Source organism: Pseudomonas sp. NFACC37-1, assembly GCF_900101575.1.
In the GTDB taxonomy this organism is placed as follows: Bacteria; Pseudomonadota; Gammaproteobacteria; order Pseudomonadales; family Pseudomonadaceae; genus Aquipseudomonas; species Aquipseudomonas fluorescens_AA.
Map to the genome: position 1 here is coordinate 1 of NZ_FMUZ01000012.1, position 114,336 is coordinate 114,336.

103 protein-coding genes and 1 pseudogene (1 of these 104 only partly in view) are annotated in these 114,336 nt (G+C 60.4%); 60 read left to right on the top strand and 44 right to left on the bottom strand.

Annotated elements, in window-relative coordinates; translation table 11 throughout:
* Window positions 1-222 precede the first annotated feature (222 nt).
* The 6 genes and pseudogenes from BLP82_RS14730 to tmk all read left to right on the top strand — a co-directional run bounded on the left by BLP82_RS14730 (window position 223) and on the right by tmk (window position 5,868).
* A pseudogene (locus tag BLP82_RS14730) lies at window positions 223-1,546 on the top strand (tyrosine-type recombinase/integrase).
* Between the two features lie 1,368 nt (window positions 1,547-2,914).
* Entirely contained in the window at window positions 2,915-3,172 is a 258-nt protein-coding gene (locus tag BLP82_RS14745) for a helix-turn-helix domain-containing protein (protein ID WP_092169119.1), read from the top strand.
* Complete coding sequence (locus tag BLP82_RS30530; protein ID WP_139197859.1) at window positions 3,165-3,938, top strand: radical SAM family protein; 774 nt, start codon at window positions 3,165-3,167, stop codon at window positions 3,936-3,938. The genes BLP82_RS14745 and BLP82_RS30530 overlap by 8 nt, the downstream gene beginning before the upstream one ends.
* A complete protein-coding gene (locus BLP82_RS14750) occupies window positions 3,935-4,363 on the top strand; it encodes a hypothetical protein (protein WP_092169122.1) in 429 nt (142 codons plus the stop codon). Before BLP82_RS30530 ends, BLP82_RS14750 begins: the two co-directional genes overlap by 4 nt.
* Before the next feature lie 5 nt (window positions 4,364-4,368).
* The gene (locus BLP82_RS14755; protein ID WP_139197860.1) at window positions 4,369-5,187 is read left to right on the top strand and encodes a hypothetical protein; all 819 of its coding nucleotides are present in this window, start codon (window positions 4,369-4,371) and stop codon (window positions 5,185-5,187) included.
* Window positions 5,188-5,190: 3 nt separating this feature from the next.
* A complete protein-coding gene (gene tmk, locus BLP82_RS14760) occupies window positions 5,191-5,868 on the top strand; it encodes a dTMP kinase (RefSeq protein ID WP_092169128.1) in 678 nt (225 codons plus the stop codon).
* Between the two features lie 700 nt (window positions 5,869-6,568).
* Here tmk and BLP82_RS14765 read toward each other — a convergent pair.
* Entirely contained in the window at window positions 6,569-8,554 is a 1,986-nt protein-coding gene (locus BLP82_RS14765) for an ATP-binding protein (protein ID WP_092169131.1), read from the bottom strand.
* Between the two features lie 468 nt (window positions 8,555-9,022).
* Entirely contained in the window at window positions 9,023-10,024 is a 1,002-nt protein-coding gene (locus tag BLP82_RS14770; RefSeq protein ID WP_256576607.1) for an alpha/beta fold hydrolase, read from the bottom strand.
* A gap of 500 nt (window positions 10,025-10,524) precedes the next feature.
* Here BLP82_RS14770 and BLP82_RS14775 point away from each other — a divergent pair, with 500 nt between their 5' ends.
* Entirely contained in the window at window positions 10,525-10,803 is a 279-nt protein-coding gene (locus BLP82_RS14775; protein ID WP_092169134.1) for a DUF3077 domain-containing protein, read from the top strand.
* Between the two features lie 333 nt (window positions 10,804-11,136).
* A complete protein-coding gene (locus tag BLP82_RS14780) occupies window positions 11,137-12,744 on the top strand; it encodes a methyl-accepting chemotaxis protein (protein WP_092169137.1) in 1,608 nt (535 codons plus the stop codon).
* Window positions 12,745-12,798: 54 nt separating this feature from the next.
* On the opposite strand, the gene BLP82_RS14785 is transcribed toward BLP82_RS14780, so the two are convergent.
* Entirely contained in the window at window positions 12,799-13,476 is a 678-nt protein-coding gene (locus tag BLP82_RS14785; protein WP_060739640.1) for an RES family NAD+ phosphorylase, read from the bottom strand.
* Window positions 13,476-13,886, bottom strand: a complete 411-nt coding sequence (locus BLP82_RS14790) for an MbcA/ParS/Xre antitoxin family protein (RefSeq protein ID WP_060739641.1) — start codon at window positions 13,884-13,886, stop codon at window positions 13,476-13,478. The genes BLP82_RS14785 and BLP82_RS14790 overlap by 1 nt, the downstream gene beginning before the upstream one ends.
* A 345-nt stretch (window positions 13,887-14,231) precedes the next feature.
* Between BLP82_RS14790 and BLP82_RS14795 the strand changes: the two genes are divergently transcribed.
* On the top strand, window positions 14,232-15,158 hold the full coding sequence (locus BLP82_RS14795; RefSeq protein WP_092169140.1) for a LysR family transcriptional regulator: 927 nt from the start codon (window positions 14,232-14,234) through the stop codon (window positions 15,156-15,158).
* On the opposite strand, the gene BLP82_RS14800 is transcribed toward BLP82_RS14795, so the two are convergent.
* From BLP82_RS14800 to BLP82_RS14835, 8 genes are all read right to left on the bottom strand, one after another.
* On the bottom strand, window positions 15,075-15,392 hold the full coding sequence (locus tag BLP82_RS14800) for an AzlD domain-containing protein (protein ID WP_072409143.1): 318 nt from the start codon (window positions 15,390-15,392) through the stop codon (window positions 15,075-15,077). The two genes, BLP82_RS14795 and BLP82_RS14800, sit on opposite strands and share 84 nt — an antisense overlap.
* On the bottom strand, window positions 15,371-16,084 hold the full coding sequence (locus BLP82_RS14805; RefSeq protein ID WP_053117411.1) for an AzlC family ABC transporter permease: 714 nt from the start codon (window positions 16,082-16,084) through the stop codon (window positions 15,371-15,373). The genes BLP82_RS14800 and BLP82_RS14805 overlap by 22 nt, the downstream gene beginning before the upstream one ends.
* Entirely contained in the window at window positions 16,081-16,518 is a 438-nt protein-coding gene (locus BLP82_RS14810; RefSeq protein WP_170842317.1) for a GNAT family N-acetyltransferase, read from the bottom strand. Before BLP82_RS14810 ends, BLP82_RS14805 begins: the two co-directional genes overlap by 4 nt.
* 13 nt (window positions 16,519-16,531) lie before the next feature.
* Window positions 16,532-17,278 (bottom strand): 2OG-Fe dioxygenase family protein, encoded by a 747-nt coding sequence (locus tag BLP82_RS14815; protein ID WP_092169142.1) that lies wholly within the window; start codon window positions 17,276-17,278, stop codon window positions 16,532-16,534.
* 438 nt (window positions 17,279-17,716) lie between these two features.
* Window positions 17,717-19,003 (bottom strand): OprD family porin, encoded by a 1,287-nt coding sequence (locus BLP82_RS14820; protein ID WP_092169145.1) that lies wholly within the window; start codon window positions 19,001-19,003, stop codon window positions 17,717-17,719.
* Between the two features lie 394 nt (window positions 19,004-19,397).
* Window positions 19,398-19,598, bottom strand: coding sequence for a hypothetical protein (locus BLP82_RS14825; RefSeq protein ID WP_092169148.1), 201 nt, complete (start codon window positions 19,596-19,598; stop codon window positions 19,398-19,400).
* A 244-nt stretch (window positions 19,599-19,842) separates the two neighbouring features.
* Window positions 19,843-20,949, bottom strand: a complete 1,107-nt coding sequence (gene aguA, locus BLP82_RS14830) for an agmatine deiminase (protein WP_092169151.1) — start codon at window positions 20,947-20,949, stop codon at window positions 19,843-19,845.
* Between the two features lie 253 nt (window positions 20,950-21,202).
* Window positions 21,203-24,115 carry an aminotransferase gene (locus tag BLP82_RS14835; RefSeq protein WP_092169154.1) on the bottom strand — a complete coding sequence of 971 codons (2,913 nt, stop codon included), beginning with the start codon at window positions 24,113-24,115 and terminating at the stop codon, window positions 21,203-21,205.
* A 208-nt stretch (window positions 24,116-24,323) separates the two neighbouring features.
* Between BLP82_RS14835 and rfbB the strand changes: the two genes are divergently transcribed.
* From rfbB to BLP82_RS14870, 7 genes are all read left to right on the top strand, one after another.
* Window positions 24,324-25,406, top strand: coding sequence for a dTDP-glucose 4,6-dehydratase (rfbB, locus tag BLP82_RS14840; protein WP_092169157.1), 1,083 nt, complete (start codon window positions 24,324-24,326; stop codon window positions 25,404-25,406).
* A complete protein-coding gene (rfbA, locus tag BLP82_RS14845) occupies window positions 25,403-26,278 on the top strand; it encodes a glucose-1-phosphate thymidylyltransferase RfbA (protein WP_060739649.1) in 876 nt (291 codons plus the stop codon). Before rfbB ends, rfbA begins: the two co-directional genes overlap by 4 nt.
* Window positions 26,275-26,820, top strand: coding sequence for a dTDP-4-dehydrorhamnose 3,5-epimerase (gene rfbC / locus BLP82_RS14850; protein ID WP_092169160.1), 546 nt, complete (start codon window positions 26,275-26,277; stop codon window positions 26,818-26,820). Before rfbA ends, rfbC begins: the two co-directional genes overlap by 4 nt.
* Entirely contained in the window at window positions 26,817-27,701 is an 885-nt protein-coding gene (gene rfbD / locus BLP82_RS14855; protein ID WP_092169163.1) for a dTDP-4-dehydrorhamnose reductase, read from the top strand. Before rfbC ends, rfbD begins: the two co-directional genes overlap by 4 nt.
* Window positions 27,702-27,769: 68 nt before the next feature.
* Window positions 27,770-29,578, top strand: a complete 1,809-nt coding sequence (locus BLP82_RS14860) for a sensor histidine kinase (protein ID WP_092169409.1) — start codon at window positions 27,770-27,772, stop codon at window positions 29,576-29,578.
* Window positions 29,575-30,966: a sigma-54-dependent transcriptional regulator gene (locus BLP82_RS14865; protein WP_092169166.1), complete on the top strand. Its 1,392-nt coding sequence runs from the start codon at window positions 29,575-29,577 to the stop codon at window positions 30,964-30,966. Before BLP82_RS14860 ends, BLP82_RS14865 begins: the two co-directional genes overlap by 4 nt.
* Before the next feature lie 37 nt (window positions 30,967-31,003).
* On the top strand, window positions 31,004-31,459 hold the full coding sequence (locus tag BLP82_RS14870; RefSeq protein WP_092169169.1) for a YiiD C-terminal domain-containing protein: 456 nt from the start codon (window positions 31,004-31,006) through the stop codon (window positions 31,457-31,459).
* 132 nt (window positions 31,460-31,591) lie between these two features.
* Here BLP82_RS14870 and cysQ read toward each other — a convergent pair whose 3' ends face one another.
* Both cysQ and nudE read right to left on the bottom strand, forming a co-directional pair.
* Window positions 31,592-32,419 (bottom strand): 3'(2'),5'-bisphosphate nucleotidase CysQ, encoded by an 828-nt coding sequence (gene cysQ / locus BLP82_RS14875; RefSeq protein WP_092169172.1) that lies wholly within the window; start codon window positions 32,417-32,419, stop codon window positions 31,592-31,594.
* On the bottom strand, window positions 32,416-32,982 hold the full coding sequence (gene nudE / locus BLP82_RS14880; RefSeq protein WP_060739656.1) for an ADP compounds hydrolase NudE: 567 nt from the start codon (window positions 32,980-32,982) through the stop codon (window positions 32,416-32,418). Before nudE ends, cysQ begins: the two co-directional genes overlap by 4 nt.
* 88 nt (window positions 32,983-33,070) lie before the next feature.
* Between nudE and yrfG the strand changes: the two genes are divergently transcribed.
* Window positions 33,071-33,733, top strand: coding sequence for a GMP/IMP nucleotidase (yrfG, locus tag BLP82_RS14885; protein ID WP_092169175.1), 663 nt, complete (start codon window positions 33,071-33,073; stop codon window positions 33,731-33,733).
* 105 nt (window positions 33,734-33,838) lie between these two features.
* On the opposite strand, the gene lysM is transcribed toward yrfG, so the two are convergent.
* Window positions 33,839-34,279, bottom strand: a complete 441-nt coding sequence (lysM, locus tag BLP82_RS14890; RefSeq protein WP_092169178.1) for a peptidoglycan-binding protein LysM — start codon at window positions 34,277-34,279, stop codon at window positions 33,839-33,841.
* A 133-nt stretch (window positions 34,280-34,412) separates the two neighbouring features.
* Between lysM and BLP82_RS14895 the strand changes: the two genes are divergently transcribed.
* The 4 genes from BLP82_RS14895 to BLP82_RS14910 all read left to right on the top strand — a co-directional run bounded on the left by BLP82_RS14895 (window position 34,413) and on the right by BLP82_RS14910 (window position 39,338).
* Window positions 34,413-35,300 (top strand): LysR family transcriptional regulator, encoded by an 888-nt coding sequence (locus BLP82_RS14895; RefSeq protein WP_060739659.1) that lies wholly within the window; start codon window positions 34,413-34,415, stop codon window positions 35,298-35,300.
* Between the two features lie 93 nt (window positions 35,301-35,393).
* A complete protein-coding gene (fdhD, locus tag BLP82_RS14900) occupies window positions 35,394-36,233 on the top strand; it encodes a formate dehydrogenase accessory sulfurtransferase FdhD (protein ID WP_092169181.1) in 840 nt (279 codons plus the stop codon).
* Window positions 36,230-38,578 carry an FdhF/YdeP family oxidoreductase gene (locus BLP82_RS14905; protein ID WP_092169184.1) on the top strand — a complete coding sequence of 783 codons (2,349 nt, stop codon included), beginning with the start codon at window positions 36,230-36,232 and terminating at the stop codon, window positions 38,576-38,578. The genes fdhD and BLP82_RS14905 overlap by 4 nt, the downstream gene beginning before the upstream one ends.
* Before the next feature lie 280 nt (window positions 38,579-38,858).
* Entirely contained in the window at window positions 38,859-39,338 is a 480-nt protein-coding gene (locus BLP82_RS14910; protein WP_072409178.1) for a glycine zipper domain-containing protein, read from the top strand.
* A gap of 78 nt (window positions 39,339-39,416) precedes the next feature.
* On the opposite strand, the gene BLP82_RS14915 is transcribed toward BLP82_RS14910, so the two are convergent.
* From BLP82_RS14915 to BLP82_RS14925, 3 genes are all read right to left on the bottom strand, one after another.
* On the bottom strand, window positions 39,417-39,836 hold the full coding sequence (locus BLP82_RS14915; protein ID WP_092169187.1) for an acyl-CoA thioesterase: 420 nt from the start codon (window positions 39,834-39,836) through the stop codon (window positions 39,417-39,419).
* A 46-nt stretch (window positions 39,837-39,882) separates the two neighbouring features.
* Window positions 39,883-41,109, bottom strand: a complete 1,227-nt coding sequence (locus BLP82_RS14920; RefSeq protein ID WP_092169190.1) for a 3-hydroxyacyl-CoA dehydrogenase — start codon at window positions 41,107-41,109, stop codon at window positions 39,883-39,885.
* 107 nt (window positions 41,110-41,216) lie between these two features.
* On the bottom strand, window positions 41,217-43,145 hold the full coding sequence (locus BLP82_RS14925) for a RecQ family ATP-dependent DNA helicase (protein ID WP_092169193.1): 1,929 nt from the start codon (window positions 43,143-43,145) through the stop codon (window positions 41,217-41,219).
* Between the two features lie 257 nt (window positions 43,146-43,402).
* Here BLP82_RS14925 and BLP82_RS14930 point away from each other — a divergent pair, with 257 nt between their 5' ends.
* The 3 genes from BLP82_RS14930 (at window position 43,403) to BLP82_RS14935 (ending at window position 45,165) form a co-directional block, all read left to right on the top strand.
* On the top strand, window positions 43,403-44,467 hold the full coding sequence (locus BLP82_RS14930) for a S8 family peptidase (RefSeq protein ID WP_092169197.1): 1,065 nt from the start codon (window positions 43,403-43,405) through the stop codon (window positions 44,465-44,467).
* A gap of 121 nt (window positions 44,468-44,588) precedes the next feature.
* Entirely contained in the window at window positions 44,589-44,720 is a 132-nt protein-coding gene (locus BLP82_RS31640; protein WP_256574169.1) for a hypothetical protein, read from the top strand.
* A gap of 91 nt (window positions 44,721-44,811) precedes the next feature.
* Complete coding sequence (locus BLP82_RS14935; RefSeq protein WP_092169201.1) at window positions 44,812-45,165, top strand: DUF1493 family protein; 354 nt, start codon at window positions 44,812-44,814, stop codon at window positions 45,163-45,165.
* Window positions 45,166-45,242: 77 nt separating this feature from the next.
* On the opposite strand, the gene BLP82_RS14940 is transcribed toward BLP82_RS14935, so the two are convergent.
* The 3 genes from BLP82_RS14940 to BLP82_RS14955 all read right to left on the bottom strand — a co-directional run bounded on the left by BLP82_RS14940 (window position 45,243) and on the right by BLP82_RS14955 (window position 48,570).
* Window positions 45,243-46,787: a phosphoenolpyruvate carboxykinase gene (locus BLP82_RS14940; protein WP_060739668.1), complete on the bottom strand. Its 1,545-nt coding sequence runs from the start codon at window positions 46,785-46,787 to the stop codon at window positions 45,243-45,245.
* A 178-nt stretch (window positions 46,788-46,965) separates the two neighbouring features.
* The gene (gene hslO, locus BLP82_RS14950; protein WP_060739669.1) at window positions 46,966-47,868 is read right to left on the bottom strand and encodes an Hsp33 family molecular chaperone HslO; all 903 of its coding nucleotides are present in this window, start codon (window positions 47,866-47,868) and stop codon (window positions 46,966-46,968) included.
* A gap of 297 nt (window positions 47,869-48,165) precedes the next feature.
* Window positions 48,166-48,570, bottom strand: coding sequence for an RNA-binding S4 domain-containing protein (locus BLP82_RS14955; protein ID WP_092169204.1), 405 nt, complete (start codon window positions 48,568-48,570; stop codon window positions 48,166-48,168).
* Between the two features lie 254 nt (window positions 48,571-48,824).
* Here BLP82_RS14955 and BLP82_RS14960 point away from each other — a divergent pair, with 254 nt between their 5' ends.
* On the top strand, window positions 48,825-49,289 hold the full coding sequence (locus BLP82_RS14960; protein WP_170842319.1) for a retropepsin-like aspartic endopeptidase RimB: 465 nt from the start codon (window positions 48,825-48,827) through the stop codon (window positions 49,287-49,289).
* The gene (gene rimK, locus BLP82_RS14965) at window positions 49,286-50,191 is read left to right on the top strand and encodes a 30S ribosomal protein S6--L-glutamate ligase (protein ID WP_003196697.1); all 906 of its coding nucleotides are present in this window, start codon (window positions 49,286-49,288) and stop codon (window positions 50,189-50,191) included. Before BLP82_RS14960 ends, rimK begins: the two co-directional genes overlap by 4 nt.
* 77 nt (window positions 50,192-50,268) lie before the next feature.
* On the opposite strand, the gene BLP82_RS14970 is transcribed toward rimK, so the two are convergent.
* Window positions 50,269-51,582: an ATP-binding protein gene (locus BLP82_RS14970; protein WP_060739672.1), complete on the bottom strand. Its 1,314-nt coding sequence runs from the start codon at window positions 51,580-51,582 to the stop codon at window positions 50,269-50,271.
* 114 nt (window positions 51,583-51,696) lie between these two features.
* On the bottom strand, window positions 51,697-52,437 hold the full coding sequence (ompR, locus tag BLP82_RS14975) for an osmolarity response regulator transcription factor OmpR (RefSeq protein WP_003196691.1): 741 nt from the start codon (window positions 52,435-52,437) through the stop codon (window positions 51,697-51,699).
* Window positions 52,438-52,794: 357 nt separating this feature from the next.
* Here ompR and BLP82_RS14980 point away from each other — a divergent pair, with 357 nt between their 5' ends.
* The 7 genes from BLP82_RS14980 to tauD all read left to right on the top strand — a co-directional run bounded on the left by BLP82_RS14980 (window position 52,795) and on the right by tauD (window position 61,177).
* Window positions 52,795-55,119, top strand: a complete 2,325-nt coding sequence (locus BLP82_RS14980; RefSeq protein ID WP_092169210.1) for a Tex family protein — start codon at window positions 52,795-52,797, stop codon at window positions 55,117-55,119.
* Window positions 55,119-55,502: a PaaI family thioesterase gene (locus BLP82_RS14985; protein ID WP_092169213.1), complete on the top strand. Its 384-nt coding sequence runs from the start codon at window positions 55,119-55,121 to the stop codon at window positions 55,500-55,502. The genes BLP82_RS14980 and BLP82_RS14985 overlap by 1 nt, the downstream gene beginning before the upstream one ends.
* 270 nt (window positions 55,503-55,772) lie before the next feature.
* A complete protein-coding gene (gshA, locus tag BLP82_RS14995) occupies window positions 55,773-57,356 on the top strand; it encodes a glutamate--cysteine ligase (protein ID WP_092169219.1) in 1,584 nt (527 codons plus the stop codon).
* 300 nt (window positions 57,357-57,656) lie between these two features.
* The gene (gene tauA / locus BLP82_RS15000; RefSeq protein WP_092169222.1) at window positions 57,657-58,634 is read left to right on the top strand and encodes a taurine ABC transporter substrate-binding protein; all 978 of its coding nucleotides are present in this window, start codon (window positions 57,657-57,659) and stop codon (window positions 58,632-58,634) included.
* Between the two features lie 20 nt (window positions 58,635-58,654).
* Window positions 58,655-59,449, top strand: a complete 795-nt coding sequence (tauB, locus tag BLP82_RS15005) for a taurine ABC transporter ATP-binding subunit (RefSeq protein ID WP_092169225.1) — start codon at window positions 58,655-58,657, stop codon at window positions 59,447-59,449.
* Window positions 59,446-60,285, top strand: a complete 840-nt coding sequence (gene tauC, locus BLP82_RS15010) for a taurine ABC transporter permease TauC (RefSeq protein WP_092169228.1) — start codon at window positions 59,446-59,448, stop codon at window positions 60,283-60,285. The genes tauB and tauC overlap by 4 nt, the downstream gene beginning before the upstream one ends.
* A 49-nt stretch (window positions 60,286-60,334) precedes the next feature.
* Window positions 60,335-61,177 carry a taurine dioxygenase gene (gene tauD / locus BLP82_RS15015; protein WP_092169231.1) on the top strand — a complete coding sequence of 281 codons (843 nt, stop codon included), beginning with the start codon at window positions 60,335-60,337 and terminating at the stop codon, window positions 61,175-61,177.
* 165 nt (window positions 61,178-61,342) lie between these two features.
* Here the strand turns inward: tauD and mgrA are convergent, their stop codons facing one another.
* From mgrA to BLP82_RS15035, 4 genes are all read right to left on the bottom strand, one after another.
* Window positions 61,343-62,380 carry an L-glyceraldehyde 3-phosphate reductase gene (gene mgrA / locus BLP82_RS15020; protein WP_092169235.1) on the bottom strand — a complete coding sequence of 346 codons (1,038 nt, stop codon included), beginning with the start codon at window positions 62,378-62,380 and terminating at the stop codon, window positions 61,343-61,345.
* A 60-nt stretch (window positions 62,381-62,440) separates the two neighbouring features.
* Window positions 62,441-62,842, bottom strand: coding sequence for a type II toxin-antitoxin system HicB family antitoxin (locus BLP82_RS15025; protein WP_063325186.1), 402 nt, complete (start codon window positions 62,840-62,842; stop codon window positions 62,441-62,443).
* 92 nt (window positions 62,843-62,934) lie between these two features.
* Entirely contained in the window at window positions 62,935-63,117 is a 183-nt protein-coding gene (locus BLP82_RS15030; RefSeq protein WP_092169238.1) for a type II toxin-antitoxin system HicA family toxin, read from the bottom strand.
* Window positions 63,118-63,244: 127 nt separating this feature from the next.
* Window positions 63,245-64,135, bottom strand: a complete 891-nt coding sequence (locus tag BLP82_RS15035) for a LysR family transcriptional regulator (protein ID WP_092169241.1) — start codon at window positions 64,133-64,135, stop codon at window positions 63,245-63,247.
* 130 nt (window positions 64,136-64,265) lie between these two features.
* Between BLP82_RS15035 and BLP82_RS15040 the strand changes: the two genes are divergently transcribed.
* Window positions 64,266-65,006: an SDR family oxidoreductase gene (locus BLP82_RS15040; RefSeq protein ID WP_092169244.1), complete on the top strand. Its 741-nt coding sequence runs from the start codon at window positions 64,266-64,268 to the stop codon at window positions 65,004-65,006.
* 151 nt (window positions 65,007-65,157) lie between these two features.
* On the opposite strand, the gene betT is transcribed toward BLP82_RS15040, so the two are convergent.
* The gene (gene betT, locus BLP82_RS15045; RefSeq protein WP_170842320.1) at window positions 65,158-67,119 is read right to left on the bottom strand and encodes a choline transporter BetT; all 1,962 of its coding nucleotides are present in this window, start codon (window positions 67,117-67,119) and stop codon (window positions 65,158-65,160) included.
* Between the two features lie 507 nt (window positions 67,120-67,626).
* Between betT and BLP82_RS15050 the strand changes: the two genes are divergently transcribed.
* The 12 genes from BLP82_RS15050 to BLP82_RS15105 all read left to right on the top strand — a co-directional run bounded on the left by BLP82_RS15050 (window position 67,627) and on the right by BLP82_RS15105 (window position 80,199).
* Window positions 67,627-68,619: a D-cysteine desulfhydrase gene (locus BLP82_RS15050; RefSeq protein ID WP_092169250.1), complete on the top strand. Its 993-nt coding sequence runs from the start codon at window positions 67,627-67,629 to the stop codon at window positions 68,617-68,619.
* A gap of 307 nt (window positions 68,620-68,926) precedes the next feature.
* On the top strand, window positions 68,927-69,727 hold the full coding sequence (gene tcyJ / locus BLP82_RS15055) for a cystine ABC transporter substrate-binding protein (protein ID WP_060739685.1): 801 nt from the start codon (window positions 68,927-68,929) through the stop codon (window positions 69,725-69,727).
* On the top strand, window positions 69,727-70,392 hold the full coding sequence (gene tcyL, locus BLP82_RS15060; RefSeq protein WP_060739686.1) for a cystine ABC transporter permease: 666 nt from the start codon (window positions 69,727-69,729) through the stop codon (window positions 70,390-70,392). Before tcyJ ends, tcyL begins: the two co-directional genes overlap by 1 nt.
* Before the next feature lie 3 nt (window positions 70,393-70,395).
* Window positions 70,396-71,157, top strand: a complete 762-nt coding sequence (gene tcyN / locus BLP82_RS15065; RefSeq protein ID WP_092169256.1) for an L-cystine ABC transporter ATP-binding protein TcyN — start codon at window positions 70,396-70,398, stop codon at window positions 71,155-71,157.
* 503 nt (window positions 71,158-71,660) lie between these two features.
* Window positions 71,661-72,431: a hypothetical protein gene (locus BLP82_RS15070; protein ID WP_092169259.1), complete on the top strand. Its 771-nt coding sequence runs from the start codon at window positions 71,661-71,663 to the stop codon at window positions 72,429-72,431.
* Between the two features lie 439 nt (window positions 72,432-72,870).
* Complete coding sequence (locus BLP82_RS15075; protein ID WP_092169262.1) at window positions 72,871-74,112, top strand: SfnB family sulfur acquisition oxidoreductase; 1,242 nt, start codon at window positions 72,871-72,873, stop codon at window positions 74,110-74,112.
* Window positions 74,113-74,135: 23 nt separating this feature from the next.
* Window positions 74,136-75,329 (top strand): SfnB family sulfur acquisition oxidoreductase, encoded by a 1,194-nt coding sequence (locus BLP82_RS15080; protein WP_092169265.1) that lies wholly within the window; start codon window positions 74,136-74,138, stop codon window positions 75,327-75,329.
* Window positions 75,329-76,687, top strand: a complete 1,359-nt coding sequence (locus BLP82_RS15085; RefSeq protein WP_092169268.1) for an LLM class flavin-dependent oxidoreductase — start codon at window positions 75,329-75,331, stop codon at window positions 76,685-76,687. The genes BLP82_RS15080 and BLP82_RS15085 overlap by 1 nt, the downstream gene beginning before the upstream one ends.
* 210 nt (window positions 76,688-76,897) lie before the next feature.
* The gene (locus BLP82_RS15090; RefSeq protein ID WP_092169271.1) at window positions 76,898-77,707 is read left to right on the top strand and encodes a MetQ/NlpA family ABC transporter substrate-binding protein; all 810 of its coding nucleotides are present in this window, start codon (window positions 76,898-76,900) and stop codon (window positions 77,705-77,707) included.
* Window position 77,708: 1 nt separating this feature from the next.
* Window positions 77,709-78,833 carry a methionine ABC transporter ATP-binding protein gene (locus tag BLP82_RS15095; RefSeq protein WP_092169274.1) on the top strand — a complete coding sequence of 375 codons (1,125 nt, stop codon included), beginning with the start codon at window positions 77,709-77,711 and terminating at the stop codon, window positions 78,831-78,833.
* Window positions 78,823-79,467 carry a methionine ABC transporter permease gene (locus BLP82_RS15100; protein WP_092169277.1) on the top strand — a complete coding sequence of 215 codons (645 nt, stop codon included), beginning with the start codon at window positions 78,823-78,825 and terminating at the stop codon, window positions 79,465-79,467. The genes BLP82_RS15095 and BLP82_RS15100 overlap by 11 nt, the downstream gene beginning before the upstream one ends.
* Window positions 79,468-79,569: 102 nt before the next feature.
* Window positions 79,570-80,199, top strand: a complete 630-nt coding sequence (locus BLP82_RS15105; RefSeq protein ID WP_092169280.1) for a class I SAM-dependent methyltransferase — start codon at window positions 79,570-79,572, stop codon at window positions 80,197-80,199.
* A 160-nt stretch (window positions 80,200-80,359) separates the two neighbouring features.
* Here the strand turns inward: BLP82_RS15105 and BLP82_RS15110 are convergent, their stop codons facing one another.
* Window positions 80,360-80,926: a transporter substrate-binding domain-containing protein gene (locus BLP82_RS15110; RefSeq protein ID WP_092169283.1), complete on the bottom strand. Its 567-nt coding sequence runs from the start codon at window positions 80,924-80,926 to the stop codon at window positions 80,360-80,362.
* Between the two features lie 133 nt (window positions 80,927-81,059).
* Here BLP82_RS15110 and BLP82_RS15115 point away from each other — a divergent pair, with 133 nt between their 5' ends.
* Window positions 81,060-81,485 carry a DUF4399 domain-containing protein gene (locus BLP82_RS15115; RefSeq protein WP_092169412.1) on the top strand — a complete coding sequence of 142 codons (426 nt, stop codon included), beginning with the start codon at window positions 81,060-81,062 and terminating at the stop codon, window positions 81,483-81,485.
* Between the two features lie 106 nt (window positions 81,486-81,591).
* On the opposite strand, the gene serA is transcribed toward BLP82_RS15115, so the two are convergent.
* A complete protein-coding gene (gene serA / locus BLP82_RS15120; protein ID WP_025211258.1) occupies window positions 81,592-82,821 on the bottom strand; it encodes a phosphoglycerate dehydrogenase in 1,230 nt (409 codons plus the stop codon).
* Window positions 82,822-83,026: 205 nt separating this feature from the next.
* Here serA and BLP82_RS15130 point away from each other — a divergent pair, with 205 nt between their 5' ends.
* The 4 genes from BLP82_RS15130 to BLP82_RS15145 all read left to right on the top strand — a co-directional run bounded on the left by BLP82_RS15130 (window position 83,027) and on the right by BLP82_RS15145 (window position 87,336).
* Window positions 83,027-84,421, top strand: a complete 1,395-nt coding sequence (locus BLP82_RS15130) for an FAD-binding oxidoreductase (protein WP_092169289.1) — start codon at window positions 83,027-83,029, stop codon at window positions 84,419-84,421.
* A 41-nt stretch (window positions 84,422-84,462) separates the two neighbouring features.
* Window positions 84,463-85,128 (top strand): fumarylacetoacetate hydrolase family protein, encoded by a 666-nt coding sequence (locus BLP82_RS15135; protein ID WP_092169292.1) that lies wholly within the window; start codon window positions 84,463-84,465, stop codon window positions 85,126-85,128.
* Between the two features lie 239 nt (window positions 85,129-85,367).
* Complete coding sequence (locus BLP82_RS15140; protein ID WP_092169295.1) at window positions 85,368-86,297, top strand: SdiA-regulated domain-containing protein; 930 nt, start codon at window positions 85,368-85,370, stop codon at window positions 86,295-86,297.
* A 121-nt stretch (window positions 86,298-86,418) separates the two neighbouring features.
* Window positions 86,419-87,336 (top strand): SdiA-regulated domain-containing protein, encoded by a 918-nt coding sequence (locus BLP82_RS15145; RefSeq protein ID WP_092169298.1) that lies wholly within the window; start codon window positions 86,419-86,421, stop codon window positions 87,334-87,336.
* A gap of 173 nt (window positions 87,337-87,509) precedes the next feature.
* Here the strand turns inward: BLP82_RS15145 and rpiA are convergent, their stop codons facing one another.
* Window positions 87,510-88,181, bottom strand: coding sequence for a ribose-5-phosphate isomerase RpiA (rpiA, locus tag BLP82_RS15150; protein WP_092169301.1), 672 nt, complete (start codon window positions 88,179-88,181; stop codon window positions 87,510-87,512).
* Between the two features lie 159 nt (window positions 88,182-88,340).
* On the opposite strand from rpiA, the gene ilvA reads away from it, so the two are divergent.
* Both ilvA and BLP82_RS15160 read left to right on the top strand, forming a co-directional pair.
* Window positions 88,341-89,855, top strand: a complete 1,515-nt coding sequence (ilvA, locus tag BLP82_RS15155) for a threonine ammonia-lyase, biosynthetic (RefSeq protein WP_092169304.1) — start codon at window positions 88,341-88,343, stop codon at window positions 89,853-89,855.
* 47 nt (window positions 89,856-89,902) lie between these two features.
* On the top strand, window positions 89,903-90,331 hold the full coding sequence (locus BLP82_RS15160) for a DUF2269 family protein (RefSeq protein WP_092169307.1): 429 nt from the start codon (window positions 89,903-89,905) through the stop codon (window positions 90,329-90,331).
* A 105-nt stretch (window positions 90,332-90,436) separates the two neighbouring features.
* On the opposite strand, the gene BLP82_RS15165 is transcribed toward BLP82_RS15160, so the two are convergent.
* Window positions 90,437-91,093, bottom strand: coding sequence for a histidinol-phosphatase (locus BLP82_RS15165; RefSeq protein ID WP_092169310.1), 657 nt, complete (start codon window positions 91,091-91,093; stop codon window positions 90,437-90,439).
* 143 nt (window positions 91,094-91,236) lie between these two features.
* Here BLP82_RS15165 and BLP82_RS15170 point away from each other — a divergent pair, with 143 nt between their 5' ends.
* Together BLP82_RS15170 and ptsP are read left to right on the top strand one after the other, a co-directional pair.
* Complete coding sequence (locus tag BLP82_RS15170; RefSeq protein WP_003186867.1) at window positions 91,237-91,716, top strand: RNA pyrophosphohydrolase; 480 nt, start codon at window positions 91,237-91,239, stop codon at window positions 91,714-91,716.
* A gap of 22 nt (window positions 91,717-91,738) precedes the next feature.
* Window positions 91,739-94,018 (top strand): phosphoenolpyruvate--protein phosphotransferase, encoded by a 2,280-nt coding sequence (ptsP, locus tag BLP82_RS15175; protein ID WP_092169313.1) that lies wholly within the window; start codon window positions 91,739-91,741, stop codon window positions 94,016-94,018.
* 152 nt (window positions 94,019-94,170) lie between these two features.
* On the opposite strand, the gene BLP82_RS15180 is transcribed toward ptsP, so the two are convergent.
* Complete coding sequence (locus BLP82_RS15180; protein ID WP_092169316.1) at window positions 94,171-94,917, bottom strand: NRDE family protein; 747 nt, start codon at window positions 94,915-94,917, stop codon at window positions 94,171-94,173.
* Between the two features lie 307 nt (window positions 94,918-95,224).
* On the opposite strand from BLP82_RS15180, the gene BLP82_RS15185 reads away from it, so the two are divergent.
* The 3 genes from BLP82_RS15185 (at window position 95,225) to BLP82_RS15195 (ending at window position 97,906) form a co-directional block, all read left to right on the top strand.
* Window positions 95,225-96,007 (top strand): sulfite exporter TauE/SafE family protein, encoded by a 783-nt coding sequence (locus tag BLP82_RS15185; RefSeq protein ID WP_092169414.1) that lies wholly within the window; start codon window positions 95,225-95,227, stop codon window positions 96,005-96,007.
* 68 nt (window positions 96,008-96,075) lie between these two features.
* The gene (gene lgt, locus BLP82_RS15190) at window positions 96,076-96,885 is read left to right on the top strand and encodes a prolipoprotein diacylglyceryl transferase (RefSeq protein WP_092169319.1); all 810 of its coding nucleotides are present in this window, start codon (window positions 96,076-96,078) and stop codon (window positions 96,883-96,885) included.
* A gap of 49 nt (window positions 96,886-96,934) precedes the next feature.
* Entirely contained in the window at window positions 96,935-97,906 is a 972-nt protein-coding gene (locus BLP82_RS15195) for a thymidylate synthase (protein WP_092169322.1), read from the top strand.
* Window positions 97,907-98,035: 129 nt separating this feature from the next.
* Here BLP82_RS15195 and cadR read toward each other — a convergent pair whose 3' ends face one another.
* Window positions 98,036-98,482 carry a Cd(II)/Pb(II)-responsive transcriptional regulator gene (cadR, locus tag BLP82_RS15200; protein WP_003196623.1) on the bottom strand — a complete coding sequence of 149 codons (447 nt, stop codon included), beginning with the start codon at window positions 98,480-98,482 and terminating at the stop codon, window positions 98,036-98,038.
* An 86-nt stretch (window positions 98,483-98,568) separates the two neighbouring features.
* On the opposite strand from cadR, the gene BLP82_RS15205 reads away from it, so the two are divergent.
* Window positions 98,569-100,788, top strand: coding sequence for a heavy metal translocating P-type ATPase (locus BLP82_RS15205; protein ID WP_092169325.1), 2,220 nt, complete (start codon window positions 98,569-98,571; stop codon window positions 100,786-100,788).
* A gap of 187 nt (window positions 100,789-100,975) precedes the next feature.
* Here BLP82_RS15205 and BLP82_RS15210 read toward each other — a convergent pair whose 3' ends face one another.
* From BLP82_RS15210 to BLP82_RS15220, 3 genes are read right to left on the bottom strand one after another with little or no spacing between them, the layout of a single operon-like run.
* Window positions 100,976-104,023 (bottom strand): efflux RND transporter permease subunit, encoded by a 3,048-nt coding sequence (locus tag BLP82_RS15210; protein WP_092169328.1) that lies wholly within the window; start codon window positions 104,021-104,023, stop codon window positions 100,976-100,978.
* Window positions 104,020-105,084 carry an efflux RND transporter periplasmic adaptor subunit gene (locus tag BLP82_RS15215; RefSeq protein ID WP_092169331.1) on the bottom strand — a complete coding sequence of 355 codons (1,065 nt, stop codon included), beginning with the start codon at window positions 105,082-105,084 and terminating at the stop codon, window positions 104,020-104,022. Before BLP82_RS15215 ends, BLP82_RS15210 begins: the two co-directional genes overlap by 4 nt.
* Entirely contained in the window at window positions 105,081-106,184 is a 1,104-nt protein-coding gene (locus BLP82_RS15220; protein ID WP_092169334.1) for an efflux RND transporter periplasmic adaptor subunit, read from the bottom strand. The genes BLP82_RS15215 and BLP82_RS15220 overlap by 4 nt, the downstream gene beginning before the upstream one ends.
* Window positions 106,185-106,424: 240 nt before the next feature.
* Between BLP82_RS15220 and BLP82_RS15225 the strand changes: the two genes are divergently transcribed.
* On the top strand, window positions 106,425-107,585 hold the full coding sequence (locus tag BLP82_RS15225) for an AAA family ATPase (RefSeq protein ID WP_092169337.1): 1,161 nt from the start codon (window positions 106,425-106,427) through the stop codon (window positions 107,583-107,585).
* A gap of 340 nt (window positions 107,586-107,925) precedes the next feature.
* Here BLP82_RS15225 and BLP82_RS15230 read toward each other — a convergent pair whose 3' ends face one another.
* The 7 genes from BLP82_RS15230 to BLP82_RS15260 form a co-directional block, all read right to left on the bottom strand.
* Complete coding sequence (locus tag BLP82_RS15230; RefSeq protein ID WP_092169340.1) at window positions 107,926-108,708, bottom strand: MetQ/NlpA family ABC transporter substrate-binding protein; 783 nt, start codon at window positions 108,706-108,708, stop codon at window positions 107,926-107,928.
* 314 nt (window positions 108,709-109,022) lie between these two features.
* On the bottom strand, window positions 109,023-109,958 hold the full coding sequence (locus BLP82_RS15235; RefSeq protein ID WP_092169343.1) for a sigma 54-interacting transcriptional regulator: 936 nt from the start codon (window positions 109,956-109,958) through the stop codon (window positions 109,023-109,025).
* A 47-nt stretch (window positions 109,959-110,005) separates the two neighbouring features.
* Window positions 110,006-110,587: an alpha/beta hydrolase gene (locus BLP82_RS15240; protein ID WP_060739717.1), complete on the bottom strand. Its 582-nt coding sequence runs from the start codon at window positions 110,585-110,587 to the stop codon at window positions 110,006-110,008.
* A gap of 216 nt (window positions 110,588-110,803) precedes the next feature.
* On the bottom strand, window positions 110,804-111,058 hold the full coding sequence (locus tag BLP82_RS15245) for a DUF2789 domain-containing protein (protein ID WP_092169346.1): 255 nt from the start codon (window positions 111,056-111,058) through the stop codon (window positions 110,804-110,806).
* A gap of 277 nt (window positions 111,059-111,335) precedes the next feature.
* Window positions 111,336-112,277, bottom strand: coding sequence for a sulfotransferase family protein (locus tag BLP82_RS15250; protein WP_092169349.1), 942 nt, complete (start codon window positions 112,275-112,277; stop codon window positions 111,336-111,338).
* Window positions 112,265-113,050: an aspartyl/asparaginyl beta-hydroxylase domain-containing protein gene (locus tag BLP82_RS15255; RefSeq protein ID WP_092169352.1), complete on the bottom strand. Its 786-nt coding sequence runs from the start codon at window positions 113,048-113,050 to the stop codon at window positions 112,265-112,267. The genes BLP82_RS15250 and BLP82_RS15255 overlap by 13 nt, the downstream gene beginning before the upstream one ends.
* A gap of 12 nt (window positions 113,051-113,062) precedes the next feature.
* A protein-coding gene (locus BLP82_RS15260; RefSeq protein WP_092169355.1) for a TolC family protein crosses the window boundary here: on the bottom strand, window positions 113,063-114,336 show its 3' portion. It continues 238 nt past the right edge of the window; only the last 1,274 of its 1,512 coding nucleotides appear in the window; its start codon lies beyond the right edge, outside the window; it ends in the stop codon at window positions 113,063-113,065.

Sequence of the window (114,336 nt, forward strand, 5' to 3'; positions counted from 1 at the left end):
ACTGACTTGTAATCAGTAGGTCCCGGGTTCGACTCCTGGTGCCGGCACCATACAAGGTTCCAGAGAAGGCTTTCAAAATCTCTGAAACCCCCGAAAAACCCGCCTTCTGGCGGGTTTTTTCGTTTTGGGGTTCCATCGGTTTCCGTCAGAAACTGGTGGATTCCAACCGTTTTAAGGGTAGAGTTTGGGATACAGGTCACTTCGATAAAAGGGAGTACCCTTATGTCGCGCACCACAGCTCCGCTCTCCGACGCAGCTTGCCGCTTGGCAAAAACCTACAGTCCGCGCCTACAAGCTTTTCGACGGCGATGGCCTCTATCTTCTAGTCCAACCCAATGGCCGCAAAGGCTGGCGGCTCCGTTACGTCAAACCTGACGGACGGGAAGGACTGACCTCGTTCGGCAACTACCCCGTCATTGGCCTCGCCGATGCACGCCGCAAACGCTTGGAAGTCAAGCGAATGCTGGCGGATGGCGTTGATCCTATAGAGACCAAGCACCAAGCTAAGGCGGAAGCCGTAATCAAAGGCAGAACCTTTGAAAGCGTTGCGCTCGACTGGCATACGGAAATGTCGGCCAAGTGGGCACCTGGCCATTCCAAGACAGTGATGAGCCGCCTCAAAACCCACGTATTCCCGCTGATCGGCGCACGCGCCATTGTTGATCTCGACACCCATGACCTTATGCAGCCCTTGGAAGCGATCAAGAAGCGCGGAACGATAGACGTTGCTTTAAGGGTACAAAACTACCTGCAGAGCATCATGCGCGAGGCAAAGCGCCTCCGGCTTATCACCATAAACCCTGCTTACGACCTCGAAGGCTCGATCAAGGCCCTGCGGGTGGTGCATCGCCCCGCTCTACCCTTATCGCGACTGCCGGAATTGCAGGAGCGGATCGACACCTATAAAGGCCGGGCACTTACCCGTCTGACGGTGATGCTGTCGCTGCATGTGTTTGTACGATCCAGCGAACTGCGTTTCGCCCGCTGGAGCGAGTTCGACCTCAAGCGCGGTACCTGGGAGATACCGGACACTCGACCAGCGTTGGAAGGCGTACCCTTTTCCACAAGGGGTACGAAGATGGCAGGGGATATCCATTTAGTATCCTTATCGCCGCAAGCAGTGGCGCTACTCGAAAAAATCCATGCACTCACAGGCAAATTCGCATTGGTCTTCGCAGGGGATGCCAAACCCTGGAAGCCCATGTCCGAAAATACCGTGAACAACGCGCTTCGGACGATGGGATACGACACCAAAACCGATATCTGCGGGCATGGGTTTCGTTCAATGGCCTGCAGCGCACTGATCGAGTCAGGACTGTGGTCCGAGACCGCCATTGAAAGGCAGATGAGCCACAAGGAACGCAACAACGTCCGTGCCGCTTACATCCACAAGGCCGAGTTCATCGAGGAGCGCAGGCTGATCATGAACTGGTGGAGCCGGTATCTGGAGGCCAACCGGCAGGAGCATGTCACTCCACACGAATTCGCAAACCAGACCGGAGCGAACGTCACTCGCCTAAAAGCAAAACCTGGCGCAACCGAGTAAGCGCTCGGTCTTCATATCTCTGTGATCCGCTTGTCCACGCGGGTCCATCCAAACAGGGCTGCAAAGCCGCCCTGCTTGGATGGACCTCACTTAAAAAATCCAAAGCCCACGCAACTGTCTGTGGAAAACCACGGATTTCCACCGGTGGATAATTTCATCCACAACCGCAGAAGTCCTGAAAATTGGCGTCTTGACCCGAATTATCCACAGGCGTAGAAAAGATCGGGCAAAGCGCTGTCGTCGACAGCAACCCAGGTAGCCAGAACCTTTAAGGCTACGCCACACGGTGGTGGTTCTCCCAAAGTGCGATTAGCGTCCGGCGGCTCGCACGGTCACAGCGATGTGATGGATGCCTACTTTTACCAGTGTGCCCACTGCGGCAACTCATCCCCTTTCATATCTGCCCTGCAGCAACCTATCCGCTTGGCCATTCCCCTGCGCCAAGCTGCGTCCGTCTCTTTCTCCCGGAAAGAGACGGGCGCTCCTACCACTGCTGCAGCCCAACTTGTACAAGGCTTTGCGGCATTACCCCTCGTGACAATCGACGTGACAAACACCGAAGTCACCAGCAACAGCGATGCAGATGATGGTGCCGCAGCCCACGGAATGGACTGCACCTGACTGACAGTCAGGCATGCCCCGGTCATCGCCTCACTGCCTTCACCCGACTCAGAATCTCGCGGCGCCGGTTTCGTCAGCCAGCGCAGCCTCCACCCGCCCACCTCTTCGGAGGTGTTCAGGAGGCCAGATCATGAGATGCCCAAGCTCCCGGTCGTAAAGAGCCGCCAGTCCCGCGTTAGTGGACAACCCTCACAGGTCGCAGGGGCCTTGATCCCTGATAACACTCAACATTCGTGGCGGGATGACGTGGGGAAGAGATTGGCAATTTTTGGAGGATGGCTATGCAACTGCGCGAAGACCAAGGACCATCACCTCCCTTGCTCCAACGGCAGATATCCCCCTTGCACTAACCATGGACCGAAGCCCACTGGCGTGTCCCGCCCTGCCGTGCCTAAGCAGAGGCCCCGAAAGACGGAGATGCCATTGAGCGTCAAGTGATCATCGGCTCCCGGTCGTCCGCTGCGACAGGACAGAGCGGAGACATCGGTACCCCGCTCCTGGTCTGCGTTGGGGAGCTCATCCCGTTTTGGCCTGCTGGCGCTAATGGCGACGGATTCTGCGGGAATCGGCATTTCAAAGGATCTGGTACAGGTCTGGTTCACCACACTGAATTTATGGCTCAGGCACCTCCCCTGACTGCCATTCTTCACCAGAAAAGCTGAGTCGTAAGCTAATGTTAATTTCCCGATCGGGAAAAAATGTACAATAGGTAGAAATAGCTAACCAAATTGTTTTTGGACATTCATCATGGCTTTCGTCGGTTCTTGTGCCTTAATTGGTAGCACTGTGGCAACGTCGCGAAAAGCTTTGCATATGACGCAGCGTCAGCTGGCAGACACTGCGGGTGTGGGAGTGCGGTTTATTGTTGACCTAGAAGCTGGTAAAGAAACAGTCAGGATGGGATTGGTTTTAGTTGTTCTTTCCGCTTTAGGGATGAATATAAACTTGGAGAAGGCGGGTTGCCCCCCCATTAAAGATAGTGGCATAGGGGGAGTGAATGGCTAGTTACATCTCAGGCACTAAGGACCGCATCTTCATAAACCCTACTTTAGGGTGTGACTCTAACTGCTCCTATTGTTATTTAGGAACACAAGGTCTAGATATTGGAAAAAAAACCATAAGCCCCAAAAGTGCTGAGTTTCTGATTGAAGGTCTGCTTGCTTTCCCGGGTTTTAGAAAAGGTAAGGAAGGGACAGTCATCTCTATTGGATGCTACTCAGAGTGCTGGAGTTCCGCTAATATCGCCGTCACAAAAGATTTTATAAAAGCAGCACTTGATTTTTTAAATCCGATACAGTTCGCGACCAAACGCTCGGTGAGCACTACTCAGCTAGCAGATATTTTTCCGTTAATACAGTGGAGCGGGCAGCTATCTCTATTTATATCATGCTCAACAATATCTCAGTGGCGCACCTATGAAAAAGGAACATCAAAACCCCAAGATAGATTCAGAGAAATAACCGAACTGCTGTCGAACGGCTTAAAGGTTTGCATTTACATTAAGCCTGTACTAGACAGCGTTACAATAAATGATTTGGATTTATTCGCCAACGTGATAGATCGCACTGGCTGCTCTGTAGTTGTCGGCGACATATTTAATTTTACATCATCCAACAGTAGACCAGATTTGATTAAGGCGCCAATTCCTTCAACTGGACTCTATGTGTGCGCTAGCAATGACATGGAATACATTTTAAACTTCTTTCGTGCGAAAAAGTATATCTGTTATAATAACAGTGTCGAAGCCATTAATTTCTGGAGGTCCGAATGAACGCAAACAACGAAATTATATATGTAAAAGACAGAATCAATGAGATTGAAGGGAAAGACTTCCCTACAGCAATTTCCTCATTCTCTGACCCCCAGAACTTAATTGTAGCCCTGCTCGGCTCTTTAGGGTTTGACTCCGTTTCTTACGACCAGAAAAATACTGAATACCATTATTACTCAATGATTCAATCTCAGAGAGTTGATTTGGTTGTATTTGATACCAGGTCGCGGAGCTTGAGTGGGCATGCCGTATCTGACTTAGAAGCGGCTTTTTCTATAGTGAAGGCTATTGAGGGCTCTCTTAGTGACGCAATGTATTTTCCTCCGGACCTGAGAAAGAAAGCGGTTGATTCCGTAATAAGTGATGCAGGTGTTGATGAAGATTTCTTTAAGAAAGTCTTGGCGAACTGGAAAACATATAAGTGAACGCTATGAGTGACGTGCTTTCAGGACTAAATACATTTTCAGGCGCGTTCTTTTCTGCAGCCGTACTTGCGATACTTGCGCTAGGGGGAATTCTGACTCTCCTAGAGTGGAGTGGTTTTTTACCTCAGGCTTTGTCGAGGTTTTTGCTACGAAATAGAGTCAGGGAGCTTAAAGACATTCTAAAAGATATGGGAGTAGACTTTTCCGAACAAAAAAAATTACGATTTCGATCGAAGCTTGCTTCATATTTTGATGGAAATTCCGACATTGCTTCCGAAGTAAAAAAAATTATAGCCAAACACTTGAGGAAAGGAGACTTTAAAGTTGGCCGCACTTCTGACTTTAAAATTAAGGACTTCGCCGATTTGATGTCCGCCTCGTGTGACCCGAAAGAGGCAGTATTGATTGCTAGATGCCTAAGCACATATTTGAAAAATAATATCTCTGAGTTTAGTGCTGACTCTTTCGACTTCGTAGCATGCCCGAAGAGTGGCTCGCCATTTATCGCTTATGAGTTTGCTAAAATCTTGCAAAAACCACTGGTATTGCACGATTGTCACGAGGAAAAGTACCGAGTGGACGACCCCACACTAAGTGCCCTATCGAAAATTGATTATGGATTCGATCTAAGGCCAGGCATGGTTGGCTTGGTCGTAGACGATAGCACTACTGGCGGAAGGAAAGTCTGCTCACTGGTGAGCGATCTGCGTCACTTCGGCTGCGTAATTGGCGACTGCCTTGTGGCCTTTGAACCACAAGGGAAAAATGGGAAGAATCTTCTTTTATCAAATGGCGTTAGACTTCATTCGATTGTTAAGCGGTGACGTATGGGAAAGATAATTGCGATCGAAGGTATTGATGGTAGTGGTAAAAACACTCAGTCAAACAAAATCCTTCAAGGCTTTTTAGATAACGGCTTTAAGTGCGAGAAAATGTCTTTCCCACGATATGGAGAGACGTTTTTCGGCCGTGAAGTTGGGCGCTACCTAAATGGGGAATTTGGTACTCTCGAGTCCATTAGCCCTAAGCTTTCGGCAATGCTGTATGCTGGCGATAGATACGAGTCTAGAGATGATATTCTAAGCAAGATTGCCGGCAACGGAATTCTTATTTGTGACCGTTATGTTTATTCTAACGTCGCCCATCAAAGCGCAAAACTTTCAACTGAAGCCCGTGATGAAATTTCGCAATGGATTGAAGAGTTAGAATTCAAGATCTACAAGTTACCCAAGCCAGACCTGACAATCTTTCTCGACGTCCCCCCGGAAGTTTCAGGAAACTTGATCCTTAAAAAAGAGCTAAGGGATTACACCGATAAAAAGAAAGACCTTCACGAAGAAGACGAAAGCTACCTTGAGAAAGTTTATCATGTCTTTAAAAATCTTGCCTGTGAAACGCCAGATTGGATTATAATTGACTGCTTTGAGAACGGTTTATTACTTGGCGAAAATGAGATTTATGAAAAAATCAGAACGGAGCTAATAAAGAGAGATTTTTACAGTTGACTTGACCTATTGAGAAATTTCTACGATTCCAAAGTTAGCTGAGGGCGCGCAGATTTCTGTATGTTAACTAAATATGCGCCCCTAACCCCACCTATATTAGGATGGGGTTTAAATTGCTTGAAATCAATGGCAAGCCATTAAAGCACTGGCAGTGCATCACGATGCCTACAATGGAATGTTTAAGGTCTATAATTATGTAGTAGTTAAGGATGCGCAAATAGGGATCGCATGTATTAGGATGTACCTAGGCCGCACCTCCTGCCCGGAAAGCTGCGTGGTACTCGTCCGGCCAACTCACCCTCCGAGCTCCGAGCATTGAGGACGATGGTGGTCGCGTATTTTTAAGCAGACGCGATCGCCCTTACTGCCAGTTTTTTTTGCGCCAATGAAGCTCTTATCCGAAACCGTTCAAAGCTCAGGTGGTTTAGGCTTTGTACGAAATACCGAGAAACCCAATCGCCCCCCTCGAAAGCTGAGATTTTGTGGGGCCTGCAGCCATCTACGGAAAGGAATTCCGTGATGGCAAAGCGCTATGAACTTAGATGAGATCTGGACTGTGGTTACCGATCTCTTCACCGAACCCGACGGCAGGGAACGGCGACCCCACTCGTGACAATCGGCGCAGAAAACAGTGTTGTTTCTGAGAGCGGGTTACCACACCGGTAGCCGAAGTCTGACTTTAAGAAGCCTAAGTATGCGGCTAAGCGACCATTTCTTTCGGAGCATCAGAGGTTCTCACCGCAGCCACTATGTCGTCTGCAGAATCATGCCTGCCATCAGTAAGCCGTTCCAATTCGAGTTGGAGATTTTTATTTAAAAAATCGTGCTTCAACTCAAACTCAGTAAAAATCTCACTCCATCTAAATGCGTACACTCGATACTCACCAATAAACATCAATCCAGGCTCACCATGATTTTTATGACTCTTTATCTGGCTTTCAATATAACCAGTTGAATCAAATTGATTCCCTATCAAATAAAATTTCCAATCCATATTTGAACCGTTAAACTGATCAATTGATCTAATTACCTGATAATAATCATAAACTTGATCAAACTCTTTCTTGCCCAGTCGTATATTCGTAGGATGCTTTAGCTCTAGAACTATATTTTCTACTATGTTTTGTTTCTTCCCTTGCCTAACAAGAAACAAATCCATTTCTCTGTTTTTGCTCTCGTGATCAACTGTATCCTTACTACCTATACCATGCAGCAAATATGTATATCGGCGTAAAGCTTCTTCAAATTTGGGCTCAGCGGCGGTTAGAAGTTGGTACTCCTCACCTATAAGCCAGTAATTTTTCTCCATCATCTTCTGCAGATGCGGGACTTCTCCGGCATACATATTCGGATCAAATACCAGTTTTTTAAATTCCGCAACAGACTTATATCGATCGCTTATCAACTCAATGGTATTTACTATCGATGACATTTTGGTTGTTTGCAGTTGACGCGCAAAGCGCTCCCTCTCCCCTGAGGACAAATCTATTACACCGTCAAGTATTTTGAATAAATCCTCAACCTCACCACTGTCAACAATTAACGATATAAACCTTATGAAGGTCACCTTTTGAGTAGGGTTCAAGTTGGAAAATATTTTTGGCTCTACCTGATAAAGTTGAGTAATGATCTCTTTCAGATCTTCATGCCGCGCTAGTTCCCAATTATTCTTCGAATTAAATTCAGGAAAGTAGCCTTTAGCCTCGAACTCTTCTACTAGCTTCTTGGCATGATCGACAATGAAAGGTTTACGCTTAGCTCTCAAGAATGAATTAACGCTCTTTATCAGCTCCTTGAATTCTTCAGATTGATCCGTCCGAGGGGATAACAGATCAATTTGCCCGCCTTCCTTCCCAACACTAAAATCTTTGAAGTAATCACTAACCACAAAAACACTATGATAAAACTCATCACCTTTATTATTCAGGGTCGTCGGGCGTGAATACTTAAAGCTACCCACAAGATCTGAACAATAGAATCGGGAGAAGTGGCGATTCAATTTCTTAGACCACCTTACAAACTTAACATCAAAGAGGCAGTCAGCAATATTTAGAGTAAATTCCTCTGAATCTCTAACGAGCGACTCACAGGGTATATCATTGCCATTAATACGAATCGCGAAACCTTGATCTCTTTTCAGCTCCAACAGCCATGCGAAATCCTTAATCAGGTATGAAGTCAACTCATCCTTAATGTAAGACTCGGACAGGCCGATAATATTTTCAAAACTAACACACGTGCCTACCTCTCTACCGGAAACTTTTTCCTCAGAGGAGAAGCTGTAGTTGTCAATGTCATCATCGCTTACTTTTATTTCATACTCATATACTTCATCACCGCTGGCATATCGAGTCCTCCATATTGCTCTTTGTGCAAAATGGAAAAAGGTCAAGCGTCCAAGGCCATTTTTACCATGTACAAGTGAGTGCTGCACCTCAAGATCTCTTTTTTCAGAAGAGAGAATAGGTTTAAACTTATTCTCAACCTGAAGGTGTGGAATTCCCGATCCATTGTCCTGTACAGCGAGATTTTTGACACCCCCCAGATCATCAACTTCGTATCTAACATCAACAGAAGTCGCACCGGCATCAAAGCCATTCCATATATATTCAGCTACAGCCCTATAAGGCTTGATAGCCTTAAGCCTATTTTTAATCCCTTTTGCTTTGACTTCAACTTTGGCCATTATCCCCGCCTTACACTCTCACTAACATAGACAACATAGCAACAACGTTATGTGCGTGCAAATATAGCACCACCTTAAAGTCTTGGCCACACCTACACTTAACAACTACAACTCCGCTATCCTTCTCTAGGCATGTAGAAATACGCACCGCTACATAAAGATGCAATAGAATTGCGGAATTCGATAGTAATTAATCTGTTGGGCGGACAATGTAAATATTCCCCTCGGCTGCTTAAGTTGATCACATCCGGGATGTTCAGAAAGAAGAAAAGGATATTTTTAGGGATAGCCTGGCGATTATTATAATAATTAATCTATTAACATCATATGGTTACCGCACTTTTTCGACTCCTGGTGCCGCACCATACAAAACAAGCCCTCGCAGAAATGCGAGGGCTTTGTTGTTTCTGGGGTATTGATATCCCCTACCCCTGCCTCCGTCGCAACTCGCCAAGACCTAAGCACTCCTTAATTTCGCAAGAAATCCAGGATCGCTTGACTGGTAGCTTCCGCTTTTTCCTCAAGCACCCAATGCCCGGTATTTTGCAAGATCAAGGAATGGGGTTGCGAGGTAATGTGCTGCACTTGCTCGGCCAACGTCTTGCCTCTTGAGTGATCCCCGCCAATGGTGAGCACCGGGAGGGTCAGTTTATTTTCAGCGAATGCCTGATTGTCATTTGCGTCATGCTCTATCCAGGCCGAATAAAGTTTGAAAGCTGCGCCCATGCGCCCTGACCGGGAATAATCGTTCAACAAGGCCTCGCGCACCTCTTGCGTTACCTTGGGATTTCCTGGGTAAACGAACTCATCGAAAAACATGTCCAGGTAAATCTTTTCTTTACCCTTGATCATTTTTTCGGCGGTGCTTCCAAAGAAGCGAAAATGCCACTTGCTCGAGATACCGGTTGCGGGGTTGCCATTAAAAGGAATCTCCCACCCTGGAATACCCGGGATAAAGCCGTCCATTAAGACGATGTGTTTGGTTTCGTATGGATAAAGTGCGCCGTAGGCATAGGCGACAATCAAACCCATGTCGTGCCCCACAACATCAACCCGATTCATCTGCAGTTTTTTAATTAGCTCATGCAGATCCAGCGCCATGTTCTTCTTGTCATAACCACTGGCTGAAATATCCGTTTCTCCGGCGCCACGATAATCAGGAACGACAGGAGTGTAGCCAGCGCGCACCAAGCGCCCCATCACGGCCTCCCAATTCCTCCAGCTTCCCGGAAAGCCATGGATCAGAAGCACCGGTCTTTCACCGTTACCGCTCACCAGATAGTGCATGCGAATGCCGTTCACATCCGCGTATTCACTTCTGAATACTTCACCATCAATGACCATGCCAGGCCCTTCCATCAATGGAATCGTTGCATGCGACTGAGCGGAAGAGGCTGGAAAAGCCAAGATGTCGGAAAGAATAAATTGCCTCATCCTGAAGACCACCTTGAGCCAGATGACTTCTTCCACACCGCGTCCAGACTGAGCAAACCTAGCTTGGATGTATCCACAATAAATTCGCCACTGTCAGGACTGACAGTGGCGACGAGTGGATATCGACGATTTTTCGTAAACGCTTTGCCATTGCCCCATGAAAAGAAGGTTTCAGACCACTGGACTCCAGCCAGTTAGAGGCTACAAGCCAGGTAAAATCTGGATACGCAATTTTGGATTCGCCAGCATCGCGCCACGATTGCCCCTCCTCCAATCGCTGACTACTCTTCAGCGGTCGCTGCCAATTCAGCGACCGGGCGTAGGAAACCCGAAGTAAATCAAGGCGTATCAGCTGCGCCTCGCTTACTATTGCAGGCGCTTTTTTTGTGTCTGCGATATGCGTTATGGCGGCTGTGCGCGGGACACCTTCGGGTGTGCCGGGTGCCTTGATTCCCGGTTTTCCTACCCCGTGCATGGCCGCCACCCAATCCCGTAGGAAAGGACGGTTGCGGCTCTCACAGTCAAGGAGCCAGACAATGCCAAACCCGCAAGACATCAAAACCCCAGGCCTAACCCCCTTCTGCTACCACTCCGACCACCCGCTCTTCCGCGTCAACAGCGGCATACCCATCGGCGAAGCCCTGTCCCACGCTTCCGATCTGCTCCACGTTGCCAAGGTCCTGGCCGAGGACGCGGCGATGATTCGCGGTACGGATCGGTATGCCTGGGCGTCGTGTTATTTGCAGGATATGAGCAAGGCCGTCATCGACGACGTGGTGAAGGTGCTGGAGGCGCCGGGGAGTAATCCTGCTTAAGGGCCGCAGGCCCAATGCTGCCCGCTGGGTCGAGCAGCATTGGGTTTCTTCTGTATGACGGGAACGATTGAAGGGCTGCTTCGCAGCCCAGCGGGAGCAAGCTCCCTCGCCACGGATTTGGGGGCAGAACACGATTACTGACTGCAATGAGTTTGTGGGATTTCTGAATGGGCTGTGTTCCCGCCACCCTGCCCCTGTCCAAACAGTTTGCAACGTATTCATCTAATCAAATCCCCCGCCGATAGCCTCAGATAAGCGCCTGGAATACCGCAAGGCTCCGTTCGCGCTCGACTACACTTTTCCAGAATTCTCCCGCTCCAGGAGCAGTAAGCGATGAAGATCCGCACCAAGGTCATAGGCTCGGGGTTGGTCAGTCTTTCTTTTGCGTTGCTGCTCGGCGGTATCGGGTTGTGGGGCTATCACTCCATGACCGAGGCTCTGGTGCAGAACGAGACCAGCATTTCCGCCATGCGCAAGCACATGGAGGCGGACATGATGCACGACGCCATTCGTGCCGATGTGCTCGCCGCTCTGCTGGTCAAGCCGGGGGATGCCCAGGGGACTAAGGAGGTGCTGGAGGCGTTCGATGAGCATACGCAGCGGATGCGCAAGGTCATCGCCGAAAATGCCGAGGCGAAGTTGCCGGAGGATGTGGCCAAGGCAATTGGCGAGCTCAAGCCACAGGTGGAGACCTACATTGATAAAGCCAAGCAAATAATCAGCAAGGCACTGAGCGGCGCCCAGGATGGCCAGGCGTTGCGGGCGGAGTTCGACGGGGCGTTTTCGGCGTTGGAGGAGCGCAACGAGGCAGTGAGTGAACTGATCGAGAACCAGGCGCAGTCATCCCGCGAGCATCAGGACGGCAGCATTCAGAGCTCGGAGCGTTGGCTGATCGTGACGTTGCTGGCCACCTGCGTGGCGCTGGCGCTGTTGTCGTGGAGCCTGCTCAAGGCGGTGCTTACACCGCTGAACAAGATCATCCTCAATACCCAGGCGATTTCCCAAGGGGATCTGCAGCGCTCCATGGGCACGCAAAGCAAGGATGAGCTGGGCCAGCTGCAAGGCGTGATCGAGCAGATGCAGACCAATCTGCGGCAGATGATCGCCACGATCCGCGGCCAGAGCGATGAGTTGCACGGCACGTCCCGGAACCTGGGCGATACGGCGCGGCAGATTGTCTCCAGTGCCGACCAGCAGGCCCAGAGCGCGACCAGTATGGCGGCGAGCATGGAGCAGATGATGGCGAACATCAGCCAGATCCATCAGCACGCCGATAGCGCCCGGACGATTTCGGCGCAGTCCGAACAATTGGCGAGCAGCGGCGGCCAGGTAATTCTCGGGGTGGTGGAAGGCATGAATCGGATCGCCGAGGTGGTCAACCAGTCCTCCAGCAAGATCACCGCGCTGGATGCCTCGTCCGAGGACATCCATTCCATCATTCAGGTGATCAAGAGCATCGCCGAACAGACCAATTTGCTGGCGCTCAACGCCGCCATCGAAGCCGCCCGCGCCGGTGAAGCGGGCCGTGGTTTTGCGGTGGTGGCCGACGAAGTGCGCAACCTGGCGGCGCGCACCACCCAGTCCACCCAGGAAATCACCGCGATGATCGAACGCATCCAGTCCAGTGCACGGGATGCGGTGGCGAACATGCAGGCGTGTGTCAGCCGCGTGGACGAAGGCGTCAACCTGGCCCAGCAGGCCGGGGTGTCCATCAGCGAGATCCGCACCGGTGCCCGGCATGCGGCCGAAGTGGTGGAGGAAATTTCCCAGACCATTGCCGAGCAATCCAAAGCCAGTGATGAAATGGCCCAGCGGGTGGAGTCGATTGCCGAGCAGTCCCGCGAGAACACCCGTTCGATTCACAACCTGACGCAAACGGCGGATCAATTGAACGATGCGGCGGGATCGATGCAGGCTTCGGTGCAGCAGTTCAAGATTTGATCGAATACCCGTGGCGAGGGAGCTTGCTCCCGCTGGGCTGCCTAGCAGCCCTTTTCAAACCTCGCTCACCTCGAACACAAACGAAATCTCCCGCTTCTGGGCACTCCAGACGTAGCGAATATGCTTGCCTTGCACCGGAATCGAAACCGCCGGCGGGCGAAACGCGGCCACGCATTCGTGACCCGGCAGGCGGACGCTGTTGTACAGCAACCCCCAAGACAAGGTTTCCCGCAGCTGCCGGGCGAACACCTGGGATGGGCCGTAGGCCGTAGGGTCCGGGTTGTGGAGGTGGGGGTAGTCGTGGCGAATGTCGTGCAGGGGTTTGACGACCTTGTTGACGTAGGTGCGCATGGTCAACTCCAGGTCCGGCTCATTGGTCGCCCCGAGGAATCGCGCCTGGTGGTAGCAGGTCTCGGCGATGGCGGCTTCCTGGCTGCTGGCGGCGTAGTAGACACCGAAGGTGCCGTCGCTGAAGCGGCTGCTTTTGCCGATGTGGGTAAACGCCGCCATCACCGGCGAGGAGCCGGGCCCGGAAACGCGATCCTCGGGGCGGACCCGGGACAGTACGCCGGCCTGTTCCATCAGCCGATCGTTGGTCAGCGCTTCCAGGGCGTAGGCCGTGGGCAGGTCTTCCGGGTCGAGTACGTCTTCAAACAGCGAAATCGGTGGGAAGCTGCTGTTGACGATCCGATAGGCCCGTTTCCATTGCGGGTCCGCCAGGGGTGGCATCATTAACCGCGCACTCCGTCCAGGTATCGCCGCACATCGGCGATGTCCACCACCCGCCCGGTCAACATGTAGGACAGCGCCGACTGGCCATTGAACGGTGCCGCGGTATTCGGGCTGCTGACCCACTGATAGGCACGGTCCCGGCTATTGCTGAAGATAATGCTCAGCGCCTTGTGGATACCCATGAGGTAGGAAATGCGCTCCAGCGTATCGCGAGGCAGCCTCACGTTCTCCGGCAACTGTTTGTATTTGTAGAAGGTTGTGTTTCCCACCTTACCCAACAAGGTGCGCTGCTGCTCGACGCTGCAGCCCCAGAGCGCCATGAGGTTGAAGAAAAACTTCAACGCGACTCGACCCGCATCCGGGGAGTCCAATTGCTGCTGCGCGTTGAGGGTGATGGAGGAAGTCGCCATGGCTTTAGGCTCCTTTTTAGCGGGGTGGTGTTTAGAGGATAGTACACATATGGATTATTTTTAAGTTTTTATTCGCAAACGGACTCTAGCGACACTCTATTTGAACCCATTCGGCATGGCTTTCCAGGCCAACAAACGCAACCAAGTTCCCACTAATGGGTCTTGGCCAGCATCCACTGGGCAAAAGCCCCAAATCCCGCATAAGCTCCAACCATCGCCTCCCGGCGCTTTTCGGCACAAAATCGCGACAAGCGTGGCAAGGTGCATGATGATAGCCGGCATGGCCACCTGGCCGGCCCAGGTGCACAACAATAGCGAGCCCACTTAAGCAGAGGGCATTACCTCATGGATAGCAGAACCCTACGCAACCTCATGCGTATCGTGCAGACCGGCTCGTTGTCGGCAGCGGCCGAGCATTCGTGCCTCACGGTGCAGGCGTTGGCGGCGCAGTTGAACAAGGTCGAGGAACAGTTCGGTTTCCGCTTGTTCCGACGCTCGAACAAGGGCCTGACGTTGACGAGCCAGGGCTCGGAACTGACCCCCTTCATGGATCAGGTACTGATTGCCACCCGGCAATTGGAAGAAAAAGTCGCGGCACTCAAGACTCCGCGACAGCGCACGCTCCGGGTGGCGCTCAATACCACCCTGCCGGCGGAATTCAACCGACGGATGATCGATCGATTGATCGCCGTGTTCCCCCAGTATCAATTGGAATTCAGCTACGCCGAGTCGATGGAGAACCTGAGCAAGCTCAGGAACGAAGATTTTGACCTGGCGATCCTGATTGGGCAGCAACAGAGCGGTTTTACCAGCATTGCCATGCCGGATGTGCAGGTGCGGGTGGTTGGCGCCCATTGTGGCGACGAAGACGACTCCCTTGGCCTGCTCGGTGACAAGTTTCAGGTGCGTCCGGCAGAAGAGTGTCCGTATTCCCGCAGCTTCCTGCGCTTTCTCGACGCTGGCCTGGGTGAATACGGGTCGAGCCAGCGCATGGTGTATTCCTGCAGTGAGACGCTGACATTGTCGTTGATCACGCAACTCGATGGCTTGGGGCTGGTATCCCGGGAGGCGGCGCTGCGCAACGGCCTGGCGATTTTCCCGGACTTCGAGGATTTCCTCGAGGTTCGCCTGGCGGTGAACAATCCGGAGTTGTCTGGCCAGGCGCTGCACGATGTGGTGGACCTGACGCTACAGGAACGAACCGAGCGCGATGTACGCCGCCGTGCCCAGCGCCACACTGAGAAACAGGTTACGGCTGAAATACGCACATAACAGCGTCGGAATCGCGGCATAAAACTCAGGGCGGTCGAGTTGTATCTGCTGGTCCTTGATCAATAACGGGGTCAGGCTGATGGCAGCGACGATCGCCACTGGCAGGTATTCCAGGGCACGGGCGACGAAGGGCGGCCAATGCTCGGTATTGACCTGCAACGGCAGGGCACGTGGCAGGAAGGTCACGGCCATCATCAGGACCACGACCAGGATCAGGAACGTTTGGTCAGGCATACGCCCACCCCGCAGCCAACGAACGTGGCAATGAAGACATTGAACGGCGAGCTGCCCAGCAGGCTCAGCCCGCCCATGCAGACGACGGCCGCCAGGGCCGCGATCAGTTTGTTGCGGGTGTCGCACAACGAAACCAGCACATAGAGCATCATCGCGGTCAGCGCATAGTCCAGCTGGTATTTGATGAGGTGCGCCGCGTATTGCGCGCACACCGCGCCCAGCAAGCCACCGAGCACCCAGGACGTATGGCAGAACAGGTTGAAACCGACCAGGTAGCGCACGCTCACCGGCGCCCCGCTGCCGAGCTTGACGCTGTGGAAAGCGAATGACTCGTCCGTCAACCCTGCCGCGTAGCACCAGCGTTCGAAACGACTGAGCCCCAGCGCACGCAGGGCCTTGGCCATGTAGACCGACATCAGCATGTGCCGGGCATTGATCAGGAACGTGGTGAGCACGATGGTGGTCAGTGACGCACCGCTGGAAATCAACGCCAGCGCCGCGAATTGCGAAGCACCCGCGTAGACGAACAGGCACATCGCCACCGGCAACCACAGGGGCAGCCCGGCGTTGACCGCCATCAGACCGAACACAAACGAAACCGTGAAATAACCCGCTACCACCGGACTGGCTTCAGCAAAGGTACGCGAGGCTTGTGGTTCGACCGCCAGCGGCTGGCTGGAAGTCTTGTTCATAAATCCCTCTCGAAGGTGATTTCACCCCGGGGTTCACAGAACCCCTGGGCGGCCCAGAAACGCTTGCCGGCCAGATTAGCATCGTCGACGAAAAGGAACATGCGCAGCACGCCTACCCGCTTCATGTCAGCCGATGCGGCCTCCACCAGGCGCTGGCCCAGGCCTTTGGTGCGATGCTGCGGGCTGACCGCCAAGTGATTGATCGTGCCACGGGTACCGAGCATGCCGCCGATCACCGCGCCCACCACGTCACCGCTCGCATCGATGGCCAGGTACGCGGTGGTGGTGTCCTGCAACAACACACCGCGCAAGAATCGGGCGTCCTGCCATTCACAGAACGACACTTCGTCGAAACCGCGAAAGAACCGCTCCAGTCGCTCGGCGTCCCGGACCATGGCCCGGCGCAACAGGACTTGCTGCACCGGGTCGTCCATGGGTTCGAGCCGTTCAGCGAACAATGTCGAAAGCGGTCCCGGGCCGCGAGAAGGAAATGGCCAGGATCTGCCGGTACGCCATGTCATGGCTATGGATATTGCGCGCCGGGGTCACGTAGTGGCGCATGTCGCGGTCCAGGAAGAACGTGGTGTCGAGGATGTCCTCGTAGGTCGTCGCCGCCAGTTGTTCTTCCTGGGCGCTGTACAAACGGCTCTCCGCACCCGCCACATTCTGGCGCCCCCAGAAGTGCACGCCGCTGAACGGATAGCCGTCGCAGTGAATCCCTTCGGGGGTGATTTCCAGTTGTTTGCCCGGCTTGATCTCGATGCGGATCTGATGGATCTGGCACTGCCAGATTTCATCGTGCAAGTCCTGGGGCAGGACGTTCTTGTACACCTCGAAGTCTGTATCGATCAGGCTGCGCATCACCGGCGAATTGATCACTTCGTTGGAGAAGTCCTGGAAATGACGCTCCAGTCCACCGACATAGCTGTTGTTGGCCTTGGACTGAACGTAGGCCCGGTGTTCGAGCTGCTTGAGCTCTCGGGTCGTAGGGTTGTATTCGAAGTCGCTGTAGCGGCGAAAACGCATGCCTGACTCGGCCTGGCCGTAGTAACTGTCAGGCTCCATGTTTTCCCAGCTTTTGGTCAGCCGGACGAAATCGCCGAAATGACCGTAGAGGTTGAAGTCCCCACCGCGAACGTTGACGTATTTGTCACGTCTCAGCGCTTCGCCCACTTCCCTGTTCAGAACGATCATTTTTCATAGGTCTCCACTGCATTGAGCGGCCTAATCTAGTAGGTGCAGGATTTACGTCCATGAGAAAGTATTTGAGGCATTTCAAGCGACGCTTGAAACGGAGGGCAACATTGCATTAGTACGACTTTTTCTCGGGAAAACAGGCTGTTTCAGTAGTTTTTCTTGCGCAAAAAGCCAAAAGAACCCGAGTTTGGCATCGCAACGCTATTCACTTCAGGCAGGTATGAATCAGTTGTGACGAGGGAGCTTGCTCCCGCTGGGCTGCGCCCTGTAGACGCTGTGTAGGAGCTGTCGAGTGCAACGAGGCTGCGATCCTTCCCCAGACACTTGAGTCCCAAGCGAAAGATCAAAAGATCGCAGCCTTCGGCAGCTCCTACGGCCAGCGGGAGCAACACTGCCCCTCGCCACGGTTTTACAAGCTCGTAACCCGTCCAGGCATCAGAAGACGCTGATCGGGTAATCCACGAACACCCGCAGTTCATTGCCGCTGACGTTGTATTCGCTGGACTTCTGCGACACCCGCAACACGGAGCTGCGCAACCTGACGCTCAAGTCCTTGGCCGGGCCGCCCTGGACCACGTACTTGAACTGGTTGAAGATCTCGCGCTCGGTACCGCCTTCGCTAGTGGACGTGGTGATGTTATCGCCACGCACATAAGCGACGTTGTAGGTCAGGCCCGGAACGCCGAAGGTGGTGAAGTCCAGGCCGTAGCCCAACTGCCAGCTGCGCTCATCCTCGGCGTTGAAGTCGGACCAGTAGGAGTTGGCCAGGTAGATCGTGTTGCCGCCGTCACCCACACGATTCTGCCCGCGCTGATAGCCGCCGTAGGCGTAGCCCAGGTTGCTGTCGCCGGTGCTGCGCTGGTGAGCGAGCGTAAAGCTGTGCGGGCCGGTGGCGAAGGTGGCGGCCAGGCTCCAGATCTTGTTGTCGTCGCCGGTGACGTTGTTTTCGCGAACGTAGCTGTTGTCCAGCTTGGTGCGATAACCGTTGAAGTCCAGAGTCAGGGACTGATCCTTGGCCAGCGGGAACACGTAGTTGGCGTTCACGTATTGCTTCTTCAATACGTCCTCGACATCCGAGGCGTAGAGCGAAGCCTTGAACTGCTCGGTGAACTGGTAGCTGCCGCCCAATACGTTGATCGACTTCAGGCCACCGCTGTCACGGCCTTCGGCGCTCTTGCGCGATTCGGCGGTGAAACGGCCGGCATTCAGTTCCAGGCCCTTGATCTCCTTGGAGGTGATCAGCGTGCCGGTGTAGCTTTCCGGCAGCAGGCGCGAGTTGTCATAGCTCAGCACCGGCAGGGCCGGCATCTGGTCACCGTAGGCCAGTACGGTATTGGAAACGCGGAACTTGACCGCGGCACCGAACTTGGACAAGTCATCGGCCGCGTTGCCGCTGTCGCCTTGCTTGAAGAAGTCGATGCCTTGCGCACCGCTACGACCTTTGCCGCCGTCCAGACGCAACGCGTACAGGCCGAAGGCATCTACACCCACGCCCACCGTGCCTTGGGTGAAACCGGACGAGAACGTACCGATGGCCGCCTGGCCCCATTCGGCCTTGTCCTCGTTGCCGTCTTTATAGTCGCGGTTGATATAAGCGTTGCGCAACAGCACTTTCAAGCTGCTGTCTTCAACGAACCCCTTTGACTCCGCCTGGTCGTTGGCCATGGCGTGTGTCGTGCTCAAGATCCCCAGTGCGATCAAACTAATGCGCTTGTTCAACATGATTATTTTCCTTGTACGGGTTGATACGCACCGCGGCGAGCAGCCGAAATGGCGCTTTCTGCGCTCTTTTTCGGACTCTTGCTCCTGAAAATAATGAAAAGGCCCGCCCACTTCTGATCGTGTCGGGCCTTTTTATTATTTAAGAGTCATGGCTGTCAGCCACAGGCGTAGGGCGAATCCTAGTCGCGCCCTCAACAGTGTGTCAATTTCGTGAATCGTCTGTAATCAGGCGAAAAACATCTAAGATTCGATCAAAACGAACAGCCGTCCAAACCGCAAGTCGCCGAGGGCGCGCAGGCCTGCTCCCACAGGGATTTTGTGTGAATTCGAAAACCCGCGGGCACAAAAAAAGCGCTGCCATCCCGGCCAGCGCTTTTTATCAATCCGTCGAATTCTATCCTTGCATCACATCCCACAACGCTTCCAGCTCAGCCTCGCTGAACAGGCCCGCGGGGTAACGCTCAACGATCACCCGGCGCGGATCAGGTTCTCTGATCTGACGCGTTCCGTTGGACTTCAACCACTGCGCCAAGGCTTGAAGCGACTCACCATTAACGGCCAAGGGATGGCATGTGCGCTCGCTTGTCATATTCATTCCAGCGCCCTCTCCTGGTTGATGAGCGGCTAATTTATCCAAGGTTTATGACAAAACAACTCAGCTCCATTCCCCGGAACTGCTGCAGATCCGATACAAGAGCTATGCCAATGTATCCACGCCCACCCATGTACAGATACAAAAAAACCCGCGACCCAATCGGGCCGCGGGCTTGCCGGGATGGATCCAAAATCGCCGCCCCAGGGCCGGCGCAGGCGCTATCAGCCGGCTGTTACATCGCCACTCATTTTACGTACGGCGCGGGTTGCTGTTGGGTAAGGCAATGAATATTCCCGCCACCCAGTAACAGTTCGCGCCCGGGCACCATGACCACTTCGTGCTGCGGGAACAGGTTCTGGAGGATGTCCCTGGCCGGTGCATCCAGCGGATCGTCAAAGCTGGGTGCGATGATGCCGCCGTTGACGATCAGGAAGTTCACATAGGAACCGGCCAGTCGCACGGTTGGGTTGCGCTCCTGGGAGCCTTCCACCGCATCCACGCCCGCGCATTCCTCTTCAGTGGCATACATCGGCCCCGGAATCGGCATTTTGTGCACTGTGAACGGGCGCCCCTTGGCGTCAGTGCTGTTTTGCAGCACATCCATCGCCGCATGGCAGCGGGTGTAGTTCGGGTTTTGCGGGTCGTCGGTCCAGGCAAGCAGGACTTCCCCCGGACGCACGTAGCAGCAGAAGTTATCCACATGACCGTCGGTTTCGTCATTGAACAGACCGTCCGGCAGCCAGATGATCTTGTCCACCGCCAATTGCGCGCTGAGCACCGCCTCGATCTGCTCACGACTCATGTGTGGGTTGCGATTGCGGTTGAGCAGGCACTCCTCGGTGGTGATCACAGTCCCTTCGCCATCCACATGGATCGACCCGCCCTCGAGCACAAAACCTTCGGTGCGATAACGCGGGCTGCGTTCGATCTCGAGGATCTTGCTGGCCACTTGCGAATCACGGTTCCAGGGCGCGTACAGGCCGCCGTCAAAACCGCCCCAGGCGTTGAAATCCCAATCGACACCGCGCACTTCCCCGCTGTCATTGATTACGAACGTAGGGCCGGTATCGCGGACCCAGGCGTCGTCGCTGGACATTTCCACCAGGCGGATATTCGGCACGTCGAGGCGCGCCCGGGCATTTTCGTACTGGGCCGCGGACACCGCCACGGTCACCGGTTCAAAACGGGCGATGGCCTTGGCGACCGCCACGTGGGCGGCCTGTGCGGGCTTGCCACCCAGGCGCCAGTTGTCCGGGCGCTCGGGCCAGATCATCCAGACCTGGCTCTGGGTCGCCCATTCGGCCGGCATGTGGAAACCATCCGCGCGCGGAGTGCTGTGCAACGTTGTCATGGGTCATCTCCTGGGCGATGGGCAGTGGCAACTTTATAAACGATAAATATCGACTAATAAAGTCAAAAAAATTAAAACCCAACAAAAAATAGCGATAAACACCGACAAAAATCGATTTAAAAAGTAACGCCAGCCCCTGTGGGAGCGGGCTTGCTCGCGATAGCGGTCGTTCAGCCACATTAATGCTGGCTTGGACACCGTCATCGCGAGCAAGCTCGCTCCCACAGGGGAACAGCTTGACGTTCCAGATCGATTACAGCCCCTCGTCCAATACCTTCGCCAGCATATCGACAAAGAAATCCACACTCTGACGCGTGGTCACCATCGGCGGTTTGATCTTGAGGATGTTCAGATAATCGCCAGTCGGTTGCATGAAGATCCCTAACTCCCGCAGACGATTGCACAGCACCATGGTTTCTTCAGTGGCCGGTTCCAGGGTCTCGCGATCACGGATCAGTTCCACGCCCAGGTAGAACCCGGAACCATGCACCGCACCGACCAATGGATACTGGTCGATCAAGGCCTCCAGTCGAGCCTTGAAGTGCCCGCCAACCACCCGTGCGTTTTCCCAGAGATCGTCTTCTTCCATGACATCCAGCACCGCCATGCCGATCTGGCAACTGACCGGGCTGCCACCGGCCGAGGAGAAGAAGTACCCCTCGGCTTCCAGTGCCTCGGCGATCTCCCGGCGGGTGATGACCGCACCCAGCGGCTGGCCGTTGCCCATGCCCTTGGCCATGGTAATGATGTCCGGCACCACGCCTTGCTCTTCGAAGCCCCAGAAAAACTCGCCCATGCGTCCGTAACCGACCTGCACCTCGTCGGCGATACAGACCCCACCGCGCTCACGCACCATCGCGTAGACATGCTTCAGGTAACCGGGCGGCAGTGCGATCCCACCGGCGTTGCCGTAAACCGGCTCACAGATGAAACCGGCGAGCTGACGCTTGCTCTCGGCAATTTTCGCCAGGTTGTGCTCGACGCTGCGCACGTAGTCCGGCGCACTGCCGGGACCACGGAACTCGCCACGGTAAGTGTTCGGGGCGGTCACCGGGTGCACCCAGTCCGGACGGCTGCTCAGGGCCTGGGGGTTATCGGCGATGGACGTCGACACCGCATCGGCGGCCACCGACCAGCCGTGATAGGCCTCCAGCACACTGAGCATGTCCCGTCCGCCGCTGTAGGCCCAGGCCAGGCGAATCGCCAGGTCATTGGCCTCGGTGCCGCTGTTGACCAGGAACACCCGGTCCATGTTGGACGGCGACAGCGCCAGCAGACGCTCGGAGAATTCGGCGATCGCCGCGTAGTGGAAACGTGAGTTGGTGTTGAGCAGCGACCATTGCCGGGCAGCCACCGCCGCCATGCGTGGATGGCCGTGGCCCAGCACGGCGACGTTGTTGAGCATGTCCAGATACGAGCGACCCTGCATGTCGATCAGGTGGTTGCGCCAGCCACGCTCGATGCGCGGCGGATCGACGTAATAATGTTTCTGCGAACGGGCGAAGCTCGCATCACGGCGGGCCAGCAGTGCCTCGGGATCGACCTCCGGCTCGGCATCGCACGCCAGCCCCAACAGCACCGCCGGCGAAGGGCAAAGCGCCTGCCAGGCCAGGGCCCTGGAGGGCGTGCAGAACAGCGGCGGATTCACCTGGGCGCCCCGGCACAACTGGACCTGCAACGGCCCTGTCACGTCACCCAGCACCTGCCCCTTGACCAGCGCCGCCCCGGAATGCAACGGCGACGTCACGCCCCACAAGCGCACGCTCAACTGCGCGCTGTCCAGTTGCAACATACCGTCGGCGGCCTTGTGCACAACCCCGGCGAACGGCGATTCGAGCGGCGTGCCCTGGGGCACACTCAACGCCACGTGCAATGGATAAGTATCGGGTTCGACGGCGCTGTCCGGCCGGGTGCGAGACAAACGGTACTGCCCGTAGCGACTGGCGGCCAGGCCGTGAAGCCCGGCGGCTTCGTCCAGCAGACGCTGGTCGATCCCGGGCTGCTCCCAATTGCCGGCCTCGAAATGCGGGCTCAACACACCCAGGTCGATCAGGGCGAACTCACGCCCCACCAGGGTCGGCAACAGCGGCGCAAAGCCCTCGCTGGCAATGGCCGGCAGGCTGTGGCCGACGGCGGTGAGTATCGCCGCTTCCATCAGTTCGAAGGGCACCGAGTGAGCCACTCGGAAAATCTCCCACTCATGGGCCAGGTTGTCGCGGCTGTATTGGTTGTCCGGGTCGATGGAAACCTGCTGTTCACCGCTGAGCACCAGCACCGCGGCGCGCGCCACGATCAGTGGCCACAGCGCCAACAGCTCCTGATGTTGCAAGGGGTTGACCGCGTGGTAGGCCTTGATCGCCGGCAAGATGAAGAACGGATCGCCGTCGGCGTGATGCAGCAGGGCCGCGCACGTCACCGACAAGTCAGTGATGCGCCAGGTACGGACCAGGTCGCCGAAATCGATGACGCCCTGCAATTGCCACTGGCGCTGGGCGTCGCGCTGCCAGACCACGTTGTCATCGGTGATGTCCATGTGGATCGCCTGCACCGGCAAGCTCGCCTTGAGCGGTTGCAAGCGCCGCTCGGCCTGTTGCGCGACCTCGGCGACCAGATGGCGCCGTTGTTCATCCGCGATGACAGGCAACAGGTACTCGACCAGGGCCGGGGCATGGCGCGCGTCCCATTGCAGGGTGCGCTCCAGGCCCGGGTGGTCGAATGTCGCCAGGGCCAGGTCCATTTCCGCGCACAGGCGGCCCAGGCCCGTTACAAGCTCGGGGGGCAGGTGCTTGAGTTGCGTAAGGGACTGGCCGTCGATGTACTCCAGCAGGCGCATGTGAATCGCTTGGCCGTCGACGTCCAACGTCAACAGGTCCAGCCCGTTGCTGGCGCAAATCACCCGCGGGACTTTTACCGTGTCGTGTCCGGCCAACTGCTTGAGGGCTGCGTGTTGGGCCTGTATTTCCGGGACAGCGTAGTCGCCGTGGCAAATTTTCAACACAAAGCGCCCGCGTTCGCTGTCGACGCGGTAGTTGAGGTCCTGGTTGCTGCCAAGGGGTCGCAGGTCGCCGCTGAGTCCGTAATTCAAGCGCAACAGCACCAGCGCTTGCTCGGCGCTGATCTGTGGGCTTGGCAAACTGGCACGGTGAACCAACGTAGCGAATGGCATACAAGGACCCCTGAGGTGGTTTTGTTCGGATGCCTATCTCGCCACTGAGTCTGAGGATAAGCAACCCCTCTGTTCAAAAATATGCACAGCCCTCCTGAGACGCCGTGTGGGGAGGATGTGTCCGAGGGATATTCGCTTGCGCCACTCCCGCCATGTCGACAAGCTATGCTCCTATGCTTTGTCGTCCCACGGAAAAAGGCTTAACCGGATGCGCATTCTCATCACTGGCGGTGCTGGCTTCATCGGCTCGGCGCTCATACGGCACTTGATTCTCGATACCGAGCACCAGGTCCTGAACCTCGACAAGCTGACGTACGCCGGCAATCTCGAATCGCTGAGCAGCATCGATCACGACAGCCGCTACGAATTCGTCCAGGCCGACATTGTCGATCAAGCGACCGTCAGTGCGGTACTCGCGCAATTCAAGCCTGAAGCCATCATGCACCTGGCGGCCGAGTCCCATGTAGACCGCTCCATCGATGGCCCGGCAGACTTCATCCAGACCAACATCGTCGGCACCTACAGCCTGCTGGAAGCCACCCGCGCTTATTGGCAGGCCCTGGCCGAGCCGCAGAAACGCGCGTTTCGCTTCCACCACATCTCCACCGACGAAGTGTATGGCGACTTGCACGGCGTGGATGACCTGTTCACCGAAACCACCGCCTACGCCCCAAGTTCACCGTATTCGGCGAGCAAGGCGGCGTCCGACCACCTGGTTCGCGCCTGGCAACGCACCTACGGCTTGCCCGTGCTGTTGACCAACTGCTCGAACAACTACGGGCCGTTTCACTTCCCCGAGAAGTTGATTCCCCTGGTGATTCTCAATGCGCTGGCCGGTAAACCGCTGCCGGTCTACGGTAACGGCCAGCAAGTGCGCGACTGGCTGTTCGTCGAAGACCATGCCCGGGCGCTGCTCAAGGTCGTCACCCAGGGCGCGGTCGGCGAGACGTACAACATTGGCGGGCACAACGAGCAGAAAAACATCGACGTGGTGCGCAGCATCTGCGCGCTGCTCGAAGAGCTGGCGCCACGCAAACCCGAAGGCGTCGAGCACTATGCCGACCTGATCAGCTTCGTCCAGGATCGCCCCGGCCACGATCTGCGCTACGCCATCGACGCCAGCAAGATCGAACGAGAACTGGGCTGGACACCTCGGGAAACCTTCGAGACCGGGTTGCGCAAGACCGTGCAGTGGTACCTCGAGAACCTGCTGTGGTGCCAACGTGTCCAGGACGGCAGCTATCAAGGCGAGCGCCTGGGCTCGCTCGACAACAAGGATGCAATTGCATGATGAAAGGCATTGTCCTGGCCGGCGGTTCCGGCACCCGCCTGCACCCGATTACCCTCGGGGTGTCCAAACAGCTCTTGCCGATTTATGACAAACCGATGATTTATTACCCGATCTCGGTGCTGATGCTCGCGGGCATCAAGGACATTCTGATCATTTCCACCCCCCAGGATCTGCCGCAATACCGCAACCTGTTGGGCGACGGCCAGCAGTTTGGCGTGCACTTCAGCTATGCCGAGCAGCCATCGCCCGATGGCTTGGCCCAGGCGTTCCTGATCGGCGAACAGTTCATTGGCAGCGACTCGGTGTGCCTGATCCTGGGCGACAACATTTTCCACGGTCAGTATTTCGGCGAGCAATTGCAGACGGCTATCAACCGGCCAAGTGGCGCGACGGTGTTCGGCTACTGGGTCAAGGACCCCGAGCGATTTGGCGTGATCGACTTCGACTCGGAAGGGCGGGCGATGTCCATCGAAGAAAAACCCACTGCGCCTAAATCCAGCTACGCGGTGACCGGCCTGTACTTCTACGACAACGACGTGATCGAGATCGCCAAGGCCATCAAGCCATCCAAACGCGGCGAACTGGAAATCACCGACGTCAACAACGCCTACCTGCAACGCGGCGACCTGCACGTCGAGCGCTTCGGCCGCGGTTTCGCCTGGCTGGACACCGGCACCCACGACAGCCTGCTGGAAGCCTCGCAGTACGTGCAGACCATCGAACATCGCCAAGGCCTGAAAGTGGCGTGCCTGGAAGAAATTGCCTACCAGCAAGGTTGGGTCAGCCGCGAACACATCCTTGAGCGCGCCCAGTATTTTGGCAAGACCGGCTACGGCCAGTACCTGTTCAAGATTGCCGGAGAAACACGTTGAACGTCATCGCCACCCGCTTGCCAGACGTCCTGATCATCGAACCGAAAGTCTTCGGTGACGATCGGGGTTTTTTCTACGAAAGCTTCAATGCCCGGGCGTTTGCCGAGGCGACCGGCTGCACCCTGCCGTTCGTCCAGGACAACCACTCACGCTCCACCCGGGGCGTGTTGCGGGGCCTGCACTATCAGATCGAACAGGCCCAGGGGAAACTCGTGCGCGTCACTGCCGGGGAGGTGCTGGATATCGCGGTGGACATTCGCCGCAGCTCGCCGACCTTCGGCCAATGGGTCAGCGTTCGCCTGACGGCGCAGAACCATCGACAACTGTGGGTGCCACCAGGGTTTGCCCACGGCTTCGTCGTGCTGAGCGAATCGGCAGACTTCCTCTACAAGACCACCGATTACTACGCCCCCTCGGCCGAGCGCTGCATTCGCTGGGACGACCCGCAACTGGCCATCGATTGGGAGCTGGAAGGTGCGCCGATCCTCTCGGCCAAGGACCAGAACGGCAAGGCCTTGCACGAGGCAGACCTGTTCCCATGAATACCCCCCTGCGCATCCTGATCGTCGGCCGCAACGGCCAGGTTTCCCGGGCACTCCAGTCGCGCCTGAGCGGCATGGGCGAGTTGCTCGTACGCGGCAGCGACCAGCTCGATCTGGCGCAACCGGACGCCCTGCGCGCGCCCATCGAAGCCCTGAACCCCGGCCTGATCATCAATGCCGCCGCCCATACGGCCGTCGACCAGGCCGAGAGCGAACCGGAACGGGCATTTGCCATCAATGCCACGGCACCGGGCATCCTGGCCCAGGCAGCGCTCGACCTGGGCGTCCCGTTGATCCACTACTCCACCGACTACGTCTTCGATGGCCTCAAGCCCGTCCCCTACACCGAGGACGACACGCCCAACCCGCTGAGTGTCTACGGGCGCAGCAAATTGGCCGGCGAACATGCCATCGGCCAGGCAGGCGGCCAGCACCTGATCCTGCGTACCAGTTGGGTGTACTCCACCGAGGGCCGCAATTTCCTGCTGACCATGCAACGCCTGTTGCAGGAAAAACCGCAGCTGCGGGTGGTGGCCGATCAGATTGGCGCACCGACCTGGGCGGGCACCATTGCCGACAGCACCGCCCAACTGATCGAACGCTGGCAGGCCGGTCAACCCGGAGCCTGGGGCACCTATCACCTGACGGCCCGGGGCGAGACCTCCTGGTTCGGTTTCGCCCAGGCCATCGGCGAAAACCTGCTTGAGCGACACAAGCCGTGTGCACTGCTGGAGCCCATTGCGTCCAGCGCTTACCCGACGCCGGCCCCTCGACCGCTGAACTCGCGCCTGGACTGCGACCGCCTGCTCAAGGAATGGGCGGTGAGCCAACCCGACTGGCGAGACGCGTTGCAGCAGTGTCTTGCCGGACAAGCCTGGTAAGGCCTTACAAATAGTATTTGCGAGGCAACTAGGCATAATACGCCTGTCACCACAGGCGCCCGATGCTCATGAATTCCACCCTTCCCCGCAGACCCCGTTGGCGCAGCCTGGCCTTGCTCGCGCTGTGCCTGGCGCCGTTGCTGTGGCCGTTGGAGCATCTGGCCGAACGTTATTACCGCAGTGAACTGGCTGGACAGAACCGCCAGACCCTGGACCTTTACGTCGCCAACCTGTTGGGCACGCTGCACCGCTATGAGGTGCTGCCACAGATTCTCGGCGACCTGCCGGCCTTGCGCGCCGCCTTGTCGGCCCCGGACGACGGTGTGACCCAAGGCAATGCCAACCGGCTGTTGAAAAACATCAGCGCCCAGACCGGCGCGGAAGTCATGTACCTGATGGACCCCACCGGCAAGACCCTGGCGGCGTCGAACTGGGACAAGCACGACAGTTTCGTCGGACGCAACTTCGCCTTCCGTCCGTACTTCATCGAAGCCATGGCCGGGCGCCTGGGGCGCTTCTTCGGCTTGGGTACCACGTCGGCCAAGCGTGGTTACTTCTTCGCCGCCGCCGTGCGCGACCGCGAGAAAGTCATCGGCGTGCTGGTGGTCAAGGTCGACCTCGACCACACCGAAAGCCTGTGGGGCAAGACCCCGGAACAGTTGCTGGTGACTGACCACAATGGCGTGGTCATCCTCACGTCGCGCCAGGAATGGCGATTTCGCGCGACCCGGCCGTTGGGTGACGACGAGCGCAAGGCCATCAGCGCGGTACAGCCTTATCCGACCCGCGACCCCAAGCCGCTGAACCTGGATGCCAACGCCTGGCTGACCCAGACACAATCCATCGAAGAAACCGGCTGGAGCGTGAGCATTCTCGCCCCGCGCACGCTGATCGACCGTCCGGTGCGCACTGTGGTCGCCATCGGCGGCGCGGCTTTGCTGGTCTTGATGCTGTTGCTCGGCTTGATGATGCAGCGCCGGCGCCATTATCTGGATCGGATCGCCTTCGAAGCCAAGGCCCGTCACGAGCTGGAGGGGCGGGTGGCCGAACGGACCAGCGACCTGGAAGGCCTGAACCGGCGACTGCGCCAGGAGGTGCTGGAGCGCGAGCAGGCCCAGCAGGAGTTGGTCCGTGCCCAGGATGACCTGGTGCAAGCCGGCAAGCTGTCGGCCCTGGGCACCATGTCGGCGAGCATCAGCCACGAACTCAACCAGCCGCTGGCGGCGATTCGCAGCTACGCGGAAAACGCCGAGATATTGCTCGACCACCAACGCACCGAGGATGCCCGGGGCAACCTCAAGCTGATCAGCGAACTGACCGGGCGCATGGCCTCGATCATTGCCCACTTGCGCGCCTTTGCCCGCCGCGATCGCCATGCCCCGGAAAGCGTCGCCCTGCAACCGGCGCTGGACGACGCCCTGGCGCTGCTCGCCAAACGCCGGCGCAGCATGGAAGTGGAACTGATCCGCGACTTGCCGGCCGCCACGCTGTGGGTCGAGGCCGGCGAAACCCGCCTGCGCCAGGTACTCGGCAACCTGTTGGCCAACGCCCTCGATGCGCTCACCGAGAAAGGCCCGCCACGCAGACTCTGGCTCAGCGCCCAGGCCACCGACACCGGCGTCAACCTGTACATCCGCGATAACGGCCCGGGGTTTTGCATGGAAGCCCTGGGCCGCGCCGGTGAGCCCTTCTACACCACCAAGACGCGCACCCAAGGCCTTGGCCTGGGGCTGGCGATCTGCGACACCCTGATGCGCGCCTTCGGCGGCGAACTGTCGTTCGCCAACCACAAGGAAGGCGGCGCCCTGATCACCCTGAAGCTGCGCGCCGGCGCGCCCGGGGTGAGCCTGCAACCGTCCGAGGACCGAAGTGTATGACCATCGACAACCGGATTGAGGTGGTGCTGATCGATGACGATCCCCATCTACGTCAGGCCTTGAGCCAGACCCTCGACCTGGCCGGCCTGAAGATCCTGCCCCTGGCCGAAGCCAAGGGCGTGGCCGGGCAACTGCCCCGTGACTGGCCGGGGGTGGTGGTCAGTGATATTCGCATGCCGGGCATGGATGGCCTCGAACTGCTGGGCGAACTCCACGCCCAGGACCCGGAACTGCCGGTGCTGCTGATCACCGGCCACGGCGACGTGCCGCTGGCGGTGCAAGCGATGCGCGCCGGGGCCTACGACTTCCTGGAAAAACCTTTTGCCAGCGATCATCTGCTCGACAGCGTACGCCGCGCCCTGGCCTTGCGCCGCCTGGTGCTGGACAACCGCAGCCTGCGCCTGGCCCTGAGCGATCGCCACGAACTCAGCGCCCGCCTGGTCGGCCAATCGACTCCGATGCTGCGCTTGCGCGAGCAGATCGGGGCACTGGCCGCCACCCGCGCCGACGTGTTGATCCTCGGTGAAACCGGTGCCGGCAAGGAAGTGGTCGCCCGTGCCTTGCACGACCTCTCAAGCCGACGCAATGGCCCCTTCGTGGCGATCAACGCCGGAGCCCTGGCCGAGTCGGTGGTGGAAAGCGAGCTGTTCGGCCACGAGCCCGGTGCTTTTACCGGCGCGCAGAAACGCCGTATCGGCAAATTCGAGTTCGCCAATGGTGGCACGCTGTTTCTGGATGAAATCGAAAGCATGAGCCTGGATGTCCAGGTCAAGCTGCTGCGCCTGCTGCAAGAGCGCATGGTGGAGCGACTGGGGGGCAATCAACAGATCCCGCTGGATATCCGCGTTATCGCCGCGACCAAGGAAGACCTGCGCCAGGCCGCCGATCAGGGGCGTTTCCGCGCCGACCTGTATTACCGCCTGAACGTCGCGCCGCTGCGCATACCGCCGTTGCGCGAACGGGGCGAGGATGCGCTTATGCTGTTCCAGCATTTCGCCAACGAAGCCAGTACTCGCCATGGCCTGCCGCCCCACGAATTGCAGCCGGCGCAACGGGCGTTGCTGCTGCGCCATAGCTGGCCGGGCAACGTCCGTGAACTGCAGAACGCCGCCGAACGTTTTGCCCTGGGACTGGAACTGGCCCTGGACAACAGCGCGCCAGACGGCAGCCCCGGCGCACCGGTGGAACTGGTCAGTGGCGGCTTGAGCGAGCAGGTGGAAAATTTCGAGAAAACCCTGATCGCCGCCGAACTGGCGCGCCCCCACAGCTCGGTGCGCAGCCTGGCCGAAGCCCTGGGCATTCCCCGCAAGACCCTGCACGACAAGTTGCGCAAGCATGGCCTGACCTTCGGCGACAGCAGCCAGGGTTCGGCCGATGAGTCCGATTGAATAATCGTCATTTCCCCGTCAAGCAAGAGGCCCCGCAATGAACCGCGACAGCCGTTACCTGGAATCGATCCTGCACCACGACATCCCCTTGACCCGGGACATGGGCCTCAAGGTGCTCGATTGGCAGGCTCGGCAACTGCGCCTGTTCTTGCCGCTGGCGGCCAACGTCAACCACAAGAGCACCATGTTCGGCGGCAGCCTGTATTGCGGCGCCGTACTGGGTGGCTGGGGCTGGCTGCACCTGGCCCTGCGCGAGGAAGGCATCGAAGACGGGCATATCGTGATTCAGGAAGGGCAGATCAGCTATCCACTGCCAGTGACCCGCGATGCGACGGTTGTCTGCGATGCGCCCGAGGAAAAGCTGTGGCAACGCTTCCTGGCCACGTATCGGCGCTATGGCCGGGCGCGGCTGGCGTTGCAGACGCAAGTGTTGAACAGCGGGAGCGAGGACGGGGCAGTGCAGTTTGAGGGGCAGTACGTGTTGCACCGCTGACTTTGGAAAACACCGCAAAACCTGTGGCGAGGGGATTTATCCCTGTTGGGGCGCGAAGCGGCCCTGTTTTCCAGGGGCTGCTGCGCAGCCCAACGGGGATAAATCCCCTCGCCACAGAGGATCGGAGGCGGCTTAAGAGCTGGCCAGTTCCAGTAACTTGCCCCGCCACGGCGCTTTGGCCGGCAACGCCAGGAATGACGTATTCAACAGCGACTCCCGCGGTGGATAGCAGAACGTTTCACCGCTCAAGTCCAACACCTCGCCACCCGCGCCTTCCAGCACACCCTGGGCGGCGGCGGTGTCCCACTGGGAGGTCGGCGCCAGCCGGGGATAACAATCCGCCGCGCCTTCGGCCACCAGGCAAAACTTCAACGAACTGCCAATACTGGTCAGTTGCAGCTCGCCCAGGCTCTCGCTCAAGCCCTCCAGCAAGCGTTCCTGCGCCGGGCTGGTATGCCGGCGACTGGCGACCACGGTGAACGTTTCGCCCGGCGCCAATGCATCACGAACCGCGATAGGCAAAGGCACACCGCCCTTGTCGCCACGCCAGGCACCCAACCCGGCGCCGCCGACGTAAAAGCGTCCATTGGTCGGCATCGACACCACACCGAACACCACGCGGCCCTGTTCCACCAAGGCGATATTGACGGTGAACTCCTCGCTGCCGGAGATGAACTCCTTGGTGCCGTCCAACGGGTCCACCAGCCACCAGCGTTGCCAGCCGGCACGTACGCTTTGGGCGATATCGGCATCCTCTTCGGAGAGAATCGGAATATCCGGGGCCAGCGCCGTCAACCCGGCCACGATCACATCATGAGCCGCCATGTCCGCGGCAGTCACCGGCGACTCGTCGGCCTTGTGGTTGACCTGTACGTTGGCGCGCCAGAACGGCAGGATCGCTTCACCGGCCCGGAGCGCCAGTTCGACTACCGGAGCCATCAACGGATGAGGGAAAGTCATGACAGGAACGCTCCACGCTGGGCCAGCAGGTCACGGGCCAGGTACAGCGCCGCCAAGGCCCGGCCCTCGGTGAATTGCGGGTTCTGCGCCAGGGCCGAGAGCTCACGCAGGTTGACCTTGTCCACACCCATCGGCTCGGGTTCGTCGCCCTCCAGCCTTTCCTCATACAGATCGGTAGCCAGCACCACCTGGATCTTCTGGCTCATGTAGCCAGGGGACAGCGATAACTCGGTCAGGTGTTCCAACTGTCGCGCGCCGAAGCCGGCTTCTTCCTTGAGCTCCCGCTCGGCCGCCGCCAGCACATCTTCCCCTGGCTCGATCAAGCCCTTGGGCAGGGACAGTTCGTAGGCATCGGTGCCACCGCAATACTCTTCCACCAGCACCGCGTGGTCGGCGTCGAGCATCGCCACGATCATCACCGCGCCGTAGCCCGCACCGTTACTCGCCAGTCGTTCATAGGTACGCTCCACACCGTTGGAAAACCGCAATTTCAGTTCTTCCACACAGAACAGGCGGCTGGTAGCGACGATCCGGCGATCGAGTATGGTGGGTTTCTGGCGCATAAACGGCTCCCTGGGCGATAGCGGGCTACTATACCCGGCCTATTCTGATTGTTTGTGTCGGATATCCGATTACCGCTGGAGAAGTTTTATGGCCTTGCTGCCCTGGCATGAGATCGATACGGTCCTACTGGACATGGACGGCACCCTGCTGGACCTGCATTACGACAACCATTTCTGGCTCGAACACCTGCCCCAGCGCTACGCCGAACTGCATGGCGTGAGCCGGGCGATGGCCGAGATGGAACTGCAACCCCTGTTCGAGCGCAACGCCGGCCAATTGCAGTGGTATTGCCTGGATTTCTGGAGCACTGAACTGAAGTTGCCGGTGCGCGAACTGAAGTTGGAAACCGCCCACCTGATCGCCTTGCGCCCGGACGCCGATACGTTCCTGGGGGCAATCCAACGGGCCGGCAAACGCGTGGTGATGATCACCAATGCCCACCGCGATTCGTTGTCCTTGAAGCTGGAACGCATCGAACTGGCCCCCTACTTCGAGCGTTTGATCAGTTCCCACGACTACGGTTTCCCCAAGGAAAATCCGCAATTCTGGGACGCGCTGCAAGCCGACCTGAATTTCGACCCGGCCCGCAGCCTGTTCATCGACGACACCCTGCCAGTGCTGCGCAGCGCCCGGGACTTCGGCGTGGCGCACCTGCTGGCCGTGAGCGAGCCGGACAGCCGCAAAGGGCCAAAGGACACGGGGGAGTTTGACGCGTTGGGGGATTATAGGGACTTGATTGCCGGGCTTTGAGGCTGTTGTGGCGAGGGGATTTATCCCCGCTGGGCGCGAAGCGACCCTGTTTTTTGGGGCTGCTACGCAGCCCAGCGGGGATAAATCCCCTCGCCACAGGTAAGGCTACTCAGGAATACGCAGCACCTGCCCCGGGTAGATCTTGTCCGGATGCGACAACATCGGCTTGTTGGCCTCGAAGATCTTGTTGTACTTGTTCGCGTCGCCGTATTCGGCCTTGGAGATGGCGCTGAGGGTGTCGCCCTTCTTCACCGTCACGAAACGCGCCGCCTTGGCCACCGGGCCCGTCACGGTGATCTGGTCGTCGACACTGCCAACGCCAGCGATATTGCCCACCGCCAACAGGATCTTTTCCTTTTCTTCCTGGCTCGCTACTTCACCGGTGACGGTGACTTTGTCGCCGTCGATGGTCGCCTGAACATTCGGATTACCCAGGCCGACCTTTTCAATATGCTCTTTCAGTTGCTCGCTGGCATTGGCATTGCCGGGGGTCAGCAGGTCGATCAGCTTTTCACCGGCTTCCTTCACAAAGCTAAAAATACTCATGGCACACGCTCCTTGATTTAAATGTCCAGACGCAAAGACTAGACCAGGCGAGACGAACCCGGTTCCCAGCCGACCAATGACCCCGCCACGCGCAAGCGCTAGAATCCGGATCTTCCCGCGCCCTGGAGCGAAGATGGACATCAAGCAGCTGAAATTTCTCATCGCGCTGGACGAAACCCGTCACTTCGGCCAGGCCGCCGCACGCTGCCATATCACCCAGCCGACGCTGTCGATGCGCCTGCGCAGCCTGGAAGAAGAACTCGACCTGCCGCTGGTCAACCGCGGCCAGCGCTTTGAAGGTTTCACCGCGCCGGGGGAACGGGTGCTGGCCTGGGCGCGCACGGTGCTGGCGGCCTATGACGGGCTGCAGGCCGAAGCGGCGGCCTGTCGGGGCAACCTGGTGGGTACGCTGCGCCTGGGCGTGGTGCCGTTGTCGGACTTCGACCCGCTGGCGATGATGCAGCGCTTGCACACCGAGCACCCCAGCCTGCGTTTCGAATTGTCGTCCCTGAGCTCCGAACGCATCCTCGAACAGTTGGCGAACAACCGCATCGACCTGGGCGTTTCCTACCTGGAACGCCTGGACAACGAACGTTTCGAGGCCCTGCCCTTCAGCCCCACCCGCATGGGCCTGCTTTACGACCAGCGTTATTTCTTTTTCGGTGAACAACCGCTGAGTTGGGAAGCCCTGATCGAACTGCCCCTGGGCATGCTCACCAGCGGCATGCATTTTCGCCAGTCCATCGACCACAACTTCCACAGCCGGGGCCTGACGCCCCAACCGCTGTTGCAAACCGACGCGGTGCACCAATTGTTACAAGCTGTGCACGGCGGGCTGTGTTGCGCGGTGATGCCCCTGGACAGCGGCCTGGACGTCCTGACCGAGGACTTGCGCATCCAACCCATTGAAAACGCCCAGACGCTAGTCCCGCTGGGCCTGATCATGCGGCGCGGTGCCCCCCGCTCGGCGTTGGCAGAGGCCTGTTTTGCCCTCTACCAGAAATCAGCGACGACTTCTTGATCGACGTCATCTATTGGAAGATCAGTAATAGCGATTAGACGTGGCAGATTGCCGCATTTAGTCTTAACACTATTCCTACTTTCAGTGATGCCCATGAACGACAAGCCTCCGGTCAGTCCAGCGCCAGCGATGGAAACATCCACGCCGGTCGCCAGCCAGAGCTATCGCTACTGCAATCTGGACCACTCTCAATCGGACAGCACCGCGCTGGCCGAGGAAGTGGCGCTGGCGATTGCCTATAACGGCATCAGCCAGGCAGTCATGCTGGTCACCCCCACCGACCTGGAAGACTTCATCGTCGGTTTCAGCCTCGGCAGCGGCATCATCGAAGATTCATCGGACATCTATGACCTGCAACTGAGCGGCACGGGTGCTGCGCACTATGCCCAGGTGACCATCGCCAACCGCGCCTTCTGGAACCTCAAGCAGCAACGCCGGCAGTTGGCGGGCACCAGTGGCTGCGGATTGTGCGGCGTGGAAGCGGTGGAACAGGCCTTGCCAAACCTCAAGGTGCTGCCCGGCGCCCCCCTGCCCGCGGCGCAATGGCTCGATGGCCTGCGTGACCGTATCAGCCAGTTCCAGCCCCTGGGCCGACATTGCGGCGCCGTACATGCGGCGTTGTTCATGAACGCCCAGGGTGAATTGCTGCTGGGCCGCGAAGACATTGGCCGGCACAACGCCCTCGACAAGCTGATCGGCGCGTTGATCCGGCAACAGGTTCCGGTGGCCGGTGGCGTGGCGATCGTCACCAGCCGTTGCAGCCTCGAACTGATCCAGAAAGTACTGCGCGCCGGCATCCAGACCCTGGTCAGCCTGTCGTCGCCCACGGGCCTCGCCGTGCAGTGGGCCCGCCAACACAACCTCAACCTCATCCACCTGCCGCAAAAAAGTGCGCCGCGGGTCTACAGCCCTGCGATGGAGAAACAAGCGTGAGCAATCATCAACAAGCCGACCAGAAACCCGTACCGCGCTACAAGCCCTACAAGGGCCCGGCCGGTGGTTGGGGTGCGCTGATCAGTGTCGCTCAGGCCTGGTTGACCAGCGACAACGCGCTGAAAAACATCCGCATGATGCTCAAGACCAACCAGAATGGCGGTTTTGACTGCCCTGGCTGCGCTTGGGGTGACTCTCCGGAAAGCGGCATGGTCAAGTTCTGCGAGAACGGCGCCAAGGCCGTGAACTGGGAAGCCACCAAGCGCCGCGTCGACGGTGCTTTTTTCGCCAAGCACAGCGTGACCTCGCTGCTGGAGCAGAGCGACTACTGGCTCGAATACCAGGGTCGCCTGACCGAGCCGATGCGCTACGACGCCGAAACCGACCGCTACAAGCCCATCAGTTGGGAAGCGGCGTTCGCCCTGATCGGCAAGCACCTGCAAGGGCTGTCCAGCCCCAACCAGGCCGAATTCTATACGTCGGGCCGGGCCAGCAACGAAGCGGCCTACCTGTATCAGCTGTTCGTGCGCGCCTACGGCACCAACAACTTCCCCGACTGCTCGAACATGTGCCACGAAGCCAGCGGCGTAGCCCTGTCCCAGAGCGTAGGCGTGGGCAAGGGTACGGTGACGTTCGACGACTTCGAGCACGCCGACGCGATTTTCGTCTGGGGACAGAACCCTGGCACCAATCACCCGCGGATGCTCGAGCCACTGCGCGAGGCGGTGAAACGCGGTGCCCAAGTGATCTGCATCAACCCGCTCAAAGAGCGTGGCCTGGAGCGCTTCCAGCACCCGCAGAGCCCGATCGAAATGCTCACTAACGGCAATAAGCCGACCAACACCGCGTATTTCCGCCCGGCCCTGGGCGGCGACATGGCGATCTTGCGCGGCATGGCCAAGTTCCTGCTGCAATGGGAGCGTGAGGCGCAGAACAGTGGCGCGGCGTCGGTCTTCGACCATGCATTCATCAATGAACACAGCACCAACGTGCTGGATTACCTGGCGGCGGTCGACGATACGCCGTGGGAACAGATCGTCGAGCAATCGGGCTTGACCCTGGTCGAAATCGAGCAGGCGGCGCGCATGTACGCCAAAAGCGAGAACGTGGTCATGTGCTGGGCGATGGGCATCACCCAGCACCGTCACTCGGTGGCGACCATCCAGGAAATCGCCAACGTGATGATGCTGCGCGGCAACATTGGCCGGCCAGGCGCAGGCCTGTGCCCGGTTCGCGGCCACAGCAACGTGCAGGGCGACCGGACCATGGGCATCAACGAACGTCCACCGGCGGCATTCCTCGACGCCCTGGAGCGGCGCTTCCAATTCAAGGTACCGCGGGAAAATGGCCACAACGTGGTCGAGGCGATCCACGCCATGGCCGACGGCCAGGCGAAGGTGTTCATCGCCTTGGGCGGCAACTTCGCCCAAGCCACGCCGGACAGCCATCGGACCTTCCAGGCCTTGGCCAATTGCGACCTGACGGTACAGATCAGCACCAAGCTCAACCGCAGCCACCTGGCTCACGGCAAGGACGCGCTGATCCTGCCGTGCCTGGGCCGCACCGACATCGACCTGCAAACCGAAGGCGCACAAGCGGTGACCGTGGAAGATTCCTTCAGCATGGTGCATGCCTCATTCGGCCAGTTGCAGCCGCTGTCGAACCAGATGCGCTCCGAACCGTGGATCATCGCCGGCATTGCCGCCGCCACGCTGGGTAGCCGTCCGGTGGACTGGAATTGGCTGGTGGCCGACTACAGCCGCATCCGCGACCTGATCGCCGATACCATACCCGGCTTCAAGGACTTCAACGAAAAGCTGAAAAACCCTGGCGGATTCTATCTGGGCAACAGCGCTGGTGCGCGTCGCTGGAACACCCCGTCGGGCCGCGCCAACTTCAAGCCCAACCTGTTGCCGAGCGACCTGGTGCATGAACGCACCCGCGCCACCGGCCAGTTGCCCGACCTGATCATGCAGTCCATGCGGTCCCACGATCAGTACAACACCACCATCTATGGCCTCGATGACCGCTATCGCGGCGTCAAGGGCCAGCGTGATGTGTTGTTTGTCAACGAAGCGGACATCATTCGCCTGGGCTTCAAGCCGGGTCAGAAAGCCGACATTGTCTCACTCTGGGAAGATGGTCGCGAGCGTCGGGTCAAGGGCTTTACCTTGCTGGCGTTCGACATTCCGGCCGGGCAGGCCGCTGCTTACTACCCAGAAGTGAACCCGCTGGTGCCCCTGGAAAGCACGGGCGATGGCAGCCACACGCCGACCTCGAAATTCGTCGCGATCCGCTTGGAAGCGGCGAGCGAAAATGGATTGATCCTGGCCAAGTCGGCCTGACACAGTTCTTTGGCGAGGCAATTGGATTGTGTGGGAGCAAGCTTTGCTCCCACACCGTTTTGCTCCCATGAGCGTACTTTTCGAGCGCCCACAAAAAAGGCCGTTTTCCCTAGAAAACGGCCTGTCCGAAGTAGCTAAAGACCGGTCAATTCGCGTTAAGTTCCGACCGTAAAACAATAACTTAGAGAATTGTGCACAAGTCGTGCTACTCGTCGGATTTCGATTGTAAGCAAGCGAAGCGAGCCTCAGGATCGCGCCGTCATCCCTTTGAGGCTCCTCTATGAAGTTCTCCTCCATTCTCTTGTTGTCCCTTAGCCTGGCCAGTGGCATCGCTTGCGCCGGTGGTACTGCCGAAGCAGGTGTGGGCGGCGCATTGGGCGGGGTTTTGGGTTCGGTCGTCGGCCAGTCCCTGGGCGGCAACACCGGTTCCACTATCGGCGCGGCGCTGGGCGGTGCGGGCGGTAGTGCGGTCGGAGCAGATAAACACAGCCGTGGCGAAGCGGCGATCGGCGGCGCGCTGGGCGCGGCCGGCGGTAACGTGGTCGGCCGTAGCGTCGGTGGCAGCACCGGCAGCCTGATCGGTGCGGCGGCGGGTGGTGGCGCGGGTGGCGCCCTGGGTAACTACATGGGCAAGGACGATGACGATGACCGTCGTTATGACGATCGCCGTGGTGATCGTCGCTACTACCGTGACGGCCACCCAGGTCGCGGCCATGCCTACGGGCACCGCAAAAAACATCATCGCCACTACCGCGACTAACGGCTGATCGATACTAGCCGTTGAAGATCGCAGCCTCCGACAGCGCCCAGCGCTGGCAGGAGGCTGCGATTTTTTGTTTCAGACCACCAACCGCTCCAACGCCCCACGTAACCGATCCGCAATTGCTACCGGCCGATTCGACGCCCGATCCACGAATACGTGAACAAAACGCCCCGCCGCACAAGCCTCCTCCTCGCCCACCTTGAACACCGCCAGCTCATACTGCACCGAACTGCTGCCCAACTTGCCAACCCGCAGGCCGATTTCAATCCGGTCTGGAAAGGCGATCGAGGCGAAGTAGTCGCAGGCCGAACTCACCACGAATCCCACCACGTCTCCATCATGGATATCCAGGCCGCCGACTTCGATCAGGTAGGTATTCACAGCGGTATCGAAAAAGCTGTAGTAGGTGACGTTGTTGACGTGACCGTACACATCGTTGTCGTGCCAGCGCGTGGTGATGGGCTGCAAGTGTGGGTATTCGTTGCGTTGGGGCATCAGCTGTCCTTTACGGTTGTTCAATGGTCTTGACGTGGCACGGGGCTCAGGCCTGCGCGAATCCCTTGCCTTGCGCCGCCAGATCGCCAATCACACGCGCGGGCTTCCACTGGTCGCCCTGCTTCGTTTCGAGTTCCAGCAGGCGTGCGTGGATGGCTTCCAGCCCCTGCCCGTCAGCCCAGGCCATCGGCCCGCCCTTGTCCGCAGGGAAGCCGTAGCCGTTGAGGTAGACCAGGTCGATAGCGTGGGCCGACTCGGCAATGCCTTCCTGCAGGATCTTCGCCCCCTCGTTGACCAGCGCCAGCAAGCAACGCTCGAGGATTTCCTCCGGCCCGATCTCGCGACGCTGGAACCCCAGCGCCTCACTGACTTGCAACACCAACGCATCGACCTCGACATCATGCTCGGCCTGTCGACTGCCCGGCTCGTAGTGATAATACCCATTGCCGCTTTTCTGGCCGAACCGTCCCAGCTCGCACAGACGATTGTCCACTTGCACCTCGGGCGCATCCTGGCCCTTGCCCGCCAGCTCACGGGCGCGCCACTCCAGGTCGATGCCAACGACGTCGTACATGCGAAACGGTCCCATGGCGAAACCGAAGCCTTGCAACGCCGCATCCACCTGATGGGGGAACGCCCCCTCCAGCAACATCTTGCGCGCTTCCAGCACATACGGATGAAGCATCCGGTTGCCGATGAAGCCATGGCAGTTGCCCGATATCACGCTGACCTTGCCCATGCGCTGGCCCAGCACCAGGGCCGCATCCAGCACTGCTTTGGAGGTTTGTGCGCCGCGAACGATCTCCAGCAGCTTCATGATGTGCGCCGGACTGAAGAAATGCAGGCCCAGGACCTGGGTTGGCCTAAGGGTGACGGCGGCGATGGCATCGATGTCCAGCGCCGACGTGTTGCTCGCCAGGATGGCCGAGGGTTTGAGCAGACCGTCCAGCTCGCGAAAGATGGTCTGCTTGAGCTCCAGGTTTTCGTAGACCGCTTCGATCACCAGGTCCACCTCACGGATCGCCGCGTAATCATCCGCCCGTGTCACCCGGGCGATCCGCGCATCGGCCTCATCCTGGTCGATACGGCCCTGGCGCACACCATGGGCATAGGTCTCGGCCACGGCAACCAGTGCCTGCTCAAGCATCTGCGGATTGTTGTCGACCCACTGCACCGCCACGCCGGCGTTGGCCAGGCACATCACGATGCCTCGCCCCATGGTGCCTGCACCGACCACCGCGGCGCGCTGAATATCGAAAGGTGTCTGGCTCATGTTGGCTCTCTTGTTGGCGATCCGAAGACAGCCTTCACCTTAGTCAGCCGCCGAATGTTTTTGAAATTTATTCGTGTGATGAAGGGCATTCAGCGGATGGATGCAGCTCACAGGTGCGCCTGGGTCCACTGGCGAACTTCGGCGTATGGATATGCTTCCAGTGCGGCATACCCAGGGATCTTCCGCGCCTTCAATCGGGTGAACAGCGGCACGCTGATCCCGCACAGGAAGCGGGTGAGGCGCTCGGCAGACGGCACGCTGCCGCTGTGCTGCTCATGCTTGTGGATAAAATCGCCACACAGCGCCTCGAAGCTTTTATCCACAAGCGCCGGCAGCGCAGGCGGCTCCGGCAGGCGAGCGATCTGCCCATGGCACACCGAACAATGACCACACGGGTGGGGTGCACTGTCGTCGCCGAAATACTGCGCCAAGCGATGACCCAGGCAACGGTCGGTGGCGAACAATTCGAGCATGGCGTGGATCCGCGCGATTTCACCGTGTTCGTGCCGGGTGAAATAGGCATGCAGCTCGGCACTCAAGGCCTGCACATCCAGATCCGCTTCCAGCACGCTGTACACCTCCGTCATCTGCTTGCTTTCCAACTCGATCCAGCCCTTTTCCTGGAAATAATCCAGCGCCTTGACCACCCGATTACGCTCAGCGTGGTACTGCTGGTACATCCCGTCGAAATCCACCGTGGCCCAGCTCCGGGCGCGCCTGGAGGTCTGGATGATGGCCGCGACGAAGTCCCTGCGCTCACCTTCGAAGCGCTCCAGCAGCTCCTGGGGCTCGGTCAGGAACTTGAAGCGATACTCCGCGAAATAGGCATAGCGTGGCGCGATCAGCCGGCGCAGCTCCAACTGGACCAACAACGTCTTGAGCGGCAGTTGGCGGATGTTGCTCTGGTCCGCCAGCGGGCCCAGCAAGAACTCCCATTGCCCATCGGGGGCAGCGGCCTTCAGTTCGTCGAGCACGCAACGAATGCCTGTGAGCTCCGGCGTATCGCCGTACACAAAGTTCTCCAGCACGTTGAGGCTGTCGCGGTTGGCCAGCACCAGGCAATCCGATGGCTGCCCGTCGCGCCCGGCCCGGCCGATTTCCTGGCTGTAGTTCTCGATGGACTTGGGCAGGTCGAAATGCACCACGTTGCGGATATCGCTCTTGTCGATGCCCATGCCGAAAGCGATGGTGGCGACAATGCAATTGGATTGCCCGCCCATGAATCGCCGCTGGATGGCTTCCCGTTGCTCATGGGGCAAACCGGCGTGATAGGCCTCGGCCTCGATACCCTGCTGGCTCAGGTGCTCGGCGATCTGCTCGGCGGTTCGCTGCAAGGTGACATAGACGATACTCGGCTGCCCGGCGCGCGTGCCCAACCACTGCACCAGCCGTGCGCGCTTGTCGGCACCCGGCACGGGCTCGACCAACAGATTGAGGTTCGGTCGGTAGAAACCGGTCGTCACCACATCGGCGGCGGCAATGGCGAATTTCGCCTGCATGTCGGCGATGACCTTGGGTGTGGCGGTGGCCGTCAGCAGCAATACCTGGGGAATATTGAACTGGTGCTGGTAATCGGGAAGCTTGAGGTAGTCAGGTCGGAAGTTATGCCCCCACTCCGAAATACAGTGGGCCTCGTCCACCACCAGCAACGAAATCGGCACCTGCTGCAGGAAATTGCGAAAGCGCTCGTTCTTCAGGCGCTCCACGGAAATCATCAGGATCTTCAACTCGCCCGAACGGGCCCGCGCCATGGCGTCGTTGGCTTCGTCACGGCTCTGGGCCGAATCGATACTGGCCGCCGCGATGCCGTGGCGCTTGAGGAACACCAACTGGTCCTGCATCAATGCCAGCAGTGGCGAAACCACCAGGGTCAGGTGCGGCAAGAGGAGGGCCGGCAATTGATAACACAGGGACTTGCCCGAGCCAGTGGGGAAGATGGCCGCCGCCGACCGACCGGCCAGTACGGCGCCGATGGCCGCCTCCTGACCGGGGCGAAACTGCGGATAACCGAAAACCTGTTCCAGGGTGCTGTGCATGCGCGGTCGCTCCTTTGACTGCTGCGATGCCCAAAGCCTAGCGGGACAACGCAGCGCGTCGAGAAAAGGTCGGGGGTAAAAACGATACCGGATGATACAGCGTCGAATGCCTTTGCCTTGCCACGAGCAGATACAAATCCGGGCAATTTGATGTCTCGTCCCGACTTCGCCACCACGGTAAGGTGCGCCGAAAACTCATGCTGTACGTCAAGGCCAGGAAGGCTGACGCTCGATTTCAATTCTTCAAGGAACGAACCATGCCACACCCATTTTCCGCTCTACGCGCACTGACGATCACGTCGGCCTCATTGCTCGCCGGTTGCTTGACCGTCCCCGATCCACCCGCCGTGGATCCTGCCCAGTTCGAAACCCCGGAGTATCACGCTCAACAAGGCTTGGCCGTCGTCAAGGCATCAGCGCTCTATGCTCGTGGCGGGACTGGCCGGGATGTTGTCGTGGCGTTGATCGACTCGGGGCTCAACGCCAGCCTCGAGGAGTTCGAGGGCAGACTGGGTGATCCTGGATTCGACCATGTCGAAGACCGTCCAGGCACCGTTGACCGCATCGGTCATGGCACGCAGATGGCCGGTATTCTCGCCGCCAACAAGGACGACCAGGGCATGCATGGCATCGCGTTCAATGCGCGGATGATCCCCTTTCGCTTTGGCGACGACAACGAGCCGTTTTTCTTCGACAGCGAAATCGCCCGGTCCTGGCAAAGTGGTTTTGACAAGGGTGCCCGGCTGTTCAACAACTCGTGGGCCAACGCCATTCCAGCCACCGAGATCAATGAGGCGCGCTACAACCAGGTGATGCCCGACTCCCTGGCCGTCGCTCGAAAACTGGTCGCGGACGGCGCCGTGCTGGTCTTCCCCACCGGTAACGAACTCAAGCGCGAGCCCCTGGCCGAGCCAGGACTGCCAGCCGCATTGCCAGAGCTGGAAAAAGGCTGGATCGCAGTGGTGGCGTTGAAGAACGACGGTAGCGCCATCAATGGCAAATCCAACTATTGCGGCGTCGCAGCTGCCTGGTGCATCGCCGTTCCCGGCGGAGACGCCGGTGCACAGGCCGGCCTGCTCACCGTTGGCAAGGACGGCCGCTACGTGCAGACCGCTGGCACATCTCCCGCCGCCGCGTTGGTCAGTGGCGCACTGGCGGCGCTACAAAGCCTTCACCCGCAACTCAGCCCGCAGCAGATACGCGAACATCTGCTGGCGACAGCCAACCGCACAGGTATCTACGCCAACAGCGAAGCCTATGGCAGAGGATTGATGGACCTCGAGGCCGCCGCACTACGCATGCCTGAACAGATGGCTGACTGAACCCAAACCCTTATCGCTCGCGAGCCTGGCAGCAATCGACTCGCGATACCCATGAACACTTTGCGCTTGACCCACCAACGGCAGGACGCCCGCGGTTCGCTACTTGAAAAAGGAAATAACCATGACGCACAAACTGAACCTACCTACCGTCCTGATGCTGTCCCTACTACTGGGCGGATGCATGAAATTCCCCGACGACCCGCCAATCCTCGCGACGGTCAAAACCACAATCGCAACGCCTGCGATTTCTTGATTGCAGCGTTCTTCTTTTTCCAACGGGCAACGATTTCCCCCTAAACTTTCCACCGGTACAGACGCACCTCTTTTATTCTGGACATTTCATCATGCACCTTGCGCCAGACTTCCCCGATGACCATGCCATGCGCCAGCTCATGGAGTTGCTCCACGAAGAAATCGGCTTGCCTGAACGCAAGACGATTCGCCTGGGCACTGCGATCAATCTCGACTTGGGTTGCGATGGCGCGGACGCCCGGCACCTGATGGAGGCACTGGAGGAGCGGTTCGCCATCGAACTCATCGACTACGACGCCTACCGCTATTTTCAGCCTGAAGGGTTCGATTTGTTTCAAAAGCGCAGGGCCAAGGGTCGGGGGAACAAGCTGCCACTGACCATCGGCATGCTTTACAAGGCGATCAAGGCACAGCGATGGGATACGCGGGAAGTGGAAGAGGCCTAGCTGATCGGCGCACCTCAAATAGCCGCCCATGAAAAAACCGCCCATGAAGGGCGGTTTTTTCATTCACCAAGCAAGCCTTACAGCTGCGGACCTGCAGCCTTGATCGCGTCGCTCACGTCGAACTTCTTGAAGTTCTCGGTGAACAGACCGGCCAATGCCTTGGCTGCTTCGTCGTAGGCGGCTTTGTCGGCCCAGGTGTTGCGTGGGTTCAACAGGCCAGTCTCGACACCTGGAACAGCCAGCGGCACGTCCAGGTTGATGATGTCCAGGTGTTCGGTTTCAGCACCGATCAGCGCGCCGCTCTGGATCGCCGCGATCACCGCACGGGTGGTCGGGATATTGAAGCGCTTGCCGACGCCGTAGCCGCCACCGGTCCAGCCGGTGTTGACCAGGTAGACCTTGGAGCCGAAACCACGGATGCGCTTGATCAGCAGCTCAGCGTACTCACCGGCCGGACGCGGGAAGAACGGGGCGCCGAAGCAGGTGGAGAAGGTCGACTTGATGCCACTGCCCGAGCCCATTTCAGTCGAGCCCACCAGTGCGGTGTAGCCGGACAGGAAGTGGTAGGCGGCTTGTTCTTCGCTGAGAATCGACACCGGTGGCAGTACGCCGGTCAGGTCGCAGGTCAGGAAGATCACGGCGTTAGGCTCGCCACCGAGGTTTTTCGGTGCGCGTTTTTCGATCAGCTCACGGGGGTACGCAGCGCGGCTGTTCTGGGTCAGGCTGTCGTCGGCGTAGTCGGCTTTCTTGGTGACCGGGTCCAGGACGACGTTTTCCAGTACGGCGCCGTGCTGGATGGCTTTCCAGATCACCGGCTCGTTCTTCTCGGACAGGTCGATGCACTTGGCGTAGCAGCCGCCTTCGATGTTGAAGACCACGCCCACGCCCCAGCCGTGTTCGTCATCACCGATCAGGTAACGGCTTTCATCGGCGGACAGGGTGGTCTTGCCGGTGCCCGACAGGCCGAAGAACAGGGTCACATCGCCCTCTTCGCCCATGTTCGCGGCGCAGTGCATCGGCAGCACGTCAACGGCTGGCAGCAGGAAGTTCTGCACGGAGAACAGGGCTTTTTTCATTTCGCCGGCGTAGCGCATGCCGGCGATCAGCACTTTCTTGGCCGCGAAATTGATGATCACGGTGCCGTCGGAGTTGGTGCCGTCGCGCTCAGGCTCGCAGACGAAGTTCGGCGCGTTGAGGATCTGCCACTCGTCCTTGCCGCCGGCGTTGTACTGCTCGGGGTTGATGAACAGGCAACGACCGAACAGGTTGTGCCACGCAGTCTCAGTGGTCATCTTGACCGGCAGGTAGTGCGCAGGATCGGAACCTACATGCACATGGGAGACAAAACGCTCGCGCTCGCCCAGGTAGGCTTCGACGCGGTTCCACAGGGCATCGAACTTGTCGGCCGGGAACTTGCGGTTGATCGGGCCCCAGGCGATGGCGTCCTGGGTGGTTGGCTCTTCCACAATGAAACGGTCGACTGGCGAGCGACCGGTACGATGACCGGTACGGACAACCAGCGCGCCAGTATCGGCAAGCTCGCCTTCACCGCGATTCAGGGCTTCTTTGACCAGATCATCGACACTCAGATCGGTGTACACGGCGTTATTGGCTTGCGTCATGAGATTCCCCGTCGGCCCGTGGCCGAGTGCTCCAAACGTTTTGTAGTAGGAAGTCGCGCACTACTACCCGAAAAAAGTGGGCCGGATTATGCCAGAAAAGCCCAAAAAAAGTAGGGCCCTCCCGTCAGTACGGCGTAAATCCGGCGTTTGCCAGGAGATTTACCTGCGCTGAACCGTTTTAGTGTCGAGTATCTGACGGTGTGTCGACACCCGCACCGGCGAACAATTGAGCGATGTCCGCCGCGTCGAAGAGGTAGCGCTCGTTGCAGAACTGGCAGTCGATCTCGATGGCGCCGCCATGCTCGATCACCAGTTGCTGCGCATCTTCCAGACCCAGACTGACCAGCGCATTGCCGGAACGTTCACGAGAGCAGCTGCATTGGAAACGCAACGGCTGGCCGTCGAACAAGCGTACCTGCTCCTCGTGATAGAGGCGATGCAGTACGGTTTCGTTGTCCAGGCTCAGCAACTCATCGGCGCTCAGGGTGCTGGCCAGAGCGGTGATGTGCTGCCAACTGGCGTCGCGTTCCTCGGTGTCGCGAAGGCGATCGGCGGGCAGTTGTTGCAGCAGCAAACCGCGCGCGCGCCGCCCGTCGGCGTAGAGCCAGAACCGGGTATTGGTCTGCTGGGACATGACGAAGTAGTTGGTGAAGCACTCGGCCAGGGTCGCGCCGTCGAGATCGACGATGCCCTGGTAGCGCTTGCCGTGGGTGGGGTCCACCGTCAGGGCCAGCACGCCGTCGGGCATCATGTCGGCCAGGGTCGCATCGGGCGCGATCTGCTCGGCGTGATAACGGGCCAGGCCGCGGATCTCGCGTTCGCTGGAGCACTCGATCATCAGCAGCGGGACCGGCCCTTCGGAGCGCGCCTGGAGAATCAGCAAGCCATCGAACTTCAAGGTGCCCACCAACAACGCCGCAGCCGCCATCAGCTCGCCGAGCAGTTGTGCGACCGGCTCCGGATAGGGGTGCTTGGCGAGGACTTCGGCGTAGCTACGCTCCAACGCCACCAGCTCGCCACGGGCGTCGCTGTCATCGAAGATGAAACGTTGGGTGTAGTCGGTATCCGGTAAATCAGTCATAGGATCTGGTATCTGAGGTGATGACAAATGATGGCGGGCATTTTATGGGCATTCAGGGTGGGTTCCAAGCAAGGCTTGGGTTTGCCTGACGGGAAGATCCGCATGGCGTAACCCCATGGACTGATCCCACAGGAACCTGTGGCGAGGGGATTTATCCCCGCTGGCTGCGCAGCAGCCCTTTGAACGTGCACCCTCGCACCTGTGAGCCACATGTTTGGTTGGGGCTGCTACGCAGCCCAGCGGGGATAAATCCCCTCGCCACAATCGCCTGACTGACAGGCAGCCAGGCCTGCGCGCCTACTCGCTGTTGCTGCCATGAAACTTGAACAGGTCCCGGCGCTGTTTCTTGCTCGGCTTGCCATCGGTGCTGACCCCCAATGCGCCGGCCTTGCGTTGCGCGGCGGCGGCTTCGCGCTTGGCGATGCTGGCTTCGGTTTCACGATACAGCGCCTGCGCTTCAGGTGCGCCGCGCCGAACGATCGACAGGGCCTCGACCACCACGGTCTTTTCATCGAACCCGGTGCGGATGACAAACTCATCGCCGATGCGGGGCTCCTTGCCCGGCTTGCAGCGCTCTCCCCGGTGATGGACCTTGCCGCTTTCGATGGCGGTCTTGGCCAGGGCCCGCGTCTTGTAGAAGCGCGCCGCCCACAACCATTTATCGAGACGGACCTTGTCGTCTTCTTCCTTTTTTTGTGCCACTGCAATTCCTCTTTCTGCCAATAGCCGGAACTGTACTACCGTTTTTGTCGAGCGCACGAATCAGGCCCGACGGATAGAATGCCCGCCAAACCAACGCCACACCCATCGCTTCGGCCGGAATCGGTTACAAGCACACACAAGTGCGTAGATAACTGTCGCCATTTTGTGATTATTCTGCGTGAATACCGCGATTCGCGGAGTCCACGATCCGATGCACTGATCGCAGGTTTTTTTAATTGAAGACTTTTGACCATTTGACCGTCGTCGGTTTGCGCGAGTGGGTGGCGCTCCCGGATCTGGGAGTCGTGGGCCTGCGGGCAAAAATCGACACCGGGGCCAGCACCTCCAGCCTGCATGCCACCGACATCGAGCCGTTCGAGCGCGATGGCGAAAAGTGGGTGCGCTTCACCGCGCACCTCGGCACGGTGGTGCAATTGCGCCATCGCCGCTGCGAAGCCCCGCTGGTGGCGCGCAAGACCATAAAGAGTTCCAACGGCCACGCTCAGGTCCGCTACGTGATCAGCACCACGTTGGCGCTGGGTGACCGGGTCTGGCGGGTCGAGTTCACCCTCGCCTGCCGCAAATCCATGCGATATCGCCTGTTACTGGGTTCCAAAGCCTTGATCGACGGCCAACTGGTGGTCAATCCGGGCAGCAAATATGTTCAAGAAAAGCCGGCATTCCCGGTGTCCACTACCTCTGCCACAGGTGTTGCATGAAGATCGCTGTGCTGTCGCGTAATCCGCGTCTGTATTCCACTCGTCGCCTGGTTGAAGCCGGGACCGAACGTGGCCATGAAATGGTGGTGATCGATACCCTGCGCGCCTACATGAACATCGCCAGCCACAAGCCTCAGATCCACTACCGTGGCAAGCCGCTGGAAGGGTTCGACGCGGTGATCCCGCGCATCGGCGCATCGGTGACGTTCTATGGCTGCGCCGTGTTGCGCCAGTTTGAAATGATGGGGGTGTTTCCCCTCAACGAGTCGGTGGCCATCGCCCGTTCCCGGGACAAGCTGCGCTCGCTGCAACTGCTGTCACGGCGCGGGATCGGCCTGCCGGTCACCGGTTTTGCCCACTCCCCCGACGACATTCCCGACCTGATCGCGATGGTCAACGGCGCACCGCTGGTGATCAAGGTGCTGGAAGGCACCCAGGGCATCGGCGTGGTCCTGTGTGAAACCGCGACGGCAGCGGAATCGGTGATCGAGGCATTCATGGGCCTGAAGCAGAACATCATGGTCCAGGAATACATCAAGGAAGCCGGTGGCGCCGACATCCGCTGCTTCGTGGTTGGCGACAAAGTGATTGCCTCGATGAAACGCCAGGCCAAGCCCGGCGAGTTCCGCTCCAACCTGCATCGCGGTGGTAGCGCCAGCCTGATCAAAATCACCCCGGAAGAGCGCATGACCGCCCTGCGGGCCGCAAAGGTCATGGGCCTGGCCGTGGCGGGCGTGGACATCCTGCGCTCCAACCACGGGCCACTGGTGATGGAGGTCAACTCCTCGCCGGGCCTGGAAGGCATCGAGACCACCACCAGCAAGAACGTGGCGGGAATCATCATCGAGCACCTGGAAAAGAATGGCGGGCCGAACATGACCCGAACCAAAGGAAAGGGCTAGAAGAGCAGCTTCAAGCTTCAAGCTTTAAGCCAAGCCGGTTCAACTTGCAGCTTGAAGCTCGCGGCTTGCAGCTGCCCCTATACCGCATCCCTTGGCAGCATCAGGCCCAACGGCAACCGCACCCGAGCTTCCAGCCCACCACCGGCGCGGTTGCGCAACTCGACGTTGCCGCCGTGCATCGAGGCGATACGCTTGACGATGGCCAAGCCCAGCCCCGTGCCTTTCCCACCCCGGGCGCGATCGCCCCGGGTGAAGGGGTTGAAAATGGCTTCCAGCTCCGAAGGATCGATGCCGGCGCCACGGTCCATGACGCTCAGCACCACGTAAGGCGCGCTGGTGTCGCCGGAGACATAGGCCGCGACTTCGACGCCGGCGCCGGCATGGTTCAGGGCATTGCCGATCAGGTTGTTCAACAAACGCTTCATCGACACCCGGCGCAACGGGAACGGCTGAATCGGCTCCAGGCGCAGGTGCACTTTCTCGTCGTTCTGGTTATAGGGCGCGACCACCTCCCGCACCAACTCGCTGAGGTCCACTTCTTCCACGGACTCATCACGACCGTCGCGTATGAACGCCAGGAACTGATCGAGAATCGCGTCCATGTCCTCGATGTCGCGGACCATCTCGTCGGTCAGGTCGGTGTGCTCGCCCATCAATTCCAGCGACAACCGCAGCCGGGTCAAGGGCGTGCGCAGGTCGTGGGAGACGCCCGCCAGCATCAGCTCGCGTTCGCGCCCGGCCTGTTCCACATCCTCGGCCATCTGGTTGAAGGCGCGGTAGACCTCGGTCATCTCGCTGGGCGTATCGCTGATGGGCAGCCGCACGCTGCGCCCCTGGCCCAGTTGGCGGGCGGCGTAGACCAGGCGTTTCAACGGTTGGTTGAGCTGGCTGACGAAGATCCACGCCGATGCCGTCGACAGCAGGCCGATGGCCAGGAACCAGCCGAGTACGTTCCAGATTTTCTGGCCGCGCAACGGATGCGGGTACAACGGCACTTTCAGCCAGCCATCCCCCAGGCTCGGAGCCCGCACCCAAAGCGCCGGAGGCGAGTGCATGCGCAAGCGCACCTCTGTATCGGCGCCCAGTTCGGCTTGCATCTGGCGTTGATAGATCTCGCTGTAGGGCCAATGCTGCTCGCCCTCCGGCACGCCGGCACCGACGACACGGATCAGCGTCGCCGCCTCGGCAATTTTCGCCCGGTTGGTTTCGTCCGCCGCCCAATAGGCCCGCAGGGTCAAGGCAACGCCGTGGCTGTACTGCCGGTCCACGAGCACGTCTTCGTTCATCAGCAGGTACACCAACGTCAGCGCCTTGGAAAAGAGCACGACGATCAGCACCAGCCAGAGGGTGCGGGAGAAGAAACTCTGGGGGAACCAAACGGGGGTTTTCATGAATAACCGCTACACACTTGCAGGAGCGAGCGATGCTCGCACAATGACAGACCGCGAGTCGCCTGGAAGAAGACATTTCAACCGGCCAGGCCACCCGCTCCTACAAATCGCCGATCACTTGCTGGCGGCGCCATCCGGCACGAACACGTAACCCACGCCCCAGACGGTCTGGATATACCGCGGCTTGGAAGGATCAGGCTCGATCATCCGGCGCAGGCGGGAAATCTGCACGTCGATGGAGCGCTCCAGCGCATCCCATTCACGACCACGGGCCAGGTTCATCAGCTTGTCGCGGGTCAGCGGCTGTCGGGCGTTCATCACCAGGGCCTTGAGCACGGCGAACTCACCGGTGGTGAGCATGTGGACCTCATCGCCGCGCTTGAGCTCACGGGTGGCCAGGGACAGTTCGTAGTCGCCGAAGGTCACGCTTTCATCTTCGCTGCCCGGCGCGCCAGGCACCGGCGCCGACTGGCGACGCAGCACCGCCTTGACGCGGGCCATCAACTCGTCGGGATTGAACGGCTTGGCCAGGTAATCGTCGGCGCCCAGTTCCAGGCCCTTGATACGGCTCAGCTCGTCGCCCTTGGCGGTGAGCATGATGATCGGGATCTGGTTGTTGGCGCCGCGCAGGCGGCGGCAGGCGGTCAGGCCGTCTTCACCGGGTAGCATCAGGTCGAGTACGACCAGGTTGAACACTTCACGGGCCAGCAACCGATCCATTTGCTCGGTGTTCGGTACGGTGCGGGCACGGTAGCCCTTGCTGACGAAAAAGCGTTCCAGCAGGCTGCTCAGCCCTGGATCGTCGTCAACAATAAGAATTTTTTCGCCTTCAGCAGTTTGTGCAGTGCTGCTCATAGGAAGCTCCTTTGATCTCGGCGCGCATTATGGCCTAGCTGCCGTTATACGCACCGTGTGCATTGTTAGCAGATTTTTCCTCTATCTCCACCAATCCAGGTATCAAGCCTACAGACCCTGTCCCCCCCTCAGGACGGAACGCTGGTTATAATGCGCGGCCTTTTGTGCCAGGGAATGCCGGATCGTGATCCCGGCGTGCCATTTTTTCAGCCTTGGCAAGGCAACTTTTTGAATTTCGCGGGTCAACAGGCAGCCTTTTGACCCAGGCAGCGGCGCATGCCAGGCCGCTCAACCAGTCTCGCCGAGCCCGGTTTCTGTGGTGGCGAGCCTGATTTTCACAATTTGTCAGGTGGTTTTATGGACAGCATCAACAGCCGCATCGCCGAGGAACTCGGTGTACGCCCACAGCAGGTCGAAGCGGCCGTCGCGCTACTCGATGAAGGTTCCACGGTGCCTTTCATCGCCCGTTACCGGAAAGAAGTGACCGGCAGCCTCGATGACACCCAGCTGCGGCATCTGGAAGAGCGCCTGCGCTACCTGCGAGAACTCGACGAACGGCGCATCAGCATCCTGGCCAGCATCCAGGAGCAGGGCAAGCTGACCCCGCAACTTGAGCGCGACATCAAGCTGGCCGACACCAAGACTCGTCTCGAAGACTTGTACCTGCCCTACAAGCAAAAGCGCCGCACCAAGGGCCAGATCGCCCTGGAAGCCGGCCTCGGCGAGCTGGCCGACGGCCTGTTCAACGACCCGACCCTGGCCCCGGAAACCGAAGCGGCGCGCTTCGTCGATGCCGAAAAAGGCGTGGCGGACGTGAAAGCGGCGCTGGAGGGAGCCAAGTACATCCTCATGGAGCGTTTCGCCGAAGACGCCAACCTGTTGGAAAAACTGCGCAACTTCCTTAAACAGGAAGCCATCCTCAGCGCCCGGGTGATCGCCGGCAAGGAAGAGGAAGGCGCGAAGTTCCGCGACTACTTCGAACACGACGAACCGCTCAAAAGCATGCCGTCCCATCGCGCCCTGGCGATTTTCCGGGGTCGCAACGAAGGCATCCTCAGCTCCGCCCTGAAGGTCGGTGAAGAATTGCCGGGCACCATGCACCCGTGCGAAGGCATGATCGGCCAGCAGTTCGGCATCCAGAACCAGAACCGCGCCGCCGACAAATGGCTGGCCGAAGTGGTGCGCTGGACCTGGAAGGTCAAGCTCTACACCCACCTGGAAACCGATCTGCTGGGCGAGTTGCGCGACAACGCCGAGACCGAGGCGATCAACGTGTTCGCCCACAACCTGCACGACCTGCTGCTGGCCGCACCGGCCGGCCCCCGCGCCACCCTGGGCCTGGACCCGGGCCTGCGCACCGGCTGCAAGGTGGCGGTGGTGGACGCCACCGGCAAGCTGCTGGATCACGCCACGGTCTACCCGCACGTGCCACACAACAAGTGGGACCAGACCCTCGCCGTGCTCGCCGCCCTATGCGCCAAGCATTCGGTGGACCTGATCGCCATCGGCAACGGCACCGCCAGCCGCGAGACCGACAAACTGGCCGCCGAGCTGATCAAGAAATACCCAGCCATGAAAATGACCAAGGTCATGGTCTCCGAGGCCGGCGCTTCGGTTTACTCGGCGTCGGAACTGGCTTCCAAGGAATTCCCCGACCTGGATGTGTCGATCCGTGGCGCGGTGTCCATCGCCCGTCGCCTGCAGGATCCACTGGCGGAGTTGGTGAAGATCGACCCCAAATCCATCGGTGTCGGCCAGTATCAGCACGACGTTTCCCAACTGAAACTGGCGCGCGGCCTGGACGCCGTGGTGGAAGACTGCGTGAACGCCGTGGGTGTGGACGTGAACACCGCTTCGGTGGCGCTGCTGGCGCGGATCTCCGGCCTGAACGCCACGCTGGCGCAGAACATCGTCACCCACCGTGACGAACATGGCGCGTTCAAGACCCGCGCCGCGTTGAAGAAAGTCCCACGCCTGGGTGAAAAAACCTTTGAACAGGCCGCCGGCTTCCTGCGGGTCATGAACGGTGACAACCCGCTGGATTCGTCGGCCGTCCACCCCGAAGCCTACCCGCTGGTGCAGCGCATCGCCGCCCAGACCGACCGTGACATCCGCTCGCTGATCGGTGATGCGGCGTTTCTCAAGCGCCTGGACCCGAAGAAATTCACCGACGAAACCTTCGGCCTGCCCACCGTCACCGACATCCTCCAGGAACTGGAAAAACCGGGCCGAGACCCGCGTCCCGAGTTCAAGACCGCCGAGTTCCAGGACGGTGTCGAGGACCTCAAGGACCTGCAACCGGGCATGATCCTCGAAGGCGTGGTGACCAACGTCACCAACTTCGGTGCTTTCGTCGACATCGGCGTGCACCAGGACGGCCTGGTGCACATCTCCGCACTGTCGGAGAAGTTCATCAAGGACCCGCGCGAAGCGGTGAAGGCTGGCGATGTGGTGAAAGTGAAGGTCATGGAAGTCGACATCCCGCGCAAACGCGTCGGCCTGTCGATGCGCATGAGCGACACGCCGGGTGAGAAAGTCGACGGTGCCCGTGGTGCTCGTCCTGGCTCGACGCCGCGTCAGTCGCAGAACACCGCGCCGCGCAAGGAAACCGCCACCGCGGCACCGACGAACAACGCCATGGCTTCGTTGTTCGCCAACGCCAAGCAGTTGAAGAAACGCTGATGGACGTGCCGGCCGGCTTGGTGGAGAGCGCGTTTTTCAAGCTGCTCGGCTGCCGTCTGCACAGCCTGGGGGACGGGGTGGCGCAAGTCGCCCTGGGCCTCGAGCCGCCGTTGCGCAACCGCGGCGGCAAGCTGCACGGCGGCGCACTGTTCAGCCTGGTGGACATCGCCATGGGTCTGGCCTGTTCCAGTGTCCATGGCTTTGATCAGCAGAGCGCGACCATCGAATGCAAGATCAACTACATTCGCGCCGTGTCCGACGGCGACGTGTTGTGCACCGCCCGGGTCATCCACCCGGGCCGGCGCACGCTGGTGGTCGAGGCCGAGGTGATGCAAGGCGACAAACTGGTCGCAAAAGCGCAAGGCACGTTCGCTGTCCTATAGCTCCCTGTCATCGATTTGGGTTAATTTCGACGCCATGAATGCAGTGTCGGGCTTTCCTGTGGGAGCGGGCTTGCTCGCGAAAGCGGCGTGTCAGGCGACTTCAATGTTGGCTGATAAGACCTCTTCGCGAGCAAGCCCGCTCCCACAGGGAGTGCGGCGATCAGTCTTTACCCGCATAAAACCAGGCGAAAACGCCAGTTTTAACTTCACCCTTGTAGACCGTCTTGCCCACCCCCATATTGGGGCGACTGACGCGTGAAGGAATTCAACTTGAGCGACCTTTTAAACCGCCGCCTGGCCCTGCTCGGCGAGCGCGCCAACCTCTCCCTGCTCGAACAGTGCCTGCACGGCATCGAGCGTGAATGCCTGCGTGTCACGGACGATGGGCGCCTGGCGCAGACTCCGCACCCCAAGGCCCTGGGTTCGGCGCTGACCAACGAACAGATCACTACCGACTATTCCGAGTCGCTTCTGGAGTTCATCACGCCGGCCCTGGCCAATCCGGCCGATACCTTGCGCAGCCTCGACAAGATCCACCGGTTTGCCTACAGCAAACTGGGTGACGAGTATCTGTGGAGCCCGTCGATGCCGTGCCCACTGCCGACCGAAGAAGCCATTCCGATCGCCTACTACGGCACCTCGAATATCGGTCGGCTCAAGTACGTCTATCGCAAGGGCCTGGCCCTGCGCTACGGCAAGACCATGCAGTGCATCGCAGGTATCCACTACAACTTTTCCTTGCCGGAAAAGCTCTGGCCGCTGTTACGCCAGGACGAAGCCGCCGAGGTGAGCGACCGGGACTTCCAGTCGTCGGCCTACATCGCGCTGATCCGTAATTTCCGCCGCTACAGCTGGTTGCTGATGTACCTGTTCGGTGCCTCGCCGGCCCTGGACGTCGGTTTCCTGCGGGGCCGTCCGCACCAGTTGGAACAACTGGATCCGGACACCTTGTACCTGCCCTACGCCACCAGCCTGCGCATGAGCGACCTGGGTTACCAGAGCAACGCCCAGGCCGGCCTCACGCCATGCTACAACGACCTGGCGAGCTACACCGACAGCCTGCGCAAAGCGGTGGCGACGCCCTACGCGCCGTACGTCGAAGTCGGCACTCACCAGAACGGCGAGTGGGTGCAGCTCAATACCAACATCTTGCAGATCGAAAACGAGTACTACTCCAACATCCGTCCCAAGCGCGTGACCTACACCGGCGAGCGACCGATCCAGGCCTTGATGGCCCGGGGAATCCAGTACGTCGAAGTGCGCTGCCTGGACATCAACCCGTTCCTGCCGATGGGTATCGACCTCACCGAAGCGCGGTTCCTCGATGCGTTCCTGCTGTATTGCGGCCTCAATGACAGCCCGCAGCTGGAAAACAACGAATGCGGCAACGCCACGAGCAACTTCCTGACCGTGGTCAAGGAAGGTCGCAAGCCAGGCCTGCAATTGCAGCGCCAGGGCCAAGCGGTGGACATGCAGGCCTGGGCCGTCGAATTGCTGGAAAAAATCGCCCCGCTGGCCGCGCTGCTCGACCAGAGCCAGGGTGGCGATGCCCATCGCCAGGCACTGGACGCGCAATTGGCGAAAGTCCGCGATCCGTCCCTGACGCCTTCCGCCCAGGTGCTGGCCGCCATGGCCGAACACCAGGAAAGCTTCGCCCAGTTCTCCCTGCGCCAAAGCAAGGCCCACGCCGAATTCTTCCGCGCCGAGCCGTTGCCTGCCCAGGAACAAGCGACATTCGAAGAGACCGCACGCGAGTCGCTGGTCCAGCAAGCCGAGCTGGAGCAGAACGAGGTGGGGGATTTCGATGTGTTCGTGGGTTCGTACCAGGCGAGTATTTTGGCGATCAGTAACTGATCCCCTCATAAATCATTCCCATGTCTTACATGGGAATGATTTTGTGGCAAGGGGATTTATCCCCGCTGGCTGCAAAGCAGCCCTCGACGGTTCACCTCGGTGTCTAAGTCAGCTCTCATTCGACTGATTTGGGGTCGCTTCGCAACCCAGCGAGGATAAATCCCCTCGCCACAAAAGCTGATGCACGCATAGATTTTTTCGCTGATAAGCTCATTCGAAAAAGTTATTTATTTTTGAATTCTTAGATCATTTAGTCTCCTCAAACGCCGAACGTCCGGCGGCCTGTTGAGGAGATTTTCCATGTCTTTGCGTTTCCCCCTTCGCCTTCTCGCGGCCGCCTCCCTGGCAGCAACGAGTCTTTTTGCCCAGGCAGCCAACCTGACCGTCGCTTACCAGACCACCGTCGACCCGGCCAAAGTCGCCCAGGCCGATGGCGCCTACGAAAAAGCCACCCAAGCCAAGATCGACTGGCGCAAGTTCGACAACGGTGCCGACGTCATCACCGCCATCGCTTCGGGCGATGTACAAATCGGCTACCTCGGTTCCAGCCCGTTGACCGCGGCCATCACCCGCAAGGTCCCGGTGGAAACCTTCCTCATCGCCACCCAGATCGGTGCCGCCGAGGCCTTGGTGGTTCGTGACGGCTCCGGTATCAATTCCCCGCAAGACCTGATCGGCAAGAAGATCGCCGTGCCGTTCGTGTCCACCGGTCACTACAGCCTGCTCGCCGCGTTGAAACACTGGAACATCGACCCATCGAAAGTCACCGTGCTCAACCTGGCGCCACCGGCCATCATCGCCGCCTGGAAACGTGGCGACATCGACGCCACCTACGTCTGGGACCCGGCCCTGGGTGTGGCCAAGGAAAACGGCAAGGTGCTGATCACCTCCGCGGAGTTGGCCAAGTTCGGCGCACCGACATTCGACGCCTGGATCGTGCGCAAGGACTTCGCCCAGAAGCATCCTGAAATCGTCACCGCCTTCGCCAAAGTGACCCTGGACGCCTACGCCCAGTACCGCAAGGACCCACAAGCCTGGCTGGCCGATGCGTCCAACGTCGACAAACTGGTGAAGCTCTCCGGTGCCAAGGCCAGCGATATCCCGTTGTTGCTGCAAGGCAACGTCTTTCCCCTGGCGGCCGATCAGGTCGTGAGCCTCGGCGCACCGACCACCCAAGCCATCACCGATACCGCGGCGTTCCTCAAGGAGCAAGGCAAAGTCGAAGCCGTGCTGCCGGACTACGCGCCTTACGTCAGCGCCAAATACATCACTCGCTGATCAAAAAAAGGAGACATGCGATGGCCTTGCTTCAGCTGGAGCGCATCAGCGCACAGTACCCCGGCGCGGCGGAACCAGTGCTGGCGGAGATTTCCCTGACCCTGGGGCCGAAGCAGTTGCTGGTTGCCCTCGGTCCGTCCGGCAGTGGCAAGACATCGCTGTTGAACCTGATTGCCGGGTTCGTCGAGCCCAGCGCCGGGCAGATCACCCTCGACGGCACGCCGGTCAAGGGCCCGAGCGCCGAACGCGGCGTGGTGTTCCAGGACGATGCGCTGCTGCCGTGGCAGGACGTACTGGCAAACGTCGGGTTCGGCCTGGAACTGGCCGGCATTCCCAAGGAAAAACGCGAGGCTCGCGCTCGGGAAATGCTTGCCCTGGTGGACCTGGCCGGTTTCGAGCAACGCCGCGTCTGGCAGCTCTCCGGCGGTCAGAAACAACGCGTCGGCCTGGCCCGGGCGTTGGCGGCCGACCCGCGTGTGCTGTTGATGGACGAACCGTTCGGTGCGCTGGACGCCTTCACCCGCGAGCAGATGCAGGAACTGTTGCTACAGGTCTGGCAGCGCACCGCCAAGCCGGTGTTCCTGATCACCCATGACATTGAAGAAGCCGTCTTCCTCGCCACTGACTTGATTCTGCTGGCACCGAACCCGGGGCAGATCGTCGAACGCCTGAGCCTGGATTTCGGCCAGCGCTACGGGGCCGGGGAATCGGCACGGTCGATCAAGTCCGACCCACGCTTCATCGAAACCCGCGAGCATGTGCTCGCCAAAGTGTTTTCCCAACGCAGCGCCACTCGACCCCAGGAGCGCGCATGAGCACCTACGAAATTCCCGCCGGGGTCCGTGACGCGACGACCCGGCCCACGACCAGCGGTTCGAGACCCCACCTGAGTACGCGTTGGATCAGCGGCTTGACCCTGATCGCGCTGCTGACAGCCTGGTGGGCCGTCACCGCCAGCGGCCTGATCGAACCGCTGTTCCTGCCCCCACCCTCGGCCGTGCTGCAAAAAGGCTGGCTGCTGGCGACCCACGGCTACATGGACTCCACCCTCTGGCAACACTTGGCCGCCAGCCTTGAACGCATCGGCCTGGGCCTGTTGTTCGCGGTGCTGACGGCGGTGCCGGTGGGCATCGCCATTGGCGCCAACCGCATCGCGCGCGGTGTGCTCGATCCGTTGATCGAGTTCTACCGGCCGATCCCACCGTTGGCGTACCTGCCATTGATCGTGATCTGGTGCGGCATCGGCGAGTTGTCGAAGGTACTGCTGATCTACCTGGCGATCTTCGCCCCGATTGCCATTGCCACCGCCACCGGCGTGCGCACCGTCGACCGGGCCAAGCTGCGTGCGGCGCAGTCGTTGGGCGCCACGCGGGCACAGTTGATTCGCCATGTGATCCTGCCCAGTGCCCTGCCGGACATTCTCACCGGCATCCGTATCGGCCTGGGCGTGGGTTGGTCGACACTGGTGGCCGCCGAACTGATCGCTGCCACCAGCGGCCTGGGGTTCATGGTGCAGTCAGCGGCGCAGTTCCTGGTCACCGACGTGGTGGTGCTGGGAATCCTGGTGATCGCGCTGATTGCCTTCGCCATGGAAATGGGCCTGCGCGCCCTGCAACGCAAACTGGTGCCGTGGCACGGCCAGACCCATTGATACCCAATGACCACGCCGACCATTCGGCGCCCAGACCGAGAACACTGCGATGAACCGCCCGACCATTACGCCTTTGAGCACCGCCCTCGGCGCGCAGATCGAAGGAATCGATATCCGCCAGCCGCTGAGCCTGGCCGACCGCGACACCCTCGAGCAGGCGCTGCTCGAACACCAGGTGCTGTTTTTCCGCGACCAGCCGATCGAACCGCCACAGCAGGCGCGCTTCGCCGGGTATTTTGGCGACCTGCACATTCATCCGATCTACCCCAACGTGCCGGAGCAGCCCGAAGTATTGGTGCTCGACACCGCCGTCACCGATGTCCGCGACAACGCCGTGTGGCACACCGACGTGACCTTTCTACCAACGCCAGCCCTCGGCGCGGTGCTCAGCGCCAAGCTGTTGCCGGCGGTGGGTGGCGATACGTTGTGGGCCAGTGGCATCGCCGCCTATGAAGCCTTGTCGACACCGTTGAAACGCTTGCTGGAAGGCCTGACGGCGACCCACGATTTCACCCGATCCTTTCCCTTGGAGCGCTTTGGCAACACCGCCGAAGACCTGGCGCGCTGGGAAGAGGCACGGCGGAAAAACCCGCCGCTGTCCCATCCGGTGATCCGCACCCATCCGGTGAGCGGGCGTCGTTCACTGTTCGTCAATGAAGGCTTCACGACACGGATCAACGAACTGTCGGAAAGCGAAAGCGAGGCGATCCTGAAACTGCTGTTCGTCCACGCCACCCGCCCGGAGTTCACCCTGCGCTGGCGCTGGCAGGTCAACGACGTGGCGTTTTGGGATAACCGTGTGACCCAGCATTTCGCCGTGGACGACTACCGCCCGGCCCGGCGGGTGATGCACCGGGCGACGGTGTTGGGGGATGTGCCGTTTTTTCGCTGAATAGCGATGGAATCGCCTTTGTGCCGAGGGGATTTATCCCCGCTGGGCTGCGTAGCGTCCCTAAAACCTGCACGCACGATCTGAAAGGCAGATCGTGCTGAGCTGTTCCTGGGGCTGCTTCGCAGCCAGCGGGGATAAATCCCCTCGCCACAGGGGGGGGTTGTGTTATTCCGCCGACGAAGGCTTTTCCCAAAGATTGATCCCGCCTTCCTGGGCAAACCGGTCGATCTCGGCCAGTTCTTCGGCGCTGAAGTTCAGGTTCTGCAAGGCTCCGACGTTCTCGATGATCTGCTCCGGCCGGCTGGCGCCGATCAGGGCGGAGGTGACCCGGGGATCGCGCAAGGTCCAGGCCAGGGCCATTTGCGCCAGGCTCTGGCCACGACGCTGGGCGATCTCATTGAGGGCGCGCACGTGGGCGAGGTTCTCCTGCGACAAGTGCGAAGCCTGCAACGAACCGCCCCCCGGCCGATTCACCCGCGCATCGGCCGGAACGCCCTTGAGGTACTTGTCGGTCAGCAGCCCTTGGGCCAGCGGGGTGAAGGCAATCACACCGGTCCCCAATTCGTCGGTGGCGTCCAGCAGGTCTTTTTCCACCCAGCGGTTGAGCAGGTTGTAGGCCGGCTGGTGGATCAGCAGCGGGACTTTCCATTCCTTGAGCAGCGCCGCCATTTCCCGGGTCTTCACTCCGGAATACGAGGAAATACCGATGTACAACGCCTTGCCCTGCTGCACCGCAGTGGCCAGTGCACTGGCGGTTTCTTCCAGGGGTGTATCGGGGTCGAAGCGGTGGGAATAGAAGATGTCCACATAGTCCAGCCCCAAGCGTTGCAGGCTCTGGTCGAGGCTGGCCAGCACGTATTTGCGCGAGCCACCGCCCTGGCCGTAAGGCCCTGGCCACATGTCCCAACCGGCCTTGCTGGAGATGATCAACTCATCGCGGTACTGCTGGAAATCTTCGCGCAGCAACCGGCCGAAATTGATCTCGGCGCTGCCATAGGGCGGGCCGTAGTTGTTGGCCAGGTCGAAGTGGTTGATGCCCAGGTCGAACGCCGTGCGCAGCAAGGCGCGCTGGGTGTCGATGGGCGTACTGTCGCCGAAGTTGTGCCACAACCCCAGCGACAACGCCGGCAGCACCAGCCCGCTGCGACCGACGCGGCGGTAAGGAATGGACTCGTAGCGGTTTTGCGCAGCGGTGTAGGTCATCGAAAAGGCTCTCTGTTCGGACGGCGGGTGGCAGAAGCTAACATTTCACAGACGCCTCGGTCAGGCTGAAAGTTCGCGCAAGGCCGCCGCTGCCAGAAAACCGGAACGCGAGCTATAACGCTGGTCCCGTCGCACGGTTTGGTCGATGCGCTCAAGCAATTGCTCGGGCAACGTGGCGTTGAACCGCACTGACTTTCCGAAATAGGGCGTGACATCAAACTCAACCACCCCCCATATCCCCCCGGCGTATTGCGGATCGTCGAGATGATCGTCAATTTCATGGATCTGCGGCAGCGGTTCGCCGTCGGCTATCAAGCCTTCATAGTGCAACGAGAGCGCCTCTTTCACATTTTCGAATGCCTGGCTCACAGTACTGCCTGCGGAGAAACAACCCGGTACATCCGGGACCGTCACTCCGTAGTCGGAATCGGCATCCTTGTGCAGAACGACCGGAAATTTCATGTGGACGAATCCTTCCTTCAGATCCGGCAACCGCAGCAACCGGCCTGATAACAATGCATCCCCATCGGGGATTTCGTAATCGGTCATGGGCTTCATTTCAGGCCCGCCTGTTTCAATATGCTATTGATCGTGCCTCTGGGCAGATCGGTGTCAGGGTGCTCGATCGTCACCCTCCCAGCCTTGATGGAATGCTTGTACTGATGATGGCTACCCTTGACTGCCACCAGGTACCAACCGTCCTCTTCGATCTTCCTGATCATTTCCCGACTTCGCATCACCTTTGCCTTATTCGACAACTCTGCCGGAAAACTCTAGCTGCGAAAAAGCCTTCTGATACACACAATACACACTCAGAAAAATATTAGTTCAACTCTCCAACCAATGCACCGTCATCACCACTCGTCATCGCGCCTGCGCAAACACCTCCGTCACCCAATCCACGAATACGCGAACCCGTGGCGACATGTGTCGGTTGTGGGGATAGAGCACCGACACCGGCATGGAGGGCGGCGGGTAGGCGGTGAGGACTTCCTGGATCATTCCCTGCCGGATCGGTTCTTCCATTCGGTAATGCGGGCATTGGATCAGGCCCAGGCCGGCGATGGCCGAGGCGGCGTAGATCTCGGCGCCGGATACCGACAACGAGCCTCCGATCGGCACTTCCTTGAGTTCGCCATCGACCATGAATTCGAACGGATAGAGTTTGCCGGTGGTCCGCGAGACGTAATTCACCGCCCTGTGATGCTTCAAGTCATCGAGGCTCTTCGGCTCGCCATACTGGCGCAGGTAACCGGGGCTGGCACAGGTGATCTGCCGAAGGTTGGCGACACGCCGGCCGATCAATGACGAATCCGCCAACGTACCGGAACGCAGCACGCAATCGACACCCTCGGCAATCAGGTCGACGAAACGATCGGCCTCGCTGATGAACAGTTCTATTTCGGGGTAGCGGGCCATGAATTGCGGCAACGCCGGAATCACGAAGTACCGGGCCTGGGTGCCATGCAGGTCTACTCTGAGTTTGCCCTTGGGCGCAACGCCGCGAAACGCCAGTTCGGCCTCTTCAAGCTCCGCCAGCAATTGCACGCAGCGCGGGTAGTAGGCTTCGCCGTCGAGGGTCGGGCGTACCTTGCGGGTGCTGCGCTCCAGCAAACGAATGCCCAGCCAGGCTTCGAATTGATTGAGCGTATGGGTCAGCGTGGCCCGGGGCATATTCAAGTCTTCAGCGGCCAGGGTGAAGCTGCTGCGCTCGTATATGCGGACAAATACCCTCATCGCCTTGACTTGGTCCATCTGAATCCCGTGCGCTTATTGTTGGAAAATATTGAACAGTCAAGGCAACTCTCGGGCATTTATCGCCAAGAGTAAACATGTGAATCTGACTTCAACGAATCACAACACTTCAACCTCAAAGGAACCTCACATGACTGTTCAAAACTCGAAAGTTGCCATCGTGACCGGCGCGTCCCGCGGCATCGGAGCAGAGATTGCCAAGCAATTGGCCAGCGAAGGTTTTGCCGTCGTCATCAATTACGCCAACAGCGCCACCGAAGCCTCGAAACTGGTGGTTCAACTGCGCCAGGCCGGCCACCAAGCCATAGCGATCAAGGCGGACGTGTCCTCTTCAGCCGATGTGCGGCGGATGTTCGACGAAACCGAAGCCCAACTGGGCAAGGTCGATGTGTTGATCAATAACGCCGGCATCCTTCAGGTAATGCCCCTGGCGCAGCACAGCGACGAGCTGTTCGAGCAGACGTTCGCCATCAACACCCGTGGCACCTTCAACACCTTGCGCGAAGCCGCGACCCGCTTGAACGACGGTGGCCGGATCGTGAATTTTTCCAGCAGCACCGTAGGCCTGAACCTGCCCGGCTACTCGGTGTACATCGCCAGCAAGGCGGCGGTGGAATCCCTGACCCAGGTGTTCGCCAAGGAGCTGCGCGGGCGCCAGATCACGGTCAACGCCGTGGCCCCCGGCCCGGTCGCCACCGAATTGTTCATGCACGGCAAGAGCGAAGAACAGGTGCAGCACTACGCCAAGATGCCGCCCCTGGAGCGCCTCGGCCAGCCGCAGGACATTGCCAGCATCATCGCGTTCCTGGTGAGCCCGGCCGCTGGTTGGGTGAACGGGCAGGTCCTGCGGGCCAATGGCGGACTGGTCTGAAGCTTCGCCGGGCGGCGTCCGCCAAATCGCTATCGCGAGCAGGCTCGCTCCCACAAGGGAATCGGCAGCCCTCCAAGAAGGACTCACTGCCCCTGTGGGAGCGAGCTTGCTCGCGATGAGGCCGGTAAAGATGGAAAACCTACGGCCTCGCTCAGCGCACCAAATGCAGGAACTGCAGGTGCCGCTCGTACTGGTCGAGGATGTCGTTGATGATTTGCTCCTTGGTGTAGCCCACCAGGTCGTAATCCTGGCTGCCTTCGCTCAAGTGCACCTCGGCACGGTAGTAGCGCCGGTTGTTGAGCTCCTTCGAGCCCATGCCGCCGCGGGCGAAGGACGGCGTGAAGTAGCCACGCATCTGCACCTGGTAAATGAACGGATGCTGCTCGCCGTGACCGATCTCCAGGCTGACGCTGTCGTTGGCCGGGTCGGGCTGGGTCACCACCGTCAGCCCCTTCTCGACGAACACCGCGGTCACTTCTTCAATGGCCGGGCGCACCGTGGTGTCGAGGAAACGGTACACCTCATCACGGGACGGAAAATGCACCGCCTGGCTCAAGCGCTGACGCCAGCCGCCCGTGCCCCGGCGCGATCCCGACACAGGTGCCAGGGAATGCAATTGCGCGATCTGCTTCTGGGACTCCAGGTAAAACGCCTTGTGCAGGCCCCACATCATCAACAGCAAAATCAGTGAGAACGGCAAGGACGTCAGCACCACCGCCGACTTCAAGGCATCGATGCTGCCGGAGAACAACAACGCACTGGTCACCAGGGCCGTCATCGCGCCCCAGAACACCCTCAACCATTTCGGCCCATCCTCATCGGGATTGCCGCCCTTGGCCGACAGCGTCGAAAGCACCACGGTGCCCGAGTCGGCGGACGTGACGAAGAACACGAAGCTGATGAACACGGTGACCGCGATGACGGTCTTGCTCCAGGGGTAGGTTTCCAGCAGCAGGTAAAGGCTCATCGACGGGTTTTCCAGGGCGGACATGCCCAGGGCGCTCATGCCGTGGTTCAGCACTTGGTCGATGGCGCTGTTGCCGAAGATCGACATCCACGCCAGGGTGAAGCCCAAGGGGATCAGCAGCACGCCGAACACGAATTCACGGATGGTGCGGCCACGGGAAATCCGCGCGATGAACAGCCCCACGAAGGGCGACCAGGCGATCCACCAGGCCCAGTAGAACACCGTCCAGCCACCCAGCCATTCACTGGGCTCGTTGTAGGCGTACAGGTCGAAACTCTTCATCGGCAAGGCACCGAGGTAATCGCCGATGTTCTGGATCAAGGTATTGAGCAAATGCTGGGTGGGCCCGGCGAACAGCACGAACAGCAGCAACGCACAGGCCAGCAGCATGTTGATGTCGGACATGACCCGCACACCCTTGTCGACACCGGCCACCGCGACGATGATCGCCGCGCCCATCATCAGCACGATCAAACCAACTTGAATCCACTGGGTGTGAGCAATGCCGAACAGGTAGTCGAGCCCGGAATTGAGGTGCAGCACACCAAACCCCATGTCCGCGCCGAGGCCGAACACCGTCGCGATAATGCCGAAGCCGTCCACGGCGTAGCCGATGGGGCCGTTGATGCGCTTGCCGATCAGCGGGTACAGCGCCGAACGCAGGGCCAGCGGCAAATTGTGCCGGTAGGCGAAATATGCCAAGGCCATGCCTACGAACGCAAAGACGCCCCAGCCGTGCAGGCCCCAGTGCAAGAACAGGATCTGCATGGCCTGGCGCGCCGCCTCGGCGGTACCGGCCTGGCCCTGGGGCGGCTGCACCATGTGGGTCAGCGGCTCGGAAACGCAGAAGAAAAACAGCGTGATGCTGATGCCGGCGGCAAACAGCATGCCGGCCCAGGACAGATAACTGAATTCGGGCTCGTCGTGGTCGGCACCGAGCTTGATCTTGCCGTAGCCGGACAAGGCGGTGACCACCACGAAGACCAGATACAGCGTCATCGCGAGCATGTAGTACCAGCCGACCGTATTGGCCGCCCAGTTCTGTGCCGCCAGCAACCAGGCGCCGGCCTGGGCGGGCATGGCAATCACCACCAGGCCGAACAACAGGATGAAGGTCGCGGCGAAGTAAAATACCGGCGGGTTCATGCGGACCAGGCCGCTGGGTGGCAGGGACGAAGCACTCATGGGCGAGGCACCCCGGGCAGCGAAACGGCGAGGGTCGAAAACGGACTCGGCAAAAGCAAGCCTCCTTATTGTGAGCGGGCAGCAAACCGACGGTTTAACTTGAATGAACGTTCAAGTTAAACATGAATAGGCAGCTAAGGACTAATCGCAGGGCTCAACGGCATGTTTCCTACGCTAGCCTACGGGAGGGTATGACGTTGCCTGGTGAGCATTCGTTCAGTGCCTAAGCCATATACACAACCCCCTGTGGGAGCGAGCTTGCTCGCGATGGCGGTATGTCAGTCAATACAGAGGCCAACTGAACCACCGCTATCGCGAGCAAGCTCGCTCCCACAGGATTTGAGGTGTTCATAAATCATGTGTCACTCCCTGCCCGTCGCCGGTTCACTTCCAAACCAATGATTGCCGGTTGCCCACGAATATCCGCGTGCCTATAGTCCAGACATCGCCTACAACCAGTACGGACCCATGATCAAAGAACAGTTGTCTCGCTTTAACCGTCTCGACCTGCTCAGCCATCCGACACCGCTGGAAAAACTCGACCGCCTCTCCACCTGGCTCGGCCGGGACATCTACATCAAGCGCGACGACCTGACGCCCCTGGCCTTGGGCGGCAACAAGCTGCGCAAGCTCGAATACCTGGCCGCCGATGCCATCGCCCAAGGCGCCGATACCCTCATCACCGCCGGGGCGATCCAGTCCAATCACGTACGCCAGACCGCCGCCCTGGCCGCGAAGCTCGGCCTGGGTTGCGTGGCCTTGCTGGAAAATCCCATCGGCACCGAAGACAGCAATTACCTGGGCAACGGCAACCGGCTGCTGCTGGAGCTGTTCGACGCCAAGGTCGAGCTAGTGGAAAACCTGGACAACGCCGACGAGCAATTGCAGGCCCTCGCCGGGCGTCTGCGCAGCAATGGGAAAAAGCCCTACCTGGTGCCGATTGGCGGTTCGAACGCCTTGGGCGCACTGGGGTATGTGCGCGCCGGCCTGGAACTGGCCGAGCAGATCAAAGACACCGGAATCGAGTTCGCTGCCGTGGTACTCGCCTCGGGCAGTGCCGGGACCCACAGTGGCCTGGCGCTGGCGTTGAGTGAAAGCCTGCCGGCGCTTCCGGTCATTGGCGTCACGGTTTCGCGTAGCGAGGAGGACCAGTTTCCGAAGGTCCAGGGCCTGGCCGAACGCACGGCAGCGTTGCTCGAAGTCGCCCTTCCGGAAGCGTTCAAAGTGATCTTGTGGGATGAATATTTCGCCCCCCGCTACGGCGAACCGAACGCCGGGACACTGGCGGCAGTCAAGCTGCTGGCCAGCCAGGAAGGCCTGTTGCTCGATCCGGTCTACACCGGCAAGGCCATGGCCGGCCTGCTCGATGGCATTGGCCGCGACCGTTGCGACGAAGGCCCGATCATCTTCCTGCACACCGGCGGCGCGCCGGCGTTGTTTGCCTATAACGCAGCGTTTTAGGATTATTGAAGATCCCTTGTGGGAGCGGGCTTGCTCGCGAAGGCGGCGTGTCAGTCGATATATTCCTGGCAGATACACCGCCTTCGCGAGCAAGCCCGCTCCCACAGGAACTCATTCCAAATAGATATATTTGGTTGATTTAATATTATTTTCCAATCTATAAAAGCCAATTTATAGTCTCGCCGCAGGCGCATTTGCCGCGAGACGCCCAGGTCGCTTTGAGGCAGGATGTGGCAACCTTTTCAAATCGCGGCTACGCCTTATCTCAGCCAAAATATCTCTTCATAAGAAAACACAGGGGCTTGTCATGAATTTTTCCGCATTACGTCGCAACCTGTTGGTCGGTTCGCTGGGCCTGGCATTGAGCGCCGGGCTGCTGGGGCAAGCGGTTGCCGGTGAGCAACTGCAGAAAATCAAGGATGCCGGTGAAATCAAGATCGGCCTGGAAGGCACTTATCCACCGTTCAGCTTCGTTGATGACAGCGGCAAGCTGACCGGCTTCGAAGTGGAGTTCTCCGAAGCCCTGGCCAAGGAATTGGGTGTGAAGGTCAAGCTGCAGACGACCCCATGGGCCGGCATCCTCGCGGCGTTGGAATCCAAGCGTCTGGACGCAGTGGTCAACCAGGTGACCATCTCCGAGGAACGTAAGAAAAAGTACGACTTCTCCGAGCCGTACACCGTTTCCGGGATTCAAGCGCTGGTACTGACCAAGAAAGCCGACGAGCTGAACATCAAGAAGGCCGCTGACCTGGACGGTAAGAAAGTCGGCGTGGGCTTGGGCACCAACTACGAACAGTGGGTAAAAGCTGAAGTACCGGGCGCCCAAGTCAAAACCTACGATGACGACCCAACCAAGTTCCAGGACCTGCGCGTCGGCCGTATCGATACCATCCTGATCGACCGTCTGGCCGCACTGGAATACGCCAAGAAAGCCAAGGACACCACCGTCACCAGCGAAGCCTTCTCCCGCCAGGAAGCCGGTATCGCCCTGCGCAAAGGCGAGCCCGAACTGCTGGCAGCCGTGAACAAGGCCATCGAGAAACTGCGCGCCGACGGTACGTTGAAGAAACTTTCGGAAAAATACTTCAGCGCTGACGTTACCCAATAATGGAAGCAGCTCTTCAACTCGCACTGGACTCCGCGCCCTTTTTGCTCAAGGGCGCGTATTACACGGTCATCCTCAGCCTGGGCGGCATGTTTTTCGGCTTGCTGCTGGGGTTCGGCCTGGCGCTGATGCGCCTGTCGCGCTTCAAACTGGTGAGCTGGATTGCCCGCATCTACGTGTCGTTCTTTCGCGGCACGCCGTTGCTGGTGCAGTTGTTCGTGATCTATTACGGGTTGCCGCAACTGGGCATCGAGCTGGATCCGCTGCCCGCGGCCCTGATCGGTTTCTCGCTGAACATGGCCGCCTATGCGTGTGAAATCCTGCGGGCTGCCATCAGCTCCATCGAGCGCGGCCAGTGGGAAGCGGCGGCGAGTATCGGCATGACCCGCGCCCAGACCCTGCGTCGGGCCATCCTGCCGCAAGCCGCACGCACGGCCCTGCCACCGTTGGGCAACAGCTTCATTTCCCTGGTCAAGGACACCGCGCTGGCGGCGACCATCCAGGTGCCGGAGCTGTTCCGCCAGGCGCAGTTGATCACCGCGCGAACCTTCGAAATCTTCACCATGTACCTTGCCGCCGCGCTGATCTATTGGGTTCTTGCCACCGTGCTCTCGCACCTGCAGAACGTTCTGGAAGCCCGGGTCAATCGGCATGACCAGGAGTCCTGACCCATGATTGTCGTGGAAAAACTGACAAAGCAGTTCAAGGGTCAGGTGGTGCTCAACGGCATCGACCTGAAGATCGAAGAAGGCGAAGTGGTTGCGATCATCGGCCCCAGCGGCTCGGGCAAGACGACGTTCCTGCGTTGCCTGAACTTCCTCGAAGAACCTACCAGTGGCCGGATCAAGGTCGGCGACATCGAGATCGATGGCAGTCGCCCGCTGAACCAGCAACAAGGCCTGGTGCGCCGTTTGCGCCAGCAGGTGGGCTTCGTGTTCCAGAACTTCAACCTGTTTCCCCACCGCACCGCCTTGGAGAATGTCACCGAAGGCCCGCAAGTGGTGAAGAAAATTCCCCGCGCCGACGCCGAAGCCTTGGGACGCAAGCTGTTGGCCAAGGTCGGGCTGGCCGGCAAGGAAAACGCCTACCCACGGCGCCTTTCCGGCGGCCAGCAACAGCGTGTGGCGATTGCCCGGGCGTTGGCGATGGAACCAGCGGTGATCCTGTTCGACGAGCCGACCTCGGCCCTCGATCCGGAGCTTGTAGGCGAGGTCCTGGCAACCATTCGCGGCCTGGCCGAAGAAAAGCGCACCATGGTCATCGTGACCCACGAAATGGGCTTCGCCCGGGACGTGGCCAACCGTGTGGTGTTTTTCGACAAAGGCGTGATCGTCGAGCAAGGCGAAGCCAAGGCCTTGTTTGCAGCCCCCAAGGAAGAACGCACGCGACAGTTCCTCAGCAAGTTCCTCTCTGCCGGACGCGGCGACCAGTAAATCAGTGTTATCACTTCCAGGGATGGAAGTGAGACCGCTGCACAACTAACACGATATCGCCCCCCTTTTATCCGGCCGACACAACTTGCAACTTTACACCCGACTAAAGCCTCCGACTTCCATATAGGAAGTAACCTATATAATTCTCGCAACACTTACCCTCTGTCTGTCTCACAAACTTAGTGGTCCGGCGCGGTTTCCAGCCCTTTTTGAAAAACCAACCAACCTAGGAAATCGGCCTGCCGCGCAGCATATTCTTAACATGCGCACGTAGGATTTTTCTGAAGCCTTTCACCACGCGTTATTAAGCAACCGGCTCTATTGACACTGAAACTGTAGAGCCCTTATCTAGTGCCCGACAGGCGACGCACCGTATTTAGTTTGCGCAGCAACTAAGCGCAGACAGTCCCTATGGCTACACCCATAACAACTACATCGCGATGATCCATCGATTTCTGATCATCACGAAACGGACTTAGTTTTCAAGCATCAAGGAGAACACCATGACATGTAAGTCGAAGAGTCCTGAACTGGCCGCCCCTACATTGGCCAACGCCCACCCTACTGGCATCAATATCGCCAACGCCGCTCACTTGGAGGTAGCCATTGCACCTTACCCCGGCATGGACACCGGTGACCTGATCGAACTGTTCTGGGACAACTGCTACGTCGGCTCGCGCGTGCTGTCGCAGGCCGATGTACCGGGCAACATCACGATGCGGGTCCCGGAGAGCTTCATCGTCAACGGGACCTCGCGCATCCATTATCGGGTGATGCAAGTCGGACGCGGGCCGGCGTTGTCGGCCAAGCAACAGGTGCTGGTGAAGCTCGATTGTCCCGGCGGCCAACCGTTGGCCCTGAGCGGCGATGAAAACCAGGGATTGGCGCCGGTGCGCATTCCTACCACCATCCGGCGCCAAGGGGTAAACCCGAACCAGATCAAGCGCGGCGTACCGCTGACCATCGAACCCTACCTGAACATGGCCGTCGGCGATGCCGTGACCCTGCGCTGGGGCGATGTGCGCATGGACCTGCCTGCGCTCACCGCCAGCGAAGTCGGCCAACCGATCAATATCTGGGTCCCACCGCAGATCATCCTGGAGGCGGGAGAAGACCTGCGCCTGGAAGTGACCTATTGCATCCTCGACCGCGTGGGAAACAACTCCCACTGGGCACCGCCACGGACGTTGAAGATCGGTTGCGCCAATCCGTACCTGAACACTTCACCGAAACTGGCACTCATGGCTGCCGAAACGCGCCGCCGAGAGCCATGATGCAAACAGTTATGCGGCCAGCCTGCTTTTGTGGCGAGGGCGCTTGCTCCCACCGGGCCTGTAGGAGCTGTCGAGCGGAGCGAGGCTGCGATCTTTCCCCTGCCGCTTGAGTCCCAAGCGAAAGATCAAAAGATCGCAGCCTTCGGCAGCTCCTACAGCGCAGCCCAAGCGGGAGCAAGCACCCTCGTCACAAAAAGCTGCTTCATCCTGGGGAGCATACGGGCTTCAATTTAAAACCAACCTATCAATATTCCTAAAAGTTAGTTCAAAAATAATTTACACACGCTTAGGGTATATAGACCGGACCACCGGACATTCTTGATTTTTGCTCGCCGCCTTCATCGCGGCGTTTCTTGAGATGTGAGGTGGGTATGGAACGCAACACAATCGCCCCAGTGCAGTATGCCAAGGCACTGCCCGCAGCCACGGAGTGGCTGTAATGTCGGATTTGGCGCAAGCAAAGGTCCAGAGCGACCTGGACATCGCCCCCCTGCTGTTGCCCGCACAGGTGTTGCGCAACGATGCCGAGGCGATCAAGGCCGCCCATGAACTGGCACAGGTCGCCCGTCAGCAAGCCGCGCGTCGTGACCAGCAACGCAAGTTGCCTTGGGCGGAAATCGAGCAATTCACCCGTAGCGGACTGGGCAGCATCGCCGTTCCCCGGGCCTACGGCGGCCCGCAGGTTTCGTTCGTCACCCTGGCCGACGTGTTCGCAATCATTTCCGCCGCCGACCCGGCCCTGGGACAGATCCCCCAGAACCAGTTCGGCGTGCTCCAGCTGATTCTCGGTACCGGTACCGAGCGGCAGAAAAAAATCCTGTTGCAGAGCGTGCTCGAAGGCTGGCGCATCGGCAATGCCGGGCCCGAACGTGGCACTCGCAACACCCTTGAACTCAAGGCGCGGATCACCGCCGACGGTGACGGCTTCGTCATCAATGGCCAGAAGTTCTATTCCACTGGCGCACTGTTCGCCCACTGGGTCGCGGTCAAGGCGCTGAATGACGAGGGCCGACAAGTGCTGGCGTTCGTGCGGCGCGGTACCCCGGGCCTGCGGATCGTCGACGATTGGTCGGGCTTCGGCCAACGCACCACGGCCAGCGGCACCGTGCTGCTGAACAATGTGCGGGTGGATGCCGACCTGGTACTGGAAAACTGGCGCATCAACGAAACGCCCGGCGTGCAAGGGGCGATTTCCCAACTGATCCAGGCCGCCATCGATGCGGGCATTGCTCGTGGCGCCATCGACGATGCCATCGCCTTCGTCCGCGAACGGGCCCGGCCCTGGATCGACGCCAAGGTCGAGCGGGCCAGTGATGACCTCTACGTGATCGCCGACATCGGCAAGCTGAAAATCGAGTTGCACGCCGCCGAAGCGTTGCTGCGCAAGGCCGGACACGTATTGGACCAAGTCAGCGCCGCCCCCATCACGGCACAATCGTCCGCCCGCGCCTCAATTGCCGTGGCCGAAGCCAAGGCACTCACCACCGAGATCGCCCTGCAAGCCAGCGAGAAACTGTTCGAGCTGGCCGGCAGCCGCGCCACCCTCGCCGAATTCAATCTTGACCGCCACTGGCGCAACGCACGGGTCCACACCCTGCACGACCCGGTGCGCTGGAAGTATCACGCGGTAGGCGCCTACCACCTGAACGGCACCTTGCCGGCCCGGCATTCCTGGATCTGACGACCCGACCTCTGGAGCAGTACATGACGTTTTCTCAACACGTCGCGGTGATCACCAGCGATGAACAAGCCCTGATCGTGGCCAGTGACCTGGCCGATGACTTCAAGCGCGACAGTGCCCTGCGCGACCGCGAGCGGCGCTTGCCGTACCCGGAACTGGAGGCCTTCTCTCGTTCTGGCCTGTGGGGCATCAGTGTACCCAAGGCCTATGGCGGCGCCGGGGTATCCAATGTCACCCTGGCCAAAGTCATTGCGCTGATTTCCCAGGCCGACGGCTCGCTGGGGCAGATTCCGCAAAATCATTTCTACGCCCTGGAGGTGCTGCGGGTAAACGGCACTGAAGCGCAAAAACAACGCCTGTACGCCGAAGTGCTCGCCGGGCGGCGTTTTGGTAACGCCTTGGCCGAACTTGGCACCAAGACTGCCCATGACCGCACCACCCAACTGCGCCGCGACGGCGAGGGCTATCGCATCAACGGCCGCAAGTTCTACGCCACGGGGGCGATCTATGCCCAGCGCATCCCCACCTCGGTGGTGGATGAAAACGGCGTGCAGCAACTGGCGTTCGTCCCTCGCGACAGCAAAGGCCTGACGGTGATCGACGACTGGAGCGGTTTCGGCCAGCGCACTACGGGCAGTGGTTCGGTGGTGTTTGAAAACGTGTATGTCGCCGATGACGACATCGTGCCCTTCCAAAGTGCTTTCGAACGTCCGACACCGGTGGGGCCACTGGCGCAGATTCTTCACGCCGCCATCGACACCGGCATCGCCCGCGCCGCCTATGAAGACGCCTTGCATTTTGTCCGCAGTAAAACCCGTCCCTGGATCGATGCCACCAGCGACGTCGCCACCGAAGACCCGCACACCCTCAAGAGTTTCGGCCAACTGAGCATCCGCCTGCATGCCGCCGAAGCCCTGTTGGAACGCGCCGGTGAATTCCTCGACCGGGCCCAGGCCGACGCCCGGGCCGACACGGTCGCCGCCGCCTCGATTGCCGTGGCCGAAGCCCGTGCCATCAGCACCGAAATATCCCTGGCCGCCAGCAGCACGCTGTTCGAATTGGCCGGCAGCCAGGCGACCCTGGCCGAACATGGCCTCGACCGTCACTGGCGCAACGCCCGGGTGCACACCCTGCATGACCCGGTGCGCTGGAAATACCACGCCGTGGGCAACTTCTACCTCAACGACGAAAAACCGCCGCTGCGGGGGACCATCTGATGGCGGTCGGCAAGAAAAAGATCCTGCTCAACGCGTTCAACATGAACTGCATCGGGCACATCAACCATGGCCTGTGGACTCATCCCCAGGACACCTCGACTCAGTTCAACACCCTCGAATACTGGACCGCCCTGGCGCAATTGCTCGAGCGCGGGTTGTTCGACGGGCTGTTCATCGCCGACATCGTCGGGGTCTATGACGTGTATCAACAGTCGGTGGACGTCACGCTCAAGGAGTCGATCCAACTGCCGGTCAATGACCCATTGCTGCTGGTCTCCGCGATGGCCGCCGTGACGAAAAACCTGGGCTTCGGCCTCACCGCCAACCTGACCTACGAACCGCCCTACCTGTTTGCCCGACGCATGAGCACCCTCGACCACCTGAGTCGCGGCCGGGTCGGCTGGAACATCGTCACCGGCTACCTGGACAGCGCCGCCAAGGCCATGGGCCTGACGGCACAAGTCGAACATGACCGCCGCTACGACCAGGCCGACGAATACCTGCAAGTGCTCTACAAACTGTGGGAGGGCAGCTGGGAAAACGACGCCGTGCTCAACGACCGCGAGCAGCGGATCTATGCCCAACCGGAGAAAGTGCACAAGATCCGCCACCAGGGCGAGTTCTACCAGGTCGAGGGCTATCACCTGTGCGAACCTTCGCCCCAACGCACCCCGGTGCTGTTCCAGGCCGGCAGTTCCGAGCGCGGCTTGCTGTTCGCCGGGCGGCACGCCGAGTGCGTGTTCATCAGCGGCCAGAACAAACCGGCGACCAAGGCCCAGGTGGACAAGGTCCGCGCCAGCGCCGTGGAGGCCGGACGCAACCCCGAGGACATCAAAGTGTTCATGGGCCTGAACGTGATTGTCGGCGAGACCGAGGCGGCCGCCTGGGCCAAGCATGCCGAGTACCTGGGCTACGCCAGCGCCAAGGCCGGGGTGGCGCATTTTTCCGCCTCGACGGGGATCGATTTTTCCCTGTACGAACTGGACGAGCCGATCCAGTACGTCAAGAGCAACGCCATCCAGTCCGCCACCAAGACCTTGCAGAACAACGACTGGACCCGGCGCAAGTTGCTGCAACAACACGCCTTGGGTGGTCGCTACATCACGGTGGTGGGCTCGCCCGAACAGGTGGCCGATGAGCTGGAGTCGTGGATCGCCGAAACCGGCCTCGATGGCTTCAACCTGACGCGCATCGTGACGCCGCAAAGCTATGTGGACTTCATCGACCTGGTGATTCCCGAACTGCAGCGACGCGGTTCGTACAAGACCGGATACGACACCGGCACCCTGCGGGAAAAGCTGTTCCGCGCGGGGGACCATTTGCCCGAACAACACACTGGCTCAACTTATCGGCACTGACTCTGTTGGAACTTGCTCTTGCTCGGTCCTGTAGGAGCTGGCGAAGCCTGCGATCTTTTGATCTTTCGCTTGGGATTCAAGTGTTTGGGGAAAGATCGCAGCCTCGTTGCACTCGACAGCTCCTACACAGCTCCTACACAGACGAGCGGGAGCAGGCTCCCTTGTTACAAAAGCGCATGACTCAATTAATCAATGACTGGAATAACCGACATGACCACGCAACTCCTGACCCTGCCAGTCAAAGCGCTGGCCCTGGCCCTCGGCCTGTTCAGCTCGGCGCTGTTTGCCGCCGACGCACCGTTGAAGATCGGCACCACCGCCGCGTTCGCCATTCCCCTGGAAGCGGCGGTCGAGGAAGCCGGCAAGCAAGGCCTGAAGGTCGAACTGGTGGAGTTCAGCGACTGGATCGCGCCCAACGTCAGCCTGGCCTCCGGTGACATCGACGTGAATTACTTCCAGCACATCCCGTTCCTGGAAAATGCCAAGGCCGCCGCCGGGTTCGATCTGGTGCCGTTTGCGCCGGGGATCATCAACAACGTCGGCCTCTATTCGAAAAAATACAAAAGCTTCGACGAACTGCCCGAAGGCGCCAGCGTCGCCATTGCCAACGACCCGATCAACAGCGGTCGCGGCCTGCAACTGCTGGCCAAGGCCGGGCTGATCAGCCTCAAGCCGGGGGTCGGCTACAAGGCCACCGAAGACGATATCGTCGCCAACCCGAAGAAACTCAAGATCCTGCAAGTCGAAGCGGTGCAACTGGTGCGCGCCTATGAAGACGCCGACCTGGTGCAGGGTTATCCGGCCTACATCCGCCTGGCCAAGACCTTCGATGCCAGCTCGGCCTTGCTGTTCGACGGCCTCGATCACAAGGAATACGTGATTCAGTTCGTGATCCAGCCCAAGAGCCAGAACGATCCACGGCTGATCAAGTTCGTCGACATCTACCAGCACTCACCAGCCGTGCGCGCGGCCCTGGACAAGGCCCACGGCAAGCTCTACCAAGCCGGTTGGGAAGGCTGACATGAGCGCCGTCAACGCGCGACTCCGCGACGAAGCCCCCGCGCCGCAAAGCGCCGACCAGACTGAACTGCATCCAGAGCTGAACCGCGCCCACGTGCGCTTCATCGGCCTGGGCAAGACCTACAACGGCAGCCAGGGCCCGGTGGCGGCGCTGCAGGGCATCGACCTGGCGATCCAGCGCGGCGAAGTGTTTGGCATCATCGGCCGCAGCGGTGCCGGCAAGTCTTCACTGATCCGCACCATCAACCGGCTCGAACAACCCACCAGTGGCCGGGTGTTGATCGACCGGGTGGACATCGGCGAGTTCGATGAAGACCGCCTGGTGGCGCTGCGTCGGCGCATCGGCATGATCTTCCAGCACTTCAACCTGATGTCGGCCAAGACCGTGTGGCAGAACGTCGAACTGCCGCTCAAAGTCGCCGGCGTGCCCAAGGAGCAGCGCCAGCGCAAGGTCCGCGAGCTGCTGGAGCTGGTGGGTCTGCACGGCAAGCACAAGGCCTACCCGGCGCAGCTTTCCGGCGGGCAGAAGCAACGCGTCGGGATTGCCCGGGCGCTGGTGCATGACCCGCAGATTCTGTTGTGCGACGAAGCCACCTCGGCCCTGGACCCGGAAACCACCCAGTCGATCCTCGGCCTGCTGCGCGAGATCAACCAGCGGCTGGGCCTGACCATCGTCTTGATCACCCATGAAATGGCAGTGATTCGCGAAGTCTGCGACCGGGTGGTGGTGCTTGAGCAGGGGCGGATCGTCGAGCAGGGGCCGGTCTGGGAAGTCTTCGGCAACCCGCAACACGAGGTCAGCCGGACGCTGCTGGCGCCGTTGCAACACGCCATCCCGGAAGAACTGCAAAGTCGCTTGCAGGTGCTGCCGGCGTCGGCGGACGCGGCTACGGTGCTGCGCCTGCAATTCACCGGCATAGATCGCGAGGAACCGGATCTTGCCGCCTTGTTCAGCGCCCTGGGTGGGCGAGTGCGATTGCTGCACGGCGGCATCGAACGGATTCAGGGCCACGGGCTGGGGCAATTGCTGCTGGCCGTGGGCGGTTCGTCGTGGGGCGCCGAGGAACTGCGGCAACGGGCGGGCAATTGGGCGCAACGGGTGGAGGTGCTGGGTTATGTGGTTTGATCGGTTGCTGCAAGGTTTCATCGACACGTTCCTGATGGTCGGCGTGTCGTCGTTGATCGCGTTGCTGGCGGGCATCCCACTGGCGGTGATCCTGGTCACCAGCGGCAAGGGCGGGATCTATGCAGCGCCGGCCTTGAACCGGGCCCTGGGCGCGTTCGTGAACCTGTTCCGCTCCATACCGTTCCTGATTCTGATGGTGGCGCTGATTCCGTTCACCCGGCTGATCGTCGGCACCACCTATGGCGTGTGGGCCGCGGTCGTACCGCTGACCATCGCCGCCACGCCCTTCTTCGCCCGTATCGCCGAAGTCAGCCTGCGGGAAGTCGACCATGGCCTGATCGAAGCGGCCCAGGCCATGGGCTGCCGCCGCTGGCATATCGTCTGGCATGTGTTGCTGCCCGAAGCCCTGCCGGGCATCGTCGGCGGTTTCACCATCACGCTGGTGACCATGATCAACTCCTCGGCCATGGCCGGGGCAATCGGTGCCGGTGGCCTGGGGGACATCGCCTACCGCTATGGCTACCAGCGTTTCGACAGCCAGATCATGCTCACGGTGATCGTGTTGCTGGTGGCGTTGGTCGCCGTGATCCAATTGGGTGGTGATCGCCTGGCGCGGAGCTTGAACAAGCGCTGACTGGAGGAAGCAGTTGACCTGTGGGAGCAAAGCTTGCTTCCACAGGTAGACCGATGATCTTGCGGTATAGTCGGCTGACGCTCCCCACCTAAGCCTCCAATCATGAAACACACCGCCGACGACCTGCACGCCATCACCGCCACGACCCTGAGCCACTACAACACCGTGGCAGAAAGCTTCCGCGAAGGCACCCGCGACCATGATGTCAGCCAGAACATCGACGCCTTGCTGCGCCATATCCAGGGCCAGGCACCGCTGCACATCCTGGATTTCGGCTGCGGCCCAGGGCGCGACCTGCGCACCTTCACAGCCATGGGCCATGTCGCAGTCGGCCTCGACGGTTCAGAGGAGTTTGCCCGCATGGCACGCCAGGACAGCGGTTGTGAGGTGTGGCAGCAGGACTTCCTGGAACTCGACCTGCCGGCCGAACGCTTTGACGGGATTTTCGCCAACGCGGTGCTGTTTCATGTCCCGGTCCAGGAACTGCCTCGGGTACTCAAGCAACTGCACACCACGCTCAAGCCCGGCGGCGTGCTGTTCAGCTCCAACCCTCGGGGCGACAATCAGGAAGGCTGGAACGGCCAGCGCTTTGGCGCTTATCACGACCTCGCCGCCTGGCGCACGCTGCTCAGCGAGGCAGGTTTTGTGGAGCTGGAGCATTACTACCGGCCGGCGGGACTGCCACGGGAGCAACAGCCTTGGTTGGCGAGTGTCTGGCGCAGGCCTGCTTAGGATTCGAGGACGCCATCGCGAGCAAGCTCGCTCCCACACTCGATCAGTTGTGAACTCAGTATCGGTGGGCACCACAGCTCCATTGTGGGAGCGAGCTTGCTCGCGATAGCGCTCCAACAGTCAATGAAGCTTGATGGCTTGCCTCATCGCCTGGAAGCTTTCATTCCTGTTTCTTCAGCCACTTCTGCGACAACTGCTCCAGCCTCCCGTCATCCTTGATACGCGTCAGGGCGTTATCCAGGCTGGCCTTGAACGCCGGGTTGCCCTTCTGGAACGGAATCACCAGGCTCGGCGGCGGGCCGCTCTTCTCTTCCGGCTGGAACGACTGCGCCATGACCAACGGACGCTGCGGCTCCTCCTTGCTCGCCAGCAATTGTGCATCCGGACGGCTGTAAGCGGCACTGAGGTCGAAACGTTCCGCCAGTTCCGGGGTCATTGCTATGTGGTTGATGGCAATGTCGTACTTGCCGCTCTCCACACCGGGCAGCAGATCCCCGGCATCGGTGACCACGAAATCGGGCCGCACATCGAGTTCAGCCGCGAGCATTTCACCCAGCTCCACTTCGAAGCCGGTGAGTTTGCCGTCTTCCTTGAAGTTGAAGGGCGCGGTGTTGGCCTCAAGGGCAATGCGCAGTTCGCCACGGTCATTGATGTCATCGATCAGTTCGGCATGAGCCAGGGGGCTCAAAAGGGGTAGCAGGCAAATCAGGCCAGGCAGAAAGCGCATGGTCACTCCTTTGTATTTATACAAGCGACGCTCGTTTCAGGCTCGCTTTGCTATGGTTGTTGCAGGCTTCGACAACGATTGGTCATGAAGTTGTGATGGCCAGGCGGATTTCATGGAAAAACTGGAGAAAAAAATGAAAAGCTTTATGTCTCGTGCCGCGTTGGCCGGTCTGTTACTGGGCGCTTCGATGCTGGCAAGCGCCGCGACACCGGCGCCTAAAGGTGCTGAAGTGTTCATCGTTTCCCCGGAAGACGGTGCCACAGTCGCCCAGGAATTCACGGTCAAGTTCGGCGTCAAGGACATCGCCCTGGCCCCGGCTGGCGATGTGACCAAGAACACTGGCCATCACCATTTGCTGATCGATGTCGACAAACTGCCTGCCGCCGGCGCGCCGATTCCGACCGACGCCAACCACATGCACTTCGGCAAGGCACAGACCGAGGCCACCATCAAACTGGCGCCGGGCAAGCACACGTTGCAATTGATCCTGGGGGACAGTGGCCACATGCCGTTCGAGCCGTCGATCGTGTCCAAGAAGATCACGGTCACCGTGAAATAACGCATGACTGGCTCCCACAGGTCATGCTCGACAAAAAACGGGAGCCCTTGCGAGGCTCCCGTTTTTTTATTGCACGCCGAACTCGGCAAGCGGCTGGATACTGCGCTTAGAACAACACGCGGCAACGAATCGTGCCATTGATGTGCTGCAGCTTCTCTTGCGCCAGGTCCGAGTATTCGGCGTCGACGTCGATCACGACGTAGCCGACTTTCTCGTTGGTCTGCAGGAACTGACCGGAAATGTTGATGCCGTTTTCGGCGAAGACCTTGTTGATCTCGCTCATCACACCCGGGATGTTCTCGTGGATGTGCAGCAGGCGATGCTTGCCAGGGTGGGCCGGCAAGGCCACTTCCGGGAAGTTCACCGACGATACAGACGTACCGTTGTCGCTGTACTTGACCAGCTTCTCCGCCACTTCCAGGCCGATGTTGGCTTGGGCTTCAGCGGTGGAACCGCCGATGTGCGGGGTCAGGATCACGTTGTCCAGGCCACGCAGCGGGCTTTCGAAGATGTCGTCGTTGGAACGTGGCTCCACCGGGAACACGTCGATGGCGGCGCCGATCAGGTGCTTGTCCTTGATCGCTTCGGCCAGGGCGTCGAGCTTGACCACGGTGCCACGCGCGGCGTTGATCAGGATCCCGCCCTTCTTGATGGCACGGATTTCCTTCTCGCCGATCATCCACTGGGTGGCGGCGGTTTCCGGCACGTGCAGGGTCACGATGTCGGACATGCCCAGCAACTCGTGCAAGTCGTTGACCTGGGTGGCGTTGCCCAGGGGCAGCTTGGTCACGGTGTCGTAGAAGAACACTTGCATGCCCAGGCCTTCAGCCAGTACCGACAACTGCGTGCCGATCGAACCGTAGCCGACGATACCCAGCTTCTTGCCGCGGATTTCGAAGGAGTTGGCCGCGCTCTTGATCCAGCCACCACGGTGGCAGGAAGCGTTCTTCTCAGGGATGCCGCGCAGCAGCAGGATCGCTTCGGCCAGCACCAGTTCGGCGACGGAACGGGTGTTGGAGTACGGCGCGTTGAACACCGCGATACCGCGCTCGCGAGCCGCGTTGAGGTCAACCTGGTTGGTGCCGATGCAGAAGCAGCCGACCGCCACCAGTTTCTTGGCGTGGTCGAAGATCTCTTCGGTCAGTTGAGTACGGGAGCGAATGCCGATGAAGTGAGCATCGGCGATCTTTTCCTTGAGCTGGGCTTCCGGCAGAGAACTGGTGATGTACTCGATGCTGGTGTAGCCCGCCGACTTGAGGACGTCGACAGCCGATTGGTGGACGCCTTCGAGAAGAAGGAACTTGATCTTGCTCTTATCGAGAGAAGTCTTGCTCATCTGCGTAAACCTGTGTCCCGGAGAAAAATGGCAGGGAATCGGACAGCGCATGCTGGCCCGACCGGCGTGACAGCCGTCGCCGCAGAACAGCCGTTGGGCACTACGCTGCGGGGTCGGTATGCTAGCATACGCACCCCGCTAAACACTCATTCCTGCGACGTGAAGCGTTCTCAGGATGACCATGAATTGTTCGAGAGTTCTGTCGATGACCCATCCTGCCGTGATAGATGAGCTGAAGACCCTGGTTGAGCCTGGCAAGGTCCTGACCGATGCCGACTCCCTGAACGCTTACGGCAAGGATTGGACCAAGCACTTCGCCCCGGCGCCTTCGGCCATTGTCTTTCCCAAGACCACCGAACAGGTCCAGGCCATCGTGCGCTGGGCCAATGCGCACAAAATCGCGCTGGTGCCATCGGGCGGGCGCACCGGGCTGTCCGCCGCGGCCGTGGCCGCCAACGGCGAAGTGGTGGTGTCGTTCGACTACATGAACCAGATTCTCGACGTGAACCTGACCGACCGTACCGCCGTGTGCCAGCCGGGCGTGGTCACCGAACAGCTGCAGAACCAGGCCGAGGAACATGGCCTGTACTACCCGGTGGACTTCGCCTCGGCCGGCTCCAGCCAGATTGGCGGCAATATCGGCACCAATGCCGGCGGCATCAAGGTCATTCGCTACGGCATGACTCGCAACTGGGTGGCGGGCATGAAGGTCGTCACCGGCAAGGGCGATTTGCTGGAGCTGAACAAGGACCTGATCAAGAACGCCACCGGCTACGACTTGCGACAGCTGTTCATCGGCGCCGAGGGCACCCTGGGCTTCGTGGTCGAGGCCACCATGCGCCTGGACCGCGCGCCGAAAAACCTCACCGCCATGGTGCTCGGCACCCCGGACTTCGACTCGATCATGCCGGTGCTACACGCTTTCCAAGGCAAGCTGGACCTGACCGCCTTCGAATTCTTCTCCGACAAGGCCCTGGCCAAGGTCCTCGGTCGTGGCGACGTTCCGGCACCGTTCGAAACCGACTGCCCGTTCTACGCCCTGCTGGAATTCGAAGCCACCACCGAAGAGGTCGCCAACCACGCCCTGGAAACCTTCGAGCACTGCGTGGAACAAGGCTGGGTGCTGGACGGCGTGATGAGCCAGAGCGAAACCCAACTGCAGAACCTGTGGAAGCTGCGCGAGTACATCTCCGAAACCATTTCCCACTGGACGCCGTACAAGAACGACATTTCGGTGACTGTCTCGAAAGTCCCGGACTTCTTGCAAGAAATCGACGCGATCGTCGGTGAACACTACCCGGATTTCGAAATCGTCTGGTTCGGCCACATCGGCGACGGCAACCTGCACTTGAATATCCTCAAGCCGGAAAACCTCAGCAAGGATGAGTTTTTCGCCAAGTGCGCGACCGTGAACAAATGGGTCTTTGAAACCGTCGAGAAGTACAACGGCTCGATTTCCGCCGAACACGGCGTGGGCATGACCAAGCGCGACTACCTGACCTATAGTCGTTCGCCGGTAGAAATCGAATACATGAAAGCCGTGAAGGCCGTCTTCGACCCGAACGGCATCATGAACCCGGGCAAGATTTTCCCGATTTGATACCTAAAACACCTGATGAACCCCAGAAGCAGGAGTCGGTAATGAGCTATCAGCACCAGTATGTCGACGGTACACGTATTCATTTCCCGGTGGGGAAAGTGGTGTGCATTGGCCGTAACTACGCCGAACATGCAAAGGAACTGGACAACCCGGTGCCCACCGAACCCTTGCTGTTCATCAAGCCGGGCAGTTGCGTGGTGCCACTGGAAGGCGGCTTCAGCATTCCTGCCGACCGTGGCTCGGTGCACTACGAGGCGGAAATCGCCGTACTGATCGGCAAGCCGCTGTCCACCAAGCCCAGCGCTGAAGAAGTACTGGACGCGATCTCCGGCTTCGCCCCGGCCCTGGACCTGACCCTGCGGGACAAACAGGCCGAGCTCAAGGCCAAGGGCCTGCCCTGGGAGATTGCCAAGTCCTTTGACGGCGCGGCGGTGATTGCCCCGTTTGTTTCGAACGCCACATTTGCCGACCTGACCGACATTCCCGTGCGCTTGACCATCAACGGTGAAGTGCGCCAGGACGGCAACAGCAGCCTGATGCTCAACCCCATCGTGCCGATGATCCAATACATGGCCGGTTGCTTCTCGCTGCAGGCCGGCGACGTGATCCTCACCGGCACCCCGGCGGGCGTCGGGCCGCTGAATGCGGGCGATGAACTGATCCTGGAACTGCCAGGGGCGTGCCGCTTCGAAAGCAGCGTTCGCTAACCCGGTTCTGTGACCGCTGGAAATTGTGTGGGAGCGGGCTTGCTCGCGAAGGCGGTATAACGGTCGACATAGGTGTTGAACCTGACGGCCCCTTCGCGAGCAAGCCCGCTCCCACAGACACCCAGCTTTCCGAACCCAAGGTTTTACCGTTTTTTTCACATGCCATCTGGATAATTCCGGGGAATGCGGCATCTGAGCCAGCCACTCCCCTAGCCGAATTTTCTGGAACGCATTCCCCGATGGCCAAAACCCAAGCACTGTCTGCCAAACCTGCCCGCCGCTCGCGCTTCGCCCTGCCCTGGTATGCCTGGTCGCTGCTGGCGGTGGCCGCAGCCTATGGCCTGGCGGTTGCGATGCATTGGGACGACCGTGGCCTGCTTTGGCTATCGGAACACTTCCAGAGCCCGGCCCAGCGCCAGGAAAGCATCTGGTTGCCGGACTACCACGTCGTGATCGACGCCAAACCGCTACCGGACATGGAGAAGGACGAGGCGTCCGATGTGGCCTACAACCCACAGACCAAGACCCTGTTCGCGGTCATGGGCAAGAACCCGTTCCTGGTGGAACTGACCCTGCAGGGCGACGTGCTGCGCAAGATGCCTTTGGTGGGCTGGAACAACCCCGAAGGCGTGACCTGCATGACCAATGGCCTGTTGGCGATTACCGACGAGCGCAATCACATGCTGTCGATCGTCCAGGTGGATGCCAACACCCGCGAACTGAACAGCACTGACTTTCCTCACTATGACCTGGGCGCCTCGCAGAACCAGAACAAAGGGTTCGAAGCGATCGCCTGGGACCCGCGCAACCAGCAACTGGTGCTCGGCGAAGAGCGCCCGCCGGCACTGTTCACCTGGAAAAGCGATGGCAGCCAACTGCTCAAGGGCGACAAGCAGATCCATGTCAACAATGAACTGGACCTGCGCAACCTCTCGGCATTGGCGATCGACCCGCGCACCGGCCATACGCTGGTGCTTTCGGCCGACTCCCACCTGCTGCTGGAACTGGACGAAAAAGGCGAGCAAGTCAGCTTCATGACCTTGCTGGGTGGCTTCAACGGCCTGAGAGACACGATCCCGCGCGCCGAAGGCGTCACCATCGACGATGCCGGCAACCTGTACATAGTCAGCGAGCCGAATCTGTTCTATCGTTTCGAAAAGCAGCGCTGACAGCGCTAACTCTGTAGGATAAGTTCCCTTTCGTTGTAGGGTGTGGCACACCGCCATTAAGTTTCAGTTCAGGCAACCGTGGTATTTCCACCCACCTGTTCTCATCCGAGCCCACCCCAACATGCGTCGACTCGCCCGTCCCAAACCCTTAATCCTGATATTGCTGACACTGGCGCTGATCCTCCTGATCGCCGTCGGTCAACACCTGCGCCTGTTCGAGCGCGCCTGGTTCAACCTCAACACCTATTGGAAACCCACCAGCGAAGAGACCATCGCCCTGGACCAATACCGGGTCACAGTGGAGGCGCAGGTGATCGACGGCCTGGACGATGACGTTTCCGCGCTGACGTTCGATCCGGTCCGCAAGAGCCTGTTTACCGTGACCAATAAAAACGCCGAGCTGATCGAGCTGTCGCTGGACGGCAAGATTTTGCGGCGCATCGCCCTGATCGGCTTCGGCGATCCGGAGGCGGTGGAATTCATCAGCGAAGACACCTACGTCGTCTCCGACGAACGCCAGCAGCGGCTGATCAAGATCCACCTGGAAGACGATACCCAGTTTCTTGACGCGGCCGATGCCGAGCAAATGAGCCTCGGCGTGCACATGAGCAGCAACAAGGGGTTCGAAGGGCTGGCCTACGACTCGGTGGGCAAACGCCTGTTCGTGGCCAAGGAACGCGACCCGATGCTGATTTATGAAGTGCATGGGTTTCCCCACCACAATCCGGAAAAGTCCTACGCGGTCCATGTGATCAACAACCCCAAGCGCGATGCGGGGTTGTTCGTGCGTGACCTTTCAAGCCTGCAATACGATGAACGCAGCGGCCACTTGCTGGCGCTGTCCGATGAATCGCGGCTGATTATCGAATTGGATATCGACGGCCGGCCATTGAGCACGCTGTCGTTGAGCAAGGGTGGCCAGGGCCTGCAAAAAACCGTGCCCCAGGCCGAAGGCCTGGCCATGGACGACGATGGCAACCTGTATCTGGTGAGCGAGCCGAATCTGTTCTATGTGTTCAAGAAGCCGCAGCCCGAATGAAGGAATCAAAAATCCTGTGGCGAGGGGATTTATCCCCGCTGGGCTGCGTAGCAGCCCCCAAAGGCAATGAGCTCGATCTATCTGGCACAGCGATTAATTCAGGTTTTAGGGCTGCTTCGCAGCCCAACGGGGATAAATCCCCTCGCCACAAGAGTGCCAGTCACAAGATCGGATCAAGCCTTGAGGGTCTTCACCCCGTCAGCAGTTCCCAGCAACAACACATCCGCCGGACGCGCCGCGAACAAACCATTGGTGACCACGCCAACGATGGCGTTGATCTGGCTTTCCAGCTCCACCGGGTTGGTAATCTGCAGGTTGTGCACGTCCAGGATGATATTGCCGTTATCGGTCAGCACGCCTTCGCGGTACACCGGGTCACCGCCCAGCTTCACCAGTTGCCGGGCCACGTGGCTGCGGGCCATGGGAATGACTTCCACCGGCAATGGGAACGCGCCCAGCACCGGCACCAGTTTGCTGGCATCGGCAATGCAGATGAAGGTCTTGGCCACCGCCGCGACGATCTTCTCGCGGGTCAAGGCCGCGCCGCCGCCCTTGATCAGGTTCAGGTGCGCGTCGCTTTCGTCGGCGCCGTCGATGTAGAACTCCAGGTCACTGACGGTATTGAGCTCGTACACCGGGATCCCGTGGCCCTTGAGGCGCGCGGCAGTCGCTTCAGAGCTGGCGACCGCGCCGTCGAACGCGCCCTTGTGTTGCGCCAGCGCATCGATGAAGCAATTGGCCGTGGAGCCGGTGCCGACCCCGACGACGCTCTTGTCATCCAGTTTCGGGAGGATGAGGTCGACGGCGGCCTGGGCCACGGCCTGTTTGAGTTGATCCTGGGTCATGCGGGCTCCGAAGGTGCCGAGAGGGAACGAAAGGCCGGCATTATAGGCGCCGCAAGAGCCTCGGTCATCGCCTGATTGAACGCAGATCCCTGTGGTCGCCCGGCCAAAAGCCGGGTTAGACTCCTTGGCCCTGCCCAACCCGCTCAGTGATGCTTTCCGATGCTTGAACAGTACGTCAAAAAGATCCTCACCTCGCGCGTTTACGACGTTGCCGTAGAAACCCCGCTGCAGACCGCTCGCCAGCTCTCCGAGCGGCTGGGCAACAGCATTTTGCTCAAGCGTGAAGACTTGCAGCCGGTGTTCTCGTTCAAGATTCGCGGGGCCTACAACAAGCTGACCCAGCTCAGCGACGAAGAACGCGCCCGCGGCGTGGTCACGGCTTCGGCGGGCAACCACGCCCAGGGCCTGGCCCTGGCGGCCAAGGTGCTGGGAGTCAAGGCCACCATCGTGATGCCCAAGACCACCCCGGAAATCAAGGTCGAAGGCGTGCGCTCCCGTGGCGGCAAAGTGGTGCTGCACGGCGATTCGTTCCCCGAAGCCCTGGCCTATTCGCTGAAACTGGTGGACGAAAAGGGCTACGTCTACATCCACCCGTATGACGATCCCCACACCATTGCCGGGCAGGGCACGGTGGCGATGGAGATCCTGCGCCAGCACCCTGGGCGCCTGGATGCGATTTTCGTCCCGGTGGGCGGTGGCGGGCTGATTGCCGGGATCGCGGCCTACGTGAAATACCTGCGCCCGGACATCAAGATCATCGGCGTCGAACCGGACGACTCCAATTGCCTGCAAGCGGCCATGGCCGCGGGCGAGCGCGTGGTGCTGCCGACCGTGGGGCTGTTCGCCGACGGCGTTGCCGTGGCGCAGATCGGCCAGCACACCTTTGATATCTGCAAGCACCACGTGGACGAAGTGATCACCGTCAGTACCGACGAGATCTGCGCCGCAATCAAGGATATCTACGACGATACCCGCTCGATCACCGAACCTTCCGGCGCCCTGGGCGTGGCCGGGATCAAGAAATACGTCGAGTCACGGGGCATCAGCGGCCAGACCCTGGTGGCCATCGACTCCGGTGCCAACGTCAACTTCGACCGCTTGCGCCACGTCGCCGAGCGCGCCGAGCTGGGCGAAGGTCGCGAAGCGATCATCGCCGTGACCATCCCCGAGAAGCCGGGCAGCTTCAAGGCGTTCTGCGAAGCCGTCGGCAAGCGCCAGATCACCGAATTCAACTATCGCTACAACACCGGCAGTGAAGCGCACATTTTCGTCGGCGTGCAGACCCACCCGGAAAACGACCCGCGCAGCGCGCTGATCGCCAGCCTGACCGAACAAGGCTTCCCGGTGCTGGACCTGACCGACAATGAGCTGGCCAAGTTGCACATCCGCCACATGGTCGGCGGGCATGCGGCCCATGTCATCGATGAGGTGGTGCTGCGCTTCGAATTCCCGGAGCGCCCGGGCGCGCTGTTCAACTTTCTCAACAAGCTGGGTGGGCGCTGGAATATCTCGATGTTCCACTACCGCAACCATGGCGCCGCGGACGGCCGCGTGGTCGCGGGGCTGCAAGTGCCTCACGATGAACGCCACCTGGTGCCGGCGGCCCTGGAAGAAATCGGCTATCCGTACTGGGATGAAAGTGACAACCCGGCGTATCAGCTGTTCCTGGGGTGAACCCTACAGAGGCTAAGCTGTTGAGCACGTCATAAGGAAATCGAACGATGGAAACGTTAACCGCGCTGAAAATCGCTCACGTCGTCGCCACGGTGTTGCTGTTGGCTGGCGCCCTGGGGCTGGCCGTCTGGGTCTGGCGCACGCGACGCAACGGCGATGCCACGGCGGGCGCGCGCACGCTGCAACGGCCGCGACTGTTCGTCTGGCTGGTGATGATCCTGGCACTGGCGAGCCTACCGTTCACCGGATGGTGGATGGTTCATCAAGTCGGCTGGCCACTGGGCCAGACCTGGCTGCTGGCTTCCAGCGTGCTCTACACCTTGGCGGCGCTGGCGGGGTTCTGGCTGGTGGTGCGGCTGAACAGACTGCGCAAGCTGCCGTCGGCGGGCAACGGCAAATTCACCTTGGCCCTGGCGCTGTTCAGTGTTGTCTGCTTTGTCGCCATTGCGGGGTTGATGGGGGCCAAGCCGGTTTAAGGCTCTGGACCGTGTCGCTTTCATCGCGAGCAAGCTCGCTCCCACAGAGGTTGCATGATCGACGCCAATCCCCTGTGGGAGCGAGCTTGCTCGCGATAGCCCTTTTCAGCCGCGCAACGAAATCACCGGCCAACCCCGCCTCTCGGCCTCGGCCCGAAGATTCGGATCCGGATCCACCGCCACCGGGTGCGTCACCACCTCCAGCAGCGCCAGATCGTTCATCGAATCGCTATAAAAGTAGCTGCCATCCAGCGAATGCCCAGTCTCTTCCAGCCAACGGTTCAACCGAGTCACCTTGCCCTCGCGAAAACACGGGATGTCGGTGCTGCGGCCGCTGTAGCGCCCGTCGACCATCTCGCATTCGGTGGCGATCAGGGTTTCGACGCCCAGGCGCTCGGCAATCGGCGCGGTGACGAAGCGGTTGGTGGCGGTAATGATCACCAGCTTGTCGCCAGCGTCGCGGTGTTTTTCCAGCAGTTCGATGGCCTGGGGCAATACGATCGGCTCGATGCAGTCGCGCATGTAGTCCTGGTGCCACTGGGCCAGCACGTGCATTTCGGTACGGCCGAGGATTTCCAGGCAAAAATTCAGGTACTCGGCGTTGTCGAGCTTGCCGGCCAGGTAATCCTCGTAGAACGCGTCGTTGCGTGCCTTGTACGTGACAGCGTCCAGAAAACCGCGCTCACACAGGTAATCGCCCCACGCGTGGTCGCTGTCGCCGCCCAGCAATGTGTTATCCAAGTCGAATAAAGCCAGCCGCATTGCAGTTACTCGCTGAAAAATCTGAAGAAAGGCGTCCAGAATACGGACTTTTCACAAGAGTGCACATAAGCTAGGGGCGCTCGTTGCTGCTTTCACAACCTTTGTGGAACAATGCGGCGACATGCGTTTGCGAGGTTGTTGCCGTGATCGATCCCGATGGTTTCCGTCCCAATGTGGGGATCATTCTTACGAATGATGCTGGGCAGGTGCTATGGGCTCGCCGTATCAATCAAGACGCCTGGCAGTTTCCCCAGGGTGGGATCAACCCCCAGGAGACGCCGGAAGAGGCCTTGTACCGCGAGTTGAACGAAGAAGTGGGGCTTGAGCGAGAAGATGTCGAAATACTCGCCTGCACCCGAGGCTGGTTGCGCTATCGTTTGCCGCAACGCCTGGTCCGCACGCACAGCCAACCGCTGTGCATCGGCCAGAAGCAGAAATGGTTTCTCCTGCGCCTGATCTCCAACGAGCAGCGGGTGCGGATGGATTTGACCGGTAAACCGGAGTTCGATGGCTGGCGCTGGGTCAGCTATTGGTATCCGTTGGGCCAGGTGGTGACATTCAAGCGCGAAGTGTATCGACGCGCTCTCAAAGAGCTTGCCCCGCGCCTGCTGACGCGCGACTGACGACGGAGTTCGACCCCGAGCCATGCTCAATACGCTGCGCAAGATCGTCCAGGAAGTTAACTCCGCCAAGGATCTCAAGGCGGCGTTGGGGATTATTGTATTGCGCGTCAAAGAGGCCATGGGCAGCCAGGTCTGCTCGGTCTACCTGCTGGACCCCGAGACCAACCGTTTCGTGCTGATGGCCACCGAGGGCTTGAACAAGCGCTCCATTGGCAAGGTCAGCATGGCCCCCAATGAAGGCCTGGTCGGCCTGGTCGGCACGCGCGAAGAACCCCTGAACCTCGAAAACGCCGCGGATCACCCGCGCTATCGCTACTTTGCCGAAACGGGCGAAGAGCGTTATGCCTCGTTCCTCGGCGCACCGATCATCCACCACCGCCGCGTCGTCGGCGTGTTGGTCATCCAGCAAAAAGAGCGCCGCCAGTTCGACGAAGGTGAAGAAGCCTTCCTCGTGACCATGAGCGCGCAACTGGCCGGCGTTATCGCCCACGCCGAGGCCACCGGCTCGATCAGCGGCCTGGGTCGCCAGGGCAAGGGCATCCAGGAAGCCAAGTTCGTCGGCGTGCCGGGTTCGCCGGGCGCGGCGGTGGGCACGGCCGTGGTCATGTTGCCACCCGCCGACCTCGACGTGGTGCCGGACAAGACCATCACCGACATCAACGCCGAGCTGGGCCTGTTCAAGACCGCCATCGAAGGCGTGCGGGCCGACATGCGGGCCCTGTCGGCCAAGCTGGCGACGCAGCTGCGCCCTGAAGAGCGCGCGCTGTTCGACGTTTACCTGATGATGCTCGACGATGCCTCCCTGGGCAGCGAAGTGACCACCATCATCAAGACCGGCCAATGGGCCCAGGGCGCGCTGCGCCAGGTGGTGACCGACCACGTCAACCGCTTCGAACTGATGGACGACGCCTACCTGCGCGAGCGGGCCTCGGACGTCAAGGACCTTGGCCGCCGGTTGCTGGCCTACTTGCAGCAGGAGCGCCAGCAGACCCTGGTCTACCCCGACAACACCATCCTGGTCAGTGAAGAGCTGACCCCGGCCATGCTCGGCGAAGTGCCTGAAGGCAAGCTGGCGGGGCTGGTCTCGGTATTGGGCTCGGGCAACTCCCACGTGGCGATCCTGGCCCGGGCCATGGGCATTCCGACGGTGATGGGCCTGGTGGACCTGCCGTATTCCAAGGTCGACGGCATCCAGATGATCGTCGATGGCTACCACGGCGAGGTCTACACCAACCCCAGCGACGTGCTGCGCAAGCAGTTTGCCGATGTGGTGGAGGAAGAAAAGCAACTGTCCCTGGGACTGGATGCGCTGCGGGACCTGCCGTGCGTGACCCTCGACGGCCACCGCATGCCCTTGTGGGTCAACACCGGCCTGCTGGCCGACGTGGCCCGGGCGCAGAAGCGTGGGGCCGAGGGTGTGGGCCTGTACCGCACCGAAGTGCCGTTCATGATCAACCAGCGCTTCCCCAGCGAAAAGGAACAGCTGGCGATCTACCGCGAACAACTGGCCGCGTTCCACCCGCAACCGGTGACCATGCGCAGCCTGGACATCGGCGGCGACAAGTCCCTGTCCTACTTCCCGATCAAGGAAGACAACCCGTTCCTCGGCTGGCGCGGCATCCGCGTGACGCTCGACCACCCGGAAATCTTCCTGGTCCAGGCCCGCGCCATGCTCAAGGCCAGCGAGGGCCTGAACAACCTGCGCATCCTGTTGCCGATGATCTCCGGCACCCATGAACTGGAAGAAGCCCTGCACCTGATCCACCGGGCCTGGGGCGAAGTGCGCGACGAAGGCACCGATGTGCCGATGCCACCGGTGGGGGTTATGATCGAGATCCCGGCGGCGGTGTACCAGACCAAGGAACTGGCCCGGCAGGTGGACTTCCTCTCGGTAGGCTCCAACGACCTGACCCAGTACCTGTTGGCCGTGGACCGTAACAACCCACGGGTCGCCGACCTGTACGACTACCTGCACCCGGCGGTGCTGCAAGCCCTGCAGAACGTGGTGCGTGACGCCCATGCCGAAGGCAAGCCGGTGAGCATCTGCGGCGAGATGGCCGGCGACCCGGCGGCCGCGGTGCTGCTGATGGCGATGGGGTTCGACAGCCTGTCGATGAACGCCACCAACCTGCCGAAAGTGAAGTGGATGCTGCGCCAGATCAACCTCAGCAAGGCCCAGGAATTGCTGGCGGAAGTGATGACCATCGACAACCCGCAGGTGATCCACAGCTCCCTGCAACTGGCGCTGAAGAACCTTGGGTTGGCGCGGATGATCAATCCGGCTTCGAACAAGACGCTCTAACGAGCATCTGTGTGGCGAGGGAGCTTGCTCCCGTTAGGCTCTGTAGGAGCTGGCGAAGCCTGCGATCTTTTGATTTTTTTCACTTGAGACTCAAGTGCCAGGGGAAAGATCGCAGCCTCGCTTCGCTCGGCAGCTCCTACAGCACGAATCCTTCAGATTTGCAGCTCCACCTCCCCCAAATGCCCCCCATGGGGCCCGAAACTGCGTTCGACCATCTGCCGCGTCCCATCGGCATGGACAATCAGCGCCGTACTCGCCCGCGTCCCGTAGGCCGGGCTGGCAATGAACACACTCGATAGCAACATCTCGGTCGCCAGGCCCACGCCCGTGTCTGGCAGTTCCGCCACCGGCGCAGGTTGTGGGTCGTTCAGCAGTGCCAACAAGGCCTGGGGCTGCGGATCGTCCAGTACCTCGCCCAGGGCCGCCCGGGCCTTGAGCAATTTGGGCCATGGCGTGTTCAGCCCAGCGTTCGACAAACCATAGACGCCCTCAGCCAACTGCTGGGGCTGGGTATCGCGGGCGTTGTGGTGCCAAAGCTCGGTGCCATCGCCGAGCAGCAGGTTGAAACCACCATACTCGTTGGCGCGGGGCACGATTTCGCTGAGGTAATCGGCAATCGACAGATGCCCGGTCAAGAACCGCGCGACCAGCTCACCGCGCGACTTGAAGGCCGGCAACTGGCCCGGGTCACGGATATTGGTCAGGGCGGCAAAACGACCTTCGGCGCCAATGCCGAGCCAGGTGCCACCGGCTTCGAGATCGCGCCCGGCATGGACATGGGGAGCGTCAGGCCATTGGGCCAGGGGCAAGGTCGGCCGGGCGTAGAATTCGTCGCGGTTGGCCGCCACGATCAGCGGTTGGGCGTGGCCGGGTCGCCAGGCAAATACGATCAGGCACATCAGGTCGTCCTGTTAAAAAATGAACCTAACACTCCGCTTTGGTGGCGAGGGGATTTATCCCCGCCGGGCTGCGAAGTAGCCCCAAAACTATCGAATCAATCAACCTGGCAAATCTGGCTGTCAGGTTTTCAGGGCCGCTTCGCAGCCCAACGGGGATAAATCCCCTCGCCACAGAGGTTCCGCTCCAGGTCATCTGTAGGTCACTCTACCCACACATCGCCCCGGCATCCATCGCCTTCAGTGGAGCCTGGAGCCCTGGATCCGTTACCATGCCGCTCTTATTTCGGGGATGGGCGGGGAGAGTCTGGTGGAATTTGTGCTCTATCTGCTGCTTGGCGCCTGCGCGGGGGTGCTGGCCGGGCTGTTCGGCGTGGGGGGCGGGATCATCATCGTCCCGGTGCTGGTGTTCAGTTTCACCCTGCAGGGTTTCGATCCGCAGGTGTTGACGCACCTGGCCGTGGGCACGTCCTTGGCCTCGATCATCTTCACCTCGGTCAACGCCGTGCGCGAGCACCAGCGCAAAGGCGCGGTGCGCTGGCCGATTTTCGCCTGGATGACGGTGGGAATCCTGATCGGTGCCGGTTTCGGCGCGATCACCGCCGAAGCGATTTCCGGCCCGCACCTGCAAAAGATCATCGGCGTGTTCGCCCTGATCGTTGCCGTGCAACTGGCCCTGGACGTCAAGCCCAAGGCCAGCCGCACCGTACCGGGCAAGGCCGGGCTGACCGTGGCCGGCACCGTGATCGGCTGGGCCTCGGCGATTTTCGGCATCGGCGGCGGTTCGCTGACCGTGCCGTTCCTGACCTGGCGCAGCGTGCCGATGCAGCAGGCGGTCGCGACGTCATCGGCCTGCGGACTGCCCATCGCCGTGGTCAGTGCGTTAAGTTTCATGATTCTGGGCTGGCACGATCCGCTGCTGCCGGCCCATAGTCTCGGTTTTGTGTATTTGCCGGCGCTGCTGGGCATCGCCTTGACCAGCATGGTCTTCGCCCGTTTCGGCGCGCGGCTGGCCCATCGCCTGTCGCCGCGCTTGCTCAAGCGGCTGTTCGCCGCCTTACTATTCTGCGTGGGCTTGAGTTTTCTGTTCTGACGCAATCCTGGCTTAATCCCGAGGTGGCAGCGTCGCCCGGGCATTTTTGACGTTTACGAGGAATATCAATGCTGCCTTACCCGCAGATCGATCCGGTAGCCTTGGCCATCGGCCCGCTGAAAATCCACTGGTACGGCCTGATGTACCTGATCGGCATCGGCGGCGCCTGGCTGCTGGCGTCGCGCCGGCTCAACCGCTTCGACCCGACCTGGAACAAGGAAAAGCTCTCCGACCTGGTGTTCTGGTTGTCCATGGGCGTGATCGTCGGCGGACGCCTGGGCTACGTGCTGTTCTACGACCTGAGCGCGTACCTGGCCAACCCGACGCTGATCTTCGAAGTCTGGAAGGGCGGCATGTCGTTCCACGGCGGGTTCATCGGCGTGATGCTGGCGGCGTTGTGGTTCGGCAAGCGCAACAACAAGTCGTTTTTCGAGCTGATGGACTTTGTCGCGCCGATGGTGCCGATCGGCCTGGGCGCCGGGCGCATCGGCAACTTCATCAATGCCGAATTGTGGGGCAAGCCGACTGACGTGCCATGGGCGATGATCTTCCCGCCGTTCAGCGACCCGGCGCAATTACCGCGCCACCCGTCCCAGCTGTACCAGTTCGCCCTCGAGGGTGTGGCACTGTTCCTGATCCTCTGGCTGTTCTCGCGCAAGCCGCGGCCAACCATGGCGGTGTCGGGCATGTTCGCGCTGTTCTATGGCATCTTCCGTTTCATCGTTGAATTCGTCCGAGTACCGGACGCCCAGCTCGGCTACCTGGCGTGGAACTGGCTGACCATGGGCCAGGTGCTGTGCCTGCCGATGATCGTCGGTGGCCTGGCGCTGATCTGGCTGGCTTATCGTCGTGCACCGGCTGCGGCGGCCAAGGTTTAAAATTCGAACCCCGGGGCGCTGGCCCCGGGTTCAAGGACACAGGTAACCCATGAAGCAATATCTCGATCTGGTGGCCCACGTCATCAAGAACGGCACCAAGCAAGCCAACCGCACCGGTGTGAACACCATCAGCTTCCCCGGCGCCATGCTGCGCTATGACTTGCAGGACGGCTTCCCGGCCATCACCACCCGCAAGATGGCCTTCAAGTCGGCCATCGGCGAAATGTGCGGTTTTCTCCGGGGCGTGAACAATGCCGCCGAGTTCCGCGCCCTGGGCTGCAAGGTCTGGGACCAGAACGCCAACGAAAACGCCCAGTGGCTGGCCAACCCGTTCCGCCAGGGCGACGACGACCTGGGCGAGATCTACGGCGTGCAATGGCGCAAATGGCCGGCCTACAAGCAGATACCCCTGAGCAACCCGGCGGCCATCGAGCAGACGCTGGCCCAGGGTTACCGGCAGATCGCCGAAGGCGAGGAACACGGCCAGGCCTACGTGGTGCTGTACAAGGCCATCGACCAGGTGCGCCAGTGCGTCGACACCATCATCAAGGACCCGGGCAGCCGGCGTATCCTGTTCCACGGCTGGAACTGCGCCCAGCTCGATGAAATGGCCCTGCCGCCGTGCCATCTGCTCTACCAGTTCCACCCGAATGTCGAGACCAGGGAAATCTCCCTGACCCTCTACATCCGCTCCAACGACCTGGGCCTGGGCACGCCGTTCAACCTCACCGAAGGCGCCGCCCTGCTGAGCCTGATCGGTCGCCTGACCGGTTATACACCGCGCTGGTTCACCTATTTCATCGGCGATGCCCACGTCTACGAAAACCACTTGGACATGCTCAACGAACAGCTCAAGCGTGAGCCGTTCCCGATGCCGAAACTGGTGATTTCCGAACGCGTGCCGGCGTTTGCCAAGACCGGTGTCTACCAGCCGGAGTGGCTGGAGTTGGTGGAGCCGGGCGACTTCTCCCTGGAAGGCTATCAGCACCATGCGCCAATGACCGCGCCGATGGCGGTCTAAAGCTCACTGCTGATCGCTCCCACGCTCTGCGTGGGAGTGTTCCAGTGACGCTCTGCGTCACACAGGGACGCGGAGCGTCCCGGGCTGCATTCCCACGCAGAGCGTGGGAACGATCAAACACAAGGGCACTCAATGCCCATGACTACGCCCCACATGCGAATGCTCCACCTCCGGTGCCACGGCCCCGCTCACCTCCAACCGCTGCAAGATCCCGCATTGATCCAGGTCCGGCCCTTCGCCACAGCGATGGCGCAGGTCGATCAGTTGCGTCTGCAGGGCCAGCAGGCCATCGATGCGGGCCTTGACGTGCTGGATGTGTTCGTCGATCAGCGCATTGACGCTTTCGCACTGGTCCTGGGGGCTGTCGCGCAGGGCCAGGAGGCTGCGGATTTCTTCCAGGGTCATGTCCAGGGTGCGGCAGTTGCGGATGAACGTCAGCCGCTCGGCATGGGCCTGGGTATAGACGCGGTAATTGCCGTCGCTGCGGGCCGGTTCCGGCAGCAGGCCTTCGCGCTCGTAATAGCGGATGGTTTCGACCTGGCAGTCGGTGATTTTCGCCAGTTCTCCGATCTTCATGATGCGGCCTTCCAAATAGGTGCTTGACCCTATAGTGGCTACAGGGTCTTTACTGCGCAACAGGCACTTTTCACGGACGTCACCCGATGAGCGATTCCCTTCACACCCACAAACCCGGCCACGGCCATGACCACGGGCATTCCTGCTGCGCCTCGAAAGCGGCGCCAGCGGTGGTCAACCTCGGCAAAACGCCGACGGACGGTGCGCGGCTGAGCAGTTTCCGCATCGAAGCCATGGACTGCCCCACCGAGCAGACGCTGATCCAGAACAAGCTCGGCAAGCTTGAAGGCGTGCAGCGACTGGAATTCAACCTGATCAACCGCGTGCTCGGCGTGACTCACGATTTGCCCAGCGACGCGCCGATCATCCAGGCCATCGAGTCCTTAGGGATGCAGGCCGACCCGCTGACCCCGGGCCAGAAATCGCAAACCAACGACCTGCCCGCCCCGGCCAAACCCTGGTGGCCGTTGGCGCTGTCCGGCGTGACGGCTTTGGGCGCCGAGCTGATCCATTTCACCAATGCCGCGCCCAACTGGGTGGTCGCGCTGGTGGCGTTGGTGTCGATCCTCAGCGGTGGCCTGGGCACGTACAAGAAGGGCTGGATCGCCCTGAAGAACCGCAACCTGAACATCAATGCGCTGATGAGCATCGCCGTGACCGGTGCCGTGCTGATCGGCCAATGGCCGGAAGCGGCGATGGTGATGTTCCTGTTCACCGTGGCCGAGCTGATCGAGGCCAAATCCCTGGACCGGGCGCGCAACGCCATCAGTGGCCTGATGCAGATGGCCCCGGAACAAGCCACCGTGCAACAGGCCGATGGCAGCTGGCAGGTGCAAGAGGTCAAGGCCATTGCCCTGGGCGCGCGGGTGCGGGTACGCCCCGGCGAACGCGTGGGCCTGGACGGTGACGTGGTCGCCGGCCGCTCCACCCTCGACCAGGCACCGATCACCGGCGAAAGCCTGCCGGTGGAAAAAACCGTCGGCGACAAAGTATTCGCCGGCACCATCAACCAGGCCGGCGAACTGGAATACACCGTGACCGCGGCGGCCGACCAATCCACCCTGACGCGGATCATCCACGCCGTGGAACAAGCCCAGGGCTCCCGCGCACCGACCCAGCGTTTCGTCGATCAGTTCTCGAAAATCTACACCCCGGCGGTGTTTGCCCTGGCCTTGGCCGTGGCCGTCATCCCCCCGCTGTTCATGGGCGCGGCGTGGTTCGACTGGATCTACCGGGCGCTGGTGCTGCTGGTGGTGGCCTGCCCTTGCGCACTGGTGATTTCCACCCCGGTGACCATCGTCAGCGGCCTCGCCGCCGCGGCGCGCAAAGGCATCCTGGTCAAGGGCGGCGTTTACCTGGAGGGCGGCTACAAGCTCGACTACCTGGCCTTGGACAAGACCGGCACGATCACCCACGGCAAACCGGTGCAAACCGACTACGTGGTCCTGGACCCGACGGTGCAAAGCACCGCCCCGGCCCTGGCCGCCAGCCTCGCCGCCCGTTCCGACCACCCGGTGTCCCGGGCAATTGCCAATGCGGCGGTGGATAAGCAACTGGCCCCGCAGGTTGTGGATAACTTTGAGGCGCTTGCCGGGCGCGGCGTGCGCGGCGACATCGGCGGCCAGACCTATCACTTGGGCAATCACCGCCTGGTGGAAGACCTCGGCCTGTGCTCTCCCGAGCTGGAAGAAAAACTCTTCGCCCTGGAAAAACAAGGCAAGTCGGTGGTGCTGCTGCTCGACGCTACAGGCCCCCTGGCGCTGTTTGCCGTGGCCGACACCGTAAAGGACTCCAGCCGCGAAGCCATCCGGCAATTGCACGACCTGGGCATCAAGACCCTGATGCTCACTGGCGACAACGCCCACACCGCCGAAGCAATTGCCGCGCAGGTGGGCATGGATCAGGCGCGGGGGGACTTGTTGCCGGAAGACAAGCTGCAAGCCATTGAAGCGCTGTATGCCCAAGGTCACCGCGTCGGCATGGTCGGCGACGGCATCAACGACGCCCCGGCCCTGGCCCGCTCGGAAATCGGCTTCGCCATGGCGGCGGCCGGCACCGACACGGCCATCGAGACCGCCGACGTCGCGCTGATGGACGATGATCTGCGCAAGATTCCGGCGTTCATTCGCCTGTCGCGGCAGACGTCCAGCATCCTCAAGCAAAACATTGCCCTGGCGTTGGTGATCAAGGCGATTTTCCTTGGGTTCACCTTCGCCGGGCTTGCCACCATGTGGATGGCGGTGTTTGCCGACATGGGGGTGAGTTTGTTGGTGGTGTTCAATGGGTTGCGGTTGTTGCGCAAGTAAAAAGGGCGCGCAGCCGAGACCAGACACCTAACCTGTGGCGAGGGGATTTATCCCCGCTGGGCTGCACCCCAGCCCCAAAGAGAGCAACCTCACTCAACCTGACATACCGGGCTGACAGCCTTTTGGGGCTGCTTCGCAGCCCAGCGGGGATAAATCCCCTCGCCACAAGAGCAATTGTGCGGCCGTATCAATCGCGCTTGGGCTCGCGGATCTTGTACCAGGCCACATACAGCGCCGGCAGGAACAGCAGCGTCAGCAGCGTGGCGATGATGATCCCGCCGATCATCGCGTAGGCCATCGGCCCCCAGAACACTTCCCGGGCAATCGGGATCATCCCCAGGCTCGCCGCGGCGGCCGTGAGCAGGATCGGCCGGCGCCGATGTTCGGTGGCCTCCACCACGGCGTCCCAGGGCTCGTAGCCGTCACGTTCGTATTCATCGATCTGGGTCACCAGGATCACCGAGTTACGGATGATGATGCCGATCAAGGCCAGGATCCCGAGGATCGCCACGAAGCCCATGGGCGTGCCCGTCGGCACCAGCGCCAGCACCACGCCGATCAGCCCGAGGGGCGCGACGCTGGCCACCAGGAACAGTTTCTGCACACTGTGCAGCTGGATCATCAGGAAGGTCGCCATCAGAAACAGCATCAGCGGCACGACGCTGGCGATCGGCCCTTGGGCCTTGCTGCTTTCTTCCACCGTGCCGCCCGTGGCGACCTTGTAACCCACCGGCAGGCCGGCGGCGAACTTGTCGATGTCCGGTTGCAGTTGCTTGACCAGGTCGGTGGGCTGGATCTCGTCGCGCACTGCGGCCTTGATGGTGATGGTCGGCTTGCGGTCGCGACGCCACACCAACGGCTGCTCCAGTTCATAGCGCACCGTGGCAAACGCCAGTAACGGAATCGAAGTGCCACTCGGGGTGACGATTTGCAGGTTCTGCAGGGTTTCCGGCGAACCGCGCTCGGCATCTTCAGCGCGGCCGACCACATCGATCAGGTAGATATCGTCGTTGACCTGGGTCACCGGCGAGCCACTGACGATGCTGTTCATCAGTCTGGCCACATCATCGGAAGACAAGCCCAATTGCCGCGCCTTGTCCTGGGCGATATCAATGCGCAGGACCTTGCCCGGCTCGTTCCAGTCGTAAATGATTTCGCCGATGTGCGAGTTCTTGTCCAGCTCGGTGGCCAGCTCGATGGCGTGCTTGCGCACCTGGTCGACGTCCTTGCCGCTGACCCGGTACTGGATCGGCCGGCCCACCGGCGGGCCCATTTCCAGGGCCTGCACGTAGCTGCCAATGCCGACGAAATCCTCGCGCAGACGCTTTTGCAGGCGCTCGGTCAGGGCGTTGCGCGACTCCAGGCCCTTGCTGACGATCACCAGTTGCGCGTAGTAGGGGTTCTGCAATTGCTGGTCCAGCGGCAGGTAGAAGCGAATCGCGCCTTCGCCGATGTAGGTGCTCCAGCGCGCGATGTCCGGGTCACCCTTGAGGGTCGCTTCCAGGCGGTCGACCGCTTTGCGGGTCTCGTCCATCGAGGCGTTTTGCGGCAGGTTGAGGTCCACCAGGATTTCCGGTCGGTCCGACGATGGAAAAAACTGGTTCTGCACGAAGCGCATGCAAAACACCGCCAGCACGAACAGCAACACCGTGATGCCAATGGCCCACCAGCGATTGCGCATCGCCCACAGCAGGCCGCCGTTGAACGCCCGGCCGATCCGCCCCGGCTCGGCGCTGTGAGGTTTGACGTTGGTGCTGAGAATATGCACGCCGATCACCGGGGCAAACAGCACCGCGACGATCCACGACACCAGCATCGCCACGGCGATGACCGCGAACAGGGTGAAGGTGTACTCACCGGCGGAACTCGCATTCAGGCCGATGGGCACGAAACCGGCGACAGTCACCAGGGTCCCGGTGAGCATCGGGAATGCCGTCGAGGTATAGGCAAAGGTCGCGGCCTGCTCCTTGCTGTCACCTTTTTCCAGGCGCGTGACCATCATCTCCACGGTAATCATTGCATCGTCCACCAGCAGGCCGAGGGCGATGATCAACGCGCCGAGGGAAATCCGCTGCATGGTGATGCCGCTGTATTCCATGAACAGGAAGACCATCGCCAGCACCAGTGGGATCGAACAGGCCACCACCAGCCCGGCCCGTACGCCAAGGCTGATGAAGCTGACGACCAGGACGATGATCACCGCCTCGAACAAGGCGCTGGTAAAGCCGCCGACGGCCTCTTCCACCACCTCGGCCTGGTCCGACACAGTGTGCACGCCAACGCCCACCGGCAGGTCGGCGGTCAGTTCGTTCATGCGCGCATGCAGCGCCTTGCCGAAATCCTGGATGTTGCCACCCTTCTTCATCGCGATGGCGAGACCGATGGCCGGCGTGCCGTTGAAGCGGAACATCGGTGTAGCGGGGTCGACATAACCCCGGCTGATGTCGGCGATGTCGGCCAGTCGATAGAACCGGTCATTGAGCCGCAGGTTGACGTTGGCCAGGTCTTTTTCCGACTGGAACTGCCCGGACGTACGCACGGATATCCGCTCCGGCCCCGCGTCGATCACCCCGGCCGGCGTCACGGCATTCTGCGATTGCAGGCTCTGCACCACCTGGCGCTGATCGATGCCCAGCGCAGCGAGTTTGCGCGTGGAGAAGTTCAGGTACAGCACTTCATCCTGTTCGCCGAGCATTTCCACCTTGCCCAGCCCGGGCACGTCGCGAATCTCGGCGCGCACCTGCTCCACGTAGTCGCGCAACTGGCGCATCGACAGACCGTCGCCGGTGAAGGCGTACACCGAACCGTACACGTCACCGAACTCGTCGTTGAAACCCGGGCCCTGCAGCCCCTGGGGGAAGTCGCCACGAATGTCGTCGATCTTCTTGCGGACCTGGTACCAGATCTCGGGGATGTCCTTGGCCCCGGTGGTGTCGAGCAGGTACACGAACACCGTCGATTCGCCCGGACGGGTGTAGCTTTTGACATAGTCGAGGGAGTCGAGCTCTTCGAGTTTCTTCTCGATGCGGTCGGTGACCTGCTTGAGGGTTTCCTCCTGGGTCGCCCCCGGCCAGCGGGTCTGGATGATCATGGTCTTGATGGTGAACGAGGGGTCTTCCTCCCGCCCCAGGTTCATGTACGAGAACACGCCCATCAACAGCGCCACGAACATCAGGTACCAGACGAATGACTGATGCCGCAGGGCCCATTCGGATAAGTTGAAAGGCCCTTTCATCGTGCGTCCTCGTCGAGTTTCACTTTCTGCCCCGGCTCGAGGCTGTTCACGCCGGCGCTGACCACGCGGTCGCCGGCCTTGATGCCGTTGGCCACCAGCACCGCGTCATTGGAGCGTTCGAGAATCCGTACTTCACGGGGGGAGACGGTCTGGTTCTGCGGGTCGATGAGCCAGATGCGCACCTTGCCGTCGATCTCTTGCAGGGCGCTGAGCGGCAGCTCGATGCGTGGTTCGATGGTCGAGCTCAAGGTCACGCTGATGGCCGTGCCCAGGCGAAAACCTGGCGGTGTGTCGGTCAGCGTCAGGCGCGCGCGGCGGGTGCGGGTAGCGCTCTGGGCCTGGGGCTCGATCTCACGCACGATGGCGCTGGTGTGGATCGTCGGGTCCAATTGCGCCGCGACCTCGAACACCACGTCCGTGGGCAGGCGCTCGACCAGCCCGGCCGGCAAGTCGATCACCGCTTCCTTGACGTCCGGGCGGGCCAGGGTCACCACTTGTTGGCCGGCGGTGACCACCTGCCCCGCTTCGGCATTCCAGGCAGTGACGATGGCGTCGTGGTCGGTACGCAGCTCGCTGTAGTTGAGCTGGTCGCGGGCCTGCTCCACCGAGGCCCGGGCCTGTTCGAGAGAGGCGCCGGTGGTTTTCAGATCGGTCTGGGCGATGTCCAGTTGCGCCTGGGCCCCAACGCCACGGTCGAACAATTGCTGCTGGCGACGGGCATTGGCCTGGGCATTGATGTACTGCGCCTCGATCCGTGCCAGGTCGCCTTGGGCGGCGCGCAACTGGTTCTGCTGGTCGGTGGGGTCGAGCGTGGCGAGCAAGTCGCCCTTCTTCACTTCAGCACCGACATCGACATTGCGGCTGGCGATGCGGCCTGGCACGCGGAAACCCACGTTGCTCTCGTATCGCGCCTGGATATTCCCGGCGAACCGCCCGAGTGCCTGCTGGTCAAGGGCCCGGACCTCAACGGACAACACCGGGCGCACCGGTTCGGGCGGCGCCTCTTCCTTGGAGCAGGCGGCCAACAACAGGCCGGCCGAGACCATCCACAAACGCTTCATGGCTGGGCTCCCGGCTTGGATTTTCCATAGGTGTTTTCAGCGATCTCGACGCGTACACCGGGGTGCAGCAACTGCCCGCCTGCGGTGACGATTTTCTCACCACCCTTGAGGCCGTCGCTGATGATGACCTTGCCGGTCAGGTAGCGGCCGACCGTCACCGTTTGCAACTGCGCCTTGCCCTCACCATCCACCAGCCATACGGCCGGCTCACTGAGGTTCTTGGTCAGGGCCGACCAAGGCAGCTCGAAGGCAGTCTTGCCGGCGGATTTGGCCGTGGCGCTGACCACCGACCCCAGGCGCATGCCTTCGGGCAAATCATTGAGGGTGACCTTGACCTGCACGGTGCCGGTCTGGGCAGACACTGCGGGAGTGATTTCGCGTACCGTGCCGGTGGTCTTGACGGCGGGGTCATCCAGCAGGCTGACGGTGATTGCAGGGTCCGACGACGGTTCGCTCAACAGCGATTCGTAGATGTTGAACACCGCGTCGCGCTCACCGTCCCGGGCCAGGCTGAAGATCGGCTCCGTGGCCTGCACCACCTGGCCGACTTCCGCCTGGCGCGCGGTGATGATGCCCGGAGCCTCGGCAATCAGCGCGGTGTAGCTCAGTTGCTCACGGGCGTTGGCCAATTGGGCCTGGGCGGCGCTCAGCGCACTCTGGCTGCTGCGCAGTTGAGCCTGGGCCGCGTCGTATTCGCTCTGGCTGGTGTAGCCCTTGGGCAGGAGTTTCTGCTGGCGTACGAACGCCGCCGCACTCTGCTTGACCCGCGCCTGCTCGGCGGCCACCTGGGCCTCGGCGGAGTCGACGTTGGTCTGCAGGTCCCGGGGATCGAGCCGAGCCAGCACTTGCCGAGCCGAGACCCGGTCACCGACATCGGCCTTGCGCTCGATGATCTTGCCGCCCACACGAAAAGACAGATCGGTCTGCACCCGCGCCTGGACATCGCCGGTCAGGGTCACCGAGGCTGCGTATTCACTGGGCACGGCTTGCTGCACGAAAACCCGCGGCAGGGCTTTTTCTTCGGGCTTCTTATCACCGCACCCCGTCAACAATGCACACACGCCCAAACCAATAACCCATTTGATTCCGGGACCAGTCATGCAGACTCCTTTGCGTTGTACGGACGTACCAGTGACGATACGACTGTGAGCTTAGAACAGGGTTCCGCGAATACAATGGGTGCAGCAAATCAGGCAAACTGATCGCCTCCTGTAGGAGCTGTCGAGTGAAGCGAGGCTGCGATCTTTCCTCTGACAGTTGAATCTCAAGCGAAAGATCAAAAGATCGCAGCCTCGCTTCGCTCGACAGCTCCTACGAACCCATGCAGCAGGAGTCTGCTCATGCTCAAGACATTAGCGGTGGCCAACTACCGATCGATCAATAAATTGGTCATCCCCTTGGGCCGGCTGAACCTGATCACCGGCCCCAACGGCAGCGGCAAATCCAATCTGTACCGTGCCCTGCGCCTGCTTGCCGAAACGGCCCAGGGTGGGGTGGTCAATGCCCTGGCCCGTGAAGGCGGACTCGAATCGACCTTCTGGGCCGGCCCGGAGGAAATCAGCCGCCGCATGCGTAACGGCGAGGTGCCGGTCCAGGCGATTGTGCGCCAGGGCACCAAGCGCCTGCGCCTGGGTTTCGCCGGGGAAGACTTCAGCTACTCGATCGCCCTGGGCTTGCCGGAGCCCAGCAGTTCAGCGTTCTCGCTGGACCCTGAAATCAAGCGCGAATGCATCTGGGCCGGCCCGGTGTTTCGGCCCGCCAGCCTGCTGGTGGACCGCAACGGGCCAATGATCCGTGCCCGCGAAGGCCGTTCCTGGGATGTGCTGGCCCAGCACACGCCCACCTTCGACAGCCTGTTCGACCAGGTCGGCAGCCTGCGCACTTCGCCGGAGGTCCTGCAGATGCGCGAGTTCATCCGTCGCTGGCGCTTCTATGACCATTTTCGCAGCGACGCCGACGCCCCGGTGCGCCAACCGCAACTGGGCACCCGCACGCCGGTGCTGCACCACGACGGACGCGACCTGGCCGCCGCCCTGCAGACCATCCTTGAAATCGGTGACGACGAAGCCCTGCATGCCGCCATCGGCGACGCGTTCCCCGGTGCCCGCCTGAACATCGAGAAACTGCAAGGCGGACGTTTCGCCATCGCGTTTCAACAACATGGCCTGCTGCGGCCGCTGTCCGCCGCCGAACTGTCGGACGGGACCCTGCGCTACCTGTTGCTGGTGGCCGCCCTGCTCACCCCTCGACCGCCTTCGCTGATGGTGCTCAACGAACCGGAAACCAGCCTGCACCCGGACCTGTTGCCGGCCCTGGCACGGTTGATCATCCGCGCCTCGGCAAATTGCCAGGTCTGGGTCGTGTCCCACGCCACGCGCCTGATCGCCGCCCTGGAACAGGATGAGCAGTGCAATTGCATCGTGCTGGAGAAAGACCTTGGACAGACCGGGATCGTCGGGCAGCGGGCGCTGGATGAGCCGGCGTGGCATTGGCCGGACTAGGCCACACCTGACAAACCGCTTTCGCGAGCTTCTTGATGTCACGCAAAAACCTATCCCCGGATTTGCCGCGAAGAACAAAGACGACTATTTTCCTTGCGCCGCAGGGAGGATCTTTTTCGCCATCCCCCTCACCATTACAAGGAAGAAAACATGGCTGACGTAAAAGTGCCGCAGCGACTGGAACCGCAGGACATATTGAAATTGTTGATGGCGTTGCGCCGGGCTTTGAAGAGCGGGGAGGCCTGATCCATCCCCTGTGGGAGCAAGCTCCCACAGTAAAAAACGCCGACGCTGTATCAGCCCTCGGCGTTTGGAATCATGAAAGGGTGTACCGCGCGAATCAGAACGCCGGCAATACCGCGCCGCTGTATTTCTTCTCGATGAACGCCTTCACTTCAGGGCTGGTCAGGGCCTTGGCCAGTTTCTGGATGGCCGGGCTGTCCTTGTTGTCCGGACGGGCCACCAGGAAGTTGACGTAAGGCGAATCCGAACCTTCGATCACCAGGGCATCCTTGGCCGGGTTAAGACCCGCTTCCAAGGCATAGTTGGTGTTGATCAGGTCCAGGTCGACCTGGTCCAGCACCCGCGGCAGCATCGCCGATTCCAGCTCCTTGAACTTGAAGTTGCGCGGGTTCTTGGCGATGTCTTTCGGCGTCGCCAACGCGTTTTTCGGGTCTTTCAACTCGATCAGGCCGGCCTTCTGCAACAGGATCAGCGCACGGCCGCTGTTGCTGCCTTCGTTGGGCAGCGCGATGGTCGCGCCGTCTGGCAGGTCAGCCAGCGTCTTGTACTTCTTCGAGTAGCCACCAAACGGTTCGACGTGAACACCGATCACGGTCACCAGGTTCGTGCCTTTGCCTTCGTTGAAGTTCTTCAAGTACGGCAGGGTCTGGAAGTAGTTGGCATCCAGGCGTTTCTGGTCAACTTGCACGTTGGGTTGGACGTAGTCGGTGAAGACCTTGATTTCCAGATCCACGCCTTCCTTGGCCAGGGTTGGCTTGATCAGCTCGAGGATTTCAGCGTGGGGCACCGGCGTGGCGGCCACGACCAGTTTTTCCGCGGCCTGGGCCAGGCCCGACGCCAGGGCTGCCGCCAATGCGGTGAACAACAGAACCTTTTTCATGCAGTGTCCTTATCGAAAATCACAGTCGTCATGGACGACGGCTAAATGAGGGTGTGCCAGTGAAGTGCTATCGCTGGCGTGATGCGGACAATACCGATATTTTTTATTCCTTAACAATATCTTTTATTCAAGTTCATATTCATTTTGCTCATATATAAAACACCGCTTTTGTGGCGAGGGGATTTATCCCCGCTGGGGCGCGAAGCGACCCTAAATGCCGGCGCCCGGTGTGTCAGGCAGATAGCGTCGATCGCTTAGGAGCTGCTCCGCAGCCCAGCGGGGATAAATCCCCTCGCCACGAGTTCCAGTGTTTTCTACAGCGTTTGGTCCAGTCGATCGAGCAGCACCCTGAGGGCTTCGCGCTCGGCTTGCGAACCTTGGGCAATGACCTGCGCCACCTGCTGATCAATCAGCTCCAGGGCTGAAGGTTGGGAAGGCAGATTCAAGTGCTCCGGCAAAATCTCATCTCCCGTACTCACCAGCAATGCGAAATGAATGACGTTTTCCAACTCGCGGGTGTTGCCCGGCCAACTGTGCTGTTCCAGGGCATGCTGCGCCGCTTCACTGATCAGCGGCACGGCCAGGCCGAGTCGCTGGCTGTAGATGCCCAGGAAGTATTCGGCCAGGGACAGAATATCGCCCACCCGTTCACGCAGGGCCGGCAGTTCCAATCGGCCTTCGCCCAGGTAGTGGTAGAGCCGTTCGTGGAATTTCCCGGCCGCCACCGCTTGCGCCAGGTCGATACTGGTGGCCGCGACCAGGCGGACATCCACCGGGCTGGGCTGATGGGCGCCGACACGGGTGACTTCGTGGTTCTCCAGGGCCGCCAGCAACTTGATCTGGATCGGCAGCGGCAAATCGCCGATTTCATCCAGGTAAAGGGTGCCGCCGTTGGCCGAACCGAACCAACCGGCCCGGCTGCTGGCCGAGCCGCTGTAGCTGCCGGCGGCATACCCGAACAGTTCGGCGTCGGCGTAGGTCGGGCTGATGGCGCCGCAGTTGACCGACACAAACAATCCGCCGCGATCGCTTTCGCGATGGATATGCCGGGCCAGCAGTTCCTTGCCGCTACCGGTTTCGCCGCGTATCAGCACCGAGATCGCACGGGGCGCCAGTTGCTCCAACTCCTGTCGCAACTGCCGTGAACGGGGGTCGACGAACACCAGCGCCTTGGCGCGAATGCTCAGGGGGCTTTTTTCCGCATCGGGAAAGGTCAGCAAGGGCTGACCGAAGGTTTCATGCAAACTCATGGCGGGCTCCCGCCCCAGACCGCCGGGAGACGGGGGGCGCTAAAAATTCAGGCGCGACGCAGGGCGTGATGCTCCATGCGGTTTTGCAGGCGATAGAGATAAGCGAAACCCTGCTCCCAACGCTGGTGGCCGGACTTCACGTTGATATGCCCCGCCCCCGCCAGGATCCCGGCCTCGGCCCCCCAGTTGCGCGCCAGTTCCAAGGCGCGTGGGGCGCTCACGGCGTCGTCGTTGTCGGAACTGACCACTTGGCTTGGGAACGGCAACAGATCGCTGGGAATCGGCGCGAAGTTGCGCAGCGCCGGGACGCAGGCTGGCCGCTCGACATCCGCCGGCGCCACCAGCAACGCTCCACGCACCTGCCGCAAAAACTGCACCGGCGCGGTGGCGGCCCAATGGGCCACCGTGATGCAACCCAGGCTATGGGCAATCAGGATCACCGGCGTGCTGTCGGCGGCTACGGCCTCGGCCAGCGCCGCGACCCAGTCTTCACGCCGGGGCGTCACCCAGTCGGCCTGCTCGACCCTGGCACTGTTGGGCAGGCTGTTCTGCCAGTGGGTTTGCCAATGATTTTCCGGCGATCCTTGCCAGCCCGGCACAATCAGGTAGCGAATCGATTCGTTGCGCATGGGTGCTCTCCTGCGTGTCTGTTCCCGGACGAGTATAGGGAGGAGAGCTATATTATTTAAGGAATAAGAAGCTATTTGTTAATACTTAAAACGAATAACAGGTTGACACCTGTGGGAGCGAGCTCGCTCGCGATAGCGGTGTGCCTGTTACATCAATGTCGACTGACCGTTCGCTATCGCGAGCAAGCTCGCTCCCACAGGTCTCCCACAGTTCTCTCAGGCAGGTCGCTCGCCACGCCCCTTGCGCAACAACACATCCAACTGGTCTATCACTTCCGCCCAGTCCGCATCCTCGAGGATTTCCTCGCGCAGCATTTGCCGCTGGCCCTCATTCCAGAAAAACGCATCGGCCAAGTGCAACCCGGGCTTGAGGGGTGAATGCGTGGCGATGAACTGGTCAATGCCAATGGCGTCATCGGGCAAGCCCAGTTGCTTGAACAATGCGCGAAGGGTGTGGATCGGCGGTTCCATAGGGGGCTCCTGGACATGGATGGATGGCGGGGTCGCTCCTGGGCAGTCTAGCCCCTCGCCGACCGCCAGACTGATCAAAATTCAATCAACCCCGACTCGACTGGGCTTTGAATAAACATTCCGATGGACCTAGGGGCTGTCTTTGTGGCGAGGGGATTTATCCCCGCGGGGCTGCGAAGCAGCCCCCAAAACCAGCCGACTCGGTGTGCCAGGAAGATTGAGTTCATTGCTTCAGGGCTGCTGCGCAACCCAGCGGGGATAAATCCCCTCGCCCCCGCTACAGGGGCAGTGACTTCAACGCCTCATAGGGCCCCTGCGACCAGTACAAGACCCGCTCACGCAACAGCGCCGAAGCCTCTCGGCGCTTGCCCTCGCTGTCACCGACAAACGCCTGCGCCGGCTGCTTGGCATGCTGCCCAACCGTGGCGAACACTTGCTCGCATTGCCGATCATCGAGGCCGAAAAACGCCGCCAACCTGCCCGTCATCGCCTCGGGCAGTTCGGTGTAGTTGACCGCCATCCCAGCCAATGCCCGGCAGTGTTCCAAACCTGTTCCCAACAGCCGCCCCACCCGACGCGAGATGAAATCTTCCTGGCTGCCAAACGCCAATCCATCGTCCAGGACCGTCGCCCCGATCATCCCCGGCACCATGTGCACGCCGGGACGCCGCAGGTGGGAGACCGAAATTTCCAAGGGGTCGCGGTACACGAACAGCCAGGGTGTGTCGGGAAAGCACTCACGCAGCAGCGGCAGTTCACCGATGTTCCAGGCGTCGAGCTTGACCACCAGGCGTGTCTCCACACCTCGGCGGCGCTGCCCGTAGGCCGACATCAAGCCCTTGAGTGCCACACACCGCTGGGCCGGTGGCAAATCACTGCGCAGCAGCGTATCCAGCGGTGGCGGTTCCGAGATAACGATATGGTCGTCCAACTGGGCGAGCATCTGGCTGATCAATGTCGAGCCGCAACGGGAGGCATGGAAAATGAATGCGCTGGGCGCAAGTCCCGGGGTTTGGCGTTGCCACTGCCCAAGTGCATCCAAGGGCGTCCGGCGGCGGAACGCCTGGTTGAAGGGCAGGCGCAGGGCGTCTTCCACCGCATCGCCAAAGAACGGCTGTGACAGTCGCGCGTCGTCGAACCAGCACCAATCGACCCACCACTGCCCGCCCTCTTGCCATAGGCGGATAGGCAACCAACCGTGCAGGTTCAGTTCTTCCACGGGGTTCTCCACTGCTGGCGACCGTTGCGCATGGCGGCCCGCAATTCTTCCCGGGTGAAATGAAGCCCTCGTTCAGCCCCCAGCGCCAGGCTGGATTCAATGAAAGCGTCGAGGTCGCGCAAGCTTTGCAAGGTACGGGCGAGGTCCGGATCGCTTTCCACGCGCTGCTGAAAACGGGCGAAGTCGCTTTGTCTGACGCCCGCGGCAGGCGTGGTGGGCAGCCCATCGGCAATCTGCTGGGCCAGCCACGGCCCGGGGCGACAATCGAGCACCAAGTGAACCCGCGAATGAGCACTTCGGTTAACCACCCGGTGAGGCCGCGCCAGGTCGAGAAACCAGCACTCGCCGGCCGTCATCGGCATGATTTGTCCATCCAGGAAAAAGTCCACGTCAGGTGGGCTGAGCAGCGGAACGTGCAGGCGCAGGTCGGCGTCCGGCCCGCCCAGATCATAGTCGCGATGCTCGTGGATGCACCCACCGGGCCCCAGCCGCAGCAGCCGGGCCGAGACGATCTCCAGGGACCAGTCGCGCAACGCCTCATGCCAACGACCGTCCGCCAGCCAAGGCGCACGCTGACTTGGCTGACCGCGCCCGGGCGACAGCTCGGTGACGGCATCCGCCGCCGAAATCAGCGCCACCCCGCTCCAGTCGCCGCTGTAATAGGCACTATTGAAATGCCCTTGCCAGCGCGCGTCGTCAATGGCGGCCAGTGCCTGCAACAGCAACGGCAGGTTCACCGCCACTGGCAGCCGGGAAAACGCCGGGCGCGTCATGCCCAAGGCCCGTTACTGGGGCACAGCGGCCATTGGCACGTTGATGTTCCCTTGGGCCCAGGCCGCTTCGCGGTTCGCCAGCGCCGTCGCGATCGATTGCACTGCGGTCGATTGCACTTCGTTCGGCATTGGATCGAGGCCGGCGCTGGCGAAGATCTGACCGTAGGCGTTGCGCAGGTCGGCATAGGCCAGGTCCCGGCGCAGATCAGCCTGCAGGGTGTTCAGTTCGCCCTGGATCAAGTCCAGCTCGCCAATGCCCGCGGCCTGGTGACGGCTGCGCAACTGGCCAACGATCTGCCCGTCGATGTCCGACAGTTGCTGGCTGGTCTTGAACTGGCGCAGGGCTTCGCGATAGTTGGCATTAGCCACGTACAGCTGCGCCAGCACGGCAATCGACATCGCCTGGCGCCGCGCCGACGCAACTTCTTCACCGGCCTTGGCCACGTCGATGGCCGCCGGGGCGGAGATCACGTTGAACAGGTTCCAGGTGACTTTCACACCGTAGTCAGCCCAGCCCTGCTCCACCAGGAACGAGTTGCTGTCGTAATGCCCGCCGGCGGAAAACTCCAGGCCCGGCAACAGACGCAACATGGCCTTGCGGGTTTCGGCGGCGGTGATGCGGGTCTGGTAATCCTGCTCGCGCAGTTCCGGGCGGCTGGCCAGGGCTTCCTGTTCGAGACGGGCCAGGTCGACCTTGAGTTCCGGGATGGTGTATTCATCCTGGGTCGCCAGGGTCAGCTCGGTGCCCAGGGGCAAGTTGATCAGGGTCGCCAGTTCGGTCTTGGCCAGGGACAACGCCCGGCGCTGTTCTTCAAGCTGGCGGGTGGCCTGGATCAGCGAACGCTGGTAACCCAGGGCCTGCACCGGGTCGCCGATGCGCTGTTCGCTCATGCTCTGGCTGTTGCCCCGCGCCGCGTCGACCCGGGCCATCAGGCTGTCGATCTGCTTGAGCAGGCGCTCGGCGGCCATGGCGCGCCAGTAGGCCGAACGCACGTCCTGGACGATGGTGTTGATCACCTTGCGCCGACGTTCCTGCACGATCAGGCGCTGGTCCCCGGCCTGCTTGGCACTGATGTAGCTCACGCCGAAATCGAGCACGTTCCAGACCATGGTCAGGTCCGCCACTTCGCGGTCGCGGTCCTGGGAGGTCGACGGTTCCAGGGACTGGGTACCGGTTTCCACGCTCTGGCTGCTGGAGGCATTGACGTTGTTGCGGCCCACATACCCGGCATCCAGGGCCATGCGTGGCAGCATGTCGAAACTGGCCAGGTCCAGCTGACGCTTGG

What these genes read in the sequence shown, in the direction of transcription:
- rfbB (WP_092169157.1), top strand. Translation starts at nt 24,324, where the DNA reads ATGCGCATTCTCATCACTGGCGGTGCTGGCTTCATCGGCTCGGCGCTC.
- BLP82_RS14795 (WP_092169140.1), top strand. Translation starts at nt 14,232, where the DNA reads ATGGATAGCAGAACCCTACGCAACCTCATGCGTATCGTGCAGACCGGC.
- BLP82_RS14940 (WP_060739668.1), bottom strand. Translation starts at nt 46,787, where the DNA reads ATGACGCAAGCCAATAACGCCGTGTACACCGATCTGAGTGTCGATGAT.
- BLP82_RS15210 (WP_092169328.1), bottom strand. Translation starts at nt 104,023, where the DNA reads ATGAAAGGGCCTTTCAACTTATCCGAATGGGCCCTGCGGCATCAGTCA.
- nudE (WP_060739656.1), bottom strand. Translation starts at nt 32,982, where the DNA reads ATGCGCCAGAAACCCACCATACTCGATCGCCGGATCGTCGCTACCAGC.
- tauD (WP_092169231.1), top strand. Translation starts at nt 60,335, where the DNA reads ATGAACCGCCCGACCATTACGCCTTTGAGCACCGCCCTCGGCGCGCAG.
- BLP82_RS14790 (WP_060739641.1), bottom strand. Translation starts at nt 13,886, where the DNA reads ATGGCGACTTCCTCCATCACCCTCAACGCGCAGCAGCAATTGGACTCC.
- ilvA (WP_092169304.1), top strand. Translation starts at nt 88,341, where the DNA reads ATGCTTGAACAGTACGTCAAAAAGATCCTCACCTCGCGCGTTTACGAC.
- tauA (WP_092169222.1), top strand. Translation starts at nt 57,657, where the DNA reads ATGTCTTTGCGTTTCCCCCTTCGCCTTCTCGCGGCCGCCTCCCTGGCA.
- BLP82_RS15180 (WP_092169316.1), bottom strand. Translation starts at nt 94,917, where the DNA reads ATGTGCCTGATCGTATTTGCCTGGCGACCCGGCCACGCCCAACCGCTG.
- BLP82_RS15135 (WP_092169292.1), top strand. Translation starts at nt 84,463, where the DNA reads ATGAGCTATCAGCACCAGTATGTCGACGGTACACGTATTCATTTCCCG.
- BLP82_RS31640 (WP_256574169.1), top strand. Translation starts at nt 44,589, where the DNA reads ATGACGCACAAACTGAACCTACCTACCGTCCTGATGCTGTCCCTACTA.
- BLP82_RS14910 (WP_072409178.1), top strand. Translation starts at nt 38,859, where the DNA reads ATGAAGTTCTCCTCCATTCTCTTGTTGTCCCTTAGCCTGGCCAGTGGC.
- BLP82_RS14925 (WP_092169193.1), bottom strand. Translation starts at nt 43,145, where the DNA reads ATGCACAGCACCCTGGAACAGGTTTTCGGTTATCCGCAGTTTCGCCCC.
- lysM (WP_092169178.1), bottom strand. Translation starts at nt 34,279, where the DNA reads ATGAGTATTTTTAGCTTTGTGAAGGAAGCCGGTGAAAAGCTGATCGAC.
- tcyL (WP_060739686.1), top strand. Translation starts at nt 69,727, where the DNA reads ATGGAAGCAGCTCTTCAACTCGCACTGGACTCCGCGCCCTTTTTGCTC.
- BLP82_RS14755 (WP_139197860.1), top strand. Translation starts at nt 4,369, where the DNA reads ATGAGTGACGTGCTTTCAGGACTAAATACATTTTCAGGCGCGTTCTTT.
- BLP82_RS15040 (WP_092169244.1), top strand. Translation starts at nt 64,266, where the DNA reads ATGACTGTTCAAAACTCGAAAGTTGCCATCGTGACCGGCGCGTCCCGC.
- BLP82_RS15075 (WP_092169262.1), top strand. Translation starts at nt 72,871, where the DNA reads ATGTCGGATTTGGCGCAAGCAAAGGTCCAGAGCGACCTGGACATCGCC.
- BLP82_RS14775 (WP_092169134.1), top strand. Translation starts at nt 10,525, where the DNA reads ATGCCAAACCCGCAAGACATCAAAACCCCAGGCCTAACCCCCTTCTGC.
- BLP82_RS15070 (WP_092169259.1), top strand. Translation starts at nt 71,661, where the DNA reads ATGACATGTAAGTCGAAGAGTCCTGAACTGGCCGCCCCTACATTGGCC.
- BLP82_RS15255 (WP_092169352.1), bottom strand. Translation starts at nt 113,050, where the DNA reads ATGACGCGCCCGGCGTTTTCCCGGCTGCCAGTGGCGGTGAACCTGCCG.
- BLP82_RS15105 (WP_092169280.1), top strand. Translation starts at nt 79,570, where the DNA reads ATGAAACACACCGCCGACGACCTGCACGCCATCACCGCCACGACCCTG.
- BLP82_RS14930 (WP_092169197.1), top strand. Translation starts at nt 43,403, where the DNA reads ATGCCACACCCATTTTCCGCTCTACGCGCACTGACGATCACGTCGGCC.
- BLP82_RS14935 (WP_092169201.1), top strand. Translation starts at nt 44,812, where the DNA reads ATGCACCTTGCGCCAGACTTCCCCGATGACCATGCCATGCGCCAGCTC.
- fdhD (WP_092169181.1), top strand. Translation starts at nt 35,394, where the DNA reads ATGAACGACAAGCCTCCGGTCAGTCCAGCGCCAGCGATGGAAACATCC.
- aguA (WP_092169151.1), bottom strand. Translation starts at nt 20,949, where the DNA reads ATGACAACGTTGCACAGCACTCCGCGCGCGGATGGTTTCCACATGCCG.
- rfbD (WP_092169163.1), top strand. Translation starts at nt 26,817, where the DNA reads ATGAATACCCCCCTGCGCATCCTGATCGTCGGCCGCAACGGCCAGGTT.
- yrfG (WP_092169175.1), top strand. Translation starts at nt 33,071, where the DNA reads ATGGCCTTGCTGCCCTGGCATGAGATCGATACGGTCCTACTGGACATG.
- cysQ (WP_092169172.1), bottom strand. Translation starts at nt 32,419, where the DNA reads ATGACTTTCCCTCATCCGTTGATGGCTCCGGTAGTCGAACTGGCGCTC.
- BLP82_RS15110 (WP_092169283.1), bottom strand. Translation starts at nt 80,926, where the DNA reads ATGCGCTTTCTGCCTGGCCTGATTTGCCTGCTACCCCTTTTGAGCCCC.
- ompR (WP_003196691.1), bottom strand. Translation starts at nt 52,437, where the DNA reads ATGAGCAGCACTGCACAAACTGCTGAAGGCGAAAAAATTCTTATTGTT.
- BLP82_RS15145 (WP_092169298.1), top strand. Translation starts at nt 86,419, where the DNA reads ATGCGTCGACTCGCCCGTCCCAAACCCTTAATCCTGATATTGCTGACA.
- BLP82_RS15140 (WP_092169295.1), top strand. Translation starts at nt 85,368, where the DNA reads ATGGCCAAAACCCAAGCACTGTCTGCCAAACCTGCCCGCCGCTCGCGC.
- tmk (WP_092169128.1), top strand. Translation starts at nt 5,191, where the DNA reads ATGGGAAAGATAATTGCGATCGAAGGTATTGATGGTAGTGGTAAAAAC.
- BLP82_RS15205 (WP_092169325.1), top strand. Translation starts at nt 98,569, where the DNA reads ATGAGCGATTCCCTTCACACCCACAAACCCGGCCACGGCCATGACCAC.
- hslO (WP_060739669.1), bottom strand. Translation starts at nt 47,868, where the DNA reads ATGACTGATTTACCGGATACCGACTACACCCAACGTTTCATCTTCGAT.
- BLP82_RS15085 (WP_092169268.1), top strand. Translation starts at nt 75,329, where the DNA reads ATGGCGGTCGGCAAGAAAAAGATCCTGCTCAACGCGTTCAACATGAAC.
- BLP82_RS14860 (WP_092169409.1), top strand. Translation starts at nt 27,770, where the DNA reads ATGAATTCCACCCTTCCCCGCAGACCCCGTTGGCGCAGCCTGGCCTTG.
- BLP82_RS14765 (WP_092169131.1), bottom strand. Translation starts at nt 8,554, where the DNA reads ATGGCCAAAGTTGAAGTCAAAGCAAAAGGGATTAAAAATAGGCTTAAG.
- tauB (WP_092169225.1), top strand. Translation starts at nt 58,655, where the DNA reads ATGGCCTTGCTTCAGCTGGAGCGCATCAGCGCACAGTACCCCGGCGCG.
- BLP82_RS14870 (WP_092169169.1), top strand. Translation starts at nt 31,004, where the DNA reads ATGAACCGCGACAGCCGTTACCTGGAATCGATCCTGCACCACGACATC.
- BLP82_RS14800 (WP_072409143.1), bottom strand. Translation starts at nt 15,392, where the DNA reads ATGCCTGACCAAACGTTCCTGATCCTGGTCGTGGTCCTGATGATGGCC.
- BLP82_RS14785 (WP_060739640.1), bottom strand. Translation starts at nt 13,476, where the DNA reads ATGATGCCACCCCTGGCGGACCCGCAATGGAAACGGGCCTATCGGATC.
- BLP82_RS15195 (WP_092169322.1), top strand. Translation starts at nt 96,935, where the DNA reads ATGAAGCAATATCTCGATCTGGTGGCCCACGTCATCAAGAACGGCACC.
- BLP82_RS15240 (WP_060739717.1), bottom strand. Translation starts at nt 110,587, where the DNA reads ATGCGCAACGAATCGATTCGCTACCTGATTGTGCCGGGCTGGCAAGGA.
- BLP82_RS15115 (WP_092169412.1), top strand. Translation starts at nt 81,060, where the DNA reads ATGAAAAGCTTTATGTCTCGTGCCGCGTTGGCCGGTCTGTTACTGGGC.
- BLP82_RS15030 (WP_092169238.1), bottom strand. Translation starts at nt 63,117, where the DNA reads ATGCGAAGTCGGGAAATGATCAGGAAGATCGAAGAGGACGGTTGGTAC.
- BLP82_RS14915 (WP_092169187.1), bottom strand. Translation starts at nt 39,836, where the DNA reads ATGCCCCAACGCAACGAATACCCACACTTGCAGCCCATCACCACGCGC.
- BLP82_RS14750 (WP_092169122.1), top strand. Translation starts at nt 3,935, where the DNA reads ATGAACGCAAACAACGAAATTATATATGTAAAAGACAGAATCAATGAG.
- BLP82_RS15100 (WP_092169277.1), top strand. Translation starts at nt 78,823, where the DNA reads ATGTGGTTTGATCGGTTGCTGCAAGGTTTCATCGACACGTTCCTGATG.
- BLP82_RS15235 (WP_092169343.1), bottom strand. Translation starts at nt 109,958, where the DNA reads ATGAGTTTGCATGAAACCTTCGGTCAGCCCTTGCTGACCTTTCCCGAT.
- BLP82_RS14985 (WP_092169213.1), top strand. Translation starts at nt 55,119, where the DNA reads ATGGACGTGCCGGCCGGCTTGGTGGAGAGCGCGTTTTTCAAGCTGCTC.
- rimK (WP_003196697.1), top strand. Translation starts at nt 49,286, where the DNA reads ATGAAGATCGCTGTGCTGTCGCGTAATCCGCGTCTGTATTCCACTCGT.
- BLP82_RS15095 (WP_092169274.1), top strand. Translation starts at nt 77,709, where the DNA reads ATGAGCGCCGTCAACGCGCGACTCCGCGACGAAGCCCCCGCGCCGCAA.
- BLP82_RS15160 (WP_092169307.1), top strand. Translation starts at nt 89,903, where the DNA reads ATGGAAACGTTAACCGCGCTGAAAATCGCTCACGTCGTCGCCACGGTG.
- tcyN (WP_092169256.1), top strand. Translation starts at nt 70,396, where the DNA reads ATGATTGTCGTGGAAAAACTGACAAAGCAGTTCAAGGGTCAGGTGGTG.
- BLP82_RS14970 (WP_060739672.1), bottom strand. Translation starts at nt 51,582, where the DNA reads ATGAAAACCCCCGTTTGGTTCCCCCAGAGTTTCTTCTCCCGCACCCTC.
- serA (WP_025211258.1), bottom strand. Translation starts at nt 82,821, where the DNA reads ATGAGCAAGACTTCTCTCGATAAGAGCAAGATCAAGTTCCTTCTTCTC.
- BLP82_RS15130 (WP_092169289.1), top strand. Translation starts at nt 83,027, where the DNA reads ATGACCCATCCTGCCGTGATAGATGAGCTGAAGACCCTGGTTGAGCCT.
- cadR (WP_003196623.1), bottom strand. Translation starts at nt 98,482, where the DNA reads ATGAAGATCGGAGAACTGGCGAAAATCACCGACTGCCAGGTCGAAACC.
- tauC (WP_092169228.1), top strand. Translation starts at nt 59,446, where the DNA reads ATGAGCACCTACGAAATTCCCGCCGGGGTCCGTGACGCGACGACCCGG.
- betT (WP_170842320.1), bottom strand. Translation starts at nt 67,119, where the DNA reads ATGAACCCGCCGGTATTTTACTTCGCCGCGACCTTCATCCTGTTGTTC.
- BLP82_RS15230 (WP_092169340.1), bottom strand. Translation starts at nt 108,708, where the DNA reads ATGAAAAAGGTTCTGTTGTTCACCGCATTGGCGGCAGCCCTGGCGTCG.
- BLP82_RS14820 (WP_092169145.1), bottom strand. Translation starts at nt 19,003, where the DNA reads ATGTTGAACAAGCGCATTAGTTTGATCGCACTGGGGATCTTGAGCACG.
- BLP82_RS14895 (WP_060739659.1), top strand. Translation starts at nt 34,413, where the DNA reads ATGGACATCAAGCAGCTGAAATTTCTCATCGCGCTGGACGAAACCCGT.
- lgt (WP_092169319.1), top strand. Translation starts at nt 96,076, where the DNA reads ATGCTGCCTTACCCGCAGATCGATCCGGTAGCCTTGGCCATCGGCCCG.
- BLP82_RS14810 (WP_170842317.1), bottom strand. Translation starts at nt 16,518, where the DNA reads ATGGACGACCCGGTGCAGCAAGTCCTGTTGCGCCGGGCCATGGTCCGG.
- BLP82_RS14805 (WP_053117411.1), bottom strand. Translation starts at nt 16,084, where the DNA reads ATGAACAAGACTTCCAGCCAGCCGCTGGCGGTCGAACCACAAGCCTCG.
- BLP82_RS14815 (WP_092169142.1), bottom strand. Translation starts at nt 17,278, where the DNA reads ATGATCGTTCTGAACAGGGAAGTGGGCGAAGCGCTGAGACGTGACAAA.
- BLP82_RS14835 (WP_092169154.1), bottom strand. Translation starts at nt 24,115, where the DNA reads ATGCCATTCGCTACGTTGGTTCACCGTGCCAGTTTGCCAAGCCCACAG.
- BLP82_RS14780 (WP_092169137.1), top strand. Translation starts at nt 11,137, where the DNA reads ATGAAGATCCGCACCAAGGTCATAGGCTCGGGGTTGGTCAGTCTTTCT.
- BLP82_RS15220 (WP_092169334.1), bottom strand. Translation starts at nt 106,184, where the DNA reads ATGACTGGTCCCGGAATCAAATGGGTTATTGGTTTGGGCGTGTGTGCA.
- ptsP (WP_092169313.1), top strand. Translation starts at nt 91,739, where the DNA reads ATGCTCAATACGCTGCGCAAGATCGTCCAGGAAGTTAACTCCGCCAAG.
- rfbA (WP_060739649.1), top strand. Translation starts at nt 25,403, where the DNA reads ATGATGAAAGGCATTGTCCTGGCCGGCGGTTCCGGCACCCGCCTGCAC.
- BLP82_RS15035 (WP_092169241.1), bottom strand. Translation starts at nt 64,135, where the DNA reads ATGGACCAAGTCAAGGCGATGAGGGTATTTGTCCGCATATACGAGCGC.
- BLP82_RS15025 (WP_063325186.1), bottom strand. Translation starts at nt 62,842, where the DNA reads ATGAAATTTCCGGTCGTTCTGCACAAGGATGCCGATTCCGACTACGGA.
- BLP82_RS14745 (WP_092169119.1), top strand. Translation starts at nt 2,915, where the DNA reads ATGGCTTTCGTCGGTTCTTGTGCCTTAATTGGTAGCACTGTGGCAACG.
- BLP82_RS15165 (WP_092169310.1), bottom strand. Translation starts at nt 91,093, where the DNA reads ATGCGGCTGGCTTTATTCGACTTGGATAACACATTGCTGGGCGGCGAC.
- rpiA (WP_092169301.1), bottom strand. Translation starts at nt 88,181, where the DNA reads ATGACCCAGGATCAACTCAAACAGGCCGTGGCCCAGGCCGCCGTCGAC.
- BLP82_RS15225 (WP_092169337.1), top strand. Translation starts at nt 106,425, where the DNA reads ATGCTCAAGACATTAGCGGTGGCCAACTACCGATCGATCAATAAATTG.
- BLP82_RS14825 (WP_092169148.1), bottom strand. Translation starts at nt 19,598, where the DNA reads ATGAATATGACAAGCGAGCGCACATGCCATCCCTTGGCCGTTAATGGT.
- BLP82_RS14980 (WP_092169210.1), top strand. Translation starts at nt 52,795, where the DNA reads ATGGACAGCATCAACAGCCGCATCGCCGAGGAACTCGGTGTACGCCCA.
- BLP82_RS15080 (WP_092169265.1), top strand. Translation starts at nt 74,136, where the DNA reads ATGACGTTTTCTCAACACGTCGCGGTGATCACCAGCGATGAACAAGCC.
- BLP82_RS30530 (WP_139197859.1), top strand. Translation starts at nt 3,165, where the DNA reads ATGGCTAGTTACATCTCAGGCACTAAGGACCGCATCTTCATAAACCCT.
- BLP82_RS15050 (WP_092169250.1), top strand. Translation starts at nt 67,627, where the DNA reads ATGATCAAAGAACAGTTGTCTCGCTTTAACCGTCTCGACCTGCTCAGC.
- mgrA (WP_092169235.1), bottom strand. Translation starts at nt 62,380, where the DNA reads ATGACCTACACCGCTGCGCAAAACCGCTACGAGTCCATTCCTTACCGC.
- BLP82_RS15215 (WP_092169331.1), bottom strand. Translation starts at nt 105,084, where the DNA reads ATGAAGCGTTTGTGGATGGTCTCGGCCGGCCTGTTGTTGGCCGCCTGC.
- BLP82_RS14920 (WP_092169190.1), bottom strand. Translation starts at nt 41,109, where the DNA reads ATGAGCCAGACACCTTTCGATATTCAGCGCGCCGCGGTGGTCGGTGCA.
- BLP82_RS15090 (WP_092169271.1), top strand. Translation starts at nt 76,898, where the DNA reads ATGACCACGCAACTCCTGACCCTGCCAGTCAAAGCGCTGGCCCTGGCC.
- BLP82_RS14865 (WP_092169166.1), top strand. Translation starts at nt 29,575, where the DNA reads ATGACCATCGACAACCGGATTGAGGTGGTGCTGATCGATGACGATCCC.
- BLP82_RS15245 (WP_092169346.1), bottom strand. Translation starts at nt 111,058, where the DNA reads ATGGAACCGCCGATCCACACCCTTCGCGCATTGTTCAAGCAACTGGGC.
- tcyJ (WP_060739685.1), top strand. Translation starts at nt 68,927, where the DNA reads ATGAATTTTTCCGCATTACGTCGCAACCTGTTGGTCGGTTCGCTGGGC.